This window comes from Streptomyces sp. DSM 42067 (assembly GCF_055792885.1).
Map to the genome: position 1 here is coordinate 2,498,037 of NZ_CM147706.1, position 112,625 is coordinate 2,610,661.

The 112,625-nt window shown below is 70.1% G+C and carries 108 protein-coding genes and 1 pseudogene (2 of these 109 cut by a window edge); 41 read left to right on the top strand and 68 right to left on the bottom strand.

The annotated features are described in order from the left end of the window. Positions 1 to 58: the end of a 4-hydroxy-tetrahydrodipicolinate synthase gene (gene dapA, locus ACSMXV_RS11725; RefSeq protein ID WP_473177585.1), read on the top strand. It extends 848 nt beyond the left edge of the window; 58 of the gene's 906 nt are visible here — the last part of the coding sequence; its start codon lies off the left edge, out of view; the stop codon is at positions 56 to 58. 36 nt (positions 59 to 94) lie between these two features. On the opposite strand, the gene ACSMXV_RS11730 is transcribed toward dapA, so the two are convergent. From ACSMXV_RS11730 to ACSMXV_RS11745, 4 genes are all read right to left on the bottom strand, one after another. Next, entirely contained in the window at positions 95 to 1,315 is a 1,221-nt protein-coding gene (locus ACSMXV_RS11730; RefSeq protein ID WP_473177586.1) for a WD40 repeat domain-containing protein, read from the bottom strand. Further along, positions 1,312 to 1,863: a SigE family RNA polymerase sigma factor gene (locus tag ACSMXV_RS11735; protein ID WP_473177587.1), complete on the bottom strand. Its 552-nt coding sequence runs from the start codon at positions 1,861 to 1,863 to the stop codon at positions 1,312 to 1,314. The genes ACSMXV_RS11730 and ACSMXV_RS11735 overlap by 4 nt, the downstream gene beginning before the upstream one ends. Before the next feature lie 220 nt (positions 1,864 to 2,083). Continuing rightward, entirely contained in the window at positions 2,084 to 3,079 is a 996-nt protein-coding gene (gene dapD / locus ACSMXV_RS11740; protein ID WP_181659286.1) for a 2,3,4,5-tetrahydropyridine-2,6-dicarboxylate N-succinyltransferase, read from the bottom strand. Positions 3,080 to 3,168: 89 nt separating this feature from the next. Continuing rightward, complete coding sequence (locus ACSMXV_RS11745; protein WP_473177588.1) at positions 3,169 to 4,455, bottom strand: MFS transporter; 1,287 nt, start codon at positions 4,453 to 4,455, stop codon at positions 3,169 to 3,171. A 166-nt stretch (positions 4,456 to 4,621) separates the two neighbouring features. On the opposite strand from ACSMXV_RS11745, the gene ACSMXV_RS11750 reads away from it, so the two are divergent. Then, positions 4,622 to 5,491, top strand: a complete 870-nt coding sequence (locus ACSMXV_RS11750; protein WP_473177589.1) for a winged helix-turn-helix transcriptional regulator — start codon at positions 4,622 to 4,624, stop codon at positions 5,489 to 5,491. Here the strand turns inward: ACSMXV_RS11750 and ACSMXV_RS11755 are convergent. Both ACSMXV_RS11755 and ACSMXV_RS11760 read right to left on the bottom strand, forming a co-directional pair. Further along, on the bottom strand, positions 5,481 to 6,020 hold the full coding sequence (locus ACSMXV_RS11755; RefSeq protein ID WP_473177590.1) for a TetR/AcrR family transcriptional regulator: 540 nt from the start codon (positions 6,018 to 6,020) through the stop codon (positions 5,481 to 5,483). The genes ACSMXV_RS11750 and ACSMXV_RS11755 overlap by 11 nt on opposite strands. Then, a complete protein-coding gene (locus ACSMXV_RS11760; RefSeq protein WP_473177591.1) occupies positions 6,020 to 6,340 on the bottom strand; it encodes a DMT family transporter in 321 nt (106 codons plus the stop codon). The genes ACSMXV_RS11755 and ACSMXV_RS11760 overlap by 1 nt, the downstream gene beginning before the upstream one ends. 119 nt (positions 6,341 to 6,459) lie before the next feature. Between ACSMXV_RS11760 and ACSMXV_RS11765 the strand changes: the two genes are divergently transcribed. After that, complete coding sequence (locus ACSMXV_RS11765; protein ID WP_473177592.1) at positions 6,460 to 7,656, top strand: DUF7847 domain-containing protein; 1,197 nt, start codon at positions 6,460 to 6,462, stop codon at positions 7,654 to 7,656. Positions 7,657 to 7,666: 10 nt separating this feature from the next. Here the strand turns inward: ACSMXV_RS11765 and ACSMXV_RS11770 are convergent, their stop codons facing one another. From ACSMXV_RS11770 to ACSMXV_RS11810, 9 genes are all read right to left on the bottom strand, one after another. Next, the gene (locus ACSMXV_RS11770; RefSeq protein WP_181659281.1) at positions 7,667 to 8,032 is read right to left on the bottom strand and encodes a VOC family protein; all 366 of its coding nucleotides are present in this window, start codon (positions 8,030 to 8,032) and stop codon (positions 7,667 to 7,669) included. Between the two features lie 138 nt (positions 8,033 to 8,170). Beyond that, complete coding sequence (locus tag ACSMXV_RS11775) at positions 8,171 to 8,503, bottom strand: metal-sulfur cluster assembly factor (RefSeq protein ID WP_030403776.1); 333 nt, start codon at positions 8,501 to 8,503, stop codon at positions 8,171 to 8,173. Continuing rightward, on the bottom strand, positions 8,500 to 8,958 hold the full coding sequence (gene sufU, locus ACSMXV_RS11780; RefSeq protein ID WP_067271556.1) for a Fe-S cluster assembly sulfur transfer protein SufU: 459 nt from the start codon (positions 8,956 to 8,958) through the stop codon (positions 8,500 to 8,502). Before sufU ends, ACSMXV_RS11775 begins: the two co-directional genes overlap by 4 nt. Positions 8,959 to 8,971: 13 nt before the next feature. Continuing rightward, positions 8,972 to 10,228, bottom strand: coding sequence for a cysteine desulfurase (locus tag ACSMXV_RS11785; protein ID WP_473177593.1), 1,257 nt, complete (start codon positions 10,226 to 10,228; stop codon positions 8,972 to 8,974). Further along, positions 10,225 to 11,016 (bottom strand): Fe-S cluster assembly ATPase SufC, encoded by a 792-nt coding sequence (gene sufC / locus ACSMXV_RS11790; RefSeq protein WP_473177594.1) that lies wholly within the window; start codon positions 11,014 to 11,016, stop codon positions 10,225 to 10,227. Before sufC ends, ACSMXV_RS11785 begins: the two co-directional genes overlap by 4 nt. A 7-nt stretch (positions 11,017 to 11,023) precedes the next feature. Continuing rightward, on the bottom strand, positions 11,024 to 11,353 hold the full coding sequence (locus ACSMXV_RS11795; protein ID WP_473177595.1) for a non-heme iron oxygenase ferredoxin subunit: 330 nt from the start codon (positions 11,351 to 11,353) through the stop codon (positions 11,024 to 11,026). Further along, positions 11,350 to 12,534 carry a Fe-S cluster assembly protein SufD gene (sufD, locus tag ACSMXV_RS11800; RefSeq protein ID WP_473177596.1) on the bottom strand — a complete coding sequence of 395 codons (1,185 nt, stop codon included), beginning with the start codon at positions 12,532 to 12,534 and terminating at the stop codon, positions 11,350 to 11,352. Before sufD ends, ACSMXV_RS11795 begins: the two co-directional genes overlap by 4 nt. Before the next feature lie 70 nt (positions 12,535 to 12,604). After that, positions 12,605 to 14,026, bottom strand: coding sequence for a Fe-S cluster assembly protein SufB (gene sufB / locus ACSMXV_RS11805; RefSeq protein ID WP_443306871.1), 1,422 nt, complete (start codon positions 14,024 to 14,026; stop codon positions 12,605 to 12,607). Next, positions 14,023 to 14,802 (bottom strand): helix-turn-helix transcriptional regulator, encoded by a 780-nt coding sequence (locus ACSMXV_RS11810; RefSeq protein ID WP_473177597.1) that lies wholly within the window; start codon positions 14,800 to 14,802, stop codon positions 14,023 to 14,025. The genes sufB and ACSMXV_RS11810 overlap by 4 nt, the downstream gene beginning before the upstream one ends. A 329-nt stretch (positions 14,803 to 15,131) precedes the next feature. Between ACSMXV_RS11810 and ACSMXV_RS11815 the strand changes: the two genes are divergently transcribed. Further along, a complete protein-coding gene (locus ACSMXV_RS11815) occupies positions 15,132 to 16,055 on the top strand; it encodes an ABC transporter ATP-binding protein (RefSeq protein ID WP_473177598.1) in 924 nt (307 codons plus the stop codon). Positions 16,056 to 16,259: 204 nt separating this feature from the next. Continuing rightward, positions 16,260 to 17,054, top strand: a complete 795-nt coding sequence (locus ACSMXV_RS11820; protein WP_473177599.1) for an ABC transporter permease — start codon at positions 16,260 to 16,262, stop codon at positions 17,052 to 17,054. Positions 17,055 to 17,187: 133 nt separating this feature from the next. Here the strand turns inward: ACSMXV_RS11820 and ACSMXV_RS11825 are convergent, their stop codons facing one another. Then, a complete protein-coding gene (locus ACSMXV_RS11825) occupies positions 17,188 to 18,516 on the bottom strand; it encodes an MFS transporter (RefSeq protein ID WP_473177600.1) in 1,329 nt (442 codons plus the stop codon). Between the two features lie 199 nt (positions 18,517 to 18,715). Next, the gene (locus ACSMXV_RS11830; protein ID WP_473177601.1) at positions 18,716 to 19,567 is read right to left on the bottom strand and encodes an IclR family transcriptional regulator; all 852 of its coding nucleotides are present in this window, start codon (positions 19,565 to 19,567) and stop codon (positions 18,716 to 18,718) included. Between the two features lie 117 nt (positions 19,568 to 19,684). Between ACSMXV_RS11830 and ACSMXV_RS11835 the strand changes: the two genes are divergently transcribed. The 6 genes from ACSMXV_RS11835 (at position 19,685) to ACSMXV_RS11860 (ending at position 25,395) form a co-directional block, all read left to right on the top strand. Next, positions 19,685 to 20,785, top strand: coding sequence for a cupin domain-containing protein (locus ACSMXV_RS11835; RefSeq protein ID WP_473177602.1), 1,101 nt, complete (start codon positions 19,685 to 19,687; stop codon positions 20,783 to 20,785). Continuing rightward, complete coding sequence (locus ACSMXV_RS11840; RefSeq protein WP_181659270.1) at positions 20,785 to 21,621, top strand: fumarylacetoacetate hydrolase family protein; 837 nt, start codon at positions 20,785 to 20,787, stop codon at positions 21,619 to 21,621. The genes ACSMXV_RS11835 and ACSMXV_RS11840 overlap by 1 nt, the downstream gene beginning before the upstream one ends. Further along, positions 21,614 to 22,339, top strand: a complete 726-nt coding sequence (locus tag ACSMXV_RS11845; protein ID WP_473177603.1) for a maleylpyruvate isomerase family mycothiol-dependent enzyme — start codon at positions 21,614 to 21,616, stop codon at positions 22,337 to 22,339. Before ACSMXV_RS11840 ends, ACSMXV_RS11845 begins: the two co-directional genes overlap by 8 nt. Further along, positions 22,255 to 23,646 (top strand): FAD-dependent oxidoreductase, encoded by a 1,392-nt coding sequence (locus ACSMXV_RS11850; protein ID WP_473177604.1) that lies wholly within the window; start codon positions 22,255 to 22,257, stop codon positions 23,644 to 23,646. Before ACSMXV_RS11845 ends, ACSMXV_RS11850 begins: the two co-directional genes overlap by 85 nt. Positions 23,647 to 23,767: 121 nt before the next feature. Continuing rightward, the gene (locus ACSMXV_RS11855) at positions 23,768 to 24,772 is read left to right on the top strand and encodes a COX15/CtaA family protein (protein ID WP_473177605.1); all 1,005 of its coding nucleotides are present in this window, start codon (positions 23,768 to 23,770) and stop codon (positions 24,770 to 24,772) included. A 152-nt stretch (positions 24,773 to 24,924) separates the two neighbouring features. Further along, on the top strand, positions 24,925 to 25,395 hold the full coding sequence (locus ACSMXV_RS11860; protein ID WP_473177606.1) for a hypothetical protein: 471 nt from the start codon (positions 24,925 to 24,927) through the stop codon (positions 25,393 to 25,395). 31 nt (positions 25,396 to 25,426) lie between these two features. Here the strand turns inward: ACSMXV_RS11860 and ACSMXV_RS11865 are convergent, their stop codons facing one another. The 3 genes from ACSMXV_RS11865 to ACSMXV_RS11875 all read right to left on the bottom strand — a co-directional run bounded on the left by ACSMXV_RS11865 (position 25,427) and on the right by ACSMXV_RS11875 (position 28,115). After that, positions 25,427 to 26,533 (bottom strand): amidohydrolase family protein, encoded by a 1,107-nt coding sequence (locus ACSMXV_RS11865; protein ID WP_473177607.1) that lies wholly within the window; start codon positions 26,531 to 26,533, stop codon positions 25,427 to 25,429. Between the two features lie 154 nt (positions 26,534 to 26,687). Further along, on the bottom strand, positions 26,688 to 27,068 hold the full coding sequence (locus tag ACSMXV_RS11870; protein WP_473177608.1) for a hypothetical protein: 381 nt from the start codon (positions 27,066 to 27,068) through the stop codon (positions 26,688 to 26,690). 105 nt (positions 27,069 to 27,173) lie between these two features. Beyond that, positions 27,174 to 28,115 (bottom strand): heme o synthase, encoded by a 942-nt coding sequence (locus tag ACSMXV_RS11875; RefSeq protein WP_473177609.1) that lies wholly within the window; start codon positions 28,113 to 28,115, stop codon positions 27,174 to 27,176. A 357-nt stretch (positions 28,116 to 28,472) separates the two neighbouring features. Here ACSMXV_RS11875 and tkt point away from each other — a divergent pair, with 357 nt between their 5' ends. From tkt to pgl, 5 genes are read left to right on the top strand one after another with little or no spacing between them, the layout of a single operon-like run. After that, entirely contained in the window at positions 28,473 to 30,560 is a 2,088-nt protein-coding gene (tkt, locus tag ACSMXV_RS11880; protein ID WP_473177610.1) for a transketolase, read from the top strand. A 35-nt stretch (positions 30,561 to 30,595) separates the two neighbouring features. After that, positions 30,596 to 31,714, top strand: coding sequence for a transaldolase (gene tal, locus ACSMXV_RS11885; protein WP_473177611.1), 1,119 nt, complete (start codon positions 30,596 to 30,598; stop codon positions 31,712 to 31,714). 4 nt (positions 31,715 to 31,718) lie between these two features. Beyond that, a complete protein-coding gene (zwf, locus tag ACSMXV_RS11890) occupies positions 31,719 to 33,251 on the top strand; it encodes a glucose-6-phosphate dehydrogenase (protein ID WP_473177612.1) in 1,533 nt (510 codons plus the stop codon). Continuing rightward, complete coding sequence (gene opcA / locus ACSMXV_RS11895; protein ID WP_473177613.1) at positions 33,248 to 34,327, top strand: glucose-6-phosphate dehydrogenase assembly protein OpcA; 1,080 nt, start codon at positions 33,248 to 33,250, stop codon at positions 34,325 to 34,327. Before zwf ends, opcA begins: the two co-directional genes overlap by 4 nt. Next, positions 34,324 to 35,109, top strand: a complete 786-nt coding sequence (gene pgl, locus ACSMXV_RS11900; RefSeq protein ID WP_181659258.1) for a 6-phosphogluconolactonase — start codon at positions 34,324 to 34,326, stop codon at positions 35,107 to 35,109. The genes opcA and pgl overlap by 4 nt, the downstream gene beginning before the upstream one ends. Positions 35,110 to 35,174: 65 nt before the next feature. Here pgl and ACSMXV_RS11905 read toward each other — a convergent pair whose 3' ends face one another. From ACSMXV_RS11905 to ACSMXV_RS11925, 5 genes are all read right to left on the bottom strand, one after another. Beyond that, a complete protein-coding gene (locus tag ACSMXV_RS11905) occupies positions 35,175 to 36,101 on the bottom strand; it encodes a carbohydrate ABC transporter permease (protein ID WP_473177614.1) in 927 nt (308 codons plus the stop codon). After that, the gene (locus tag ACSMXV_RS11910) at positions 36,098 to 37,468 is read right to left on the bottom strand and encodes an ABC transporter permease subunit (RefSeq protein ID WP_473177615.1); all 1,371 of its coding nucleotides are present in this window, start codon (positions 37,466 to 37,468) and stop codon (positions 36,098 to 36,100) included. Before ACSMXV_RS11910 ends, ACSMXV_RS11905 begins: the two co-directional genes overlap by 4 nt. 5 nt (positions 37,469 to 37,473) lie before the next feature. Next, the gene (locus ACSMXV_RS11915; protein ID WP_473177616.1) at positions 37,474 to 38,805 is read right to left on the bottom strand and encodes an ABC transporter substrate-binding protein; all 1,332 of its coding nucleotides are present in this window, start codon (positions 38,803 to 38,805) and stop codon (positions 37,474 to 37,476) included. 60 nt (positions 38,806 to 38,865) lie between these two features. Then, positions 38,866 to 40,533 carry a glycoside hydrolase family 13 protein gene (locus tag ACSMXV_RS11920; protein WP_473177617.1) on the bottom strand — a complete coding sequence of 556 codons (1,668 nt, stop codon included), beginning with the start codon at positions 40,531 to 40,533 and terminating at the stop codon, positions 38,866 to 38,868. A gap of 278 nt (positions 40,534 to 40,811) precedes the next feature. Then, positions 40,812 to 42,083, bottom strand: coding sequence for an ABC transporter substrate-binding protein (locus ACSMXV_RS11925; RefSeq protein WP_473177618.1), 1,272 nt, complete (start codon positions 42,081 to 42,083; stop codon positions 40,812 to 40,814). Positions 42,084 to 42,210: 127 nt separating this feature from the next. Here ACSMXV_RS11925 and ACSMXV_RS11930 point away from each other — a divergent pair, with 127 nt between their 5' ends. The 3 genes and pseudogenes from ACSMXV_RS11930 (at position 42,211) to ACSMXV_RS11940 (ending at position 45,797) form a co-directional block, all read left to right on the top strand. Beyond that, complete coding sequence (locus ACSMXV_RS11930) at positions 42,211 to 42,729, top strand: PadR family transcriptional regulator (RefSeq protein ID WP_473177619.1); 519 nt, start codon at positions 42,211 to 42,213, stop codon at positions 42,727 to 42,729. 107 nt (positions 42,730 to 42,836) lie between these two features. Continuing rightward, positions 42,837 to 43,490: pseudogene (locus ACSMXV_RS11935) on the top strand (ABC transporter ATP-binding protein); the annotation flags it as partial. 6 nt (positions 43,491 to 43,496) lie between these two features. Further along, positions 43,497 to 45,797: an ABC transporter permease gene (locus ACSMXV_RS11940; RefSeq protein ID WP_473177620.1), complete on the top strand. Its 2,301-nt coding sequence runs from the start codon at positions 43,497 to 43,499 to the stop codon at positions 45,795 to 45,797. A gap of 165 nt (positions 45,798 to 45,962) precedes the next feature. Here the strand turns inward: ACSMXV_RS11940 and ACSMXV_RS11945 are convergent, their stop codons facing one another. The 12 genes from ACSMXV_RS11945 to uvrC all read right to left on the bottom strand — a co-directional run bounded on the left by ACSMXV_RS11945 (position 45,963) and on the right by uvrC (position 59,371). Next, the gene (locus tag ACSMXV_RS11945; RefSeq protein ID WP_473178900.1) at positions 45,963 to 46,208 is read right to left on the bottom strand and encodes a DUF2087 domain-containing protein; all 246 of its coding nucleotides are present in this window, start codon (positions 46,206 to 46,208) and stop codon (positions 45,963 to 45,965) included. Between the two features lie 301 nt (positions 46,209 to 46,509). Next, positions 46,510 to 48,162, bottom strand: a complete 1,653-nt coding sequence (gene pgi, locus ACSMXV_RS11950) for a glucose-6-phosphate isomerase (RefSeq protein WP_473177621.1) — start codon at positions 48,160 to 48,162, stop codon at positions 46,510 to 46,512. Between the two features lie 75 nt (positions 48,163 to 48,237). Continuing rightward, entirely contained in the window at positions 48,238 to 49,485 is a 1,248-nt protein-coding gene (locus ACSMXV_RS11955) for an MFS transporter (protein WP_473177622.1), read from the bottom strand. A gap of 192 nt (positions 49,486 to 49,677) precedes the next feature. Then, positions 49,678 to 50,013: an RNA polymerase-binding protein RbpA gene (locus tag ACSMXV_RS11960; protein ID WP_119105043.1), complete on the bottom strand. Its 336-nt coding sequence runs from the start codon at positions 50,011 to 50,013 to the stop codon at positions 49,678 to 49,680. Between the two features lie 226 nt (positions 50,014 to 50,239). Further along, on the bottom strand, positions 50,240 to 50,470 hold the full coding sequence (gene secG / locus ACSMXV_RS11965) for a preprotein translocase subunit SecG (protein ID WP_181659247.1): 231 nt from the start codon (positions 50,468 to 50,470) through the stop codon (positions 50,240 to 50,242). A gap of 110 nt (positions 50,471 to 50,580) precedes the next feature. After that, a complete protein-coding gene (tpiA, locus tag ACSMXV_RS11970; RefSeq protein WP_473177623.1) occupies positions 50,581 to 51,357 on the bottom strand; it encodes a triose-phosphate isomerase in 777 nt (258 codons plus the stop codon). A 6-nt stretch (positions 51,358 to 51,363) separates the two neighbouring features. After that, positions 51,364 to 52,575 (bottom strand): phosphoglycerate kinase, encoded by a 1,212-nt coding sequence (locus ACSMXV_RS11975; protein ID WP_473177624.1) that lies wholly within the window; start codon positions 52,573 to 52,575, stop codon positions 51,364 to 51,366. Between the two features lie 114 nt (positions 52,576 to 52,689). After that, positions 52,690 to 53,694 (bottom strand): type I glyceraldehyde-3-phosphate dehydrogenase, encoded by a 1,005-nt coding sequence (gap, locus tag ACSMXV_RS11980; protein ID WP_473177625.1) that lies wholly within the window; start codon positions 53,692 to 53,694, stop codon positions 52,690 to 52,692. A 388-nt stretch (positions 53,695 to 54,082) separates the two neighbouring features. Further along, a complete protein-coding gene (gene whiA, locus ACSMXV_RS11985; RefSeq protein ID WP_067271475.1) occupies positions 54,083 to 55,072 on the bottom strand; it encodes a DNA-binding protein WhiA in 990 nt (329 codons plus the stop codon). Continuing rightward, the gene (locus ACSMXV_RS11990) at positions 55,063 to 56,100 is read right to left on the bottom strand and encodes a gluconeogenesis factor YvcK family protein (RefSeq protein ID WP_473177626.1); all 1,038 of its coding nucleotides are present in this window, start codon (positions 56,098 to 56,100) and stop codon (positions 55,063 to 55,065) included. The genes whiA and ACSMXV_RS11990 overlap by 10 nt, the downstream gene beginning before the upstream one ends. Beyond that, entirely contained in the window at positions 56,097 to 57,182 is a 1,086-nt protein-coding gene (rapZ, locus tag ACSMXV_RS11995; protein WP_473177627.1) for an RNase adapter RapZ, read from the bottom strand. The genes ACSMXV_RS11990 and rapZ overlap by 4 nt, the downstream gene beginning before the upstream one ends. Then, positions 57,179 to 59,371, bottom strand: a complete 2,193-nt coding sequence (uvrC, locus tag ACSMXV_RS12000) for an excinuclease ABC subunit UvrC (protein WP_473177628.1) — start codon at positions 59,369 to 59,371, stop codon at positions 57,179 to 57,181. The genes rapZ and uvrC overlap by 4 nt, the downstream gene beginning before the upstream one ends. Before the next feature lie 356 nt (positions 59,372 to 59,727). Here uvrC and ACSMXV_RS12005 point away from each other — a divergent pair, with 356 nt between their 5' ends. Beyond that, positions 59,728 to 60,675, top strand: a complete 948-nt coding sequence (locus tag ACSMXV_RS12005) for a carbohydrate kinase family protein (RefSeq protein WP_473177629.1) — start codon at positions 59,728 to 59,730, stop codon at positions 60,673 to 60,675. 47 nt (positions 60,676 to 60,722) lie between these two features. Here ACSMXV_RS12005 and ACSMXV_RS12010 read toward each other — a convergent pair whose 3' ends face one another. Next, entirely contained in the window at positions 60,723 to 61,577 is an 855-nt protein-coding gene (locus ACSMXV_RS12010; RefSeq protein WP_473177630.1) for a helix-turn-helix domain-containing protein, read from the bottom strand. A gap of 101 nt (positions 61,578 to 61,678) precedes the next feature. Here ACSMXV_RS12010 and ACSMXV_RS12015 point away from each other — a divergent pair, with 101 nt between their 5' ends. Beyond that, a complete protein-coding gene (locus ACSMXV_RS12015; protein ID WP_473177631.1) occupies positions 61,679 to 62,245 on the top strand; it encodes a YceI family protein in 567 nt (188 codons plus the stop codon). 132 nt (positions 62,246 to 62,377) lie between these two features. On the opposite strand, the gene uvrA is transcribed toward ACSMXV_RS12015, so the two are convergent. Then, entirely contained in the window at positions 62,378 to 65,380 is a 3,003-nt protein-coding gene (gene uvrA / locus ACSMXV_RS12020; protein ID WP_473177632.1) for an excinuclease ABC subunit UvrA, read from the bottom strand. A gap of 222 nt (positions 65,381 to 65,602) precedes the next feature. Between uvrA and ACSMXV_RS12025 the strand changes: the two genes are divergently transcribed. After that, a complete protein-coding gene (locus ACSMXV_RS12025) occupies positions 65,603 to 66,328 on the top strand; it encodes a maleylpyruvate isomerase family mycothiol-dependent enzyme (protein WP_473177633.1) in 726 nt (241 codons plus the stop codon). 10 nt (positions 66,329 to 66,338) lie between these two features. Further along, entirely contained in the window at positions 66,339 to 66,995 is a 657-nt protein-coding gene (locus ACSMXV_RS12030) for an MBL fold metallo-hydrolase (protein ID WP_473177634.1), read from the top strand. A 104-nt stretch (positions 66,996 to 67,099) separates the two neighbouring features. On the opposite strand, the gene ACSMXV_RS12035 is transcribed toward ACSMXV_RS12030, so the two are convergent. The 8 genes from ACSMXV_RS12035 to ACSMXV_RS12070 all read right to left on the bottom strand — a co-directional run bounded on the left by ACSMXV_RS12035 (position 67,100) and on the right by ACSMXV_RS12070 (position 77,946). Beyond that, positions 67,100 to 68,086, bottom strand: coding sequence for an aldo/keto reductase (locus tag ACSMXV_RS12035; RefSeq protein WP_473177635.1), 987 nt, complete (start codon positions 68,084 to 68,086; stop codon positions 67,100 to 67,102). A 448-nt stretch (positions 68,087 to 68,534) separates the two neighbouring features. Next, a complete protein-coding gene (gene aroQ / locus ACSMXV_RS12040; protein WP_473177636.1) occupies positions 68,535 to 69,002 on the bottom strand; it encodes a type II 3-dehydroquinate dehydratase in 468 nt (155 codons plus the stop codon). Positions 69,003 to 69,157: 155 nt separating this feature from the next. After that, a complete protein-coding gene (locus tag ACSMXV_RS12045; RefSeq protein ID WP_473177637.1) occupies positions 69,158 to 70,258 on the bottom strand; it encodes a calcium:cation antiporter in 1,101 nt (366 codons plus the stop codon). A 257-nt stretch (positions 70,259 to 70,515) separates the two neighbouring features. Continuing rightward, positions 70,516 to 71,532, bottom strand: a complete 1,017-nt coding sequence (locus ACSMXV_RS12050; protein ID WP_473177638.1) for a TerC/Alx family metal homeostasis membrane protein — start codon at positions 71,530 to 71,532, stop codon at positions 70,516 to 70,518. A gap of 351 nt (positions 71,533 to 71,883) precedes the next feature. Beyond that, the gene (locus tag ACSMXV_RS12055) at positions 71,884 to 73,908 is read right to left on the bottom strand and encodes a TerD family protein (RefSeq protein WP_473177639.1); all 2,025 of its coding nucleotides are present in this window, start codon (positions 73,906 to 73,908) and stop codon (positions 71,884 to 71,886) included. 232 nt (positions 73,909 to 74,140) lie between these two features. Beyond that, positions 74,141 to 74,719, bottom strand: coding sequence for a TerD family protein (locus tag ACSMXV_RS12060; protein ID WP_181862174.1), 579 nt, complete (start codon positions 74,717 to 74,719; stop codon positions 74,141 to 74,143). A 161-nt stretch (positions 74,720 to 74,880) separates the two neighbouring features. Next, complete coding sequence (gene uvrB, locus ACSMXV_RS12065) at positions 74,881 to 77,037, bottom strand: excinuclease ABC subunit UvrB (RefSeq protein WP_473177640.1); 2,157 nt, start codon at positions 77,035 to 77,037, stop codon at positions 74,881 to 74,883. A 69-nt stretch (positions 77,038 to 77,106) separates the two neighbouring features. Then, positions 77,107 to 77,946, bottom strand: coding sequence for an MHYT domain-containing protein (locus ACSMXV_RS12070; protein ID WP_473177641.1), 840 nt, complete (start codon positions 77,944 to 77,946; stop codon positions 77,107 to 77,109). A 285-nt stretch (positions 77,947 to 78,231) separates the two neighbouring features. Here ACSMXV_RS12070 and ACSMXV_RS12075 point away from each other — a divergent pair, with 285 nt between their 5' ends. The 5 genes from ACSMXV_RS12075 to ACSMXV_RS12095 all read left to right on the top strand — a co-directional run bounded on the left by ACSMXV_RS12075 (position 78,232) and on the right by ACSMXV_RS12095 (position 81,930). Next, the gene (locus tag ACSMXV_RS12075) at positions 78,232 to 79,104 is read left to right on the top strand and encodes a glycerophosphodiester phosphodiesterase (RefSeq protein WP_473177642.1); all 873 of its coding nucleotides are present in this window, start codon (positions 78,232 to 78,234) and stop codon (positions 79,102 to 79,104) included. 149 nt (positions 79,105 to 79,253) lie between these two features. Beyond that, positions 79,254 to 79,829 (top strand): methylated-DNA--[protein]-cysteine S-methyltransferase, encoded by a 576-nt coding sequence (locus ACSMXV_RS12080; protein ID WP_473177643.1) that lies wholly within the window; start codon positions 79,254 to 79,256, stop codon positions 79,827 to 79,829. A gap of 165 nt (positions 79,830 to 79,994) precedes the next feature. Then, positions 79,995 to 80,135 carry a hypothetical protein gene (locus tag ACSMXV_RS12085; RefSeq protein WP_473177644.1) on the top strand — a complete coding sequence of 47 codons (141 nt, stop codon included), beginning with the start codon at positions 79,995 to 79,997 and terminating at the stop codon, positions 80,133 to 80,135. Beyond that, on the top strand, positions 80,132 to 81,394 hold the full coding sequence (locus tag ACSMXV_RS12090) for an MFS transporter (protein ID WP_473177645.1): 1,263 nt from the start codon (positions 80,132 to 80,134) through the stop codon (positions 81,392 to 81,394). Before ACSMXV_RS12085 ends, ACSMXV_RS12090 begins: the two co-directional genes overlap by 4 nt. 272 nt (positions 81,395 to 81,666) lie before the next feature. Beyond that, positions 81,667 to 81,930, top strand: coding sequence for a GlsB/YeaQ/YmgE family stress response membrane protein (locus tag ACSMXV_RS12095; protein ID WP_181862180.1), 264 nt, complete (start codon positions 81,667 to 81,669; stop codon positions 81,928 to 81,930). A gap of 81 nt (positions 81,931 to 82,011) precedes the next feature. Here ACSMXV_RS12095 and ACSMXV_RS12100 read toward each other — a convergent pair whose 3' ends face one another. Next, complete coding sequence (locus ACSMXV_RS12100; RefSeq protein ID WP_473177646.1) at positions 82,012 to 82,443, bottom strand: VOC family protein; 432 nt, start codon at positions 82,441 to 82,443, stop codon at positions 82,012 to 82,014. Between the two features lie 99 nt (positions 82,444 to 82,542). On the opposite strand from ACSMXV_RS12100, the gene ACSMXV_RS12105 reads away from it, so the two are divergent. Continuing rightward, a complete protein-coding gene (locus ACSMXV_RS12105) occupies positions 82,543 to 83,448 on the top strand; it encodes a pseudouridine-5'-phosphate glycosidase (protein WP_473177647.1) in 906 nt (301 codons plus the stop codon). Between the two features lie 122 nt (positions 83,449 to 83,570). Next, entirely contained in the window at positions 83,571 to 84,647 is a 1,077-nt protein-coding gene (locus ACSMXV_RS12110; protein WP_473178901.1) for a carbohydrate kinase family protein, read from the top strand. Positions 84,648 to 84,671: 24 nt separating this feature from the next. Here the strand turns inward: ACSMXV_RS12110 and ACSMXV_RS12115 are convergent, their stop codons facing one another. After that, entirely contained in the window at positions 84,672 to 85,535 is an 864-nt protein-coding gene (locus ACSMXV_RS12115; RefSeq protein WP_473177648.1) for a methyltransferase domain-containing protein, read from the bottom strand. A 153-nt stretch (positions 85,536 to 85,688) separates the two neighbouring features. On the opposite strand from ACSMXV_RS12115, the gene ACSMXV_RS12120 reads away from it, so the two are divergent. Further along, on the top strand, positions 85,689 to 86,816 hold the full coding sequence (locus ACSMXV_RS12120) for a magnesium and cobalt transport protein CorA (RefSeq protein ID WP_473177649.1): 1,128 nt from the start codon (positions 85,689 to 85,691) through the stop codon (positions 86,814 to 86,816). 62 nt (positions 86,817 to 86,878) lie between these two features. Here the strand turns inward: ACSMXV_RS12120 and ACSMXV_RS12125 are convergent, their stop codons facing one another. Next, positions 86,879 to 87,520, bottom strand: coding sequence for a nucleoside/nucleotide kinase family protein (locus tag ACSMXV_RS12125; protein ID WP_473178902.1), 642 nt, complete (start codon positions 87,518 to 87,520; stop codon positions 86,879 to 86,881). A gap of 105 nt (positions 87,521 to 87,625) precedes the next feature. Here ACSMXV_RS12125 and ACSMXV_RS12130 point away from each other — a divergent pair, with 105 nt between their 5' ends. The 3 genes from ACSMXV_RS12130 (at position 87,626) to ACSMXV_RS12140 (ending at position 90,795) form a co-directional block, all read left to right on the top strand. Further along, on the top strand, positions 87,626 to 88,420 hold the full coding sequence (locus tag ACSMXV_RS12130) for a DUF2293 domain-containing protein (protein WP_473177650.1): 795 nt from the start codon (positions 87,626 to 87,628) through the stop codon (positions 88,418 to 88,420). A 249-nt stretch (positions 88,421 to 88,669) separates the two neighbouring features. Continuing rightward, on the top strand, positions 88,670 to 89,152 hold the full coding sequence (locus ACSMXV_RS12135; protein WP_473177651.1) for an anthrone oxygenase family protein: 483 nt from the start codon (positions 88,670 to 88,672) through the stop codon (positions 89,150 to 89,152). A 158-nt stretch (positions 89,153 to 89,310) separates the two neighbouring features. After that, positions 89,311 to 90,795 (top strand): glutamate synthase subunit beta, encoded by a 1,485-nt coding sequence (locus ACSMXV_RS12140; RefSeq protein WP_473177652.1) that lies wholly within the window; start codon positions 89,311 to 89,313, stop codon positions 90,793 to 90,795. A gap of 346 nt (positions 90,796 to 91,141) precedes the next feature. On the opposite strand, the gene ACSMXV_RS12145 is transcribed toward ACSMXV_RS12140, so the two are convergent. The 3 genes from ACSMXV_RS12145 to ACSMXV_RS12155 all read right to left on the bottom strand — a co-directional run bounded on the left by ACSMXV_RS12145 (position 91,142) and on the right by ACSMXV_RS12155 (position 93,221). Beyond that, positions 91,142 to 91,999, bottom strand: a complete 858-nt coding sequence (locus ACSMXV_RS12145) for an SAM-dependent methyltransferase (protein ID WP_473177653.1) — start codon at positions 91,997 to 91,999, stop codon at positions 91,142 to 91,144. A gap of 70 nt (positions 92,000 to 92,069) precedes the next feature. Next, the gene (locus tag ACSMXV_RS12150; RefSeq protein WP_473177654.1) at positions 92,070 to 92,360 is read right to left on the bottom strand and encodes a DUF397 domain-containing protein; all 291 of its coding nucleotides are present in this window, start codon (positions 92,358 to 92,360) and stop codon (positions 92,070 to 92,072) included. Beyond that, positions 92,361 to 93,221, bottom strand: coding sequence for a helix-turn-helix domain-containing protein (locus ACSMXV_RS12155; RefSeq protein ID WP_473177655.1), 861 nt, complete (start codon positions 93,219 to 93,221; stop codon positions 92,361 to 92,363). Between the two features lie 300 nt (positions 93,222 to 93,521). Between ACSMXV_RS12155 and ACSMXV_RS12160 the strand changes: the two genes are divergently transcribed. Beyond that, positions 93,522 to 93,980, top strand: a complete 459-nt coding sequence (locus tag ACSMXV_RS12160; RefSeq protein ID WP_473177656.1) for an ATP-binding protein — start codon at positions 93,522 to 93,524, stop codon at positions 93,978 to 93,980. Further along, positions 93,971 to 94,411, top strand: a complete 441-nt coding sequence (locus ACSMXV_RS12165) for a hypothetical protein (protein WP_473177657.1) — start codon at positions 93,971 to 93,973, stop codon at positions 94,409 to 94,411. Before ACSMXV_RS12160 ends, ACSMXV_RS12165 begins: the two co-directional genes overlap by 10 nt. A gap of 40 nt (positions 94,412 to 94,451) precedes the next feature. On the opposite strand, the gene ACSMXV_RS12170 is transcribed toward ACSMXV_RS12165, so the two are convergent. From ACSMXV_RS12170 to ACSMXV_RS12185, 4 genes are all read right to left on the bottom strand, one after another. Then, complete coding sequence (locus ACSMXV_RS12170; protein WP_181659213.1) at positions 94,452 to 94,625, bottom strand: hypothetical protein; 174 nt, start codon at positions 94,623 to 94,625, stop codon at positions 94,452 to 94,454. A gap of 311 nt (positions 94,626 to 94,936) precedes the next feature. Then, positions 94,937 to 96,805, bottom strand: a complete 1,869-nt coding sequence (locus ACSMXV_RS12175) for an FUSC family protein (protein WP_473177658.1) — start codon at positions 96,803 to 96,805, stop codon at positions 94,937 to 94,939. Between the two features lie 402 nt (positions 96,806 to 97,207). Then, positions 97,208 to 97,651: a hypothetical protein gene (locus ACSMXV_RS12180; protein ID WP_473177659.1), complete on the bottom strand. Its 444-nt coding sequence runs from the start codon at positions 97,649 to 97,651 to the stop codon at positions 97,208 to 97,210. A gap of 294 nt (positions 97,652 to 97,945) precedes the next feature. Beyond that, complete coding sequence (locus tag ACSMXV_RS12185; protein ID WP_473177660.1) at positions 97,946 to 98,629, bottom strand: helix-turn-helix domain-containing protein; 684 nt, start codon at positions 98,627 to 98,629, stop codon at positions 97,946 to 97,948. Between the two features lie 206 nt (positions 98,630 to 98,835). Between ACSMXV_RS12185 and ACSMXV_RS12190 the strand changes: the two genes are divergently transcribed. From ACSMXV_RS12190 to ACSMXV_RS12200, 3 genes are read left to right on the top strand one after another with little or no spacing between them, the layout of a single operon-like run. After that, complete coding sequence (locus ACSMXV_RS12190) at positions 98,836 to 99,456, top strand: cytosine permease (RefSeq protein WP_473177661.1); 621 nt, start codon at positions 98,836 to 98,838, stop codon at positions 99,454 to 99,456. After that, on the top strand, positions 99,399 to 100,388 hold the full coding sequence (locus tag ACSMXV_RS12195) for a cytosine permease (protein WP_473177662.1): 990 nt from the start codon (positions 99,399 to 99,401) through the stop codon (positions 100,386 to 100,388). Before ACSMXV_RS12190 ends, ACSMXV_RS12195 begins: the two co-directional genes overlap by 58 nt. Then, positions 100,385 to 101,149, top strand: a complete 765-nt coding sequence (locus ACSMXV_RS12200; RefSeq protein WP_473177663.1) for an aspartate/glutamate racemase family protein — start codon at positions 100,385 to 100,387, stop codon at positions 101,147 to 101,149. Before ACSMXV_RS12195 ends, ACSMXV_RS12200 begins: the two co-directional genes overlap by 4 nt. A gap of 87 nt (positions 101,150 to 101,236) precedes the next feature. Here ACSMXV_RS12200 and pip read toward each other — a convergent pair whose 3' ends face one another. From pip to ACSMXV_RS12215, 3 genes are all read right to left on the bottom strand, one after another. After that, positions 101,237 to 102,217 carry a prolyl aminopeptidase gene (pip, locus tag ACSMXV_RS12205; protein ID WP_473177664.1) on the bottom strand — a complete coding sequence of 327 codons (981 nt, stop codon included), beginning with the start codon at positions 102,215 to 102,217 and terminating at the stop codon, positions 101,237 to 101,239. Positions 102,218 to 102,236: 19 nt separating this feature from the next. Continuing rightward, complete coding sequence (locus ACSMXV_RS12210) at positions 102,237 to 103,379, bottom strand: MFS transporter (RefSeq protein ID WP_473178903.1); 1,143 nt, start codon at positions 103,377 to 103,379, stop codon at positions 102,237 to 102,239. A 128-nt stretch (positions 103,380 to 103,507) separates the two neighbouring features. Continuing rightward, on the bottom strand, positions 103,508 to 104,284 hold the full coding sequence (locus tag ACSMXV_RS12215) for a uracil-DNA glycosylase (RefSeq protein WP_473177665.1): 777 nt from the start codon (positions 104,282 to 104,284) through the stop codon (positions 103,508 to 103,510). A 120-nt stretch (positions 104,285 to 104,404) separates the two neighbouring features. Between ACSMXV_RS12215 and ACSMXV_RS12220 the strand changes: the two genes are divergently transcribed. Next, complete coding sequence (locus tag ACSMXV_RS12220; protein WP_181862195.1) at positions 104,405 to 104,872, top strand: RNA-binding S4 domain-containing protein; 468 nt, start codon at positions 104,405 to 104,407, stop codon at positions 104,870 to 104,872. Between the two features lie 6 nt (positions 104,873 to 104,878). Here ACSMXV_RS12220 and ACSMXV_RS12225 read toward each other — a convergent pair whose 3' ends face one another. From ACSMXV_RS12225 to ACSMXV_RS12235, 3 genes are all read right to left on the bottom strand, one after another. Continuing rightward, complete coding sequence (locus tag ACSMXV_RS12225; RefSeq protein ID WP_473177666.1) at positions 104,879 to 105,376, bottom strand: DoxX family protein; 498 nt, start codon at positions 105,374 to 105,376, stop codon at positions 104,879 to 104,881. 123 nt (positions 105,377 to 105,499) lie between these two features. After that, complete coding sequence (locus ACSMXV_RS12230) at positions 105,500 to 106,180, bottom strand: class I SAM-dependent methyltransferase (protein WP_473178904.1); 681 nt, start codon at positions 106,178 to 106,180, stop codon at positions 105,500 to 105,502. A 97-nt stretch (positions 106,181 to 106,277) separates the two neighbouring features. Continuing rightward, the gene (locus ACSMXV_RS12235) at positions 106,278 to 106,595 is read right to left on the bottom strand and encodes an acyltransferase domain-containing protein (protein WP_473177667.1); all 318 of its coding nucleotides are present in this window, start codon (positions 106,593 to 106,595) and stop codon (positions 106,278 to 106,280) included. Positions 106,596 to 106,763: 168 nt separating this feature from the next. Between ACSMXV_RS12235 and ACSMXV_RS12240 the strand changes: the two genes are divergently transcribed. Further along, positions 106,764 to 107,027 (top strand): DUF6343 family protein, encoded by a 264-nt coding sequence (locus ACSMXV_RS12240; protein ID WP_473178905.1) that lies wholly within the window; start codon positions 106,764 to 106,766, stop codon positions 107,025 to 107,027. A 36-nt stretch (positions 107,028 to 107,063) separates the two neighbouring features. Here ACSMXV_RS12240 and ACSMXV_RS12245 read toward each other — a convergent pair whose 3' ends face one another. The 5 genes from ACSMXV_RS12245 to rpsA all read right to left on the bottom strand — a co-directional run. After that, complete coding sequence (locus ACSMXV_RS12245) at positions 107,064 to 107,435, bottom strand: tetratricopeptide repeat protein (protein ID WP_473177668.1); 372 nt, start codon at positions 107,433 to 107,435, stop codon at positions 107,064 to 107,066. Between the two features lie 96 nt (positions 107,436 to 107,531). After that, positions 107,532 to 108,143, bottom strand: coding sequence for a dephospho-CoA kinase (gene coaE, locus ACSMXV_RS12250; RefSeq protein WP_473177669.1), 612 nt, complete (start codon positions 108,141 to 108,143; stop codon positions 107,532 to 107,534). Positions 108,144 to 108,265: 122 nt separating this feature from the next. Then, positions 108,266 to 109,204: a PAC2 family protein gene (locus ACSMXV_RS12255; protein WP_473177670.1), complete on the bottom strand. Its 939-nt coding sequence runs from the start codon at positions 109,202 to 109,204 to the stop codon at positions 108,266 to 108,268. A 208-nt stretch (positions 109,205 to 109,412) separates the two neighbouring features. Then, a complete protein-coding gene (locus ACSMXV_RS12260; RefSeq protein ID WP_473178906.1) occupies positions 109,413 to 110,939 on the bottom strand; it encodes a flavin monoamine oxidase family protein in 1,527 nt (508 codons plus the stop codon). Between the two features lie 264 nt (positions 110,940 to 111,203). Further along, positions 111,204 to 112,625, bottom strand: the 3' portion of a protein-coding gene (gene rpsA / locus ACSMXV_RS12265; RefSeq protein ID WP_473177671.1) for a 30S ribosomal protein S1. 75 nt of this gene lie beyond the right edge of the window; the window shows 1,422 of its 1,497 coding nt (coding positions 76-1,497); its start codon lies beyond the right edge, outside the window; it ends in the stop codon at positions 111,204 to 111,206.

Here is a 112,625-nt window from a genome sequence, read left to right on the forward strand (position 1 = left end):
CGAGGCGACCGACGGGCTGGTGGCTGCGTACGAGCGTCTTGGGAAGGCGGGGACCTGATCAGCGCGTCAGCGGATCGATCAGTTGGTCGGCGTTTCAGCGCTCGGCGAAGAGCGGCACCCAGCGCCCCGGATAATCGGCGCTCGCCTTGCGGAAGCCGCTCAGGGGCACCACCTTCTCGCTGCCGATGGTGAGCAACAGCAGCTGGTTGCGGAACTCCCCCGTGCCGCTGCACTTCTTCGGATCGCAGCCCCAGGCGATCAGCCGCTTGTTGTCGACCCAGGCGAGGAGTTGCTGTCCGGGCACAGTGGTGATGCGCTTGCCGGTCAAGGGATCGATGATCTCGGAGGAGATCTCGTCGCCGTCACCCGCGAACTGCCCGGCCGCGAGCTTGCCATCGGGGGAGAGGCCCGCCTCGACATAGGAGAGGTGCTGCTCGTTCGCCGGCCTGTCGGCTTTCTGCCCGTCCAGGTCGTAGTACTCCCGGTAGGGCTCCATGGGGGTGTCCGCGTAGACGAGCTTGCCGTCGTGGCTCCATTCGAAGTCCTGGCGCGAGTTGCCCATCCAGCCGAACTCATCCTGCACGAGCGGCACGCTGTGCCACTCGGAGCTGCCCGACTCCAGGTCCACGATGGCGAAGCCGTTCCGGCTCGGCACCGGTCCCGGCTGCTCCTTGCCGTTGACATTCTGCGGATGATCAGCGAAGGAGCGGTCGGGGTTCTTGGCGTATGTCGTCGCGACGAGCTTCGTGCCGTCGGGCGAGAACGCGACTCCGCCGACACCGTGATCGACCGGAATCCAGCGATCGACCTTGCCGGTGATCAGGTTCAGCAGACCGATGCGCTTGGCGGGCAGCTCGCTCTCCAGGACGGCTGCGGTCCGCATCCCCGGCGCGACGTCCAGGAACGCCCACCTGGTCGTCTTCCTGTACTTGCCGGTCTTCTGGTCGAGGAGCCCGTAGACACGGGTGGAGATCACGTCGCCGTTCGGCTGCTTGACGTTGTCTCGGACGAAGAACGCGGCAAGTGCCGTGTCTCCCGCGGCGATCAGGCCCCTGGGCGGCGACTGGTCGGGGTGGGCGATGATGTCGCTGTGGTTCATTTCGCTGGCGGTGCGCACTTGGTCGTCGCCGTCCAGCAGGGGCACGCCCACCGCAACGGCGACCACCGCGGCCGTGGCGGCCGCGGCGCACGCGAGGGTACGGGTCCTGCGGCGCCGTCGGGCCGCCAGCACCCGGTCGGCGAATTCCGGCCTCAACGGGAGCTGTTCCTTGGCCTGTTCCCGCAGCGAGTCGCGCACCAGCTCGTCGACGTTCACGGACGCACCTCCACGGGCGAGAAGTCACGGGACGGCTGCTGCTCGGCGGGTCCGAGCGCGGCCAGTTCAGGGGCGAGGCCCCGCAGCCGGGCAAGAGAGCGGTGTGTGGTGGAGCGCACCGTGCCCACCGAGCAGCCGAGGAGACGGGCCACGTCGGCCTCGGGCAGGTCCTCGAAGTAGCGCAGGACGAGGACGGTGCGCTGGCGGGCGGTGAGGCGGGCCAGTGCGGCGCGCATCACGAGGCGCAGTTCGGCGGCGGACGAGGCGTCCGTGCCCGATCCGGTCTCCGGCAGCTCGGGCACGCTCAGTTCGCGCCGCGGCCACTTCAGCCGCCAGCGGCTCACCTGCTGCCGGTACAGGATCTGCCGGACGTACGCCTCGGGCTCGTCGATGCGGTGCCAGCGTCCCGCGGCCTTGATCAGCGCGTTCTGCAGCAGGTCCTCGGCCGCGTGCCGGTCACCGCCGCTGAGCAGGACAGCGGTCTTCAGCAGCGCGGACGACCTGTTCGCCACGAACTCGCGGAAGTCTTCCTGGCCCTCGGCATCCATCGTCACCTTCTCTGGCTCGCTCTTCTTCGAACTTCTTGTTCGGACTTCTTGGATCTTCAGAGATCTTCAGAGATCTTCTTACGGACCTTGCTGTCCTTGGTGACGTGTGCGGCGGTCCCCCGCTATGCCTGTGCGCACGCAAAAAACAAACGGGCGGCCCGCACCGGAATTCGGTGCGGGCCGCCCGCCGGGGACGTGGGAACGTCCGGGCCCCGGAGGCTCAGTTGTGGCTGTGGAGCACCTCGTTGAGGCCGCCCCACACCGCATTGTTCGGGCGGGCCTCGACGGCGCCGGTCACCGAGTTGCGGCGGAAGAGGATGTGGGAGGCGCCGGACAGCTCGCGGGCCTTGACGATCTGGCCGTCGGGCATCGTCACGCGCGTACCGGCCGTGACGTACAGACCGGCCTCGACCACGCACTCGTCGCCGAGCGCGATGCCGACGCCCGCCTCGGCGCCGATGAGGCAGCGCTCGCCGATCGAGATGATCACGTTGCCGCCGCCGGACAGGGTGCCCATGGTGGAGGCGCCGCCGCCGATGTCGGAGCCGTCGCCGACGACGACGCCGGCCGAGATGCGGCCCTCGACCATCGACGTGCCGAGCGTGCCCGCGTTGAAGTTCACGAAGCCCTCGTGCATCACGGTGGTGCCCTCGGCGAGGTGCGCGCCGAGCCGCACACGGTCGGCGTCGGCGATACGGACGCCCTTGGGCGCGACGTAGTCCGTCATGCGCGGGAACTTGTCGATGCTGGTCACCTGGAGGTGCAGGCCCTCGGCGCGGGCGTTCAGCCGGACCTTCTCGAGGTCGTCGACGGCGACCGGGCCGAGCGAGGTCCAGGCGACGTTGGCGAGGAAGCCGAACATGCCGTCCAGGCTCTGGCCGTGCGGCTTCACCAGGCGGTGCGAGAGCAGGTGCAGACGCAGGTACACGTCATGGGCGTCCAGCGGCTTGTCGTCGAGGGACGCGATGACCGTACGGACCGCGACGACCTCGACACCGCGGCGGGCGTCGGGGCCGATGGCCTTGGCGGCGCCCTCGCCGAGCAGCTCCACGGCGCGCTCGGCGCTCAGCCGCTCGGTGCCGGCCGGGCCGGGCTCGTCGGACAGCTCGGGCGCGGGGAACCAGGTGTCGAGAACGGTGCCGTCGGCGGTGACGGTGGCGAGGCCGGCGGCGACGGCGCCGGTGGTGCGAGGTGCAGTAGCAGTCGTGTCGGTCATGCCAGAAACCTAACCGGCGGGGGGCCGGGGAGGCGAACCGGTGGACCCGGCGTCTCAGGTGCCGGGCGGGACGGACGCGTGCGCCATGATCACCTGGTCGGCCGTGCATCGGCCGCAGCGCCATTCGGTACGTCATGCGGTACGTCATTCGGCACGTCGTCCGGTATGTCGTTCCGTACGTTCCCGGGCGCCCCCAGCTCGCCACCCCGCTTCAGCCCCGCCCCCAGGACCGCCACTCCCGCGAGCGCGCCTAGCACCGTGCAGACGGGCCACAGCGCGCCGGGCGCCGCCTGGTAGAGCGCGCCGCCGAGGGGCGCCGCGAGGACCATGCCGCTGATCGACGCGCCCGCGTACAGCGACTGGAAGCGGCCCTGGACGTGTGCGGGGGCCTGGTCGGCGACGTATGCCGTGGCGGTCGACTTGTACAGGACCTCGCCCAGCGTGAGCAGCGCCATCATCGCGATGGCCGTGCCCAGGCCGGCGCCGAGCAGGAGCGCGGCATAGCCGGCGGCGACGAGGAGCAGCCCGGTGCCGACGATGCCCAGTGGCGACCGGCGGCGCAGCGCGAGGGCGGCGGGCAGTTCCAGGCAGAGGATGACGCCTCCGTTGACGGCCAGCAGGGCGCCGTAGACGCGGGCGTCCATGCCGTGGTCGGCGAGGAAGAGGGGGAAGGTCGAGTACTGCTGCCGGTAGACCAGGTCGATGACGAGGATCGAGGCGAGCAGCACCAGCACGGCGGGGCGTGCCCGTAGCTCCGGCCAGAGCTCTCCGGCGCCTGCCCCGTTCGCCCGTGTGGCACCGCGTGCGGGGACGACGCGGGCCGTCCAGCACGCGAAGAAGAGGGTGCCGAGACCGTCGGCGACGAAGAGCCAGTCGTACGAGATCTGGGTGGCGACGAGCGCGCCCAGCGGCGGCCCGATGGTGAAGCCGCCGTTGCCCGCGGCACGGATCACGGCGAACGCCTGGCGGCGGGCGCCTTCGGGGACGATGACCGCGACGAGCGCGGAGTTGGCGGCGCGCACGACTCCGGTGGCGTACTCGGACAGCGGCAGCGTGACGTACAGGGCGGCCGTCGGCAGCACGGGCAGCGCCGCGAGCAGCACGCCTGCCAGGGTGGCGGCGACGACCAGTACGCGCCGGTGACCGAAGCGGTCGCCGAACCAGCCGCCGGTGAAGTTGCCGAGGACGACGCCGACTCCGCCGATGCCGCTGATGACGCCGGCCTCGCCGATTCCCAGGCCGCGCGGACCGGTCAGATACAGGAAGAGGTAGACGAAGGTGACGCTGACGAGGGAGTTGAAGAACACGCCGCCGGCCAGCAGCCATACGGTGCGTGGTACGTCCTTGAACGCCTGCACGGCGACTGCCTCCAGCACGGTGTCAGCGGAACCAGCGAGATCGGCGGGATCGGCAAGACCAGCTACTTCGTCGGCCCGGATCCCCTGTACGCTCCAGTGAGTTCCTTTTGGGAACTGACTATGGCAGCGTGGCAGTCTCGGGTCAATCGGGTCAACACCCCCACCGGCGAAGGGATTCAGGACCATGCCCCGTCGGACCACTCTCGGCGACGCGGACTGCGCCATCGCACAGGCCCTGGACGTCGTCGGCGACTGGTGGACCCTGCTGATCGTGCGCGACACGGCCCGCGGGGTGCACCGCTTCGACGATCTGCAGCGCGAACTGGGCCTGTCCCGGAAGGTGCTGACGGAACGGCTCAATCTGCTGGTGGATGCGGAAGTCCTCGCGCGCATGCCGTACCAGGAACGACCCGTACGCCACGAGTACCGCCTCACGCCACGCGGCCGCGCCCTGCTGCCCGTCCTGATCGCCCTGCAGGACTGGGGAGACACCTGGCTTCTGGGCGAGGGGGAGACGACCGCGACGGCGGCGGAGGCATCCAGGGAGGCCAAGCGGATCCACGGCCTGCGCGGCACGCGCCTGCCGGAACTCCAACTCACCGATCAGCACGGCGCGTTGCGCGACCCGGTGGCGGACACTTCGTACACCGTCCTGTACTTCTTCCCCGGCGCCTACGCCCGCAGCGACGCCTATCCGCCCGGCTGGTCCGAGATCCCCGGCGCGCCCGGCTGCACCCTGGAGTCCTGCACCTACCGGGACCGGCTCGCCGAGTTCACCGCGGCGGGCGCGACCGTGCACGGCGTCTCCACCCAACGCCCGGACGAGCAGCGTGGGTTCGCCGACGCCGAGCGGCTGCGCTTCCCACTGCTCTCCGACGCGGATCTGACGCTGACAGCTGCTCTGCGCCTGCCGACGTTCCGCGCGGCAGGCGTGAGCCGGCTGAAGCGCCTCACCCTGATCGTCGACCGGGACCGGACCGTCCGGGAGGTCTTCTATCCGGTCACGGACATCACCGCGAGCGTCGCCGCGGCCCTCGCCGCCGTCAGGGAATGAGCCGCGCCAGCATCTCCCGCGCATACGCCTCGTCGTACTCCGCGCCCGTCAGCAGCACCTGCAGACAGATGCCGTCCATCAGCGCGACAAGCGCCCGCGCCGTGACCGGATCCGTACGGTCGGCGATCAGTTCGGCGAGGTCCTGGCACCACTCGGCGGCGACGGGCCGCAGCGCCGGGCGGCGGAGCGCGGCGAGATACAGCTCGTACTCGAGCTCGACGCCCGTGCGCTCGCCCGCGAGCCACTCCCCCATCAGCCCGGCGAGTTCACCGGCGAGGTCGACTCGCCGGTCCTCGAGCGCGCCCCGGCTGCGGACCACCTTGGCGAAGCCCTCGTTGGCCTGGCGCAGGGCGGCGACCATGAGCTCGTCCAGGGTCCTGAAGTGGTACGTGGTGGAGCCGAGCGGCACATCGGCCTCGGCTGCGACGGACCGGTGACTGAGCCCTGCGATGCCCTTCTCGCCGACCACTCTGATCGCGGCGTCGATGATGCGCTGCCGCCGCTCGGGGTCGTAGCGCCGCGCCGCCATCAGTGGGCCCCGCCGAGATTGAGCAGCACGACTCCGGCGATGACCAGCACGATGCCCGCCACCTTGGCCGCGGTCATGGTCTCGCCCAGGAACACCATGCCGATCGCGGCGATCACAGCGGTTCCGACGCCGGCCCAGATGGCATACGCCGTGCCGACCTCGAGCGTCTTGAGCGTCTGCGCCAGCAGGGCGAAGGCGACGAGGTATCCGGCCACGGTGGCGAGCGACGGCCACAGCCTGCTGAACCCCTCGCTGTACTTCATCGCCGTGGTGCCGGCCACCTCGGCCGCGATGGCCGCGGCCAGCAGTCCATATCCCATGTGGACAAGCGTACACAACGATGTGTACGGCCGTACACAGCAGGCTCGTGTTCTTGGCATGTCCTGGCCCGCTACCGTGTTCCGGTCAGATGGGGCGGGAACAGACTCAGGGGCGGGGCATGTCGGACAACATGGGAGCGGGCCCGTACGGCGGACCGCACGCGGGAGGTCCGTACGGCGGCGGTCCGTACGGCAGCGGTCCATACGGCGGCAGTCCGTACGGCGGCGCGCCGGGGGCTCCCGGAACGCCGGGCTGGGGCGGCTGGGCGCCGCCACCGCCGAATCCAGGCGTGATCCCGCTGCGACCGCTCACCGTCGGCGACATCCTCAGCGGGGCTTTCGCCACCATGGGGCGGTACAAGAAGCCGGTCATCGGCCTGCCGGCGGCGGTGTTCGGGGCGTGCAGCGTACTCGTCGTCTGCGCCGCGGTCATCGCCTACTTCGCCGTCAACGACGCGGTCTACGAGCTGGTCGACCTGCCGGCCGGCCAGGATCCGGAATGGGACCAGATCCAACCGCTCGTGGTCGCCCTCGTGTGCGTCGGCCTGGTCGCCCTGGTGGGGTACGTCCTCGCCGCGGCGCTGGTGCAGGGCGGCATGTTCACCGTACTCAAGAACGCGGTCGTGGGCGGCCCCGCCGGCTTCGGCTCCGTGTGGCGGCAGGCCCTGCCCCGGGTGCCCGCGCTGATCGGCACCGCGCTGCTCACAGGGCTGATCGTCGCGGTGCCGGCCGTCCTGCTGATGATCGCCTTCGCGAGCGCCCTGATCGGCGTGTCGCTGCTCGGCTCCGGCGAGGGCGGAGGCGGAGGCGCGCTCGTGGCGATCGGCCTGCTCGGCGCCCTGGTGACAGCCGTGCCGGCAGTGTGGCTCTGGGTGAAGTTCAGCCTGGCTCCCGCGGCCGTCGTGCTGGAGAAGCAGGGGCCCGTCCGGGCGCTGCGCCGCTCCTCGGAGCTGGTGCGCGGCCGGTGGTGGCCCGTCTTCGGCATCTCGCTGCTGGCTTACGTGCTGGCCGCGCTCATCGCCGGGGTGATCCAGCAGGGGCTCAGTTTCGTCGGCATGTTCCCCGCCATGGCGGGTGCGGCGAGCCTCGGTCCCGAGCCGGAGCCGTCGGAGGTGCTGTCGGTCTTCTCCGTCTACATCGTGATCGCCCTCGTGGCCCAGCTGATCGGGTACATCATCCAGACCACCTTCCCGCCCCTCGTCACCGGCCTGCTCTACGTCGACCAGCGCATCCGCAAGGAGGGCCTGGCTCCCACACTGGCCGAAGCGGCAGCCACAGCCGCAGCCACGGCGACAGCCGCACCCCCGTCGTCGTAACCTCGCGCACTCAGTCGATCAGCGACTTCTTGGGCCGCAGGACGCAGAATTCGTTGCCCTCGGGATCGGCGAGGACCACCCAGGTGGCGTCCTCGCCCTGGCCGACGTCCACTCGGCGCGCCCCGAGCGCGATGATGCGTTCGACCTCGGCGGCCTGGTCGTCGGGGGTCAGGTCGATGTGCAGCCGGTTCTTGACGGTCTTCTTTTCGGGGACCGGTAGGAAGCACATCCCGGGCATCGCGTGCTCGTCCGCCCCGATGACGATCTCGTCCTTGTCCTCGAAGAGCACGCGCCAGTCCAGAACCTGGCACCAGAAGCGGGCCAGCGCCGGCAGATCGTGTGTGTCGACCACCAGGTGGTACAGAGAAACAGCCATGTCCGGCAGTCTCCCCGATCTGCTCTCCCGCCACCATCGCCGGGACCCGTACACCCGAACGGCCCCTGTGCGGTGTGCACAGGGGCCGTTCGACAAGCATGACCGGGCGCGGTCCTCGGTCCTCAGACGTTCAGGCGCTCAGACGTTGAACCCCAGCGCCCGAAGCTGCTCCCGCCCGTCGTCCGTGATCTTGTCCGGGCCCCACGGCGGCATCCAGACCCAGTTGATACGGAGCTCGCTGACGAGGCCGTCCGTCGCCGACTTCGCCTGGTCCTCGATGACGTCGGTCAGCGGGCAGGCCGCGGACGTCAGCGTCATGTCGACGGTGGCGATGTTCGCGTCGTCGACATGGATGCCGTAGATCAGGCCGAGGTTGACGACGTCGATGCCCAACTCGGGGTCGACGACGTCCATCAGGGCCTCACGGAGCTCTTCCTCCGAGGCCGGCTTCATCTCAACGGTCTCGCTCATGCGGTCTTCGCCTCCTCCGCGAAGGCCTGGGCCGTCGCGTCCTTCCACGCCATCCAGCTGAGCAGCGCGCACTTCACTCGGGCGGGGTACTTCGAGACCCCGGCGAACGCGACCGCGTCCTCCAGGATCTCCTCCATCGCGTCGTCCGGCTCGATGCGGCCCTTGGACTGCATCAGCTCCAGGAAGACGCCCTGGATCTTCTGCGCCTCGGCAAGCTCCTTGCCGACGAGCAGATCGTTCAGCACGGAGGCCGACGCCTGGCTGATCGAGCAGCCCTGACCCTCGTAACTGATGTCCTCGATCCGCTCCCCGTCGTACTTGACGCGCAGCGTGATCTCGTCGCCGCAGGTCGGGTTGACGTGGTGCACCTCGGCATCGCCATCCCGCAAGCCCCGCCCGTGCGGGTGCTTGTAGTGGTCCAGGATGACGTCCTGGTACATCGAATCAAGCTTCACTGGCAGCAGCCCCTCAGCCGAAGAAGTTCCGTACGTGCTCCAGGCCGTCGACCAGAGCGTCGATCTCGGCCGGCGTGGAGTACAGATAGAACGACGCTCGCGTGGTCGCAGGAATTCCGTACCGCAGGCACACCGGGCGGGCGCAGTGATGACCCACGCGTACCGCGATGCCCTGCTCGTCGAGGACCTGGCCCACGTCGTGGGGGTGTATGTCGCCGAGCGTGAAGGAGATCGCGGCGCCCCGGTCCTCAGCCGTGGTCGGGCCGATGATCCTGAGGTCGGGGACCTCGCGCAGGCGCTGCACCGCGTACTCCGTGAGCGCGTGCTCGTGGGCTGCGATGTTCTCCATGCCGATGGAGGTCAGGTAGTCGATGGCCGCGCCCAGACCGACCGCCTGCGCGATCGGCGGGGTGCCCGCCTCGAACTTGTGCGGCGCCGGGGCGTACGTCGACGAGTGCATCGAGACGGTCTCGATCATCTCGCCGCCGCCGAGGAACGGAGGCAGGTCCTCGAGGAGCTCCTGCCGTCCCCACAGGACGCCGATGCCCGTCGGACCGCACATCTTGTGGCCGGTGAAGGCCACGAAGTCGGCCTGGAGGGCCTGGACGTCGAGGGGCATGTGGGGCGCCGCCTGCGAGGCGTCGATCAGCACCAGCGCACCGACCTCCTGGGCGCGGCGCACGATGGCCTCGACCGGGTTGACCGTGCCCAGGATGTTGGAGACCAGCACGAACGAGACGATCTTCGTCTTCTCCGTGATGATCTCTTCGATGTTGGAGAGGTCGAGACGGCCGTCGTCCGTGAGGCCGAACCACTTCAGCTTCGCGCCGGTGCGCTGCGACAGCAGCTGCCACGGAACGATGTTGGAGTGGTGCTCCATCTCGGTGATGACGATCTCGGTCTCGCGGTCGACCCTGTAGGGCTCGTCGGCCCAGCCCAGCATGTTGGCCACGAGGTTGAGCGACTCGGAGGCGTTCTTGGTGAAGATCACCTCGTCGCGGCTCGGCGCGTTGATGAACGCGGCGACCTTGTCGCGCGCGCCCTCGTACTCCGCCGTGGCCTCCTCCGCGAGAACGTGCACGCCGCGGTGGACGTTGGCGTTGTACCGCTCGTAGTAGGCGTTGAGCACGTCGAGCACCTGGCGCGGCTTCTGCGAAGTCGCCGCGTTGTCCAGGTACACGAGCTTCTTACCGTCGTGGACCAGGCGGTCCAGGATCGGGAAGTCCTTGCGGATCGCCTCGGTGTCGAGGAGGCCCGGCAGCTGTGTCACGCGACTTCCTCCTTTGAGTTCCCTCCGGTCACGGGGCCACCCTTCGTGTATGCCTCGTAGCCCTCGTTCTCCAGCTTGTCGGCGAGCTCGGCGCCGCCGGACTCGACGATGCGGCCGGCCGAGAAGACGTGGACGTAGTCGGGCTTGATGTAGCGGAGGATCCGCGTGTAGTGCGTGATCAGCAGGGTGCCGACCTCACCGGTCTCGCGGACGCGGTTGACGCCCTCGGACACGACGCGCAGGGCGTCGACGTCGAGGCCGGAGTCGGTCTCGTCGAGGATGGCGACCTTCGGCTTGAGCAGCTCCAGCTGAAGGATCTCGTGGCGCTTCTTCTCACCGCCGGAGAAGCCCTCGTTGACGTTGCGCTCGGCGAAGGAGGGGTCGATCGAGAGGCGCTCCATGGCCTCCTTGACCTCCTTCACCCAGGTGCGCAGCTTGGGGGCCTCGCCGCGGATGGCGGTGGCGGAGGTGCGCAGGAAGTTGGAGACCGAGACGCCGGGGACCTCGACCGGGTACTGCATGGCGAGGAACAGGCCGGCGCGGGCGCGCTCGTCGACGGACATCTCGAGGACGTCCTCGCCGTCGAGGGTGACGGTGCCGCTGGTGATCGTGTACTTCGGGTGACCGGCGAGCGAGTAGGCGAGGGTCGACTTGCCCGAGCCGTTGGGGCCCATGATGGCGTGCGTCTCGCCCTGCTTCACGGTCAGGTCGACGCCCTTGAGGATCTCCTTGGTGGAGTTGTCGGCCTCGACGGTGACGTGCAGGTCTCGGATTTCAAGCGTTGCCATGGGTGCCTCAGGACTCCTGGGTGAGGGAGACGAGAACATCGTCCCCTTCGATCTTTACGGGGTATACGGGGACAGGGCGCGTCGCGGGCAGTCCGGACGGCTTGCCGGTACGGAGGTCGAAGCTGGAGCCGTGCAGCCAGCACTCGATCTGGCAGTCCTCCACCTCGCCCTCGGAGAGGGAGACGTTCGCGTGCGAGCAGATGTCGTAGATCGCGAACACCTCGCCCTCTGTACGGACGACCGAGACCGGCGTGCCGTCGATGTCCACCCGCTTCGGGGTGTCATGCTCCAGCTCGCTCAGGCCGCAGACGCGTACGAACTTCGACGGGTCAGTCATCCGACCGCCGCCTCCAGCTCTTCCTCGATCTTCGCGATGAGGCGCTCCTCGATGTCGGCGACACCGATCTGCTGGACCAGCTCGGCGAAGAAGCCGCGGACGACGAGGCGGCGGGCGTCCTGCTCCGGGATGCCGCGGGCCATCAGGTAGAAGAGCTGCTCGTCGTCGAAGCGGCCGGTGGCGCTCGCGTGGCCGGCGCCGACGATCTCGCCGGTCTCGATCTCCAGGTTCGGGACGGAGTCGACGCGGGCGCCGTCGGTCAGAACCAGGTTGCGGTTCATCTCGTACGTGTCCGTGCCCTCGGCCTTGGCCTCGATGAGGACGTCGCCGATCCACACCGCGTGCGCGTCGTCGCCCTGGAGCGCGCCCTTGTAGGCGACGTTGGACTTGCAGTGCGGCGTGTTGTGGTCGACCAGGAGGCGGTGCTCCTGGTGCTGGCCCTTGTCGGTGAAGTACAGGCCGAACAGCTCGGCCTCGCCACCGGTGCCCGCGTACTGCACGCGCGGGTGGAGACGGACGAGGTCGCCGCCGAAGGTGACGACCACGGACTTGAAGGTCGCGTCCCGGCCGACCAGCGTGTTGTGCTGGGCGACGTGCACGGCCTTCTCGTCCCAGTCCTGGATGGAGACGACGGTGAGCTTGGCGCCGTCACCCAGGATGTAGTCGACGTTGGCGGCGAGCACGGCGTCACCGGTGTGGTCGATGACGACGACGGCCTCGGCGAAGTTGCCCAGCTCGATCACCTGGTGGCCGAAGGCGACCCCGCCCTCGCCGTGCACGGCGATACGGATCGGGGTCTCGAGGACCTTCTCCTTGGGGACGGTCACGACCGAGGCCTTCTCGAAGGACGAGTATGCCTGGGCGGCGATGCGGTCCACCGGGGTGCCCGCCTTGCCGAGCCGGGCGTCGTCGCGCCCGACGGTCTCGACGGTGACGCCCTCGGGGGCCTCGACCTCGACCTTCACACCGGTTCCGTTGGCGACCGCGGTGCCGTCGTGCAGCCCGCGCAGCCGCTCCAGCGGCGTGAAGCGCCACTCCTCCTCGCGGCCGTGCGGCACGGGGAAGTCCGCCACGTCGAAGGACGGGGGCGCGCTCATGCGCGTGGCGACGGTCGACTCGGCGGCCACCGCGATGGACCCGGCGGTGGTGGACCCCACCGGAATGTTCTGAGCCTCAGCCATGGCTGTCGTTGTGCTCTCTTCCTACGTCAATAAGTCTTCAGGCTGCTGTGCGGGGAGCGGGGCCGGCGAGTCAGCCGACCGCGCCCTCCATCTGCAGCTCGATCAGCCGGTTGAGCTCCAGCGCGTACTCCATGGGCAGCTCCTTGGCGATCGGCTCGACGAAGCCGCGCACGATCATCGCCATCGCCTCGAACTCGGAGAGACCGCGGCTCATCAGGTAGAAGAGCTGGTCCTCGGAGACCTTGGAGACGGTGGCCTCGTGGCCCATGGACACGTCGTCCTCGCGGACGTCGACGTACGGGTAGGTGTCGGAGCGCGAGATGGTGTCGACCAGCAGCGCGTCACAGAGCACGTTGGACTTCGAGCCCGCGGCGCCCTCGCCGATCTCGACCAGGCCGCGGTAGGAGGTACGGCCGCCGCCGCGCGCCACCGACTTGGAGACGATGTTGGACGAGGTGTTCGGCGCCATGTGGACCATCTTGGAGCCGGCGTCCTGGTGCTGGCCCTCGCCCGCGAAGGCGATGGACAGGGTCTCGCCCTTGGCGTGCTCGCCCATCAGGTACACGGCCGGGTACTTCATCGTGACCTTGGAGCCGATGTTGCCGTCGATCCACTCCATGGTCGCGCCCTCGTACGCCACGGCGCGCTTGGTGACCAGGTTGTAGACGTTGTTCGACCAGTTCTGGATGGTCGTGTAACGGCAGCGGGCGTTCTTCTTGACGATGATCTCGACGACTGCGGAGTGCAGCGAGTCCGACTTGTAGATCGGGGCCGTACAACCCTCGACGTAGTGCACGTAGGCACCCTCGTCGACGATGATCAGGGTCCGCTCGAACTGGCCCATGTTCTCCGTGTTGATGCGGAAGTAGGCCTGGAGCGGGATCTCCACGTGCACGCCCTTCGGCACGTAGATGAAGGAGCCGCCGGACCACACGGCCGAGTTCAGCGAGGCGAACTTGTTGTCGCCGACCGGGATGACGGTGCCGAAGTACTCCTTGAAGAGCTCCGGGTGCTCCTTCAGCGCCGTGTCGGTGTCGAGGAAGATGACGCCCTGCTCCTCCAGGTCCTCGCGGATCTGGTGGTAGACGACCTCGGACTCGTACTGGGCCGCGACACCGGCGACGAGGCGCTGCTTCTCCGCCTCGGGGATGCCGAGCTTGTCGTACGTGTTCTTGATGTCCTCGGGCAGGTCCTCCCAGGACTCCGCCTGCTTCTCCGTGGAGCGCACGAAGTACTTGATGTTGTCGAAGTCGATGCCCGACAGGTCCGAGCCCCAGGTCGGCATGGGCTTCTTCTCGAAGAGCCGCAGGCCCTTGAGGCGGAGCTTGGTCATCCACTCCGGCTCGGACTTCTTCGCGGAGATGTCCCGGACGACGTCCTCGTTCAGGCCGCGCTTGGCAGAGGCACCGGCCTCGTCGGAGTCGGCCCAGCCGAATTCGTAGTTGCCCAGGCCCTCGAGCTCAGGGTGAGCAGTCTCCGTGGGGAGAGTCATGCGGGGTTCCTCCCGGCCGTGCTTGCAGATGGGTTGTTCGTGGTCTGTGGGGTGTGCGGGCTCTGTCCCTCGGTGTGCCCTGCTGGGTCGCTCCGCGGGATGAACGTCGTGCAGACGCCGTCACCGTGGGCGATGGTGGCCAGCCGCTGGACGTGCGTCCCGAGCAGCTGGGAGAAGACCTCGGTCTCCGCCTCGCACAGCTGCGGGTACTGCTCCGCGACGTGGGCCACCGGGCAGTGGTGCTGGCACAGCTGCTCGCCGTTGGCCCGACCGGGTGCGCTCCGCGCCGTAGCAGCGTACCCGTCGACGCTCAAGGCCTTGGCCAGAGCCTCGGTGCGCTCCTCCGGGGCCGCCGCGTCGACGGCCTTGCGGTAGGCCTCGGCCTGCGCCGCGAGCCTGGCCCGGGCGAAGGCCACGACTGCCGCCTGGCCTCCCGCGTTCCGCTCGATCCAGCGCAGCGCCTCCACCGCGAGCTTGTCGTACGACTGGTCGAAGGCGTCCCGGCCGCAGTCCGTCAGCGCGAACACCTTGGCCGGCCGCCCGCGCGTACGCGCGCCGTAGACCCGCTGCTCACGCGCCTCGACGACGTCGTCGGCGACGAGTGCGTCGAGGTGGCGGCGCACCGCCGCCTGCGTGAGGCCGAGTCGCCCGGCGAGGTCGGCCACGGTCGAGGGCCCGTGATCCAGGATGGAGCGCGCGACCCGGTTGCGGGTGGACCGCTCCCCGGTTGCGAGTTCCTCCTGCGGAGGCTCAGTCGATCGCGTGCCGTTTTTCACAACGCCATTGTTGCGTAATTCCCGAGAGCCTGACAAGCGGCATCCGGATCACCCACGGTGCGGTGCGTCACTTAGGTCTACCTAAGCTGACCTGCGGAAATGATCACCGATCGATCAAACCGAGGCGTCCACCGGCCCCGTCGCGCACACTCGCGAAACGTGACAAAACCGCCTCCGACCAGCGCAGTAGGCGCGTGGCACGGCCTCTCTCCCCGGTGGATCCCGGGCGTCGAGGCAGGCCTCCGTGAGCCGGAACGAGACCGGCCCGGGACGGGCGGACCCGACCCCGCCCACCGAGCACCCGCGCGTCACTCCCTAGACTTCCCGCCATGCGAGTAGAGCCCGTCGTCCAGGTCCACGGCCTGGTGAAGCGCTACGGTGCGAAGACCGCGGTCGACGGACTCGACCTCACGGCTGCGCCCGGCATCACCGCGGTTCTCGGCCCGAACGGCGCCGGCAAGACCAGCACCGTCGAGACCTGCGAGGGCTATCGCAGGCCGGACGCCGGAACGGTCCGCGTCCTCGGCCTCGACCCCGTGCGGCAGGCCGCCGAGCTGCGGCCTCGGATAGGTGTGATGCTCCAGTCCGGCGGGGTGTACTCGGGCGCTCGTGCCGACGAGATGCTGCGCCATGTCGCGAAGCTGCACGCGCAGCCGCTGGACGTGGACGCGCTCATCGAGCGGCTCGGGCTCGGCAGCTGCGGCCGTACGACGTACCGGAGGCTGTCCGGCGGGCAGCAGCAGCGGCTCGCGCTCGCCATGGCCGTCGTCGGCCGCCCCGAACTGGTCTTCCTCGACGAGCCGACCGCCGGCCTCGACCCGCAGGCTCGCCGCGCCACCTGGGACCTCGTACGCGATCTGCGTGCCGACGGCGTCTCGGTCATCCTGACCACCCACTACATGGACGAGGCCGAGCAGCTGGCCGACGACGTCGCGATCATCGACGCCGGGAAGGTCATCGCGCAGGGCTCCCCCGAGGAGCTCTGCCGCGGAGGGGCCGAGAACACCCTGCGGTTCACCGGGCGCCCGGGCCTCGACATCGCTTCGCTGCTCAAGGCTCTCCCGTCGGACTGCGCCGCGGCCGAGCTGACCCCGGGTGCGTACCGCGTGTCCGGCAAGGTCGACCCGCAGCTGCTGGCCACCGTCACGTCCTGGTGCGCCCAGCACGGCGTGATGCCGGAGAAGATCTCGGTGGAGCGGCACACCCTCGAAGACGTTTTTCTGGAGCTGACCGGTAAGGAGCTGCGCTCATGACGCGGAGCCACGACCCTCTCGGCCGGGGGTCCGGGGGTTGCCCCCCGGGGAGACACAGCCTGGAGCTGACCGGTAAGGAGCTGCGCTCATGACGCGGAGCCACGACCCTCTCGGCCGGGGGTCCGGCCCGCGGCACAGCCGCAATGGGGCACAGCGCCCCCCGGGAAAGCACAGCCTCGAGCTGACAGGCAAGGAGCTGCGCGGATGAGCGCCGGAACCGAAGCGCGGGCGACGAGCGCCGGTACGTACGCCCCGAGGCCCGGAGCGGCTTCGCTGCCGCGGATGATCGCGGCCCAGGCTGCGCTCGAGACGAAGATGCTGCTGCGCAACGGTGAGCAGCTGCTGCTCACCGTCGTCATTCCGACGCTGCTCCTCGTCCTCTTCAGCACGGTCGACATCGTCGACACTGGCGACGGCAAGGCCGTGGACTTCCTGGCACCCGGTGTCCTCGCGCTCGCGGTGATGTCGACGGCGTTCACCGGGCAGGCGATCGCGACCGGATTCGAGCGGCGGTACGGCGTCCTGAAGCGGCTCGGTACGTCGCCGTTGCCGCGTTGGGGACTGATGGCCGCGAAGACCTTGTCCGTGCTGGTCACCGAGGTGTTGCAGGTGGTCCTGCTGACGGTGATCGCCGTCTCGCTGGGCTGGTCGCCGCAGGGCAACCCCCTCGCCGTACTGCTCCTGCTGATCCTGGGCACGGCGGCCTTCTCCGGCCTCGGCCTGCTGATGGCGGGCACGCTGAAGGCGGAGGCGACCCTGGCCGCCGCCAACCTGGTCTTCCTGCTGCTGCTGGTCGGCGGCGGCGTGATCGTCCCGCTCGACAAGTTCCCGGACGCCATGCAGTCGGTGCTCGGCCTGCTGCCGATCTCGGCTCTGTCGGACGGGCTGCGGGATGTGCTTCAGCACGGGGCCGGGATGCCGTGGGGCGACCTTGGGATCCTGGCGGTGTGGGCGGTCGTCGGGCTGGGGGCGGCGGGGAAGTTCTTCCGCTGGGAGTGACCCTTTCTGCCCGTCCGGTGAGTGACTCTTTCAGCCCGTCCGGCGTTTGAGGACGAGCCCGAAGGGCGATCCCGGGGGTCCAGGGGGCGGAGCCCCCTGGTTACGGGAAGGGGCGGGACTGGGGGAAAGAGCATCAGCGTCGACGGGCGGCCGGGATCGCCAGCAGAGCGACGGCGCAGACAAGCGCGGCTGCAGCGAACACGTAGAACACCGTGGCCGGCCCCAATGCGGCGTCCAGAATCCACCCACCCAGCAGCGGTGCCACGATCGCGCCGCCACGCCCGAAGCCGGAGACGCAGCCCAGCGCGGTGGCGCGGGCCGACGCCGGATAGCTGGATGCGACCCAGTCGTTGAGCATCGTCAGCGCCGACTGCGCGCCGACGCCGGCGAGCGCGGTGACGCCGAGGATCACGCCCGTGCTGCCGCCCTGCGACAGGGCAAGGACGGCGACCGCGGCGAGCACGGCGCTGCCGGCGGTGACCAGTCGCGGTCCGATCCGGTCGGCGAGGACGGCGAGCGCGAACGAGCCGACGACGGCACCGAGGTTGAGGACCAGCGTGAAGCGCAGGGCAGAGCCGAGCGGGTAGTCCATCTCGCGCATCAGCTGGGTGAGCCAGGTGTTGAGGCCGTACCAGGCCAGCAGAACCGCGAAGTTGGCGACGGTGAACAGGATGGTGTGCCGGGCGTATGCGCTGGAGAGCACGGTCCGGACACCGGCCGCCTCGCCGTCGCGGGCGGCCTCGCGCGCAGCCTCGTCGGCGGATTCGCGTGCGCCCTCGCGGACGGCCTCGTCGGCGGCTTCGCGCGCGGGCTCGTGCATGACCGCGGCGGCGGGCCGGGCCCCAGGCCGGGAATCCGGCAGCAGGTAGTACGCGACGGCGAACACGATCACCGACAGGGCACCGCCGACGCCGAACAGACCACGCCAGCCCAGGCCTTCACCCCAGACAGTCGCGGTCAGCGCGGCCAGGACCCCGCCGACGGGGATCCCGGCGAGCACCACGGTCGCCACCAGCGCGGAACGGCCGCGCGGCGCATACTCCTTGCTCAGCGCCACACACGACGGCATCACACCGCCCATGCCGATGCCCGCGAGCAGCCGGAACAGGCCGAACTGCCAGGGCTGCGCGGCGAGCGCGCAGGCCACCGTGAACACGGTGAAGACGGTGCCCGAGGCCAGCAGGAGACGGCGCCTGCCGAGCCTGTCGGCGAGCGGCCCGCAGATCAGGGCGCCGATGAGCATGCCCGCATACGCGAGGCTGCCGAGGGTGCCGGCGAGGGATTTGTCGAGCCCCAGTGAGCCGTCACCGAGCATCGCGGGCAGCGCCACGCCGTAGACGATGAGGTCGAAGCCCTCCACGGTGATCGCCGCCGTGCACAGGGCGACGACCGCCCACGTCAGTGCGCGTGAGCGCGGCGGGGCGGAGGGGCTGGTGGCGGGAACCTGAGCGTCGATGGTCATGCGGCCACGTCCTGTTGCGAGGAAGCAGGGAAACGGCAGGCCGCGGTTCACGGTCTGCCGGTGTCCCTCCGGCGGCACGCGGACGGCCTGTCGGTGACCGGGATGGAATCAGCGTGGTTACGCAGAGAGCAACATGTAACGGGCATACGTTCCGCAGGGCGGAATCATGGCCACTACCGCTTGCGCGGGGGCAGGGACGTCAGAACGCCGCCTCCATCCGCCGTACCGCCTCCAGCAGCACTCCCGCCGCCTCATTCAGATGCGCACGGGTGAAGCGCAGCGAGGGCGCCGACACGGTGAGCGCGGCGACGGCACGCCCGCCGGGCTCGCGGACGGCGGCGCCCACCGCGGAGAGTCCCCGCTCGGTGTCGCCGATGTTGATCGCATAGCCCCGACGGCGTACCGCCGCGAGCCGCCGGTGCAGCGTCTCGGGGTCCGTCTCCTCGCCCTGGTCGCCCTTACCCCCGTAGATATCGGCGAGTTCGGCGACGCTCAGCTCGGCGAGCAGCGCCTTGCCGGCCGAGGCGAGATGCGCGGGCAGGACGGCGCCCGCACGGCTGCCGACGCGCAGCGCGTGGGTGCCTTCGATGCTGTGCAGGAAGCGCGCCTCGGCCCCGGAGCGCACCACGAGGTGCACGGTTTCACCGAGCTTGCCGTTGAGCCACAGCATGTGCGGCCGCGCGGTCTCGACGAGTTCGTAGTCGGAGCGCTGCGACATGCCGAGGCGGTAGAGGGCGGGGCCGGGCCGGTACGCCTTGTCGGCGCCCTGCACCGCGAAGCCGCGGCCGCGCAGGGTCGCGAGCAGCCGGTGTGCGGTGGAGCGGGCCACGCCGAGGTGGTCGGCGGCGTCACTGAGCCGGAGACGGCCGTTCTTGCGGAGCAGGAGCAGCAGCGTCAGAGCGTTGTCGACGGATTCCAGGCCGGGGGCATGGTGCGCGTCGGAAGCGTTCGCGGCGTCGGCGGCCGCGTCGGTCGATGCCCCTGGGGCCGTTCCGGTTCTTGTACCGGTCGATGCGTCGGCGGGTGTCCGAGAGTTCCTGGAGTTCCTCACAGCGGAATTCTAGACCGCTACGTGTTCCGCAGAAGAAAACTCCCCCTATGGTCATCGCCATGCGAGACAGCGCCGTCCGCAACCGGCGGCGCCCGTAGGAGAAAGGGACGTGTCCTCATGTCCGGACAGGAAGCGGCCGCCGAGCCGCAGGACCCCAGGCTCACCGAGCTCTACAAGGAGTTCGACGCGCTCGGGCTGATCCCGCTGTGGACCGAGCGCGAGGATCTGATGCCGCTGCACCCCAAGCCGGCCGCGATCCCGCACCGCTGGCGCTGGGCCGAGCTGTACGCCACCGCCGTCAAGGCGGGCGAGCTGGTGCCGGTCGGCCGGGGCGGCGAGCGCCGTGCGATCTCCCTCTCGAACCCGGGGCTGCACGGCCTGCCGCACGCCACCCCGACGCTGTGGGCGGCGATCCAGTACCTCGGCCCGAACGAGGTCGCGCCGGTCCACCGCCACGCCCAGAACGCGTTCCGCTTCGTCCTGGAGGGCGAGGGCGTGTGGACGATCGTCGACGGCGACCCGGTCGCGATGCGCCGTGGCGACCTGCTGCTGACGCCGGGCTGGGCCTGGCACGGCCACCACAACACCACCGACCAGCCGATGGCATGGCTCGACGGCCTGGACATCCCGCTGTCCTCCGCGCTGAACACGGAGTTCTTCGAGTTCGGCCCGAACACGCTGGACGACCGCTCGACGCCCGAGCTCTCCAAGGCGGAGCGGATCTGGGGCCACCCGGGTCTGCGCCCGCTGTCCGGCCTCGCCGACACCCCCAAGTCGCCGCTCGCCGCCTACCGCTGGGAGCACACCGACGCCGCCCTCGCCGGCCAGTTGGAGCTGGAGGCCGAGGGCCACGAGGGCGTCACCGCCCACCCGGGCCACGCGGCGATCCGCTTCTCCAACCCGACCACCGGCGCCGACGCGCTGCCCACCATCCGTACGGAGATGCACCGGCTGCGCGCCGGGGCTGCTGTCCCCGCGTCCCGCGAGGTCGCCTCCTCCGTGTGGCAGGTCTTCGAGGGCGAGGGCGCGTTCGTCGTGAACGGCGAGCGCATCGACGTCACCCACGGCGACCTGGTCACCGTCCCGTCCTGGGCCGAGGTGTCCATCGAGGCCGGTACGGGCGAGCTCGACCTGTTCCGCTTCAGCGACGCCCCCGTCATCGAAAAGCTCCACTTCCACACCCTGCCCGCCTCGGTCGCCGAAAGGACCACCCACTGATGAAGCTCGCCACCATCCGCACCGCCGGAACCACCGCCGCCGTACGCATCGACGGCGACACCGCGGTCGAGACGGGCCACGCCGACCTGGGCGCCCTGCTCGCCGACCCGAACTGGAAGGAGACCGCAGCCGCGGCCTCCGGCGCCACGCACGCCGTCGACTCCCTCGACTACGCGCCGGTCGTCCCCAACCCGGGCAAGATCATCTGCGTCGGCCTCAACTACCGGAACCACATCCTCGAGATGGGCCGCGAGCTGCCGCAGTACCCCACGCTGTTCGCCAAGTACCCGGAGGCGCTCGTCGGCCCGTACGACGAGGTCGTGCTGCCCGCCGCGTCCGACGCGATCGACTGGGAGGCCGAGCTCGCCGTCGTCATCGGCGCCCCGGTCCGCCACGCCGACAAGGAGACCGCGGCCGCCGCGATCGCGGGCTACTCGGTCCTCAACGACGTGACCGCCCGCGACTGGCAGTACCGCTCCCCGATGTGGCTGCAGGGCAAGACCTTCGAGGCCACCACGCCCTTCGGCCCGGTCCTGGTCACGCCGGACGAGGCCGAGCCCGCGTCGGGTCTCACCCTCACCGGCGCCGTCGACGGCGAGACCGTGCAACAGGCCGACACCTCGGACCTGGTCTTCGACGCGGCGACCCTGGTGTCGTACATCTCGACGATCCTCACCCTCAAGCCGGGCGACGTGATCGCCACCGGCACCCCGGGCGGCGTGGGCCACGCCCGCAAGCCGCAGCGGTACCTGGCCGACGGCCAGACGCTGACCACCTCGGTGTCCGGGATCGGCGAGCTGCGCAACGTGTGCCGCGCGGAGAAGACCGATGGCTGAGCGAGGCTTCGCGCGCACGCTCGGCTGGGTGCACGAGGGCTCGGCGCTCTTCCACAAGCGCCTGGACGAGCTGGGCGAGGCGGCGGCCGAAGGGCCGTCGCTGCTGCCCGGCTGGTCCCGGGCCCACGTCCTGACGCATCTCGCGCGGAACGCGGACGCCCTGGTCAACCTGCTGACCTGGGCCCGCACCGGGGTCGAGACGCCGATGTACCCCAACCCCGAGTCGCGCCTCGACGACATCGAGCAGGGCGCCCGCCGCCCGGCCTCCGTGGTCCTCATGGACTTCCGGGACGCCGACGCCCGGCTGCTCGCCGCCATCGACGCGCTGCCCTCCGGCGCCTGGGAGTCCATCGTCCGCAGCGCGCTGGGCCGCACCATCCCCGCGAGCGAGGTGCCGTGGATGCGCACGCGCGAGATCTGGGTGCACCTGGTGGACCTCGGCGCGGGCGACGACACCGGCGCGTTCCCGGCCGACCTGGTCGACGCGCTGCTCGCCGAGGTGTCCGCGACGGTCGGCGCCAAGGACGACTGCCCCGCGGTGCTGCTGCGGCCCACCGACCGGGACGGTGCCGAGTACCGCCTTGGCCCGGACGGCGCGGAGCCGGAGGTCGTGGCCGCACCGGCCGCCGGGCTGTGCGCCTGGCTGCTGGGCCGCGACACGGCGGGCGCCCGCACGGCCCGGGGCTCCGCTCAGGCGGTACTGCCCCGCTGGCTCTGAACGAGCGCGCGAACGAGCCGAACAGCGAGGGCTCGTACACCCCCACAAGAGCCGGCGAGCGTCAAGCTCGCGGACGAGCCCTCGCACGATCTTGCAAAGGAGCAAGCAAGCTAATGAGCAGCCTGAGCAGCCCCGACAGGCTCATCGTCATCGGCGGCGGCATCGGCGGCGTGGCGACGGCCCTCGCGGCGCGTCGCGCGGGCCGCGAGGTGACGGTGCTGGAGCAGGCGCCCGCCTTCACGGAGGTCGGCGCCGGCCTGCAGATGGCACCCAACGCCACCCGCGTACTGCGGGACCTCGGCGTCCTCGACCAGGTCGTCGAGGCGGGTGTGCTCCCCGAGCACCTCGTCTTCCACAACGCGGTCGACGGCAAGGAGCTGACGCGGGTCCGCCTGGACGCCGCGTACGAGGAGCACTTCGGCGGCCCGTACGTCGTCGTCCACCGCAGCGACCTGCTGGACATCCTGGTCCGGGCCGCCCACGAGGCGGGCGTGGAGCTGCTGACCGGACAGCGCGTCGAGGACATCGAGCAGCACCCCGGATCGGTCACGGTCCGCACGGCCGACGGCACCGAGCACACGGGCGCCGCGGCCGTCGCCGCCGACGGTCTGCACTCGCGTACGCGCACCCTGTTCGCCGACGACGAGCCCATCCAGTCCGGCTACGTCGCCTACCGCGGCACCATCCCGATCGAGGACGTGCAGGGCGGCGAGAACCTGCGCGACGTCCTCGTCTGGATGGGCCCGAAGCTGCACCTCGTGCAGTACCCGCTGCGCTCCGGCGCCCTCTACAACCAGGTCGCCGTCTTCCGCAGCCCCGGCTTCGACCGCGGCGAGGAGAAGTGGGGCGGACCGGAGGAGATGGAGCAGGTCTTCACGGCCGCCTGCGAGCCGGTGCGCCGGGCACTGCCGGGACTGGGACGGCAGCGGTGGTGGCCGATGGCCGACCGTGAGCCGATCTCCTGCTGGACGAAGGACCGGATCGCCCTGCTCGGCGACTCCGCCCACCCGATGCTCCAGTATCTGGCGCAGGGCGCCTGCCAGGCATTGGAGGACGCGGCCACGCTGGCCTCCGCGGCCACCCGGCACACGGCCGCCGACGGTACGGTCGCCTGGCCGTCGGCCCTGGAGGAGTACGCCGCGGAGCGGGCGCCTCGCACCGCGCGCGTGCAGTCCACCGCCCGTATCTGGGGTGAGATGTGGCACGTCGAGGGCGTCGCCGCGCTGCTGCGCGACGAGGTGTTCCGGGGGCGCGCCGCCGACGATCTCAGCGCCGCCGAGTGGCTGTGGGGCCGCCGAGCAGCGTGAATTCGGCCTGGAGCGGGGTCCGGTGTGTGCCGGGCCCCGCTCTTCGCTGCCCGCAGATGGTCTGTCCCGACATTGCCCACCCGCGTGAATTCATGCACAAGCTCGGCCCTAGCATGGGCGCGTGCCAAAAGTGACCCGAGCCGATGCCGTTCAAGCCCTGCGCAACCCGCTGGCCTACATCGCCGACCGCTGGACCCCGGAGCCCCGGACCGTTCAGCGCGCGGCCCTGTCCGCCGTCATCATGATGGTGGTCATCGTGGTCACCGGCGGCGCGGTACGGCTGACCGGCTCGGGCCTCGGCTGCCCGACCTGGCCCAAGTGCACCGACGACTCGCTCACCGCGACCAGCGAGATGGGCATGCACGGCGCCATCGAGTTCGGCAACCGCATGCTCACCTACGTGCTGTGCGCCGCGGTCGGCTGGGCGATCATCGCCGCGCGCTCGCAGAAGCCGTGGCGGCGGAGCCTCACACAGCTCGGCTGGGCGCAGTTCTGGCTGGTCATGGGCAATGCGATCCTCGGCGGCATCGTCGTCCTCGTGGGCCTCAACCCGTACACGGTCGCCGCGCACTTCCTGCTCTCCTCCGCGCTGATCGCGGTCGCCACGGTGATGTGGCAGCGCACCCGCGAGGGCGACGCCGCTCCCCGCCCCCTTGTCGGCAAGCCTGTCCGGCAGATGGTGTGGGTCCTGGTCGCCGTCTCCGTACTGCTGATCATGGTCGGCACGGCAGTCACCGGCGCGGGCCCGCACGCGGGCGACTCGAGCGACGTGCCGCGCATGCCGCTCGACTGGGAGGCCGTCACCAAGTTCCACGCCGTCCTGGCCTGGATCGTCGTGACCCTCACCTTCGCCCTGTGGTTCGTCCTCAAGGCGGTCGACGCCCCCCGGGGCCCTCTGGCGCGGACCCGGGACCTGTTCCTGATCCTGCTCGCCCAGGGCCTGATCGGCTACGTCCAGTACTTCACGGACCTCCCCGAGGCCCTGGTGGCCATGCACATGCTGGGCTCGGCCGTCATGTGGATCGCGGTGCTGCGTGTCCTGCTGTCACTGCGCGAGCGGCCCGTCGAGGAGCCGGCGGCCGAGGCCCCGGCCGCACGGCACGCGGTCGCATCGCCCGCCTCCTGAACGGAACGGCCCCCCGGCCTGCGCACGTCCGGCCTGCGCAGGCCTGATCCGGATCCGGCCATTCTTGCCGGGCGTTCTGCCGAATACGCGCGTCCGCTCCCACCATGAGATCGCGTCGAGATCGCATCGGACTACAGGGGGGCGGACGGGACATGGGTGCATGCTCCGGCGAGAACCTAGCCGCGTGCTTTCACATCAAGGGCAAGGCCCTGGCCGAGGCCGGTTATGAGATGCCGCTGAGGCGCAACCAGCTGGCGACAACGGGATACGCGGCTGCGGTACTGATCGCGGCAGTCGCTCTGATCCCCTTGTTCAGTGACTTCAGTTGGGGACGGCTCGGAATGGCGGTCCTGCTTCTCCCTACCGCCCTGGTCGTTGCCGCCGTGGCGCAACGGAATCGAGACCAGGCGGCTCGGTTCGATGAGCGGGTGCGCGGCACCGGCTCCAGCGAGGGCCCGGACATACGTCACTGCGGGGGTTGTAGCCACGTCCTCGAACGCGGGAGCGACGGCAGCATCACTGGGGCAACGCACCGCGACGGTTACAAGAAATGGGCGGAGAAGACAATGCACGCCCGTTTCGCTCCGCCCAAGGCCTCGGACAGCAAGGAGGACTCAGGCTGAGCCGCGGATGGGAGGGGCGTGGGAGGGGCGCTCACCCCAACCCGTACACCCGCCGCGCATTCCCCGCCGCGATCAGCCCCGCCACCCGCTGCGCATCCGTCAGCGACCACGCCCCCTCGGCGACCCACCCGCCGAGCACCCTGCTCAGCGCCTCCCGGAAAAGGCGTGCCGCCACCACATGGAGTTCGGGCAGGGCATGTGCGCCGCTGGAGAACAGGAGCTTGCCGAAGGGGGCGAGCTCCAGGATCTCCGCGAGGACGGTGGCGGCCCGTGCTCCGGTGCGGACGAGGGCAGCGCCCAGGTCGGCGTAGACGTGCGGGAAGACCGCAGCCAGGTGGGCCGTGTGCCGGTGGTACGGATAGCCGTGCAGCAGCACCAGATCGGTGCCGAGTCCGGCCGTGGCCCGTACGAAGTCTGTCAGCAGGGCCGGGTCGGTGCGGTCGACGCGCATGCCCGGCTCTGCGAGACCGGCGTGCAGCTGCAGCGGGCGGCCCGAGGCGACGGCCATCCACAGCAGATGCCGCAGCAGTACCTGGTCGGTGAGGGTGCCGCCCACCCGGCGGCCGGCGAGCCAGCGGCCGGCGGCGCCGCGCACCTCTCCGGGGCCGGGCGGTTCGGGGGCGAGCGCCAGACCGTTGCGTACGCCCGCGACCGAGGTGAAGGCGACGGAGTGCGCGGCGGCCGCGTGCACCGACTCGGCGAGATTGGCCAGGAACGACGCCACGCTGCCGGAGGTGTCCGCGACCTGCTCGGCGAGCAGCTCGAGGCGGATGATCTCGTGCGCCTCGGCGTTTCCGGCGGCGGCCATCTCTCGGGGGCCGCTCAGATCCCCCGGCAGCCCGGTGTCCACGAGATACGTCGTGATGCCGCTGCCTCGCAGCAGCCTGCGCCCCGCCTCGAGCACGCCGATCTCGCGCCGCCGCGCGAGATAGCGGGCCGGTTCACAGTGCGGTTCGAGGTCGAGCAGCGGCGGGCACCAGCGGCGTACGGCGAACCCGGTCTGGGTGTCGAAGAACGTGGTGCCGGGGGCGGGTAAGCCCTCGCCCCGGCCGAGCCGGGCCTCGAAGGTGCCGAGCCCCAGTTCCGTACGCAGCACGCCATGGCAGTACTGGTCCACCAGCGACGGCGTTTCGATCATCCGGATCCCCCGAGAAGTAGACCGCGCCTACACGGTCCTAACGGGTGAACCGGCCTCCAGGTGTTGCCCTGACCATGATCAGTTGGGCCCCCGAGGCTCTTCGGCCGCGGCGGGGCCACCGCCGCGGCCGGGACTTCAGACAGGCCCGGCCGGTTCAGCCGTTGCTGGGCCCGCCGAGCTGGATCCCCGCCATGCGCGTCCACTCGTACGGCCCGGTCTTCACCTTCGCCGCGAACTCACCGTCGAAGGCCTCGTGGCGGGTGATTCCGGACTTCTCGACGGCTCGCTCCGCGATCTCGTACGTGGGGGCCACCAGGTCGCCCCAGCCGCCGTCCTCACCGACGAGGACGATGCGGGCGCCCTTCTGCCCGATGTAGGCGACCTGTCCCTCGGCGCCGCCGTGCGCCTTGGCGAAGGCGCCGATCTCCTTGGCGAGCTTGGCCGTCTTGCGCTCGGCCCTGGCGGCCTGGCTGCGGTCGCCGGTCGCGCCGCCGGGCTTCTCGCTGCTCTCGTCAACCTGCTGGGTCTCTGCCATGGCCCGATGCTACCTACCGGTAGATCAACTGACGACGGGCGGGCCGCGTGGCCTTGACCACGCACCCGCCCGCCGGACGGTCAGCTATGTGAGAAGCGGCAGCGGCTACCGCAGGAACGGGTCCACCGCGACCGCCACGAACAGCAGCGACACATAGGTGATGGACCAGTGGAACAGGCGCATCTCCTTGAGCTTGCCGCCCGTGACCTCGGCGTGGGCGCGCGCCTGCAGCGCGTGGGCCTCCCACAGCCACCAGCCGCCCGTCACCAGGGCCACCACCGTGTAGAACCAGCCGGTGTAGCCGAGCGGCTGCAGCAGCAAGGATGCGGCGACCATCACCCAGCTGTAGACGACGATCTGCCGGGCGACCACCTTGTTCGAGGCGATGACCGGAAGCATCGGCACGCCCACGCGCGCGTAGTCCTCCTTCACCTTCATCGACAGCGGCCAGTAGTGCGGCGGCGTCCAGAAGAAGATGACGAGGAAGAGGATGACGGCGGCGTACGACAGGGAGTTCGTGACCGACGACCAGCCGATGAGGACGGGCATGCAGCCGGCGATGCCGCCCCACACGATGTTCTGCGCGGTACGCCGCTTCAGGATCATCGTGTAGACGACGACGTAGAACAGCAGGGCGCCCAGCGAAAGCCACGCGGACAGCCAGTTGACGAGCAGTCCGAACCAGAGTGTGGAGACGACGGCGAGCGTGATGCCGAAGACGAGGCCCTCGCGCGGGGAGACCATGCCGGTGACCAGCGGACGCTGCGAGGTGCGGTCCATGAGCGCGTCGATGTCGCGGTCGATGTACATGTTGAGCGCGTTGGCGCCGCCCGCGGACAGATAGCCGCCGAGGCAGGTCGCGAGCACCAGCCAGAGGTCCGGCACGCCCTGCTCGGCGAGGAACATCACCGGGACCGTGGTGATGAGCAGAAGCTCGATGATCCGTGGCTTGGTCAGCGCCACGAACGCCTTGACACGGGCCCCGAACGGCCGGTGGCTCGGGCTCGTCCCGGTTACTCCCGCAGGACGGGATTCAACGGCCGTCACGCACACCCCTGACAGAGACATCCCAGCGAGCCTCGGCATGAAGGCCGGGTAAAGGCTCGCGCGTACCACGCCACTTTAGACGTTGCCCGTCCTCGCCTTCCGCGGGGGGTCGACCGTGTTGGGTAGGGGCGCTGCAACGTGCACGGATGTTCTCGAATGAGCATTCAAATGAGCGGCTCCGTATTCACCTGCTGAATACGGAATACGGCCTCGGCGATGCGGATACCCGCGGGGCCCGGCAGTCTGGAATGGCCCGACAAAAAGCGCCTACTCACAGCGGTAGTCTCGACACCGGCCGGCGAGTCCCGAGAGCGCCGGCATTCGACATGTACGTGTGGAGAGGAGCCCTGACCCAGGGTGAGTACCGAGCCGACCACGACAGACCTCGAGTGGACCGAGTTGGATCAGCGGGCCGTCGACACCGCCCGCATCCTGGCCGCCGACGCCGTACAGAAGGTCGGCAACGGCCATCCCGGTACGGCGATGAGCCTGGCCCCCGCCGCGTACACCCTCTTCCAGAAGGTGATGCGGCACGACCCGGCGGACACCGACTGGACGGGCCGTGACCGGTTCGTCCTGTCCGCGGGTCACTCGTCCCTGACCCTCTACACCCAGCTGTACCTCGGCGGCTTCGGCCTGGAGCTGGACGACCTGAAGGCGTTCCGCACCTGGGGCTCGAAGACCCCCGGCCACCCCGAGTACGGCCACACCAAGGGCGTGGAGACCACCACGGGCCCCCTCGGCCAGGGCGTCGCCAACGCGGTGGGCATGGCGATGGCCGCCCGCTACGAGCGCGGCCTGTTCGACCCCGAGGCGGCCCCCGGCACCTCGCCGTTCGACCACTTCGTCTACTGCATCGCCGGTGACGGCTGCCTCCAGGAGGGCATCTCCGCCGAGGCGTCCTCGCTGGCCGGGCACCAGAAGCTCGGCAATCTGATCCTGCTGTGGGACGACAACCACATCTCGATCGAGGGCGACACCGAGACCGCGGTCTCCGAGGACACCGTCAAGCGGTACGAGGCGTACGGCTGGCACGTGCAGCGGATCGCCCCGAAGCCGGACGGCGACCTCGACCCGCACGCGATCTACAACGCGATCGAGGCCGCGAAGAAGGTGACGGACAGGCCGTCGTTCATCGCGATGCGCTCGATCATCGCCTGGCCCGCCCCGCACGCGCAGAACACCGAGGCCGCGCACGGCTCGGCGCTGGGCGACGAGGAGGTCGCCGCCACCAAGCGTGTCCTGGGCTTCGACCCGGAGAAGTCCTTCGAGGTCACCGACGAGGTCCTGGCCCACACCCGCCAGGCGCTTGACCGCGGCCGCGAGGCCAAGGCGAAGTGGGAGAAGTCGTTCCAGGAGTGGCGCAGCGCCAACCCGGAGCGCGCCGCGGAGTTCGACCGCATCGCCGCGGGCGAGCTGCCCGCGGGCTGGGAGGAGAAGCTCCCGGTCTTCGAGGAGGGCAAGGCCGTGGCCACCCGTGCCGCGTCCGGCAAGGTGCTGCAGGCCCTGGGTGCGGTGATCCCGGAGCTGTGGGGCGGCTCGGCCGACCTGGCCGGCTCCAACAACACCACGATCGACAAGAACTCCTCGTTCCTGCCCGCGGACAACCCGCTGCCGGAGGCCGATCCGTACGGCCGCACCATCCACTTCGGCATCCGCGAGCACTCCATGGCCGCGGAGATGAACGGCATCGCGCTGCACGGCAACACGCGTATCTACGGCGGCACCTTCCTGGTGTTCTCCGACTACATGCGCAACGCCGTCCGCCTGTCCGCGCTGATGCACGTGCCGGTGACGTACGTGTGGACGCACGACTCCATCGGTCTCGGTGAGGACGGCCCCACGCACCAGCCGGTCGAGCACCTCGCCTCGCTGCGCGCCATCCCGGGCCTGAACATCGTCCGTCCCGCCGACGCCAACGAGACCGCGATCGCCTGGCGGGAGATCCTCAAGCGCTGGACGAAGGAGTTCGGCAAGGGCGCCCCGCACGGCCTGGCGCTGACCCGCCAGGGTGTGCCGGTCTACGAGCCCAACGAGGATGCGGCGCGCGGCGGTTACGTCCTGTTCGACGCCGAGGGCGGCGACGCTCAGGTGGTCCTGATCGCGACCGGCTCCGAGGTGCACGTAGCCGTCGAGGCCCGTGAGCAGCTGCAGGCCGCCGGCGTCCCCACCCGCGTGGTGTCGATGCCGTGCGTGGAGTGGTTCGAGCAGCAGGACCAGGGGTACCGGGACAGCGTCCTGCCGCCTTCGCTGAAGGCCCGCGTCGCCGTCGAGGCCGGCATCGGTCTGACCTGGCACCGGTACGTCGGTGACGCCGGCCGCATCGTTTCGCTGGAGCACTTCGGCGCGTCGGCCGACGGCAAGGTTCTCTTCCGCGAGTTCGGCTTCACTCCCGAGAACGTGGCCGCCGCCGCGCGGGAATCCATCGACGCCGCCCAGCGCTGACGCTTATATACGACCAAGTAGGAGATGCATTTTCCATGACAGACGCACTCAAGCGCCTCTCCGATGAAGGCGTCGCGATCTGGCTGGACGACCTGTCCCGCAAGCGGATCACGTCCGGAAACCTCGCGGAACTGATCGACCAGCAGCACGTCGTGGGCGTGACGACCAACCCGTCGATCTTCCAGAAGGCGATCTCGTCGGGTGACGGCTACGAGCAGCAGCTCGCGGACCTCGCCGCCCGCAAGGTCACCGTCGAGGAAGCCATCCGCATGATCACCACCGCGGATGTGCGGGACGCCGCCGACATTCTGCGGCCGGTCTTCGACGAGACCGGCGGTCAGGACGGCCGGGTCTCGATCGAGGTGGACCCGCGCCTGGCCCACAACACCGCGGCGACGATCGCCGAGGCCAAGCAGCTCGCCTGGCTGGTGGACCGACCCAACACGCTGATCAAGATCCCGGCCACCAGGGCGGGTCTCCCGGCCATCACCGAGGTGATCGGCCTGGGCATCAGCGTCAACGTCACGCTGATCTTCTCGCTGGAGCGCTACCGCGAGGTCATGGACGCCTACCTGGCGGGCCTGGAGAAGGCCAAGGCCGCGGGCCTCGACCTCTCCAAGATCCGCTCGGTCGCGTCGTTCTTCGTGTCCCGCGTGGATACCGAGATCGACAAGCGGCTTGACGCGCTGGGCACCCCGGAGGCCAAGGAGGCCCGCGGCAAGGCGGCGCTCGCCAACGCCCGCCTGGCCTTCCAGGCGTACGAGGAGGTCTTCTCCTCGGACCGCTGGGCGGCGCTCGACAAGGCCGGCGCCAACCGGCAGCGTCCGCTGTGGGCCTCCACCGGTGTGAAGGACCCGGCGTACAAGGACACCCTGTACGTCGACGACCTGGTCGCCCCGGGCACGGTCAACACCATGCCGGAGGCCACGCTCGAGGCGGTCGCCGACCACGGACAGATCACCGGCAACACCATCGCCGGCACCTACGAGCAGGCCCGCGCCGACCTCGACGCCCTCGAGCGGCTCGGCATCTCGTACGACGACGTGGTGCAGGTCCTCGAGGACGAGGGCGTCGAGAAGTTCGAGTCGTCCTGGAACGACCTGCTCAAGTCGACCGAGGCGGAGCTTCAGCGCCTCGCCCCCTCGGAGGGCTGACGCCTTGACCGCAGTACACGGAGCGAATCCGCTCCGTGACCCCGCAGACCGACGGCTCCCGCGTATCGCGGGGCCGTCGGGCCTGGTCATTTTCGGTGTCACGGGCGATTTGTCACGCAAAAAGTTGATGCCTGCCGTCTACGATCTCGCGAACCGCGGACTGCTTCCCCCGGGGTTCTCGCTCGTCGGCTTCGCCCGCCGCGAGTGGCAGGACGAGGACTTCGCGCAGGTCGTCCACGACGCCGTCAAGCAGCACTCGCGCACCCCCTTCCGCGAGGAGGTGTGGCAGCAGCTCATACAGGGGATGCGGTTCGTCCAGGGCGACTTCGACGACGACACCGCCTTCGAGCAGCTGCGCGCCACGATCCAGGAGCTGGACAAGGCGCAGGGCACCGGCGGGAACTTCGCCTTCTACCTCTCCGTACCCCCCAGGTTCTTCCCGCAGGTCGTCCAGCAGCTGAAGAAGCACGGACTGGCCGACCAGCAGAACGGCTCCTGGCGCCGCGCGGTCATCGAGAAGCCCTTCGGGCACGATCTGGCCTCCGCCAAGGAACTCAACTCGATCGTCCACGAGGTCTTCGCCCCGGAGCAGGTCTTCCGGATCGACCACTACCTGGGCAAGGAGACCGTCCAGAACATTCTGGCGCTCCGTTTCGCCAACACCCTCTTCGAGCCGATCTGGAACCGGTCGTACGTCGACCATGTGCAGATCACGATGGCCGAGGACATCGGCATCGGCGGCCGCGCCGGCTACTACGACGGCATCGGCGCCGCCCGTGACGTCATCCAGAACCACCTGCTCCAGCTCCTCGCCCTGACGGCGATGGAGGAGCCCTCGTCCTTCGACGCGGACGCGCTGGCGGCCGAGAAGACCAAGGTGCTGGGCGCCGTGCGGCTGCCCAAGGACCTCGGCAAGGACACCGTGCGCGCCCAGTACAAGGCCGGCTGGCAGGGTGGCGCGAAGGTCATCGGCTATCTGCAGGAAGACGGCATCGACCAGCAGTCGAAGACCGACACCTACGCGGCGATCAAGCTCGGGGTCGACAACCGCCGCTGGGCGGGCGTCCCCTTCTATCTCCGTACGGGCAAGCGCCTGGGCCGCCGGGTCACCGAGATCGCGGTCGTCTTCCAGCGCGCGCCGCACTCCCCCTTCGACCACACGGCGACGGAGGAGCTCGGGCAGAACGCCCTGGTCATCCGCGTCCAGCCGGACGAGGGCGTGACGGTGCGGTTCGGCTCCAAGGTGCCGGGCACCTCGATGGAGGTCCGGGACGTGTCGATGGACTTCGCGTACGGCGAGTCCTTCACGGAGTCCAGCCCCGAGGCGTACGAGCGGCTGATCCTCGACGTCCTGCTCGGCGACGCCAACCTCTTCCCGCGCACCGAGGAGGTCGAGCTGTCCTGGAAGATCCTCGACCCGATCGAGGAGTACTGGGACGACAACGGCAAGCCCGCGCAGTACCCCGCGGGCACGTGGGGCCCCGTCGAGGCGGACGAAATGCTCGAACGAGACGGACGGAGCTGGCGTCGGCCATGAACATCGACCTCACGAACACCACCGCCAGCAAGATCAACAAGGCGCTCATCGAGGGCCGCCGCGCGATCGGCACCCCGGCCGTCGGCATGGTCCTCACGCTCGTCATCGTCACCGACGAGGAGAACGCCTACGACGCCCTGAAGGCGGCCAGCGAGGCCTCCCGCGAGCACCCCTCGCGCACCCTGGTCGTGATCAAGCGCGTCTCGCGCTCGCCCCGCGACCGTACGAGCTCGCGGCTGGACGCCGAGGTGCGGGTCGGCGCGGACGCGGGCACCGGCGAGACGGTCGTGCTGCGGCTGTACGGCGAGGTCGTGAACCACGCCCAGTCGGTGGTGCTGCCGCTGCTTCTGCCGGACGCCCCGGTCGTCGTCTGGTGGCCGGTCAACCCGCCGCTCGACCCGGCGAACGACCCGCTCGGCGCCCTCGCCCAGCGCCGGGTCACCGACACCTACGCCGCCGAGCAGCCCGTGAAGGAGCTGAGCGCCCGGGCCGAGGCGTACACGCCGGGCGACACGGATCTGTCGTGGACCCGCATCACCCCCTGGCGGTCGATGCTGGCCGCCGCCCTGGACCAGGTGACCTGCGAGGTCACGTCGGTCGAGGTCGAGGGCGAGGAGTTCAACCCGAGCTGCGAGCTGCTCGCCATGTGGCTCGCGGACCGGCTGGACGTCCCGGTCCGGCGGTCGGCGTCGTCCGGCCCGGGCCTGACGGCCGTGCGGATGGGCACGAGCTGCGGCTCGATCGTGCTGGACCGCGCGGACGGTTCGCTCGCGACCCTGTCCATCGAGGGCCAGCCCGACCGTGCGGTGGCGCTCCAGCGGCGCGACACGGCCGAGCTGATCGCGGAGGAGCTGCGCCGGCTCGACCCGGACGACACGTATGCGTCGGCACTCAAGTACGGGGTGGAGCGGCTGGCCGGTCCGTCGTCGGAGTCGGCGGAGGCCGAGGATGTGCCGTCCACGGCCGCCGAGCCCACCGTGACGGCGGAGGCACCCGCCAAGCCCGAGGCGCCCGCCAAGGGCCCGGCCAAGAAGACGACGAGCAAGGCCCCGGCGAAGAAGGCGGCCGCGAAGTGACCATCGCACCGCAGCTCGTCGTGCATCGCGACAAGGAGCTGATGGCACAGGCCGCGGCGGCCCGGCTGATCACGAAGATCGTGGACGCCCAGGCCGCCCGCGGCTTCGCCTCGGTGGTCCTCACCGGCGGGCGCAACGGCAACGGCCTGCTGGCCGCGCTGGCCGCCGCACCCGCCCGGGACGCCGTCGACTGGGGCCGCCTCGACCTGTGGTGGGGCGACGAGCGGTTCCTGCCCGAGGGCGACCCCGACCGCAATGTCACGCAGGCCCGCGAGGCCCTCCTCGACGCTGTCCCGCTGGACCCCAAGCGTGTCCACGCCATGCCGGCTTCCGACGGGCCGTACGGCAACGACGCGGATGCGGCAGCGGCGGCCTACGCGGCCGAACTCGCCGCCGCGGCAGGCCCGGAGGACCACGGTCCGGTCCCGTCCTTCGACGTCCTGATGCTCGGCGTCGGCCCGGACACACACGTCGCGTCGCTCTTCCCCGAGCTTCCGGCGGTCCGCGAGACGGAACGCACGGTCGTCGGCGTACACGGCGCCCCGAAGCCCCCGCCGACGCGAATCACCCTCACCCTGCCCGCAATCCGGGCGGCGCGTGAGGTGTGGCTCCTGGCGGCGGGCGAGGACAAGGCGCAGGCCGCGGCCATCGCCCTGTCCGGGGCGGGCGAGATCCAGGCGCCCGCGGCCGGAGCGTACGGGCGCGCCCGCACGCTGTGGCTGCTGGACGCGGCGGCGGCTTCGCGGCTGCCGCGGGATCTCTATCCGCCGGCTTCGCCCTGAGCGGACCTGAGCGACAGCGCCCCGTCACCAGTACGACCTGGTGACGGGGCGCGCGCCGTGCAGGGTCACTTCACCGACCCCGCCATCACCCCCTGTACGAAGTGCCTCTGGAAGGCGAAGAAGACCACCACCGGCACGATCAGCGAGAGAAACGCCCCGGGCGCCAGCACGTCGATGTTGCTGCCGAACTGGCGGATCTGGGACTGAAGTTCCACGGTGAGCGGCTGCGACGAGCTGTCCGCGAACAGCAGGGCCACCAGCATGTCGTTCCACACCCACAGGAACTGGAAGATCGCCAGGCTGGCGATGGCCGGGCGGCCCACCGGGAGGACGAGCCGGATGAAGATCCGCCACTCGGTGCCGCCGTCCATGCGTGCCGCCTCCAGCATTTCGCGCGGCATCTCGGCGAAGTAGTTGCGCAGGAGGAAGATCGCGAACGGCAGCCCGTACGCGACGTGGAAGAGCACGACGCCCGGGACCGTGCCGAACAGCCCCAGCTGGCCGAAGAGTTTGGCCACCGGCAGCAGCCCGATCTGCACGGGCACGACCAGCAGCGCCACCACGAGCAGGAACAGCGGTTCGCGGCCGGGGAAGTCCAGCCAGGCGAAGGCGTATCCGGCGAGCGCCGCGATCACGACGACCAGCGCGGTGGTCGGCACGGAGATCAGCACGGTGTTCCAGAACGCCTGGGTCATGCCCGCGTTTCCGAGCAGCGCCGTGTAGTTGTCGAAGGACAGCTGCGACGGGCTGGTCAGGGCGGTCCACCAGCCGCCGCTCGCGTTCTCCTGCGCGGAACGGAGCGAGGAGAGGAACAGCCCGGCGAGCGGCGTGAGCCAGATCAGGCCGACGACCACGAGGAACGCCTGGACCAGGCTGCTGCCGAGCCAGCGCCCGAGCCGGCCCCCGGACCGTCGGGAGGTGGACCTCCCAGGTGCGGGGACGGCCGCCGGCCCCTTCGCCAAGGTCCGCTCGTCGGGAGTGGTGACGGTCATGACTGACTCCTGCGGAAACGGCGGACGTTGAAGACCATGGCGGGGATCACAAGGAGCAGGAGCAGCACCCCGAGTGCGCTGCCCAGGCCCTGGTTGTTGCCGCCGCCGAAGGACACCAGCCACATCTGCGTGGCCAGCACGGTGGCGTCCTCCTGCACCGGTCCCGGCGCGATGATGTAGACGAGGTCGAAGACCTTCATCACGTTGATCACCAGCGTCACGAAGACCACGGTCAGCACGGGTGCGAGCAGCGGCACGGTAATCCGGCGGAACACCTGCCACTCGTTCGCGCCGTCCATCCGGGCCGCCTCGAGCGTGTCGCGCGGCAGCGCGGCGAGCCCGGCCCCGATGAGGACCATGGCGAAGCCGGTCCAGATCCACAGGTAGGCGCCGATGATGGCGGGGGTGACCAGCGCAGGACCGAGCCACGACACGCCCTCGTACGGCGGGGCGAAGTTCGCCGCGGGCAGCCGCAGGGTGTACGAACCGGCGTCCAGGCCCTGGAGGTGGAACGACCCGTCGGCCGCCGTCGTGGTGCTCGCCACGGTCTTCCCGTCGCGCACCGCCTCGACCCGCATCTTCGGCAGCCCGCTCTCGGCCTTGTCGACCTTGCCCTGCTCCCCTCCCCCACCGGGCGTGAAGTCCAGGTAGACGACGCCGCGCAGCTCGTCCCCGCCCGCCTTCCGCCCTGCCGCCTCGTACGCCTGTTCAGCCCCCGCGGGCAGTTCCTTGGGCGGTACGCCGACCAGTCCGAGGGCGACCGTGTCGCCGGGTGAGGCCGCGGCGGACGTGCGGTACGAGCCGTCCGTACTCTTCGTCAGACCCTGGCCGTCCCGGGCGCGCGCGGTCGGGTACGAGGAGGTTCCCTCGAAGGCGTCGTGCACGCCCACCACGGCCGCGTTCAGTACGCCCTTGTCGGGGTCCTCGTCGTACGCGAGGCGGAAGATGATGCCCGCCGCCAGGAACGAGACCGCCATGGGCATGAAGAGCAGCAGCTTGAACGCGGTGGCCCAGCGGACCTTCTCGACCAGGACGGCGAGGATCAGGCCGAGCCCGGTGAGCAGCACCGGGGCGACGACGACCCAGATCGCCGTGTTGCGTACGGCCTTGAGGGTGGCCGGGTCGCTGAACATCTCGGCGTAGTTCTCGACCCCGACGAACCGGGTGCCCGAGGCGTCGAAGAAGCTCCGGCCGACCGAGAACAGCACGGGGTGGACGACGAGCGCGCCGAGCAGGATCAGCGCGGGCAGGACGAACGCGACGGCGATGATCCGGGCCCGCCGCCGGGCGCGGCGCCGCGGGTCGGCGGCGCCGGGCGGGCGGGTACTCGGCGCCTTGCCTGGCGCGGTGGTGAGGGCGGTGGTCATGGCCGTCAGTCCTGGTACGCCTTGGCGGCAGCGTCCTCGAGCTCGGCCGCCGTCGCCTTCGGGTCGGACGGGTCGCGCAGGAAGTCCTGAAGGAGCTTCCACTCGCCCGTGCCCTTGGTGCCTCCGAAGGCCGCGGGGGCCTGGTCGGACATGTCGAAGCGGACCGAATCCCCGGCGCCGACAAGGGACTTGGCGGTCTCGCGGGTCACGTCGTCGCCGTACGAGGCGAGGTCGAGCTTCTTGTTCGGGGACAGGAAGCCGCCCGCCTCGGCCCAGACGGCGGCGGCCTCCGGGCTCGCCAGATACTCCAGGAACGCCATCGCGGCCTTCTGGTTCTTGCCGTCCTTCAGGGCGACGGCTGCGTCACCGCCGCTGACCACGGGCGCCTCACCGCCGTCGACCGCCGGGAAGGGGAAGAAGTTCGCGTCCTCGCCGATCTTCTTGCCGAACTGGTCCTTGGCGACACCGGCGACGAAGTCGCCCTCGTAGACCATGCCGGCCTCCGGCTCGGGGCCGAAGACCTTCTCGACCGAGCCCGGGAAGTCGGTGTTCAGCGCCTCCTTCTGGCCGCCCGCGATCAGCTCCTTGTCCTTGAAGAGCTCGCCGAGGGTGGTGAGCGCCTTCACCACGGTCGGATCGGTCCACTTGATCTTGTGGGCGGCGAGCTGGTCGTACTTCTCCGGTCCGGCCTGGGAGAGGTAGATGTTCTCGAACCAGTCGGTGAGGGTCCAGCCGTCCTGGCCTGCGACGGAGAAGGCGGCCAGGCCCGAGTCGGAGACGGTGTGCCCGGCTTCCAGCATCTCGTCGTACGTCTTCGGCGGCTTGACGCCGGCCTGGTCGAGGGCGTCGGGGCTGTACCAGACGGTCGACTTGTGCGCGGCCTTGAAGTACAGGCCGTAGAGGGTGCCGTCCACGCTGCCGTAGTCCTTCCATACGCTCGCGTAGTTGGCGTCCACGGCCTGCTGGGTCGTCTTGGAGAGCGGCTTGAGCCAGCCCTGCTCGGCGAACTGCTGGAGCACGCCCACCTGCGGGACCATCACCACGTCGAACGCGTTGCCGCCCTCGATCTTGCTGCCGACGACGGTGGAGACGTTGTCACCGGTGGAGACGAACTGGGTCTTGGCGCCGGTCTTCTCGGTGAAGGCGTCCAGGACCTTCTGGAAGTTCTTCTGCTCGGTGCCGGACCAGACACCGGCCACGGTGACCGTCTGACCGCTCAGCGGCTTGTCGCCGTCGCCCGCAGCGGTGACGGGGCCGCCGCCGCAGGCGGTCGTGCCGAGCGCAAGGGCCACGACCAGGGCCGTGCAGCTCGCGAGTGTCGTACGTCGTCGCATCATCGTTGATGTCCCTTCGAGCGGTGATCTGGATTGACGGTCGATCAGGGTTGTGAGGACGGCTCAGGGGTTGGTGCAGTCGCTGATCCACCAGGCCGCCGTGGAGCCGGGGAGCACCCCGGCCGGGCAGGGTCCGCTCGACAGCAGGGGCGTACCGGCGACCGGCGCGGGAACCGGTGCGGTGCCGAAGTTGACGGCGCAGACGAGTCCGTCGCCGCGGACGAAGGCGAGCACGTCGGGTGGGGTCTCGAGCCAGCGCAGGGTGCCCTCACCGAGCTGCGGCAGACCGGCGCGCAAGTGCAGGCCGTCGCGGTACAGGTGCCAGAACGACCGGGTGTCGGCCAGCGCCCGCTCGGTGGCGTGCTCGGCGAACCAGTCGGGCTGCGGCAGCCACGGCTTGGCGCCCTCGGCACCGGAGGTGAAACCGAACGGCGAGGCGTGGCCGGACCACGGGAGCGGCACCCGGCAGCCGTCGCGTATCCGCGCCCGGCTTCCGGTGCGGCGGAAGATCGGGTCGGTCAGCACCTCGTCGGGCAGGTCGACGACCTCGGGCAGGCCGAGCTCCTCGCCCTGGTAGATGTACGCGGCGCCGGGCAGCGCCAGCATCAGGAGCGCGGCGGCCCGGGCGCGGGCGGTGCCGAGGCCGCTGCCCTCGGTGCCGGACTCGCCGTAGCGGGTGACCGTACGCACCTGGTCGTGGTTGTTGAGGACCCAGGTGATGGTGGAGCCGGTGCCGGCGATGTCCTGCATGGCCTCTGAGATGACCTTGCGGAACGCGTCGGCGTCCCAGGGCGCGGAGAGCAGGTCGAAGAAGAAGGCCTGGTGGAGCTCGTCGGGCCGTACGTACCGGGCGTGTTCGCGTGCGGTCGGCACGGAGACCTCGCCGACCAGCAGCCGTTCGCGGCCGTCGCGCGCGGCGTACTCCTCGCATACCGAACGCCAGTGCCGCCACACGTCGTGCACCTCGGGCTGGTTCCAGGCCAGCGGGTTGACGGAGTCGCGGGTACGCGCGTCGGCCTCGGGGTCCGGCGAGTCGGGCAGGTCAGGGTGCTTGAAGAGCCCGGCGGCGACGTCGATGCGGAAGCCGTCGACGCCGCGGTCCAGCCAGAACCGCAGCACCCGGTCGAAGTACGCGCCGACCTGGGGGTTGCGCCAGTTCAGGTCGGGCTGCTCGGGCGTGAACATGTGCAGGTACCACTGGCCGGGCGTGCCGTCCGGCTCGGTGACCCGTGACCACGCGGGGCCGCCGAACATCGCGTGCCAGTTGTTGGGCGGCTCGTCGCCGCCCGGGCCGCGTCCGTCGGCGAAGTGGAAACGGGCGCGCGACTCGCTGCCGGGTGCCGCGGCCAGCGCCTCACGGAACCAGGGGTGCTCGCTGGAGCAGTGGTTGGGGACGATGTCGAGCAGCACCCTGATGCCGAGCCGCCGGGCGTCCGTCATCAGCAGGTCGAACTCGGCGAGGTCCCCGAAGAGCGGGTCCACGTCGCAGTAGTCGGCGACGTCGTAGCCGTGGTCGTGCTGCGGCGACGGGTAGAAGGGGCTCAGCCAGATGCCGTCCACGCCCAGCTTCTTCAGGTACGGCAGTCCCGCCCGGACCCCGGCGAGATCGCCGATGCCGTCCCCGGTGCTGTCCAGAAAGCTGCGGACGTACACCTGGTAGATCACTGCGTCGCGCCACCAGTGGTGCGTGTGAGGGCGCGCGAGGCCGTCGCCGGCCGGGGCTTTGAGCATCACCCGTTGACCTGTCTCTGAAATGTCATGCCTGGAGGGGTGGTCGCGGCCGAGAGGCCCTGTGCGGGCGGCCGCCGTTATGCATGCATGTTAGGTAGACATGACGAGGAGATGTCAACGAGTAGGCAGGAAGCAGTGGGTAATTGGGGAAGTAATGCCCCGATATTTCCGGTCTCGATGGGCATCTTGAGTCCACGCGGATACCTAACACGTAACTAGTGAATCGCCGACTGGAGACACCGGGCGGGAAGAGCAAGCGGCAAGCGGTGCGGAAGGACTCAGCCGCGCCGTGCGATGGCCGCCAACTCCCGCGCGAGCCGCCGCACCGCCGCCTCCGGCGTCTGCTGCTGGGTCATCGCGTCGTGCACGACGGCCTGCACGGCCAGACTCACCTGGTCGTAACGCGGGCTCTTGGGCCGGGGCGCCGCCGCGAGCACGCCGGCCCGCAGCGTGGGCAGATACGGGAACTCCCGGATGAGCTCCGGGTCCTGGTACAGATCGGCCCGCACCGGCGGCAGCGCACCCTCGGTGAGGACCTGCCGCTGCACCCGCTCACTCGTCAGATACGCGATGAGGGCGGCCGCCGAATCCGGATGGCGCGCATGCGTGCTGACCGCGAGATTGGAGCCGCCGAGCACGCTCGCGCCAGGACCGTCGGGCCCCGGCAGCGGGACGGCGCCGACCTTCCCGGCGACCTCGGACTCCTTGCCGGACGCGCTCACGTACGCATAGGGCCAGTTGCGCAGAAAGAGCAGACGTCCGTCCTGGAAGGCCTCCCGGGACTCCTCCTCCTTGAACGTCAGTGCCTTCTGCGGTATCCACCCGTCGCGCACTCCGCGGGCGAGGAAACCGATGCCCTCCCGCGCGGCGGCCGAGTTCACGGTGACGCGCTCGCCCTCGTCGCCGAGGATCGTGCCGCCCGCCGAGTAGACCGCTTCGGCGGCGTTGACGGTCAGGCCCTCGTACGGCAGGAACTGGCCCGCGTAGCCGTCGAGTCCGTGCTTCGGGGCGATGGTCCTGGCCTGGCGCTCCAGCTCGGCCCAGGTGCGCGGCGGTTCGACGCCCTCCTTGTCCAGCACGTCCTTGCGATAGAGCAGCATCCCGGCATTGGTGACATACGGGACGGCGTACAGCCTTCCCTCGTACGTCGCCGTGTCCACCACCGGCGGCAGGAAGCTCTTCAGCGGGAAGCGGTCCCGCTGCAGAGGGGAGATCCAGCCGGCCGCCGCGAACTCCGAGGTCCAGGCGACATCGATGTTGAGCACGTCGAAGCGGCCGGCGCCGGAGCGCAGATCGGTGGTCATCTGGGCATGGGTCTCGTCGGCGGAGTCGGGGAGCTCGACGAGCGTGACCCGCTCGTCGGGATGTGCCCGGTTCCAGCCGTCGAGCAGCGGAGCGAGATAGCCGGTGAGGTCGCCGGCGGTCGCCAGCGTGAGGGGCCCGCGCCCGCTGCCGCGCGCACCGTCAGCCTGGGTGCCGGACGTGACGTATCCGGACAGGACCACCGCGGCGACCAGGAGACCCCTACCGGCGGCACGTATCCACCGCATAGGTTCCTCCCTGTACAACGGCACCGGGCATCGTCGTCCGGCGGACAGCCGACATGTATACCTGTTAGGCATCGGCGATACTAGGGCCTGCGGCACATCACGAGGACGGGGAGGAGGAGAGCACGAAGTGCGCCTGCCCCTTCTGGCTCTCCTGGCGCGCGGCCCGGCCCACGGTTACGAGCTCAAGCAGGACCTTGAGCAACTGCTGGGTGCCGCGTACCCTCAGCCGAACGTCGGCCAGATCTATGTGACGCTCGGCCGGCTGGAGAAGTCGGGGCTGATCGAGGGCGAGGAAGTCGAGCAGTCGAGCCGGCCCAACAAGAAGATCTACCACCTCACCGACGCCGGGCGGGAAGCGCTGCACGCCTGGTACGAGGAGACGGCGGACGAGCCGCGGGTCCGGGACGAGTTCTTCATGAAGCTCGCCCTCGCCCCGCAGACCGGCATCGCCGACCGGATCAGCCTGATCAACAAGCAGCGGCGCCAGTACCTGAACACCATGCGCAGTCTGTCGAAGCTCGCTGCGGCCGAGAACCGGGACAACCGCATCGCCCAGCTGCTGATCGAGGGCGCCATGCTGCATCTGCAGGCCGACCTGGACTGGCTGGAGCGCTGCCAGGAGGAGCTGGAGGAGGAGCCGGAATGAGCACCCCCGTCGACCCTTCTGCGCCCGCTCCCCTGCTGCGGGCCGAGGGCCTGGTCAAGACGCACCACGGCGAAGGCGCCCCGGCCCACGCCGTACGAGGTGTGGATCTCGCCGTGCGGCCGGGCGAGTTCGTGGCCGTCACCGGCCCGTCGGGCGCGGGGAAGTCGACGCTGTTGCATCTGCTCGGCGGACTCCAGCGGCCGGACAGCGGCAGCGTGTGGCTGGACGGGGAGCGCACGGACTCCTGGAGCGAGGCGCGCTGGGCGGTCGAGCGCAGGCGGCGCATCGGCATCGTCTTCCAGTTCTTCAACCTGGTCTCCAATCTGTCGGTCGCCGACAACGTCGAGCTGCCCGCCCTGCTCGCCGGGGTGTCGCCGAAGCAGGCGCGCGCCGAACGCGAGGGGCTGCTGGCCGAGCTGAGCCTGGACGGCAAGGCGCGCAGCATGCCGGGCGAGCTGTCCGGCGGAGAGCAGCAGCGCGTGGCCCTGGCCCGGGCGCTGGTCAACCACCCCGGACTGCTCCTCGCCGACGAGCCCGCGGGCAGCCTGGACAGCAAGGGCACGCGCGAGGTGATGCGGCTGCTATCCCGCTTCCACCAGCGCGGCCAGACGATTCTGCTGGTCACCCATGACGCACGCCTCGCGAGCGCCGCGGACCGTGTGATCAGCTTCTTCGACGGGCGGATAGCCGACGACGCCGAGCTGGACGGCGCGCCGACGCCCCGCGCGGGCACGTCCGGTGTGCTCGAGCTGAAGGGCTGAGGCGACGTGCGGGCCACCCTGCGCTGGGCAGGCGCCGATCTGCGGGCGCACCGTGGTGAGGCGCTGTTCATCGTCCTCGCCACCGCCGGGATCGTCGCGTCGCTGCTGCTGGCCACGGCACTCTTCGGATACGCCACCAACCCCTGGCAGCGCGTCTTCACACAGTCCAGGGGCGCCCATGTGTGGATCCACACCGCCCCGTCCGTCGATGTCGGCCGTCTCGCGTCGATGGACGGCGTCACGTCCGTGTCAGGCCCGTACCGCACCGCCACCACCACCGTCGAGTCGCACGGCACCAGGGCCTCAGTCGAACTCCGCGGAGCCGACGGCGATCAGCCGACGACCGCGCGCCCGCTCCTCACCTCCGGCCGGTGGCTGGATGCCCGTACGCCCGACGGCGTCGTCCTGGAGGGCAGCCTCGCCCGGGCGCTGTGGGCGGAACCCGGCGACACCCTGACCCTGCCCGGCAGCTCCCGGACGGTGACCGTACTGGGAGTCGCCGACAGCGCCGAGCCCCGCTACCGCCCGGGTGAGCGGCCCGGAGTCGTCTGGGCGCTGCCTGCCGCCGTGCCCCGCGCGGACACCGCCCGCACGGGGCAGGTCATCGGGCTGCGCCTCGCCGACCCCGACGACACGGACTACGCGGTCCAGCGCGCCGTCACCACACTGGGGGCGGGCGCGGTCACCCAGGTCTCCCACTGGCAGCAGGCACGCGCCGAGGCACAGGGCGACAACCGGCTGCTCGGCCAGGTGCTCGGCCTCTTCGGGCTCGGCGCCCTGCTCGCCGCGGCACTCGCCGTGTACGGCGCGATCGGCACCCGGATCCGCGGCCATCTGCGGAACATCTCCGTCCTGAAGGCCATCGGCTTCACGCCCGGTCAGGTGGTGCGCATCTTCCTGCTCCAGCACGTGGGCTTCGCGTTCATCGGCGCCGTGGCGGCCGCGGGGCTGATTCAGGCGACCGGGAGCCACCTGCTGCCCGGGCGTCTGGGTGACGCGGTCGGCGTATGGCAGGGACTGCCCGGGCACACGACCCCCCTGTTCTCCGTGCCCGTGGCGGCGGTGCTGTTCATCGGCGCCGCCACGTGTCTCGCGGCGTGGCGGGCCGGGCGGGTGCCGCCCGTGCCGGTACTGCGGGCCGCGGCGCCCCTGGGCGGACCGCTGTCGGGCGTGGCCCGCGCGGCGCTCGGGCGGCGGCTGCCACCCGCGCTGGTGCTGGGCTGGCACAAGGCGTTCTCGTGGCGGCCACGCTCGCTGGCCACCACCGCCCGGCTCGCTCTGCCGCTGCTGCTCATCGTCGTCGCGCTGAGCGCCTGGACCACGATCGACCGCTTTCACAGCAGGCCTGAGCAGGTCGGTCTCGCGGCGGCGCTCACTGCACGCGCCGACGAGGGCTTCGGCGATCAGCGGGCGCGGGCCCTGCTGGCGGACGACCCGCGGATCGCCGCCGTCCATCCGGGCGTCGAGGTGGCGGCGCTGGTGCCGGGCCAGACCGGCACGATCGCGCTGCGCGGGATCGGCACCCGGGAGGATCCGTATCCCTTCTCGCTGGCGGAGGGGCGCCCGGCGCGCGGGGCCGACGAGGCGGTGGCCGGACAGGGGCTGCTGGATCTGCTGAACGTACGCGTCGGCGACTGGGTGCGGATGACGGTGGGCGGCCGGCCGCAGATCCTGCACATCGTCGGACGCAGCATCGAACCCGAGAACGGCGGCCGGGTCATCTCCACCTTGCTGGACACGCTCCGCGAGAACGACCCCGAGCTGCAACCGACGCTCTACCAGCTCCGGTTGCGGCCCGGTGCGGACGCCGAGCAGGTCGGTGCCGAGCTGACGGCCGCCTCGCAGGGGCGGCTGGACGTCCATGCGGTGACGAACCCGGCCGACGGGCTCTCACCCCTGCGCGGGGTGGTGGCAGGGCTGATCGCCGTGCTGGCCCTGATCGGGCTCATCGAACTGCTGACCGCGATCGGCGGAACCGTCCGCGAGAGCGAGCGGGACCTGCTGGCGCTCAAGGCGATCGGGCTGTCACCGCGCCAGATCGCCCTCGTCTCCGTGACGGCCACCGGCTGCACCGCCCTGGCCGCCGTGTTCGCCGGTACGGCGCTCGGAGTGCCCCTCGCGCAGTGGCTGATCGACGCCCAGGGCAGCTCCAGCGGGATCGGCGCCGGAATCGCCCGGGCGCCGTCCCCGCTTGTGCTGCTGCTGTTCGGCTTGGGCGCTGTGGTAGGTGCCGCCGCGCTCGCGGCACTGCCGGCGGCACGCGCGGCCCGGCGTAGGCTGGCGGACACGCTGAGCGCGGTGGCTTGAACCGGGGCGGCCTGCACCGGACCAGGCCTGCACCTCCTCGTCAGAACGGCGCCCGCCGTCGTGGCCGTGCCCACCCTCCCCCATTGCCTTAAGGGCATGGGAGGTATCCCCATCGCCTGGGGCACCCCCAGCGGTAGCTGGGGGAGGAACGCCTGCCCACAGCGGTTACGCCGCCACCCGGCGGTACCTGCTGCCGTCACGTTCCCTGACAAGGAGCCCGTTCTCCACGCAATAGCGCCGCAGCGCCGACGTGTCGTCGTGCACAGTGCGGAACGCCTCGTTGACCTCGGGCTCGCTGTAGCTGCGCTCGCTCTCGAACAGTGTCCCGGTCAGATGGGCGAGCAGTTCACGCCGTACGGCGGGACGCACCGGAATCGTTGTCAGCCGCCCGCCGGCGAAGAACCCCGCCAGGCGGCGCGGGACACCGGACTGCGGCTCCTGGGGCCGCGTACGCCGGAACACCGCGGGATCGGCCCGCAGCGAGCCGTCCGGCAGCCGCTCGACGAGCCCCGTAGCGAGCAGCCGCCCGAGGTGCTTGCGCGCGGCGTCGGAGTCCTCGCCGCGCGGAGGCAGGTCGTCGAGGACGATCCGGGCGTACAGCTTCAGTCGTTCCGGATCGGCGAGTGCGGCAAGCAACTGGTCCATGGAGGTCCTCCCGGCAGGTGACAGAGCCGGAGCAGTGTCACCCGCCGGACGGCACTCCCGCATCCGATTAACGGCCGCGGACCTCGCGGTACTTCGCGACCAGCGCCTTGGTCGACTCGTCGAGCCCCGGCACGTCGGCCCCCTCGGTGAGGGCCGGCTCCACGCGCTTGGCGAGAACCTTGCCGAGCTCGACACCCCACTGGTCGAACGAGTCGATGTTCCACACGGCGCCCTGCACGAACACCTTGTGCTCGTAGAGTGCGACGAGCTGTCCGAGCACGGAGGGCGTGAGCTCGCGCGCAAGGATCGTGGTCGTCGGGTGGTTGCCCTTGAACGTCTTGTGCGGCACGAGCTCCTCCGGCACGCCCTCGGCCCGCACCTCCTCCGGCGTCTTGCCGAAGGCCAATGCCTGGGTCTGCGCGAAGAAGTTGGCCATCAGCAGGTCGTGCTGGGCGACCAGTCCCGGCTGCAGGTCGGCGACGGGGTTGGCGAAGCCGATGAAGTCGGCCGGGATCAGCTTCGTGCCCTGGTGGATCAACTGGAAGTACGCGTGCTGCCCGTTGGTGCCCGGCGTACCCCAGACGACCGGCCCGGTCTCCCACTCCACCGGCGTACCGTCGCGCGTCACCGACTTGCCGTTGGACTCCATGTCCAGCTGCTGCAGATACGCGGTGAACTTGGACAGGTAGTGCGAGTAGGGCAGCACCGCATGCGACTGCGCGCCGTGGAAGTTGCCGTACCAGATGCCCAGCAGACCCAGCAGCAGCGGCACGTTGGACTCGGCCGGTGCCGTGCGGAAGTGCTCGTCGACCAGGTGGAAGCCGTCGAGCATCTCCCGGAAGCGGTCCGGGCCGATGGCGATCATCAGCGACAGGCCGATCGCCGAGTCGTACGAGTAGCGGCCGCCGACCCAGTCCCAGAACTCGAACATGTTGGCCGTGTCGATGCCGAAGTCGGCCACCTTCTCGGCGTTCGTGGACAGTGCCACGAAGTGCTTGGCGACGGCCTCCTGACCGGCCCCCAGCTCGTTCAGCAGCCAGGTGCGCGCCGAGGTCGCGTTGGTGATGGTCTCGATGGTGGTGAAGGTCTTCGAGGCGATGATGAACAGTGTCTCGGCGGCGTCCAGGTCCTGCACGGCCTCGTGCAGGTCGGCGCCGTCGACGTTCGAGACGAAGCGCACGGTCAGATCGCGGTCGGTGAAGGCCCGCAGCGCCTCGTACGCCATGGCCGGTCCGAGGTCGGAGCCGCCGATGCCGACGTTGACGACGTTCCTGATGCGCTTGCCGGTGTGGCCGGTCCACTCGCCCGAGCGGACCCGCTCGGCGAAGGCGCTCATCTTGTCGAGGACGGCGTGGACAGCGGGCACGACGTTCTTCCCGTCGACCTCGATGACCGTGTCGCGCGGGGCGCGCAGCGCGGTGTGCAGCACCGCGCGGTCCTCGGTGGTGTTGATCTTCTCGCCCCGGAACATGGCGTCCCGCAGCTCGAACACGCCGGTCGCGGCGGCCAGGTCGCGCAGCAGGGCCAGGGTCTCGTCGGTGACCAGGTGCTTGGAGTAGTCGACGTAGAGATCGCCGACCTGCAGCGTGTAGCCCGCGCCGCGCCCCGGCTCCGCGGCGAACAGCTCGCGCAGCTGCACCTCCCCCGACTGCTCCCGGTGCTTGGCCAGAGCGGTCCACTCGGGCATCTGGTTGAGCCTGGTACGGCGTTCTGCGTTCATCTGGGACTTCAGCCTTCTCTTGTACCTGCGTACGTCCTGCGTACCTTGCCCCGCTGCACTTCCCAACCTAATTGATCAGGTATCGCCATGAGCGGTCTGTCCGCCGTTGGCGGGTTGAAGGGCAGGCAACAGGGCGGTGACGGACAGGACGAACAGCGCTGCCGCAAGCAGCGCGGGCGTGTTCAGTCCCCAGGCCGTGGCCACGGCACCGCCCAGCAGGGCACCCAGCGGCGCCCCTGCGACCGCCAGGGTGCGGAAGGCCGAACTGATGCGTCCCAGCATCTCCGCGGGCGCCCGCTGTTGCATCAGCGTCGTCGTGTTCACGTTCCAGACCATGCCCATGAGACCGAAGACCGCCAGACTCACGACCACCGCGGCAAGGCTGCGCACCGTGCCCATCACCACCAGGGCGCTGATCTGCGCCGAGCCGGCGATGACCACACTGCGTATTCGGCCTACCCGAGCGACGAGCCTCCGCTGCACCCATCCCCCGGCCAGGCTGCCGACCGCGTACGCCGTCATAGCAGCTGCGTATCCGCCGTTGCCCGCGTCGAGCCAGCCCATCACGAGGAGCACCATCGTGGCGATCAGGGCACCCATCCCGATGTTGCAGAGTGCTGTCGCGAGGCACAGTCCTCGCAGAGGACGGTCACGCCACAGCGCCCGGAGCCCGGCGGTGATGTCCCCGCGCAGGGTGCTGCCCGCGGGTCTGGGGTCACGCTGAGGCACGGAGGTCCGCAGCGAGGCCACGAGTGCCGCCGCCACCAGGTAGGTCACGGCGTCCGCCGCGAACGGGACGGCCATCCCTCCGACGATCAACAGGGGCACAGCGGGTGACGCCAGCAGACCGCCCGCGATCTGCTGGCCGGTGAGCAGACGCGCGTTCGCGCTGCCCAGTGCCTTCTCGTCCACCAGGTTGGGCAGCAGGGCCGTGGCGGCGTTGTCGAAGAGTGTCTGGAGGGTGGTGAGCGCGAAGGCGAGCGCGATGAGCAGGCCTATGGTCGCCTGCCCCAGCGCCACGGCCGCCGCGAAGGCCGCCACCAGCAGGCCACGCACCACGTCCACGCTCCACATGGCGCGCCGCTGGTCGACCCGGTCTGCCAGGGCCCCGCCGAGCAGCCCGAAGATGATCCACGGCAGATAGCCGCAGGCCGTCACGGAGGCGATCAGCATCGGCTCGTCCGTCAGCGAGGCGGCGAGCAGCGGTAAGGCCGCCGTCCGCAGCGCGTCGCCGAATCTCGACAGCACGGCAGCCGTCCACAGGCGCCCGAATCCCCCGCGCCACGTCGGCGCAGACGCACCCACGGCTTCGGTCGTCGTCACAACGTCCCCTCCCGGTCCTCCCCCAGAGCCTCAAGGGCCTGGGGGTACCCCCAGATTCAGAACCGTAGAGGCCGCCACTGACAATCGGCCGCGAGCGCGGGCTTGAACGCATCCGAAGCACGGCCCGGATCCGAAGGCGGAAGACGACTCCGGCCGGACACCGCACATGGGTGCCCGGCCGGACGACAACTCCTAGATCTCACCCCGCAGTTTGGCGAGCGCCTCGGCGAGGATCGCCTCGCCGTCCGCGTCGCTGCGCCGCTCCCGTACATACGCGAGATGCGTCTTGTACGGCTCGGTGCGCGGCGGGTCCGGCGGGTTGTCCCGGTCCTGTCCTGCCGGGAAGCCACAGCGGGGACAGTCCCATGTCTCGGGAACCTGCGCGTCGCTTGCGAAGCTCGGCTGCGTCTCGTGCCCGTTCGAGCACCAGAAGGAGACGCGCAGCCGCGGCGCGGACTCGCCGCGCTCGGCCTCGCCCATCGGCCCCGCCCCGACCCGGCTTCCTCGGATCGCGTTGCCACTTGCCACGGTCGTAACTCCCTGCGTGATGGTGCCGCGAAGCACATGGCCTGTCGCTTCGCTGCGGGCGCCTCAGTCTACGTAAGGCCCAACGCGCGTCCAGTGACTGGAGTTACACCCCCACCCCAAGACGCAAGCCCCATGATAAGCCGCGCCTAAAGAACGCGTACCAAGCATGGGGCTTTAACGTCGCTATGTGTAGTTGTTGACGTGCCGTCGTACCGTCCTGGCGTCGTCAGCTGCTGACCTTCATCAGCAGGCCGAGTACGACAATGCACGCGAACCACAGCAGACCGACCACCACGGTGATGCGGTCGAGGTTGCGCTCGGCGACCGAGGAGCCGCCGACGGACGACTGCATGCCGCCACCGAACATGTCGGAGAGGCCGCCGCCCTTCCCCTTGTGCATCAGCACCAGCAGCATCAGCAACAGGCTGAAGACGATCAGGGCGATCGAGAACCCCATAACCACGGCTGGACCAACTTCCTCGGACTCTGATGGACGACGGGGGCCGAAGCTCACTTCCAGAGCCTCCGGCCCCCGCAAGGGTACGACGGATCGCCGCTACCGCATACTCACTGGTCGCGGAAGCGGACGATCTTGACGAACTCGTCCGCGTCCAGCGCGGCGCCGCCCACCAGGGCGCCGTCGACATCGGGCTGCGCCATGATCGCCGCGACGTTCCCGGCCTTCACGGAGCCGCCGTACTGGATGCGGACCTTGTCGGCCAGCTCCTGCGAGTACAGCTCGGCGAGCCGGCCGCGGATCGCCCCGCAGACCTCCTGGGCGTCCTCGGGCGTGGCGACCTCGCCGGTGCCGATCGCCCAGACCGGCTCGTACGCGATCACGATGGACTCGGCCTGCTCGGCCGGGACGTCCTTGAGGGCGCCGTCGACCTGCGCGAGCGTGTAGGAGACCTGGTCGCCCGCCTTGCGGATCTCCAGGCCCTCGCCGACGCAGAGGATCGGGGTGAGGCCGTGCTTGTAGGCGGCCTTGACCTTGGCGTTGACAAGTTCGTCGCTCTCGGCGTGGTACTGCCGGCGCTCGGAGTGGCCGATCGCCACGTACGTGCACTTCAGCTTGGCCAGCATCGAGCCGGAGATCTCGCCGGTGTAGGCGCCGGCGTCGTGCGCCGAGACGTCCTGGGCGCCGTACTTGATCTTCAGCTTGTCGCCGTCGACCAGGGTCTGCACGGAGCGCAGGTCGGTGAAGGGCGGCAGGACGGCGACCTCGCAGGCCTCATAGTCCTTGTCGGCCAGGGCGAAGGCGAGCTTCTGGACGTGCGCGATGGCCTCGAGGTGGTTGAGGTTCATCTTCCAGTTGCCCGCCATCAGCGGGGTGCGGGAGCTCACGGGTGTTCAGTCCTCCAGTGCGGCGAGACCGGGGAGCGTCGTGCCCTCGAGGTATTCGAGGGAGGCGCCGCCGCCGGTCGAGATGTGGCCGAATGCGTTCTCGTCGAATCCCAGGATGCGGACGGCCGCGGCGGAGTCTCCGCCGCCGACGACCGTGAAGGCCTTGGAGTCGAGGAGGGCCTGGGCGACCGCCTTGGTGCCCTCGGCGTAGTCGGGGTGCTCGAAGACGCCCATCGGGCCGTTCCAGAAGACGGTGGCGGCGTCGGCGAGCTTCGAGGCGTAGAGGTTGCAGGTCTCCGGGCCGATGTCGAGGCCCATCCCGTCGGCGGGGATGGCGTCGGCTGCGACCGCGGTGGGGTTGGCCGGGGCCTTGGTCTTCAGGTCCGGGAACTCGGGCGCGACCAGGGCGTCGACGGGCAGGACCAGCTCGACGCCGGTCTTCTCCGCGCGCTCGATGTACTCGGCGACGGCCGGGAGCTGGTCCTCCTGGACGAGAGACTTGCCGATCTCGTAGCCCTTGGCCTTGAGGAACGTGAACACCATGCCGCCGCCGATCAGCAGACGGTCGGCCTTGCCGAGCAGCTGGTCGATGACGGCGAGCTTGTCGGAGACCTTGGCGCCGCCGAGCACGACGACGTACGGGCGCTGGACGTCCTCGGTGAGCTTCTTCAGGACGCCGACCTCGGTGGCGATGAGGTAGCCCGCGTAGTGCGGCAGGCGCGCCGGCAGGTCGTAGACCGAGGCGTGCTTGCGGTGCACGGCGCCGAAGCCGTCGCCCACGTACACATCGGCCAGGGCGGCGAGCCGGTCGGCGAATTCGCCGCGCTCGGCGTCGTCCTTACTGGTCTCGCCGACGTTGAAGCGCAGGTTCTCGATGACCGCGACCTGGCCGGGCTCGAGGCCGTTCACCGCGTCGTGCGCGGCGGGGCCGACGGTGTCCTCGGCGAAGGCGACAGGCTTGCCCAGCAGTTCACCGAGCCGCTCGGCGGCGGGCAGCAGTGAGAACGCCGGGTCAGGGGCGCCCTTGGGGCGGCCCAGGTGCGAGGCGACGACGACCTTGGCGCCCGCGTCGGCGAGCGCCTTCACGGTCGGCAGGACGGCGCGGATACGGCCGTCGTCGGTGATCCGGCCGTCGGCCAGCGGGACGTTGAGGTCGGCGCGGACGAAGACCCGCTTGCCGTCGACGCCTTCGGCGAGAAGTTCGTCGATCGTCTTCATGGAGTGACTCCTAAGGGAAAGCTCTGGACTCGTACAACAGGGCCCGGGTAGCGCGGCATTGCGCTGCCCGAGCCCTGCTGCTCACATCGGAGTGCCTGCCGTATCAGATACGGATCAGAGCTGGCCGCCGACGAAGACCGTGAGGTCGACGAGGCGGTTGGAGTAGCCCCACTCGTTGTCGTACCAGCCGACGATCTTGACCGACTTGCCCTGGACCATCGTCAGGGAGGAGTCGAAGGTGCAGGAGGCCGGCCAGTTGACGATGTCCGAGGAGACGATCTGGTCCTCGGTGTACTCGAGGATGCCCTTGAGCTGGCCCTCGGCGGCCTTCTGGAAGGCGGTGTTGATCTCGTCCTTGGTGACCTCGCGGTCGAGCTCGATGACGAGGTCGGTGACCGAGCCGGTCGGGACCGGGACGCGCATCGCGATGCCGTCCAGCTTGCCCTTGAGCTGCGGGAGGACCAGCGCGGTGGCCTTCGCGGCACCGGTGGTGGTCGGGATGATGTTCTCGGCGGCGGCACGGGCGCGGCGCAGGTCCTTGTGCGGGAAGTCCAGGATGCGCTGGTCGTTCGTGTACGCGTGCACCGTCGTCATCAGGCCCTTGACGATGCCGAAGTTCTCGTCGAGGACCTTGGCCATCGGCGCCACGCAGTTGGTGGTGCAGGACGCGTTGGAGATGACGTGGTGGTTCGCCGGGTCGTACTTGTCCTGGTTGACGCCCATCACGATGGTGATGTCCTCGTTCTTGGCCGGGGCCGAGATGAGGACCTTCTTGGCGCCGCCGGCGAGGTGCTTGGCGGCGTCGTCGCGGCTGGTGAAGATGCCGGTCGACTCGATGACGATGTCGACGCCCAGCTCGCCCCACGGGATGTCGGCGGGGTTGCGCTCGGACAGCACCTTGATGGTGTGGCCGTCGACCGTGATGGTGTCCTCGGTGTGCGACACGTCGGCCTTGAGGCGGCCGAGGATGGTGTCGTACTTCAGCAGGTGAGCGGTGGTCGCGGTGTCACCCAGGTCGTTGACAGCCACGATCTCGATGTCTGCACCCTGCTCCAGCAGCGCGCGGAAGTAGTTACGACCGATGCGGCCAAAGCCGTTGATGCCTACGCGGATCGTCACGAACCGATCTCCTCGTTAGGTACGCCGGTTTCGACGCCGGCGAGTTTTATAGGGATGTCCCCGACCGCCTACGACCCTACCTCTCCAAAGCCCCCGAAGTGACATCGAGAGGGCCCCGACGCGACACGTGCGATGCGTACCAGCCAGTAGGGCTATGAGCCGCTGCTACAAGGGCTGACGGCCGAGAGTCAGCCCGCTCCGATGAGCGGAATCTGCCCCTCGGCGACCGCGCCTCGGAGCACCTTGACGACACCCGCCGCCGGGGTCCGATGTGCACCCGCGGCCACCGACACAGCGCGTCAACGGCGCCCACGATGACGGACGAAGAAGGATGCCCGCGCCCCAAGTGGGCGCGGGCACCGGTGCATTGGAGGTGCGAAGCCGACGGTCAGCCCGCGAGGTTGTCCGCCATCTCCTCCGAGAGGTTGGACTCCGTCCCCGGGATGCCCAGGTCCTGCGCCCGCTTGTCGGCCATGGCCAGCAGGCGGCGGATACGGCCCGCGACGGCGTCCTTGGTGAGCGGCGGGTCGGCGAGCGCGCCCAGCTCCTCCAGGGAAGCCTGCTTGTGCTCCATGCGCAGCCGGCCGGCGGCCGCGAGGTGCTCGGGCACCTCCTCGCCGAGGATCTCCAGGGCGCGCTGGACGCGGGCCCCGGCGGCCACGGCGGCGCGGGCCGAGCGGCGCAGGTTGGCGTCGTCGAAGTTGGCGAGGCGGTTGGCGGTGGCGCGGACCTCGCGGCGCATCCGCCGCTCCTCCCAGGCCAGCACCGATTCATGGGCGCCGAGCCGGGTGAGCAGCGCGCCGATCGCGTCGCCGTCGCGGACGACGACCCGGTCCACGCCCCGTACCTCGCGGGCCTTGGCGGCGATCGACAGCCGGCGGGCCGCGCCGACCAGCGCGAGCGCCGCCTCGGGGCCCGGGCAGGTCACCTCGAGGGAGGAGGAACGACCGGGCTCGGTGAGCGATCCATGGGCGAGGAACGCCCCGCGCCAGGCGGCCTCCGCATCACAGGTGGCCCCCGAGACCACCTGCGGGGGCAGTCCGCGGATGGGGCGGCCGCGGCCGTCCACAAGACCCGTCTGGCGGGCCAGCTGGTCGCCGCCCGCGACCACGCGTACGACATAGCGGGAGCCGCGCCGCAGCCCACCGGGAGCCATCACGATCAGTTCGGAACTGTGTCCGAAGATCTCCAGGATGTCCCGCTTCAGCCGGCGCGCCGCCATCGCCGTGTCCAGCTCCGCCTCGATCACGATGCGGCCGCTCACCAGGTGCAGCCCGCCCGCGAACCGCAGGATCGCCGAGACCTCTGCCTTCCTGCAGCAGGTCCGGGTGACGGGTAGCCGGGAGATCTCGTCCTTCACCGCTGCCGTCATCGCCATGGGCCGATCCTTCCATGCATCCGAAAAATACGGTCGTACGCGGCAGCCAGGAGCTCCGGGTCGTGCCGAGGGCTGCCGTCGGTCCGGGCGACCGGCGCCAGCTCGACCGCGGCGCCGAACCTTTGGGCGGCCTCGGTCAGCGACTCGCAGTCGGGCACGGCGGCCTCGTCGGCCAACACCACGTCCAGGGCGAGTTTAGGGGCGTGTCGCCCCAAAACCTCCAAATGACGCTGCGGGGAGAAGCCGGAGGTTTCGCCGGGCTGCGGAGCCAGATTGAGCGAGAGGACCCGGCGGGCCTTGGTCCGCATGAGGGCGTCCAGCAGGTCGGGCACGAGCAGATGCGGGATCACGGAGGAGAACCAGGAACCAGGGCCGAGCACCACCCAGTCCGCGTCGAGGACCGCCTCAACGGCCTCGGGGACGGCCGGCGGATCGTTCGGGACGAGGTGCACGGACTGCACCTCACCTGGGGTGAGCGCGACGGTGGCCTGACCGCGAACCGTGTCGACCTCGTCGGGCTGCTCCGGATCATGGCCTCGTACGAGCGCCTGGAGCTCCAGTGGCACCGCGGACATCGGCAGGACGCGGCCGTGCGCGCCCAGCAGCTTGCCGACCAGGTCGAGGGCCTGGACATGGTCGCCGAGCTGCTCCCACAGGGCCACGATCAGCAGATTGCCGACCGCGTGTTCGTGCAGGTCCCCCTTGGACTGGAAGCGGTGCTGGATGACACGGGCCCAGGTCTGGCCCCACTCGTCGTCGCCGCACAGCGCCGCGAGAGCCTTGCGCAGATCGCCGGGCGGGAGCACGCCGAGCTCGTGGCGCAGCCGTCCGCTGGAACCGCCGTCGTCGGCGACCGTGACGACGGCGGTGAGGTCGCCGGTGATACGGCGCAGCGCGGCGAGCGAGGCGGAAAGGCCCATGCCGCCGCCGAGCGCGACGACCTTGGGCTGGGCACCCCGGCGGCGTACCTTCCCGCCGGCACCTGTGATCCGGCGCAGCCTGCGGAGCCGGAGATTGGGTTCGCTCATTCGCGGCCCATGTCCCGGTGGACGACGACGGTCTCCACTCCCTCGGATGCGAGTCGCTTGGCGAGCTTCTCCGACATGGCGACGGAGCGGTGCTTACCGCCGGTACAGCCGACCGCGATGGTCACATAGCGCTTGCCCTCGCGGCGGTAGCCGGCGGCGATGAGCTGGAGCAGTTCGGTGTACTGGTTGAGGAACTCCTTGGCACCGGGCTGGTTGAAGACGTAGCCGGAGACCTCCTCGTTGAGGCCGGTGTACGGGCGCAGCTCCGGGATCCAGTGCGGGTTCGGCAGGAAGCGGCAGTCGACGACGAGGTCGGCGTCGACCGGCAGGCCGTACTTGTAGCCGAAGGACATCACCGTGGCCCGCAGCTCCGGCTCCTCGTCGCCGGCGAACTGGGCGTCCATCTTGGCGCGCAGTTCGTGGACGTTGAGGCTGGAGGTGTCGATCACCAGGTCGGCGTCGCCGCGCAGCTCGCGCAGCAGATCGCGCTCGGCTGCGATGCCGTCGACGATCCGGCCGTCGCCCTGCAGCGGATGGGGCCGGCGTACGGACTCGAAGCGGCGGACCAGGGCATCGTCGGACGACTCCAGAAAAACGATCCGTCGGGTAACGTTCCTGGCCTCCAGGTCGGCGAGCGACTCACGGAGGTTGTCGAAGAAGCGCCGGCCCCGGACGTCGACGACGACCGCGATCCGGGCCACATTGCCCTGGGAGCGAGCGCCGAGCTCCACCATGGTGGGGATCAGCGCGGGCGGCAGGTTGTCGACGACGAACCAGCCGAGGTCCTCGAGGCACTTGGCCGCCGTGGACCGGCCTGCCCCGGACATTCCCGAGATGATCACCAACTCGGGGATCGCGGAGTCGGGAACCCCGTTCGCGTCGATGGTCGTGCCCGTACTCACCTGTGCTCCATGTTCGGCTTGTGCGTCCTGTGCTTCCTGTGCGTCCTGTGCTTCCTGTGCTTCCTGTGGGCTGGACGCGCTGGGTGTGCTCGGTGCGCTCGGTGCGCGCTGTTCGCTCTGCGCACGCTGATCGCTCTCTTGGCCGTGTGCGCCCTGTTCGTGTGCGCCGTGCTCGCTCATGTCTCCTGCCCCCGTCTTTCGTCCGAGGCCCCCGCGGCCTCGGCTTCTTGCCCGGAACCCGCGGGTGCGGGCTCCTCGTCCTCAATGATCTCTCCTGTGGCCGTGTTCACGGCGGGTGCCGCAGGCGCCGTACGGGCCAAGGCCCCGAGGATCGTCTCGGCCGTCTTGCGGCCCACGCCCGGGACCTCGCAAATCTGCTCGACGGTCGCAGCACGCAGCTTCTTCACCGAACCGAAATGCCTGATCAGGGCCTGTTTCCGGGCGTCGCCCAGGCCCGGCACCTCGTCCAGGGGGCCTGCCTTGAAGCGCTTGGCCCGCTTGGTGCGCTGATACGTGATCGCAAAACGGTGCGCCTCGTCGCGTACGCGCTGCAGAAGGTACAGGCCCTCACTGGTGCGCGGCAGGACCAGCGGGTCGCTCTCGTCGGGCACCCACACCTCTTCGAGGCGCTTGGCCAGGCCGCACACCGCGATGTCGTCGATGCCGAGCTCGTCGAGGGCCTTCTTGGCCGCGGCGACCTGCGGCTGGCCGCCGTCGACGACGACGAGCTGCGGAGGGTAGGCGAAGCGCTTGGGGCGGCCGGTGTCGTCGACCAGGCGTGCCCGGGCACCGTCGGCCTCGGGTGCGGCGCCGTCGACCGCTCCGGGGGACGCCTCGACCGGTCCCTGCCCCAGTCCCTCGCCCGGTCCCTCGACAGATCCTTCGTAGGCATCTGCGAACAGTTCCGCGGAGGAGCCGTCCCCGGCCCACTCCCCCGTCTTCTCCTGCTCGGCCAGGTACCGCTTGAAGCGACGCATGATCACCTCGTGCATGGACCTGACGTCGTCCTGGCCGGCGCCGTGCCAGATTTGCGTGTCTCCGACACGACCCTTGATCTGGAACCGCCTGTACTCGCTCTTCCGCGCCAGGCCGTCCTCGAAGACGACCATGGACGCGACGACGTCGTCGCCCTGCAGGTGCGAGATGTCGTAGCACTCGATCCGCAGCGGGGCGCTGTCCAGGTCGAGCGCCTCTGCGATCTCCTCCAGGGCGCGCGAGCGCGTGGTGAGGTCGGAGGCGCGCTTGGTCTTGTGCAGGGCGAGAGCCTGTAGTGCGTTGCGCTGCACGGTCTCCATGAGGGCCTTCTTGTCGCCGCGCTGCGGGATGCGCAGCGAGACGTTCGACCCGCGGCGGCCGGTCAGCCACTCCTGCACCGGTTCGGCGGGGTCGGGCAGCGCCGGGACCAGCACCTCCTTGGGTACGGAGTCGCCGGTCTCCTCGCCGTACAGCTGCTGGAGCGCGTGCTCCACGAGATCACCGGTGGTGACGGCCTCCACCTTGTCGGTGACCCAGCCGCGCTGGCCGCGCACCCGGCCACCGCGGACGTGGAAGATCTGGACGGCGGCCTCGAGCTCGTCCTCGGCGACCGCCATGAGGTCGGCGTCGGTCGCGTCGGCCAGCACGACCGCGTTCTTCTCCATCGCCTTCTTCAGGGCGCCTATGTCATCGCGCAGGCGGGCCGCCTTCTCGTACTCCATCTCCTCGGCGGCGTCCATCATCTGCTTCTCCAGACGACGGATGTACGTGCCCGTGCGCCCGGCCATGAAGTCGCAGAACTCCTCGGCGAGTTCGCGGTGTTCCTCGGCGGAGACGCGGCCGACGCAGGGGGCCGAGCACTTGTCGATGTACCCGAGGAGGCACGGGCGGCCGGTCCTGGCCGCGTTCTTGAAGACGCCGGCGGAGCATGTGCGCACCGGGAAGACGCGCAGCAGGAGGTCCACGGTGTCGCGGATCGCCCATGCGTGCGCGTACGGCCCGAAGTAGCGGACGCCCTTCTTCTTGTGGCCGCGCATGACCTGGACCCGCGGGAACTCCTCGTTCATGGTCACCGCGAGATACGGATAGCTCTTGTCGTCCCGGTACTTGACGTTGAACCGGGGGTCGAACTCCTTGATCCAGGAGTACTCCAGCTGCAGCGCCTCGACCTCGGTCGACACCACCGTCCACTCCACGGACGCGGCCGTGGTGACCATGGTGCGGGTGCGCGGGTGCAGGCCCGCGAGGTCCTGGAAGTAGTTCGCCAGGCGCTGGCGCAGGCTTTTCGCCTTGCCGACGTAGATCACGCGACGGTGCTCGTCGCGGAACCTGTAGACCCCCGGCGAGTCGGGGATCTGTCCCGGCTTGGGGCGGTAACTGGAGGGGTCTGCCATGCCTCACACCCTACTGGCGGGGACCGACAACAGGGCCGCCCGAGGACCTCTCGCCAGCCCCGGAAAAGGTGCCGCGCGCGGGACCACGCCATTCTGGCATCGTCCCTCGTCAGGGGCATGAAACCCGTATATAAGAGACAAATCATCGTATACCGGGTTCACGCGGGCGTTTACGCTCGGGCGCAGATGAGATACGTTCCCGCGGGCACCGCGACCGGGACGGTGAGATACGTTCCCGCGGGCACCGCAACCGGGGCGGGCGTGCCCGGCGAGGACCGGCCGAGCCCGCACCCACCACCGACCTGAGCACCTGATCACTGCGCCTCATGAGGGTGCGCCCAGAAAGGAACCGTCTCGTGATCGTCGTCGCCGGTGAGGCCCTCATCGACCTCGTCCCGCAACCGGGACGGTACGGGAGCCCCTCTCGCGTATCGCCGAATGCCGACGGCGGGCTGCCGGACCTCGCCCCGCGCCTGGGCGGCGGGCCCTACAACACCGCCGTGGCGCTGGGCCGGCTCGGCTCGCCCACGGCCTTCTGCTCCCGGGTGTCGGCCGACGCCTTCGGCGAGGCGCTGCTGGGCGGGCTGCGCGCGGCGGGGGTGGACGTGTCGTACGTGCAGCGCGGCACGGAGCCGACGACGCTGGCCGTCGCCTCGATCGGCGCGGACGGTTCGGCTGGGTACTCCTTCTACGTCGAGGGAACGGCGGACCGGCTTTTCGCCGTGCCGGACCAACTGCCGCCCGGTACGCGCGCGGTGTCGTTCGGAACGTGTTCGCTGGTCCTGGAGCCGGGCGCGACCGCGTACGAGGAGCTGATGCGGACCGCTGCCGGGCAGGGCGTGTTCACGGCACTGGACCCGAACATCCGGCCGGTGCTGATACCGGACGCGGACGCCTATCGCGCGCGGTTCCGCTCCTGGCTGCCGCACACGGGGCTGGTGAAGCTGTCGGAGGAGGACGCCGCGTGGCTCGGCGGGGCACCGAAGGAGTGGCTGGCCGCCGGCCCCGCCGCGGTCGTGCTGACCCATGGCGGCGACGGCCTCACGGTGCTGACCCGGGAGGGCGGGGAGTACGCGGTGCCGGGCGTCCCGGTCGACGTCGTCGACACGATCGGTGCGGGTGACACGGTCAACGCCGCGCTGCTGCACCGGCTCGCCGCGCACGACGCGCTGTCCGTGGAGGCCATGGCGGCGCTCGGCGAGGACGACTGGCACGACATCCTCGGCTTCGCGGCCCGGGCCGCGGCGATCACCTGCTCCCGTCCGGGAGCGCAGCCGCCGTACGCCGCCGAACTCGGCCTGTAAGTCCGGAAATGGGGATGTACGTCAGCCGTTGACGGCGCCCCTGTGGCTCAGCCGTTGACGGCGCGCAGCGCGCCGGGCCGGCGTCCGTCGAGGCGGTCGAGGGCCGCGGCCGTCGCCTCGTCGGCGGGCAGATGGACGACCATCCGCTGGCCGTCGTCGGGGAGCGCGAGCGTTTCGTACACCAGGCGCAGGGCGCCTGCTCCGGGGTGTTCGACGGTCTGTACTCCCGCGCGCCGGGGCATGACGGGCACGGCGGCGAGCCGGTCGGCGAAAGCGGCGCCTGCCGTGACCGTCAACTCGTCGGCCAGCGAGGCGACATGGGGGTCCTGCAGCGGAGCCTCGTGCCGGAGAACGGCGACCTGCTCGTCGGCCACGCGGTCCCAGTCGGGGTGTGCGGCGCGGGCGCGGGTGTCGGTGAACACGTACCGGAGCATGTTGGGGTGCTCCTCGTCGAGTACGCCGAGAGGGGCGGCGAGCCGCTGGTAGCCGGCGGTGTACGCGAGGATGTCGCCGATCCAGTTCAGCAGGACGGCGGGGGTGGGCTCCAGCCGGTCCAGCATGGCCTGCACGGTGGGCCGTACCGTGCGGGTCGGCGCCACGGCCGCCGAACAGAGCAAGGCGTCACCGCCGTTCTCCTTCGCCAGGCGCCGCAGCAGGAGCCGTTCGCTCACGGTGAGGCGCAGGGCGTCGCCAAGGGCGCCCAGGACCTGCGGGGACGGATTGCGGTCGCGGCCCTGTTCGAGCCGGGTGAGGTACTCGACGCTGATGCCGGCGAGCGTGGCCAGCTCCGAGCGCCGGAGGCCGGGCGTGCGGCGGCGGGGGCCGGTGGGCAGCCCAACCTCGGCCGGTGTGACCGCCTCACGACGGGATCGCAGGAAGGTGCCCATCTCGTTGTCGCCCACCCCGAGAACGTACCAATGCGCCGGGGGTCTGATCGTGGCCCTGTCACTACCAGTCTCAGCCCGGTCTCCCTCGGTGGTGGCGGCCCCGGCAGGTTGGAGACATGACGAATGACAACGCCACAGCCGTGAACGCCGCTCCTGCCCTGCCGCTCCCGTCCGGGAACTGGGAGCTCGATCCCCTCCACTCCGCCGTCAACTTCACCATCCGCCATCTCGGGATCTCGAAGGTACGGGGCCGCTTCGGCACCGTGGAGGCCGAGCTGTACGTCGGCGGGACGGTCGACGGGATCAAGGTCGGCGCGACCATCGATCTCGCCTCCATCGACACCGGCAACACCGACCGTGACGCACACGTCCGCTCCCCCGAACTCCTCGACGTCGAGAGCCGGCCGACGATGACGTACCGCTCGACACGGGTGTCCGGCAAGGGCGAGGAGTGGTCGATGGAGGGCGAGCTGACCATCGGCGACGTGACGCGTCCGGTGATGCTGAACGTCGAGTTCGGCGGGCTCGTGGACTCCGTCGTGGACGGGCGCAGGCACGCCGGGTTCGAGGCCACGGGCGAGATCCGGCGCAGCGACTTCGGGCTGGACTTCGGGACCGGGCTGCTCGGCGACGTGGTGAAGATCCAGCTGGACATGCAGTTCGTCGAGCCGCGGAGCGCCTGACCCCACCTGTCCGACCTGACCTGGTCGTGCGTCCGCCGCATCTCCCTGGCGCGCGCCCTCCGTATACACGCCGCGCCCCACGGGAAGTTCCTCCCGTGGGGCGCGGTCGCGCGTTGCCTGGGGTGACGCAGGTCAGGCCGTGCGGGCCTGGCTCGCCTTCTTGGCGCCGGTCTTCTTGGTCGCCTTGGTGACCGTCGCCTTCGCCGTGGCCGTGGAGTTGGCCACCACCGTCTTCCTGGCCGCCGTCTTGCGCGGTGCCTTTGTCGTCTCGGTCGACGACGCGTCGCTGATGCGGTCGGCGCCCAGGATCTCGCGCAGGAACTTGCCCGTGTGGCTCGCCGGGACCGCCGCCACCTGCTCCGGCGTGCCCTCCGCGACGACGAGACCGCCGCCGTTGCCGCCCTCCGGGCCCATGTCGACGACCCAGTCGGCCGTCTTGATCACGTCGAGGTTGTGCTCGATGACGATGACCGTGTTGCCCTTGTCGACCAGGTCGGACAGCACCGAGATCAGCTTGCTGATGTCCTCGAAGTGCAGACCGGTGGTCGGCTCGTCCAGGACGTAGACCGTGCGTCCCGTGGACCGCTTCTGCAGCTCGCTCGCGAGCTTCACGCGCTGGGCCTCACCGCCGGAGAGCGTGGGCGCGGGCTGGCCGAGACGGACGTATCCGAGGCCGACGTCGTTGAGCGTCCTGAGGTGGCGGGCGATCGCGGGCACGGCCTCGAAGAAGCCGAGGGCCTCCTCGATCGGCATGTCCAGCACCTCGGCGATGGACTTGCCCTTGTAGTGGACCTCCAGGGTCTCCCGGTTGTAGCGCGCGCCGTGGCAGACCTCGCACGGCACGTACACATCCGGCAGGAAGTTCATCTCGATCTTGATGGTGCCGTCGCCGGAGCAGTTCTCGCAGCGGCCGCCCTTGACGTTGAAGGAGAAGCGGCCCGGCAGATAGCCGCGCACCTTCGCCTCCATCGTCTCCGCGAACAGCTTGCGGACGTGGTCGAAGACGCCCGTGTACGTCGCCGGGTTCGACCGCGGCGTACGGCCGATGGGCGACTGGTCGACGTGCACCACCTTGTCGACGAGGTCGTCGCCGTCCACGCGCGTGTGCCGCCCCGGAACGCTCCGGGCGCCGTTCAGCTCACGCGCGAGATGCGTGTAGAGGATGTCGTTGACCAGCGTGGACTTGCCGGATCCTGACACGCCTGTGACGGCCGTGAGGACACTGAGCGGGAACGATACGTCGATGTCCTGCAGGTTGTTCTCGCGGGCGCCGTGCACCGTGAGCTGCCGGGTCGGGTCGACGGGCCGGCGGATGTCGGGCAGCACGATGGACTTCTTGCCGGACAGGTACTTGCCGGTCATCGACTCGTTGTTGGTCAGCAGCTCCGCGAGCGGGCCGCTGTGCACGACCTTGCCGCCGTGCTCACCGGCGCCCGGCCCGATGTCGACGACCCAGTCGGCGACCTTGATCGTGTCCTCGTCATGCTCGACGACGATGAGCGTGTTGCCCATGTCGCGCAGCCTGACCAGGGTCTCGATGAGGCGGTGGTTGTCGCGCTGGTGCAGGCCGATCGACGGCTCGTCGAGTACGTACAGCACGCCGACGAGTCCGGAGCCGATCTGGGTGGCCAGGCGGATGCGCTGGGCCTCGCCGCCGGACAGCGTCCCTGCCGCGCGGTTCAGCGACAGATAGTCGAGGCCCACGTCGACCAGGAAGCGCAGCCGCTCGTTGACCTCCTTCAGGACCCGCTCGGCGATCTTCTTGTCACGGGCGCTGAGCTTCAGCTCGCCCAGGAAGTCCGCGCAGTCGCTGATCGACATGGCCGAGACCTCGGCGATCGACTTCTCCATGATCGTGACGGCGAGCACGATCGGCTTGAGGCGCGTGCCCTCGCACGTGGGACAGGGCACCTCGCGCATATAGCCCTCGAAGCGCTCGCGGCTGGCGTCGCTCTCGGCCTCGCTGTGCCGCCGCTTCACGAAGGGGACGGCGCCCTCGAACGGGGTCGTGTACCTCCGCTCGCGCCCGTACCGGTTGCGGTACCGCACTTCGATCTGCGTCTTGTGCCCGTAGAGCACGGCCTTCTTGGCGCGCTGCGGCAGCCCCGCGAACGGGATGTCGGTACGGAATCCGAGGGCGTCGGCGAGCGCGCCGACGAGCCGCCCGAAGTAGTCCTTGGTGTGGCCGTGCGACCAGGGGTGGATGGCCCCCTCGTCGAGGGACTTGTCCTCGTCGGGGACGATCAGCTCGGGGTCGACCTCCATGCGCGTACCGATGCCGGTGCAGTCCGGGCAGGCGCCGAAGGGCGAGTTGAAGGAGAAGGAGCGGGGCTCCAGCTCTTCGAAGGACAGGTCGTCGTACGGGCAGTAGAGGTGCTCCGAGTACATGCGCTCGCGCTCGGGGTCGTCCTCGGGGAGGTCGACGAAGTCGAGCACGACCATGCCGCCGGAGAGGCCGAGGGCCGTCTCGACGGAGTCGGTCAGTCGGCGCTTGGCACCGTCCTTCACCGTGAGGCGGTCGACGACCACCTCGATGGTGTGCTTCTCCTGCTTCTTCAGCGTCGGCGGGTCGCTGAGGTGAATCGTCTCGCCATCGACGCGGGCACGGCTGTAGCCCTTCGTCTGCAGATCGCTGAAGAGGTCGACGAACTCGCCCTTGCGCTCGCGCACGAGCGGCGAGAGGACCTGGAAGCGGCTGCCCTCGGGCAGCTCGAGAACCTTGTCGACAATCGCTTGCGGCGACTGCCGCGAGATGGGGCGGCTGCACTCGGGGCAGTGCGGCTTGCCGATACGCGCGAACAGCAGGCGCAGGTAGTCGTAGACCTCGGTGATGGTGCCGACCGTCGAGCGCGGGTTGCGCGAGGTCGACTTCTGGTCGATGGAGACCGCCGGCGACAGGCCCTCGATGAAGTCGACGTCCGGCTTGTCCATCTGGCCGAGGAACTGGCGGGCGTACGAGGAGAGCGACTCGACGTACCGTCGCTGGCCCTCGGCGAAGATCGTGTCGAAGGCGAGCGACGACTTGCCCGACCCGGACAGACCCGTGAAGACGATGAGGGAGTCGCGTGGGAGGTCGAGCGAGACGTTCTTCAGGTTGTGCTCGCGCGCTCCACGGACGATGAGACGGTCGGCCACGCCGGTCCGCACCTTTCTTGAGAGAAGCGACAGGGGCGGGCCCCCGTCTCTCACAGACTAGGGGGAGCCACCGACAGCGCCGGATGGGTTTCGCTGGTTGGTAACAATCCCGGACCTTCCAGCATGCCCGACGCCGCGCTCGAGCCTATAGCACGTGCATTCGATTTTGGTCGGCGCTCTGCCACCTTCACCCGAACGTGTGGCGGGGCTATCGTCGGCCCCATGAACGATCATGTGCGCGACCTGGCGTCTGTACGTGACGCGACCGACCGGCTGCTGACCGCAGCCGCCGAACTGGACAACGCGTCCGCCGCCGAGCCGTCACGGCTTCCCGGCTGGACCCGCGGCCACGTCCTCGCCCACCTCGCCCGCAACGCGGACGCGCTCGTGAACGTCCTCGCCGGACGCCCCATGTACGCGACCGCCGAGCAGCGGGAAGCCGACATCGAGCGGGACGCCCCGCGCGGGCTGGACGAACAGCTCGCGGACGTACGCGAGAGCGCCGCCCGCTTCCAGGAGGCGTGCGCGGCGCCCGCGGACTGGTCGCGCATGGTGGAACTGCGCAATGGCGTGACGGATTTCGCCTCGCAGGTGCCGTTCCGGCGGTGGATCGAGGTCGAGCTCCACCACGTGGATCTGGGCATCGGGTACGAGCTGGAGGACCTGTCGCCGGAGTTCACCCAGCGGGAGATCGACTTCCTCGCCCAGCGGTTCCGTCACCACCCCGGGGTGCCCGCACTGCTGATCAGGCAGGACGATGGCCGCGGACTGGCCACCGGAGCCGTCGAGAGCCTCACCCTGGAGGAGATCAAGAGCGGCCGCGAGCCCCGGTTCGAGCTCACGGTCAGCGGCCGCCAGGCTGATCTCCTCGGCTGGCTCTGCGGCCGCCGCGATGGTTCGGCCCTGCACGTCGACGGCGGCCTGCTCCCCGCGCTCCCCCCGCTATAGGCTGAGCGACATGACGTACAGCGGAGCGGTGAAGGTCGGCGGACCTGCGGATGTGCACGAGTTGCAGGACCTGATGATCTCCAAGGTCGCGGTCGGCCCGATGGACAACAACGCCTATCTGCTGCGCTGCCGCGCCACGGACGAGCAGCTGCTGATCGACGCGGCCGCCGAGCCGGAGACGTTGCTGACGCTGATCGGTGACGACGGCATCGCGTCCGTCGTCACCACCCACCGCCACGGCGACCACTGGCAGGCACTGGCGCAGGTGGTGGAGGCCACGGGCGCACGCACCTACGCGGGGCGGTACGACGCGGAGGGCATCCCCGTCCCGACCGACGTGCTGGTCGAGGACGGCGACACGATCCGCGTCGGCCGCGTCGAGCTCACCGCCCGCCATCTGGTGGGCCACACCCCCGGCTCGATCGCCCTCGTCTACGACGACCCGCACGGGCACCCGCATGTGTTCACGGGCGACTGCCTGTTCCCGGGCGGCGTGGGCAACACCCGCAAGGACCCGAAGGCCTTCGCCAGCCTCCTGCACGACGTGGAGACGAAGATCTTCGAACCTCTGCCGGACGAGACGTGGGTGTACCCGGGGCACGGCAACGACACGACGCTGGGCGCGGAGCGGCCGCATCTTGGGGAGTGGCGCGCGCGAGGCTGGTGATCGCGGGCCACGTGCCCGACGCGCGTCCCGGCGCGGTCCGCACCCGTGCCCGGGGGCTCCTTCGGAGGACTGCGCACCGCCAGTGCCGGCTTTGTCGGTGAGCGCTAGTGCGCCGCGTCCAACCGGGCCCGCTGATCTTCCGTCAACTCCAGGTCCACCGCGGCCAGGTTCTCGTCCAGCTGGGCCACCGACGACGCCCCGGCCAGCGGGATCACCGGCAGTCGGCCGCCTGTCTGCCAGGCCAGCACGACCTGGTTGACCGTCGCCCCGGTCTCCTTCGCGACCTCGCGCAGTACCGCGAGCCGAGCCGGGGTCCCCGGGTGGTCGAAGTCCGGCGGCAGCGGCTTGTCCTGCCTGACGTAGGCGCCGGTGAGCAGCGGCGAGTAGGCGACCAGCGTCAGGCCGGGCTCGGCCTTCAGGTAGCTCAGCAGCTCGGCACCGGCATTGCCGAGGTTGCCCTCCGGGAAGAGCGGCTGCAGCACGTCTGTACGTGGCCGGAGGTGGCTGTGCTGATATTGCAGGACCTCGTAGCCGGGCAGCCCGGCCGCCGCCGCTAGGGCGCGCGCCCGCTCGACGCGCCAGATCGCGTGGTTGCTCACCCCCAGCAGCCCGACCGTCCCCTCGGCCACCAGCTCGGCGAAGCCCTCGACGGTGTCGCGCAGCGGAACGGTCCGGTCCTCGATGTGCGCGTAGAGCAGGTCGATCTTCTCCACCCCGAGCCGGTCCCGGCTGCGCTCGGCGGACTCACGGATCACCTTCGGGGACAGCCCCTCGGGGTTGTCTATGTAGCCGGTACCGGGCGCGAGCGGACGCGCCCCCAGCTTGGTGGCGATGATCATCTCGTCGCCGATGCCGCGGCTGCGCCGCCAGCGTCCGAGCAGCTCCTCGCTCTGCCCGCCCTGACTGTCGTCGATCCAGAAGGCGTAGTTGTCGGAGGTGTCGATGAACGTCCCGCCGGCCTCGACATAGCGGTCCAGGATGGCGAAGGACGTCTTCTCGTCGGTAACGGAACCGAAGAGCATCGCGCCGAGTGCGAGCACGCTCACCTCGCGGCGGGTCTTCGGATCGGTTCCTATGGTGCGGTATTTCACGGCGTCCCCTCCCGTTCGGGCCCGTCGTACCGGGCTATGAACGGGAGTCTGCGACTTGGAGCGCACGCGAAGGCAAGGCCTTTCGGGCTCACGGACGGAAACGGACGGATTCTGCTGGCGGCTCGGCAGGTAGGGGGACAGTCAAGGGAGAGCAGGTGGGCTGGCTCAGGGGCCGCAACAGACCCGTCGACACAGCGCGTTCACACGGCCGCAACGCCCGTTCCAGCGGATCAGGTCTGCTGTCTGGACGCCGAGGGCTTCTTGAGCGCAGCACGGCCGACGAGGTCTGCGGCGACCCGCAGCAGGAGCGCAGAGACGGTTCCTGCGGCGGATCGTCGGGGCGGGCCGGCTGTGACGCCACGCGGGCGGGTGCGACGCCTCGCGGGCGGGTGCGACGCAGACACCGCTGCGGTCGTGTCCGAACCGCGGTGCCGTGCACCCGCCGCCGCTACGCCTCGCGCTGAGCTACCAGCGCGGCCACCCGCTCGACAGCGAAGGCGTACCCCTGGACGCCGCATCCCGCGATGACGCCGTCCGCGCGCAGCGAGACGTACGAGTGGTGCCGGAACTCCTCGCGCTGGTGGATGTTGGAGATGTGGACCTCCAACACCGGCATACCGTCACAGGTGTTGAGGGCATCCAGGATCGCCACGGAGGTGTGGGAGTAGGCTGCCGGGTTGATCACGATGCCGACGTGGTTCTGGCGGGCCTCGTGGATCCAGTCGACCAACTCGCCCTCGTGGTTCGACTGACGGAAGTCGACGGTGCCGCCGTGCGCGGCCGCCGCCTTGGCGCAGAGTGCCTCGACGTCCGTGAGGGTGTCCGAACCGTAGATCTCCGGCTGCCGCTGGCCGAGGAGGTTCAGGTTGGGCCCGTTGAGGATCATGACGGGGGCGCTGGCGAGGGTGCGGGGCACGGGTCCTCCTGTGTCCGATGGGCGGCCGCGTTCGGCCTGGGCCTGCGGCTGCGTCCTGCGGCTGCGTTCGGTGCTGTCGAGACCGGTCTATCACGGTGCTCACGGGCCGCCACGCGCGGATGGAGCGCCGCCTGCCCCATGGCTGATCGCAAGCCCTAAGGCGTGATCGCCAGCTCCAAGTACGCCGCGAACAGCACCAAGTGGACACCGCCCTGCAGCGGGGTCGCGCGGCCCGGCACAACGGTGAGGATGCTGACCCCGATCGTGAGGGCGAGCAGCACCAGGTGGACGGAGCCGAGACCCAGGACGAGCGGCCCCGACAGCCACAAGGAGGCGAGCGCCACGGCGGGAATGGTCAGCCCGATGCTGGCCATGGCCGATCCCAGGGCCAGGTTCAGACTGGTCTGCACCCGGTTGCGGCGGGCGGCACGCAATGCGGCGATGGTCTCGGGCAGCAGCACGAGCAGCGCGATGATGACGCCGACCACGGCGTGCGGCATTCCGGCTGCCTCCACGCCGGACTCGATCGTCGGTGACACGCCCTTCGCGAGGCCGACGACGCCGACCAGTGCACAGGCCAGGAGAAGAAGGCTGATGACGGCGATCCGCGCGGACGGGGCTTCCGCGTGCTGGTCCGCGTCGATCACCTCGCCCTTCCTGGTCAAGGGAAGGAAGTAGTCGCGGTGCCGGATCGTCTGCGTGGCCACGAACAGCCCGTAGAGCACCACCGAGGCGACCGCTGCGAAGACGAGTTGGGCCGTGGAGAACTCAGGACCCGGCTTGCTCGTCGTGAAGGTGGGCAGCGCCAGGCTGAGGGTGGCCAGCGTGGCCACGGTCGCGAGGGCGGCACCCGTTCCCTCCGGGTTGAACACCGCCACGCGATGGCGCAGCGCACCCACCAGCAGGGTCAGGCCGACGATGCCGTTGCAGGTGATCATCACGGCGGCGAAGACGGTGTCCCGGGCGAGCGTGGCGCTCTTGGCGCCGCCGTCCGCCATGAGCGCGACGATCAGCGCGACCTCGATGACCGTCACCGCAACGGCGAGTACCAGTGAGCCGAAGGGTTCGCCGACGCGGTGTGCGACGACCTCGGCGTGGTGCACCGCGGCGAGCACCGCGGCGGCGAGCACCAGCGTCATGAGTACGACGACGGCTCCGGGAACGGAGCGTCCCCAGGTGGCGACCAGCAGCAGCAGTGCGAACAAAGGCATGACGGTCGTCCAGTGCGCCGTCAGTTCCCGGAGCCGTACGATCATGATCTCGATGCTTTCAGACGAGTACAGATGGTGCATTACAGGCGTGAGCGGCGAGCTGCGGGCGCTTTGCTGCCGAACGCCCGCCGCCGAGTGCCTTCCTGCCTGCTGGGGGCTTTCCGCCGCCGGCTGACAGCGCGATGGCCGTTGGGCGCGGTCACGCACGCCGCCGCGGCCGGTGACACCGTCGGCGGCTGATTCCTCAGCCGCCGACGATCTCGGGCGTAATCGCCCGCACCCGCTGTCTTCCGCAGCTGCCGTCAGCTGCCGACGCTGTTCTTCGACGTCTCCCCCGCTGCTTCGGCGACCTCCGCCGCCTCCGCGGACTCGGCCGCGGCCTGCTTCCTGGTCGCCATCAGGCTGGTGATGGTCGTGACGATCAGGACGGTGCAGATGACACCGAGCGAGACCGGTATGGAGATCTCCGGGACGTGCAGGCCCGACTCGTGCAGGGCGTGCAGCACCAGCTTGACGCCGATGAAGCCGAGGATGACCGACAGTCCGTAGCTGAGGTGGACCAGCTTCTTGAGCAACCCGCCGATCAGGAAGTACAGCTGCCGCAGACCCATCAGCGCGAAGGCGTTGGCGGTGAAGACGATGTACGGGTCCTCGGTCAGACCGAAGATCGCGGGGATCGAGTCCAGCGCGAAGAGCACATCCGTGGTGCCGATCGCCAGCATCACGACGAGCATCGGCGTCATGACGCGCTTGCCGTTCTGCTCGATCCACAGCTTGGTGCCGTGGTAGCGGTCGGCCACGCCGAAGCGCTTCTCGGCGGCCTTGAGCAGCCGGTTCTCCTCGTACTCCTCGTCCTCCTCGTCGGCCCTGGCCTCCTGGATCAGCTTCCAGGCGGTGTAGATCAGGAACGCGCCGAATATGTAGAAGACCCACGAGAAGCTCGCGATGATCGCGGCACCTGCTGCGATGAAGATTGCGCGCAGCACCAGGGCGATCAGCACACCGACGAGCAGCACGCGCTGCTGGTACTGCGACGGCACCGCGAACTTCGCCATGATCAGGACGAAGACGAAGAGGTTGTCGACACTCAGCGACTTCTCGGTGATGAAGCCCGCGAAGAACTCTCCGGCGGGCTGACCGCCCCCGAAGACCAGCAGGCCGAGCCCGAACAGGGCCGCCAGGGCGATCCAGACGACGGTCCAGATCCCGGCTTCCTTGATCGATACGTCATGGGGCTTGCGGCCGATGAAGAAGTCGACCGCGATCAGGGCACTCAGGCCCAGGATCGTGAGGACCCATAGGGTCAGGGAAACATCCACTGCGCCTCCGGCAGTACGTAACGTCATTTCTCAGCGCGTCGCTGCCGGAGGTCTCTTCCACCCAGGAGGCATGTGGTCGCGCATGATGCGCGTGCGCCTCGGGCCGGCGCCCCGGGACCTGGCCTGGTCCGTATTGACGGGTACGCCGCAGTAGGAGTACTCCCCTCCGCGAGAGCTAACAGTACTTGATTTACCAAGAAAAGGTAAAGGGTGAGGTAAAGCACACACCAAATCTGCAGGTCAGAGGCGTGCTTACCGCACTTGGGATACCAGGCCTGCGCAGGCAGGGACGACCGCCGGTGCGGCACGTCGGTCCTCAGCGGGTTCTCAGAAGTGGGCCCTCAGGACCCCTCAGCGGTTCCACGGCCGACGGGCGGCAGCGACCTGGTTCAGCACGTGGTGCAGTACCTGACTGCCGGGCGGGACGAGCGGCGGTTCGTACGTCCATGCGTGACCGACCCACGGGTCGGCCAGGTGATCGTCGGGCACCGGCGTCAGGCGCAGCAGCGACCGCCACAGAGGGTCGAGCAACGGACCGTACGCCGCGGCGTCCTCGCGGTCGGCCACCAGCATCAGATGGACACCGACGTCCGGGCCCTCGTCCGCGAGGTAGCGCAGCTGGGTCACGGCGCGGTCGTCGAAGGCGCCCGGGAAGTCGTTGACGATCAGCAGCTGCTGCGCGGTGTCCAGGTCCGGCGGCAGTGCGTCCGTGGCGCCGCTGCGGATCGCCATCTGCACGAGGTCCACGCGCTGGGTGAGCTTGGCGAACACACCGGAGACGCCCGCCGCACCAACGGCCGGCGGTCCATCGAGGACACCGGCCGCCACGAGAGGGGCGAGCGGACCGGCACCGGAGCCGGCGGCGTCGATGACGTGCACGGTGAACTCGCCCGCCGGATACGCGGCGATCAGGCGTGCGGCGTGGGCGACGGCCGCGTCCATGGCGAGACGGCGCAGCTGCCCGGAGTCGGCGAACGAGGTGGTGGCCGAAGAGGACCGGCCGCTGTCGATCCACAGGCCGCGCTCCAGCGGCAGCCGGACGAGCATCGGGATCCGAAGATCGGTGCGCTCGGGCAGATGGAGGTCGCCCAGGCGCAGGGCCATAGGTATCTCCGTCGGCGCGCGGTAGGCATGCCAGACCGGGTTGTCCCAGCGGGCGTAGGCGGGGGGCAGGGCCGGCTCGACGACGTCGGCCTCGGCCCGGAGCTGGGCGATGTCCCGGTCGAGTACTTCCCGTGCCTGGTCCACAAGTTGGGCGTGCTTGGCCCGGGCGGCCTCCCGCGCCGCGTCACCGGCGCCGCCGATGCGGCTGCGCGGATCGGAGAGGACCTTGTCGAGCTCCTGCTCCATGCGGGAGTCGGCGAAGTCGACGGCGCTGCGGTAGGCGGCAGCCGTGCGGGCGAGGTCCTCGAACATGCCCCACACCTGGTTGTAGAGCCGCTCCTCCATGGACCAGCCTGTGGCGTCGCCCGCGACCGGCTGGGCGGACTGCCCGGGTCCGGCCGGAGTCGCGGTGGGCGGTGGCGGCGGAGGCGCGGTGGTCTGGCGGCGCGGATGCGTGTAGTTGACGGGCCCGCCGGAAGAGGGTGCACCGCCGCCACCCGGTGCGGGCTGGGCGCCGGAGGCTGCGGATTCCGGATCCATGGGGCTCGCCGACCCGGCGGACAGTGCCGCACCGGGAGAGCCAGCGGAAGGCTCAGCCATGCCGGGTCCCCCCTGCCCACCCGATCCTCCTGCTCCAGTCGCCCCTGCGCCAGGCGATGCCGTACGCACCCGGGTCTCGTCCGACGGGCGCGGCGGCGGCGCCGCGACCGAGCGGGCGAGGCCCTGCGTCACCGCATCGTTGATCGCTTGCGCGAGCTGCCCAGCCGCTCCCGTGAGGCCCTGATCGGACAGCAGCTCGGCGAGGCCGCCCGCGTACCCCTGGCCGATGGCGCGTACCTTCCAGGCGCCGTGCCGACGGTAGAGCTCCAGGGCGACCACGGCGGACTCGGCGTCCAGTCCCGTGATGGTGTAGCTGGCGACCTCGCTGCCGTCGAGTCCGGTGACCGCGACGAAGGGAGCGGCGACGGCGCCGAAGCAGACCGGTCCTCCGACACCCACGGGCAGCGCGAGCAGCACACTGACCCGGTGCACTGACTCGGGCAGCACGCCCAGGTCCACCGCGAGACGATGGTCGGCCGCGGCCTGCTTGGAGACCTCGAGCCCGGGCAGAGTCGGTGATCCGGGATGGACCACCCATTCCGCGCCCTGCACCCTGCCCTGCTCGTCGCTGAGCGTGGCACCCGCCACGACCGGCTTGCCGGCCGATACCCGGATTTCCAGACGGGTCTGGGTGAGGGGGTGGTTCTGCCCCCGGACCAGCTCGGCCGTCATCGCCTTCGTCCCCCTCTTCGAGCAGCCAGGGCTGCTCAAGGCTGCGTACTGTCCGTACTGGTGGGCTGGTGGTGTTGGCGCCGCGAGGCCGTCGCGCGCCAGTGCACGGCCGTGCGAACGCGGATGCTCCAGCTCGTGGTGTGCGAGCTGGAGATCCCGCGCCGGTGGGTGCTCACCTGGTGGTGCGCGTGTGCGTGCCGCCGGTGCTCGTGCGGGTGGTGCCCGCCGTGGACTACAGGTGCGGCAGGATCGACGGCATCAGGTCCTGGAAGGTACGGCCGTTGGCCGCCGTGCCCAGGGCGGTCATCTGCCATCCCGAGCCGGCGCGGTGCACCTTCGCCATGATCTGTGCCGTGTACGCGCCGCCGCCGTCGAGCGTGTAGCGAGCGAGCTCCTGGCCGTTGGTCTCGTCGACCAGGCGACAGAACGCGTTCTGCACCTCCTGGAACGTCTGACCCGTGAACGAGTTCACGGTGAAGACGATCTGGTCGATGTGGACCGGAAGGCGCTGCAGGTCGACGAGGATCGCCTCGTCGTCCCCGCCCTGACCCACACCGCCGACGAGGTTGTCACCGGTGTGTCGCACGGAGCCGTCGTCGCTGACGAGGTGGCGGAAGAACACGACGTCCACCGGCTGCTTGTCCGCGAACAGCACGGCCGAGGCGTCAAGGTCGATCTCCCGGGTGCGCGTACCGAACAGTCCGCGCCTCGGGGCCGCCTGCCAGCCGAGACCCATACGTACCGCGGTCAGGGTGCCCCCGTCGTTCTTCTGCAGACTGATGGCCTGACCCTTGGTCATGTTGACCGTCACGTGCTGTTCCCCTCTCGAACTCTCCCCTGAACCGCTCTCAGTGCGGTTGCCGAGCACCCTATGCAGGGCCACTGACAGTGCCGCACACGGGGCAGCACTTTGTGTCGGTCTTGCAACACTCCCGGTGGTCACAGCGGGACCCGCAGGATCGGCACGTCAGGTCAGGCCAGGCCCGCCTCCTTCATCTGCCGCAGCTCCTTCTTCATCTCCGACACCTCGTCACGCAGCCTCGCCGCAATCTCGAACTGCAGATCGGCGGCAGCGGCACGCATCCGCTCGGTCAACTCCTCGATCTGGCCGGAGAGTTCGGCCGCCGGGCGGTCGGTGGGCACGGTCTCCTTCGCCTTGCCCTTGGCGGACTTGGCCGGCTTGGCGCCCTTGCCGGCCTCGGCCGCCGCACCGCCGCGCGAGGGCACCGGCACCTTGCCGCCCTTGCCGTCCTTCGCCTGGCGGTACCCCGTGCCCAGCAGCTGCTCGGTGTCGACCTCCTCCCGCGCGATGGTCGCGACGATGTCGTTGATCTTCTTGCGGAGCGGCTGCGGGTCGATGCCCTTCTCCTTGTTGTACGCGATCTGCTTCTCCCGGCGGCGGTTGGTCTCCTCGATGGCCTTCTCCATCGCCGGGGTGATCTTGTCGGCGTACATATGGACCTGGCCGGAGACGTTGCGCGCCGCGCGGCCGATGGTCTGGATCAGCGAGGTCCCCGAGCGCAGGAAGCCCTCCTTGTCGGCGTCGAGGATCGACACCAGGGACACCTCGGGGAGGTCGAGGCCCTCACGCAGCAGGTTGATGCCGACCAGCACGTCGAACTCGCCGGACCGCAGTTCGCGAAGGAGTTCGACGCGGCGCAGGGTGTCGACGTCGCTGTGCAGATAGCGGACCTGGATGCCCAGTTCCAGGAAGTAGTCCGTGAGGTCCTCGGCCATCTTCTTGGTGAGCGTGGTGACCAGCACGCGCTCGTCCTTCTCGGTGCGCTTCCGGATCTCGTGCACCAGGTCGTCGATCTGTCCCTGGGTGGGCTTGACCACGACCTGAGGGTCGACCAGGCCCGTGGGCCGGATGATCTGCTCGACGTGGCCGTCCCCGCGCGAGAGTTCGTACTGACCAGGGGTCGCCGAGAGATAGACGGTCTGCCCGATGCGTTCCTGGAACTCCTCCCACTTCAGCGGGCGGTTGTCCAGGGCGGACGGCAGCCGGAATCCGTGCTCGACGAGGGTGCGCTTGCGGGAGGCGTCGCCCTCGTACATGGCGCCGATCTGCGGGACCGTGACGTGCGACTCGTCGATGACGAGCAGGAAGTCGTCCGGGAAGTAGTCGAGGAGGGTGTTGGGCGGGGAGCCGGGCTCGCGGTCGTCGAAGTGCATCGAGTAGTTCTCGACGCCGGAGCAGGAACCGATCTGGCGGAGCATCTCCAGGTCGTAGGTGGTGCGCATGCGCAGCCGCTGGGCCTCCAGGAGCTTGCCCTGCTTCTCCAGCTCGGCGAGGCGTTCCTCGAGTTCCTTCTCGATGCCGTTGACGGCCTTTTCCATGCGCTCCGGGCCCGCCACATAGTGGGAGGCCGGGAAGACGTAGAGCTGCTCGTCGTCGCTGATGACCTCGCCGGTCAGCGGATGCAGGGTGGAGAGCGCCTCGATCTCGTCGCCGAACATCTCGATACGGACGGCCAGTTCCTCGTAGACCGGGAAGATCTCGATGGTGTCGCCGCGGACTCGGAAGGTGCCCCGGGCGAACGCCACATCGTTGCGCGTGTACTGGATGTCGACGAAGCGGCGCAGCAGCTCGTCCCGGTCGATCTCGTCGCCGACCTTGAGCGGCACCATCCGGTCCACGTACTCCTGGGGAGTACCGAGGCCGTAGATGCAGGAAACCGAGGCGACCACGATGACGTCGCGGCGCGTCAGCAGCGAGTTCGTCGCGGAGTGGCGCAGGCGCTCGACCTCCTCGTTGATCGAGGAGTCCTTCTCGATGTAGGTGTCCGACTGCGGGACGTACGCCTCGGGCTGGTAGTAGTCGTAGTACGAGACGAAGTACTCGACGGCGTTGTTGGGCAGCAGCTCGCGGAACTCGTTCGCCAGCTGGGCGGCCAGCGTCTTGTTCGGCGCCATCACGAGTGTGGGGCGCTGGAGCTTCTCGATCATCCACGCGGTGGTCGCGGACTTGCCGGTGCCGGTCGCACCAAGCAGGACGACGTCCTTCTCACCTGCGCTGATGCGCCGCTCCAGCTCGGCGATGGCCGTCGGCTGGTCGCCGCTGGGCTGGTAGGGGCTGACGACCTCGAAGGGCGCCACCGTGCGTTCGATCTTGGATACGGGCCGCATGGAATCCACCGTACGACCCCCCACTGACAACGGGGGAGAGTCAGCAGATTTGTGCAGGTCAGGGACTGGTCACCAGCTCTGCGGGGTGCGGGGGCGGCCGGGGCGCGGCGGACGGTGGCCGGCGCCCGCAGCCGTGCGGGGTGCGGAGACCGGCGCACCGGTGGCGCCCTGCCAGGCGGGCCTGCCCATCACCAGCAGCGGGTCGAGCATCACGACCGCGCCGGCCACGACGAGGATGACCAGCGGGCCGATCATCATGGGCGCAAGCAGCTCGGCGGGCGAGTGGTCGACCGGAGATCCGGTCGACCCGTGCACCTGGACACGGAGGGCCGCCATACCGGTGTAGTGCATGCCGCTGACGGCGAGGCCCATGACGAGGCTCGCGCCCAGGCTCCACCGGAATCCCCTGACCTGGCCGGCGGCCCACAGGGACGCGGTGGCGGCCGCCATGGCGATCACCACGGAGACGGCGACCATGACGGTGTTGTACTCCAGCTCTCCGGGCAGACGCATTCCGGCCATTCCCAGGTAGTGCATCGACGCGACGCCCAGCCCTGTGATGGTGCCCCCGGTGAAGAGGGCCGCGCCCTTCGCGCCCCGGTAGCCGACGATGAAGATCCCGATGCCGACCATGACGACAGCGATGCCCAGGCTCGCGAAGGTCGTGAGCGTGTCGTAGTGGATCGGGATCCCTCTGACGGTGAAGCCCATCATCGCGACGAAGTGCATGGTCCAGATTCCGGCCCCGATCGCCGCCGAGCCGAGGGCGAGCCAGCCGGGCCGCCAGGACCGCGTGCGGAGCGCCCTGGTCGTACACCGCAGACCAAGCGCGCCACCAAGACAGGCCATCAGATAGGCCACCACCGGGGTGACGAGTCCATAGCTGAATCCGTCGACCGTGCCCTGCATGCGCAACCCTTCCACCCTTTATGCCCTGCGATCTCTGTGCGGCCCCTGCCCCATGGTCGCCTGAGCGGGCGTACTTGAGGCAGAGAGTATGGCCCGCCCGGAATGGGCGAGCGATTTTCCTGCAAAGAATTGGTAGCCATCGCGCGCGTGCGGGGCGCACAACCGGCGTCGGGCGCCTTTGTTCAACGCCTGGCCATCCTGCACCTGTCTTCCGTTGCTCCTCTGCTGTCACGCTCGAGCAGTCCGTGATCTCAGTCCGTGAACTGACGAATGCGAGGAGTACACGTGTACGCACGCCCTGCCGCAGCAACCGCCGCCGCGCTCCTGGGAGTCAGCGCACTCATCCTCCCCACAGCCTCCGCTCACGCCGCCGAGCACGATGAACCGCTGGTCATAGCCCACCGCGGCGCCTCCGCCTACGCCCCCGAGAACACTCTCGCAGCCGTCGACCGTGCGGCCGACATGGGGTTCCGCTGGGTCGAGAACGACGTTCAGCGCACTAGGGACGGCGAGCTCGTGGTGATCCACGACGACAACCTGAAGCGGACGACGAACGTCGAGGAGGTCTTCCCCGACCGTGCCCCGTGGAAGGTCGCGGACTTCACCGCGGCCGAGATCGCCCGGCTCGACGCCGGCAGCTGGTTCGGCCCCGAGTACGCCGGCGCGCGCGTGCCGACGCTCAAGCAGTACATGAACCGGGTCTCGCATCACCACCAGAAGCTCGTTCTGGAGATCAAGAAGCCGGAGCTGTACGCGGGCATCGAGCAGCAGACCCTGCGTGTGCTGGACAACGAGGGCTGGCTCGACCGTACCCACGTCGGCAGCAAGCTCGTCATCCAGAGCTTCAGCGCGCAGAGCGTCCAGACGGTGCACGCACTGCGGCCCGACATCAAGACGGGCTTCCTCGGCACGCCGGCGGCCGCGGACCTGCCGAAGTACGCCGAGTTCGCCGACCAGATCAACTCCACGCACACCTCGATATCCGCCGACTACGTGTCCGCGATCCACGCCCTCGAGGGACCGCACGGCAAGCCGCTGGAGATCTTCACCTGGACCGTCGACAGCGCGGCGAACGCACGGCGAGCCGCGGGCTTCGGTGTGGACGGCATCATCACGAACGCCCCTGACGTCGTCCGCAGGGCCGTGGCCGAGGGCTGAGTCCGGCCCCTGCCGACTGCCATCAGGCCGGTCCCGGGGACGGCGGTGCGCGGGGTGCGGGCGGTGCAATGCCCGTCCGCACCTGTCCGCAGCCCTGGGCCACGATCCGTGCCGGGCCGTTGTCAGTGCCGGGTCGTACGGTGGTCCGCATGAACAGCGATGGGCAGTGCGAGCAGCAAGAGGGGCAGTCCGGGCAGCAGGTCGTATGGACCGTCGTCGGCACCGACATCGGGCCGCTGCTGCTGGCCGCGACCGAGGACGGCCTGGTCAACGTCGTCTTCCACGCCTCGGACGCGGTGCGGGACAAAGCGGTCGAGCGGCTCGCCGCGCGTCTCGGCACCGAGCCGGCCGAGGCTCCCGACTCGCCGCTGCTGGCCGAGCCCATACGTCAGCTCGCCGCGTACTTCGCCGGTGCACGGCACGATTTCGACCTTCCGCTGGACTGGACCCTGGCCTCCGGCTTCAACCGCCAGGTCCTGCGAGAACTGGCGGCAGCCGTGCCGTACGGCGCGGTCGTGGGCTATGGCGACCTGGCCGCCCGGGTGGGCCAGCCTGGCGCGGCACAGGCGGTCGGGATGGCCATGGGTGCCAATCCGCTGCCCGTCGTCGTGCCGTGCCACCGGGTGGTGGAGAGCGACGGCGGCATCGGCGGGTTCGGCGGCGGCCTGGAGACCAAGCGGCAGCTCCTCGCCCTGGAGGGCGTGCTGCCCCAGCCGCTGTTCTGAGCCGGATGCGATGCTCCGATCACCTTCCGACCGCTACGGGGGGGCGCCGCCGCCCTGCCGTGGACGCCTCAGCCCTGCCGCCCCGCTCCTGGGGTGGAGTGAGCCCTGAGCGATATGCGCGACATCCGGGGTCCGGATGTCAGTGCGGGCTGACACACTGCGCCGGTGACCTCTTCCTCATCCACCGTGCTCGAGCCGGGTGCCTACGCCCGGCGGCTGCCGATCCGGATGCGGCTGCCGCTGCCCGCCGGACCTGTCTCCGCAGCCGCGCTCGGCTCGACGGCCGACCGGGGGTACGTGCGATGAGCGCCACAGAGCGGCGGGACGCCGCCGCGTCCATCGCACCGGACGCGATGGCCGCCCTGCGGCGCCGAATATCCGTGGTACTGATCGCCAGTCAGATACTCGGCGGGCTGGGCGTTGCCACCGGCATCGCCCTGGCCGCCGTACTGGCCCAGCAGGTCAGCGGCACCGAGGCGCTGGCCGGGCTCGCGCCCACGGCCACCGTCGCGGGCACGGCGCTGCTGTCGGTGCCGCTGGCCGCGCTGATGACCGCCCGCGGCCGCCGGCCCGGTCTGGTACTGGCTTATGTGATCGGGGCGCTGGGCGCGGGAATCGTCGTCGTGGCTGCGGTCGTGGGGAGCTTTCCGCTCCTCCTGGTGGGCATGGCGGGGTTCGGTGCCGCCTCGTCCGCGAATCTGCAGGCGCGGTTCGCGGCCGCGGATCTGGCGGAGCCCCAGCGGCGGGCCCGGGCCATCGCGAATGTCGTGTGGGCGACGACGATCGGGGCAGTCCTCGGCCCGAACATCGCGGCGCCCGCGGGGGCCAGCGCCTCCGGACTCGGCATACCCCCGGCAGCGGGCCCCTTCCTCTGGGCTGCCGGCGTCTTCCTGGTCGCGGCGGTGCTGGTGCTGGTCCTGCTGCGCCCCGACCCGCTGCTGACCGCCCGCGCCCTCTCCCCCGCCGATGAGCAGTCCCCCGAAGGCCGCTCCATCCGGGCGGGAATCGCCGCGGTCGCCGCCTCGCCACGCGCCCGGCTGGCACTGGCGACGGTCGCCGTCTCCCACACCGCCATGGTCGCGATCATGTCGATGACCCCGGTGGACCTGGGCCATCACGGCGCGAGCATCGACCTCATCGGTCTGGTCATCAGTGTCCACATCGCGGGCATGTACGCGTTCTCGCCGGTGATGGGGCGGCTCTCGGACCGGTTCGGCCGGCTCTCCGTGATCGGGCTGTCCGTCGGGCTTCTGGCCTGCGCGGCGCTGGTCGCGGGCACCGCGGGAGGCAGCCATGCGCAGAGCACCGCGGGCCTGTTTCTGCTGGGGCTCGGCTGGTCGGCAGGCCTGGTCTCCGGTTCCGCGCTGCTCACCGACTCCGTCCCGGGGCCGGCGCGGGCCGCTGCGCAGGGCGTTTCGGACCTGACGATGAACACGGCGGCGGGCCTCGGGGGCGCGGCAGCCGGTCTCGTGGTCGCGCAGGCAAGCTACGGCTGGCTCAACCTGATCGCCGCTGGCCTCCTGCTGCCGCTCGCCGCGCTCGCCCTGTTCACCCGCGCTCGCTGAGCTGTCCTAGGCGCACAACGCTGAACGATCGAGGAGCGTCATTCACCGCCGAGCCGGGAAGCGCGCCCGCCGCAGTACCGGGAAACGCTGTCGTGCTCCCGCAGTACCGGGAAACGCTGTCGTGCTCCCGCACACTCGGACTGGAACCCGCTCCAGGGGGAAGGCAGTTGGTGAACGCACCGGGCACGGGAAGGCGTGGCGGGAGCAGGACGTGAGCCTGATGCCGCCCGCTCGCCGCAATGCAGCCGGATCGCAGAGGGAGTCGTGGGGACATGGAGATCTCCGGCATCATCAGCGCGATAGTGATCGGCATCGTCATCGGCGCTCTCGGGCGCCTCGTGCTGCCCGGCCGGCAGCGGATCGGCATCCTGTTGACGATCCTGGTGGGCATCGTGGCCGCGCTGCTCGGCTCGGCCATCGCAGCCGGGCTCGGAGTGGCCGACACCGATGGTGTCGACTGGGCCGAGTGGCTGATTCAGATCGGCCTGGCGGCGCTCGGGGTCGCGATGCTCGACCGCGGACGCGTTCGCCGCTGACACCCTGCGGTGGCCCAAGGGGCCGCCGGCCCAACGGCACGGCGGCCTGGCGGCACGATGACCCCGGCCGCGCCCCCTGCGTCATGCCGAGTCGTAGTGCCGGGCCTCGAAGATGTTGCCGTCCGGGTCACGGAAGTAGAAACTGCGCCGGGCGTTTCCACGGGCGCCGAACGCGCCGTGGGAGAACTCCGACACGGGAGTGCCGCGCTCCTCCAGCCGGGCGTGCAGGGCGTCGAAGTCGTCTCCAGACAGGGAGATACAGACGTGGTTCACCGGGTGCCCGGCGCTGTCAGCCGCGCCCGGAACTGCGTTCATCCGCTCGGCAAGGGACAGTGGGGCCAGGTCGAAGATGGTCTCCTCGTTGAGCCTGACGGACGGGAAGGAGACCTTTCCCTCGGCGAATTCCGGAAGTCGCACCGGTGTCAGGCCCACCACCTTCTCGTAGAACTCCGCCGAGGCGAGGGGATCGCTCACCCACAGGACGACATGGTCGAGGCGCGCGGTGTCTGTCATGCCCCCAGGCTGCTGCGGTCTCCTCCGCCGCACAAGGGTTTGACCGGGCGCCGCGGCTGCCAGGGATGAGGGGGAGTCCGACAGGCAGGAGGCAGGCGCGTGCTGGTGGTGTCCGAGGAAGTACGGGAGGCGGTCGCGGCACGGCGGCCGGTCGTGGCGCTGGAGTCCACGATCATCGCGCACGGGCTGCCCCGCCCGCGCAATCTGCAGGTGGCGCTGGAGCTCGAGGCGGTCGTGCGTACGGAGGGCGCTGTTCCCGCGACGATCGCGGTGCTGGACGGGCGGCCCCATGTGGGCCTGGACAAAGAACAGCTGGAGCGGATCGCGAACGAGGGCGGCATCCGCAAACTGGGACACCGGGATCTCGCCCTCGCGGTCGCCGCTGGGGCGAGCGGGGCGACGACCGTGTCGGCGACGGCGCTGCTCGCCGCGCGCGCGGGAGTACGGGTGTTCGCGACGGGCGGGCTCGGCGGGGTGCATCGCCAGTGGACGGTGACCCAGGACGAATCGGCCGACCTGGGGCTGCTGGCGCGTACCCGTATCACGGTGGTGTGCGCGGGCGTGAAGTCGATCCTGGACGTGGCAGCGACGCTCCAGCGCCTCGAGACCCTGGGTGTGGCGGTGGCAGGGTACGGCACGGCGCGCTTCCCCGGCTTCTATCTGTCCGACTCGGGGCATCCGGTCGAGTGGACGCTGAACTCGCCCGCCGAGGTCGCGGACGTGATGCGCGCCCAGGACACGCTCGGCGGCCCCGAGTCGGCCCTGATCGTCGCCAACCCCGTGCCCGAGACCGAACAACTCGATCCCGCACTGCACGCGCGCGTGCTCGCCGAGGCGTTGCGGGCCTGCGACGAGCAGCACGTCACGGGACAGGCGGTCACGCCGTTCCTGCTGGACTATCTGGTGCGGCACACCGACGGTGCCTCCCTGCGCGCCAATCTGTCGGCAGTGCGCGGCAACGTACGGCTGGCGGCACGCATCGCGGCGGCCTGGTCCCCGGCGTGACGGCAACCGATCACAACGCGGCCGGCGTGACGGCCGCAGACACCGGTGCGCCGGGGGTGTCGAGAGCGCCGAGTGCGCTGGAAACGCGGGGCGCGCCGCGGGGATCCGGGACTCCGAGCGCGCTGGGGAAGCAGAGTGCGCCCGGTGCGCCGGGTGCGCTGCTGGTGGTCGGCGACGTCATCACGGACGTCGTGGCCCAGCACCACGCGCCGCTCGCCCCCGGCACGGACACGGCGGCGACGATCCGGACGCTGCCGGGCGGCGCGGGCGCCAATGTCGCCTGCTGGGCGGCCCGCTGGGGCTGCGCGGACGTACGACTGCTGGGACGGGTCGGTGCCGAATCCGCGACGTGGCACGAGCGGGCCCTGACGGCCACGGGGGTGCGCCCCCGCCTCGTCGTGGATCCGGAGGCACCCACGGGAACGGTGATCTGTCTGGTCGACGCGGGCGCATCTGCGGAGCGCACCTTCCTCACGGATAGCGGGGCGTCCCTACGGCTCTCGCCTGCCGACTGGTCACCATCGCTGCTGGACGGCGTCGCGCGGCTGCATCTGTCGGGCTACCTGTGCTTCTCCAGGCCGAGCCGGGCCCTGGTGAAGGCCGCTGTGTCGTCGGCACGCGCGCGTGGGGTGCCGGTGAGCATGGACCCAGCCTCGGCCGGCTTTCTCCGGGAGCTGGGAGTGGACCGGTTTCTGGAACTGGCCCAGGGCATCGACGTACTGCTGCCCAGCGGGGACGAGGCGCGGTGGCTCACCGGCGTGCCGGACGAGGTGGACGCGGCAGCCGCGCTGAGCCGTCATTTCCCTCTGGTCGTGGTCAAGCGGGGCGCCGAGGGCGCAGTGGTGGCGCGCGCGGGAGGGGTACGGGCCCGGATTCCCGCGGTGCCCGCCACCGCACGGGATACGACGGGCGCCGGCGACGCCTTCACCGGTGCGTTCCTCGCCGCCCTGCTCACGGGCGCGGAGGCGGAGACGGCGGCCATCGAGGGATGCCACGCGGGGGCATGGGCAGTGCAGCAGGTGGGCGCCAGGCCGGATGAGTCGGCACTGCCGGGACCCGCGCCGGATGACTCGGCGCCGCAGGGACCGGTTCCGGAGGGTACGGCTCCGGAGCGTCCTGCTCCGGAAGCATCGACTCAGCAGGGATCGGCTCAGGAGGGATCGGTTTGGGGGCAGGGGTTGTCGGCGCACGGGCGGTAGGCGCACCGCCCGGCGCCTGTTTTCTCATGCCTTTCGTGCCTTGCGTCCCCAGGCGGAGATCATCGGCGCGGTGGCGAGGTCCATCTCGCCGGCGGCCACATTCATGAGGTGTCGGTCGATCTCCTCGTCGGTGGCACGTCCGGCGGAGACAAGATGAGCGCGCACTTCCTGGACGGTCGCGGTCTCCAGCTCGGCGCAAGCCGGCGAGGCGAGCGGGAAGTGGACGTCCGCCTCCACCTGGCGCAGCCCGGCCTCGCGCATCAGCCGGGGCAGCCTTCGGCCGTACGAGAGGTCGGCGCCGCGCTCGGCGAGCAGCGCACGGAATGCCTGGCGCAGCCGGTTCGCCAACTCCTGGGCGGGCCCGTGCTCGTCGGGACAGAGAAGAGGTTGCAAGGCCGGGTCGGTGTCCTCGACGAGCAGGTGTCCGCCGGGCCGCAGGGCCTTGACCATGGACTGCAGCGCCCGTGCGTGGTCCGGCACATGAACGAGGACGTGCCGGGCGTGCACGAGGTCGAAGCTCTCGCCGGGCGGCGGCTCCGCGCCCACGTCGTGGCGCCGGACCTCGACAGGTGGGCGGGCCGCCGATGCCACCCGGGAGATGTCGGTGTCGGTCACGAGGACCCTCCCGGTGGGCCCGACCTTCTTGACGAGCCAGGTGACCACGGAGGTGCCGTAGGCCCCGACCTCCCAACAACGCCCGCCCGGGCCGATGCGGAGCTTTTCGATGTGCCGGAACGTCGTGGGGTCGAACAGGGCGGCGAGGGCGTCGAATCGCCGCCCGGCCTCGGTCTTCGTCGGCGTCGGCGCCTGCGTCGGGGGCTGCCTCTGCGTCTGTGTCTCTGTCGGTGTCTGCCTGCCGTCGACGAAATGTCCGTCAGTTTGGGTCATGCGCTGATCATTACAGTCCGCCCGGTTCGCCCCATGCAGTTGACAGTCACGTTCCGAAGCGGATCATTCCGTTCCCACAGCCCAATCACCGAGTGTGGCGCATCCTGGCAGACTGGCTCGTCAAGTCATCGGGTCCAGCGCAAGGAGCTCCGCATGTCGATGGCAGGGAACCTGCGGAAGGTGGGCAGTCTCCGCACAGTGGGCGGCCTCCGGAAGGTGGCGCGCCTGGCGCGGCGACGCCCGCGTGTCGATCTGAGTCACCCCGCCCGCTCCCCCCTGGGCTCCGCGGTGGTGAACTGCGTGACGTACCGGGACGGCACCCGCCAGCCCGGAGGCCGCGACCTGGTCGAAGCGGTCGAGCTCGTCCGCAAGGCCGACGACGGCTTTGTGTGGCTGGGTCTGCACGAGCCGACGGAGCGGGAGTTTGCGGGGATAGCGGAGCTGTTCGACCTGCACCCGCTGGCGGTGGAGGACGCCGTCCACGCCCATCAGCGCCCGAAGGTGGAGCGATACGGCGAAACGCTCTTCGCCGTGTTCAAGACCGTCTGCTACGTCGATCACGCCGAACTGACCGCGACCAGCGAGGTGGTGGACACCGGCGAGATCATGGTCTTCGTCGGCCAGGACTTCGTCATCACGGTCCGTCACGGCAGGCACGGCTCGCTGGGACCGGTGCGCGAGGGCTTGGAGGCGGCACCGGAGCAGCTTGCCAAGGGTCCGGCGGCGGTGCTGCACGCTATCGCCGACCATGTGGTGGACGACTACCTGGCCTGCACGGACGCGGTGCAGGCCGACATCGACCAGGTCGAGACGGATGTGTTCGCCGAGACCGGGGCGCGTGCCGATCCCGGGCGCATCTATCAGCTCAAGCGTGAACTGCTCGAGCTGAAGCGGGCCGTGGTCCCCCTCAGTCGGCCGGTGCAGGTACTCGCCACGGAGCCCATACGGGTGGTGGACCCGGAGATACAGGCTTATTTCCGGGATGTCTCCGACCACCTGCTGCGGGCGGCGGAGCAGATAGCCGCCTTCGATGAACTGCTGAACTCGATCCTTCAGGCTCACCTCGCGCAGGTGACGGTGGCTCAGAACGAGGACATGCGGAAGATCACGGCCTGGGCGGCGATGATCGCGGTGCCGACGATGGTCTGCGGGGTGTACGGCATGAATTTCGACCACATGCCCGAGCTCCACTGGCGGTTCGGTTACCCGCTCGTCGTGACGGTGACCGCCGCGGCCTGTCTCGTCCTGTACCGCGCGTTCCGGCGGAGCGGCTGGCTGTGAAGGCGGAGGGTCGGCCAGGAGCCGGGTGACGCGGACGGTCGGCAGGACCCGACTGAGCTGCTTCAGCCGTTCCAGGCCGGATGCCGTGGGTCGTCCGCTCGTACGAGGACGTCGGCCGCCGCGCCCGGGTCCACCTCGGACTCGTACCGCTCGAAGGCCGGCAGCATCCAGTGCTCGTTCGCGGGCGTGCGCCGCCGGAGCGCGCCCGCCGACAGTCGCAAATGAACGGTCAGATCGAAAGGGAACCAGCGACCCAGGAGGAGGGGGCCGTGCAGCAACAGGATGCCACCTGGCGGAAGTTGCACGTAGGGGCTGCGTGTCGCCCGGTCGGCGGCCGCGTCCCACAGATCGGGCAGCACACGGCCGGTGCCGCCGGGGTCGAGAGGCCCGAAGACCTCCCGCCACAGCGCGCCCGTGTCGAACCAGCCGCCGTAGTAGGCGTCCACGTCCTCGCGCCCGTACTCGAACCGCAGCGACGCGGGCCGCAGAAACCCTTCGGTGCCGACGACGAGCACGGCCCGGCCCCGGGCGCGCAGGACGTCGGCGACCTGCTGGGCAAGGTCGCCGGGGCGGGCGGCCGGGGCTCCGTCGAAGGCGACCCGCGGCCAGGAGCTCCCGTCGTGGGGCTTCAGGTCGAGCAGCCGGTCGGCAAGCGAGTCGCCGAGCCGTTCCCAGGTGATCGCTTCGAGTCGCACATGCTCCATCATGCCGCGCCTCCGTCGGCGGCCCGTCGGGCACTCGGACCTCCGTCGGCCGACCACGGCAGGTCCACGGTAGGCAGTGAGAACCGCGGGGGGAATGAAGCGCGTATGGCGACCTCCCCCACTCTCCAGGGCCCCGGTGGGCCTCTCGTCTTCCAGTCCGTGAAGCGGCGGCGGCACTGTGCGGAGTGCCGTGGCGGACCGCTGTCGCTTCTCGTGCTCGAGGGCGGCGTGCCCCGGTGCCTCGACTGTGCGGACCTCGGCCATCTGGTGTTCCTCGCGCGCGGCGACACCGCGCTGACGCGTCGTGCTCGTGAGGGGAGCACGCTGTACGCGGTCGTCGTCCGCTTCAACCGACGGCAGGGGCGGTACGAGCGGCAGGGCCTCCTGGTCGAGGAGGACGCGCTCGCGCGGGCGGAGGAGCGATGTCTGGCGGATGCGGAGGTCCGGGCGCGGCGTCGGGCGCGTGACGCGAAACGGCGGGAGGCGGAAGACGTGCGCTTCACCGCGGCGTTCGCGGAGGAGATACGCCGGCTCTTCCCCGGTTGCCCGCCCGACCGGGCACGGGCGATCGCCGCTCACGCATCGGTGCGGGGCAGCGGCCGGGTCGGTCGCACTGCGGCGGGCCGAGCACTGTCCGAGACCGCGGTGACGGCGGCGGTAGCGGCAGCGGTACGGCACACGGACACGCCGTACGACGGCCTGCTGATGAGTGGGGTGCCGCGGCAGGAGGCACGTCGCAGGATCGGACCGGCGGTGGAGGCGACGCTTCGGGCGTGGCGTGCGGGTACGGCTACCGACACGGGCACAGGCGTAGACACGGGCATGGGCACGGACATGGGCATGGCTACGGGCACGGCTACCGGCATGGCCGGAGATACGGGGAGCGAAGCCGCCGTGTAAGGCCGTGAAAGGGCGTGAGGCCGTGCAAGGGCGTGAGTCCGTGTAAGGGCGCGCCGATGCGGTTGACCTGCGAGTGCGGCGGTGGACCCGACGGCCGCCCCCCTCTGCCCTGGTCTGTGACGGACCCCGTATGGAATTTCAACTTGTGGCGACGGGGGTCGCGGTACAGGATCTTTCGCGGCTCACCGGCAGTACCCCCGCGCGACGCCGGGATGCACCCCAACAACCCTGAAGGATATGGGAGTCGACATGATCGAGGGACCGTACTTCGTGCTCACTCTGCTGGGGGCGCTCGCCTGCGGACTGGTGGCCGGAGTCTTCGTCGCCTTCTCCACCTTCGTGATGAAGGGGCTCGCCGCGCTCCCTCCCGCTCAGGGCATCGCCGCGATGAAGGCGATCAACGTGACGGCGGTCCGCCCGGCCTTCATGGTGCTGTTCATAGGTGCGGCCGGGCTGTGCGCCGTGCTGGCCGTGGTCACCTTCGTACTGTGGCCGGACGAGGGCACGGTCGAGCTGCTGCTGGGTTGCGCGCTGTATCTCGCCGGTACCTTCGGGGTGACGATCGCGGCAAACGTCCCGCGCAACGATGCGCTCGCCAAGCTCGATCCGGAGGCGGCGGAGAGCGCCGGCTACTGGCGGACGTATGTGGCCGAGTGGACCATGTGGAACCACATACGCAGTGTCGCGTCGCTCGCCGCGAGCGCCTCGTTCATTCTGGCCCTCACCGTCTGACGAGGCTGACGAGCCGCGCCGCACACCGGGCACCACGCCGCGACGCACTCCGGGCACCACCCACGACGCACACCGCAGACGACGCCGCGACGCACGGCGGCCGCGCGACGTATGGTGGCGGGAAGACGCTGTCCCCCCGGTAGGCAAGGGAGACGGCCATGGCCGATCCCAAAGGTTTCCTCACGACCACCCGCCAGGAATGGCCGCGGCGCCCGGTCGAGGAGCGCGTCCGGGACTGGGACGAGGTCTACGTCCCCGGCGCCCTGCTCCCGATCATCAGCCTGCAGGCCAACCGCTGCATGGACTGCGGCATACCGTTCTGCCATGACGCCTGCCCGCTGGGCAATCTGATCCCGGAGTGGAACGACCTGGTCTCGCGCGAGGACTGGCGGGCGGCGAGCGAGCGGCTGCACGCCACGAACAACTTCCCGGAGTTCACCGGGCGGCTCTGCCCCGCCCCCTGCGAGGCGGGTTGTGTACTGGCGATCAACCAGCCTGCGGTCACGATCAAGAACGTCGAGGCGGCCATAGCGGACCGTGCCTGGGAGGACGGGCTCACACCGCCGCGGCCCCCGGACAGGCTGTCGGGCCGGACGGTCGCGGTCGTCGGTTCCGGCCCTGCCGGGCTAGCCGCGGCGCAGCAGCTGACGCGCGTGGGGCACACCGTCGCGGTGTACGAGCGGGACGACCGTATCGGGGGGCTGATGCGGTACGGCATCCCCTCGTTCAAGATGGAGAAGCACCACCTGGAGCGGCGGCTCGGCCAGATGGAGGCGGAGGGCACCAAGTTCCGGGCGGGCACGGCGGTCGGGCGGGACATCGGAGCGGATGAGCTGCGGGCGCGGTACGACGCGGTGGTGCTTGCCGTCGGTGCCACGGCGTGGCGCGAACTTCCGGTCGCCGGGCGGGAGTTGACCGGCATACACCAGGCCATGGAGTATCTGCCGCTGGCCAACCGGGTGTGCGAGGGCGATCTCGACGTCTCGCCGCTGTCCGCCAGGGGCAAGCACGTGGTGATCGTCGGCGGCGGCGACACCGGGGCGGACTGCCTGGGCACGGCGGTACGCGACGGCGCGGCGTCCGTGACCCAGCTGGACATCTATCCGCAGCCGGCGACCGAGCGGACGGAGACGGAGCCCTGGCCGACGTACCCGAAGATCTATCGGCTGTCTGCCGCGCATGAGGAGGCGAGGGACCTGGCCACCGCGCCGGCGGCGGATGCGGACGCACGGCTCTTCGCGGCGTCCACGCTCCGTTTCACGGGAGACGCGGCCGGGCATGTGCGAGCCCTGCACCTCGTCGAGGTGGACGCGGCGCGCCGCCCCAAGCCCGGCACGGAGCGTACGCTCCCGGCCGACCTGGTCCTTCTCGCGCTCGGCTTCTCGGGGCCCGACCGCGGGGACGGGCTCATCGATCAGCTGGGGCTGGCCCTCGACGAGCGCGGCACGATCACGCGGGACGCGGGCTTCGCGACGAACGTCCCGGGTGTCTTCGCCGCCGGGGACGCGGCCCGCGGCCAGTCACTCATCGTCTGGGCGATCGCCGAGGGCCGCGCGGTGGCGGCGGCTGTGGACCGCCATCTGACGGGCTCGGAACGCCTCCCGTCCCCGATAGGTCCGTACGACCGCCCGCTCACGGCTTGACGCCCGCCCCGTCTCACCGCGCATCCGTGGGGCACGGCGACTCTCTGGGGCGCAGCGACCGGGGCACGGCGGCTGCCTGCGGCACGCACGTTGCCACCGGGCGCGCCGCCCAGACGGACAGCGGCCATGTGCAGCGGGGTACTGCGCGGGCGCTCGCCGTGGAGTCGTACGGAGTCGTACGGAGTCGTACGGCCTGGGCTTCCACCGAGAACTGCTGTCCGCCGCCGACGTGCGGCGAGGGCGCCCGCACGCTCCCTGACACGCAGCACCGCGTACCCACGTCCTTGTCCTCGCCGGCCCCTTACCGCTTGCGCGCCGCCCCCTTACTGCTTGGGCGCCGCCCACCTCACCTCTTCCGCGCCACTCCCGCATACCCCGGAATGGGCCCGTCGTCCTGCCCCGGGATCGGGTCGCCGAGCTCCGGGTGCCAGACGGTCGGGACCACGACGCCGGGCTCCACGAGGTCCAGGCCGTCGAAGAAGCGGGTCACCTCGGCATGGCTGCGCAGCGCCATGGTGAGCGCCCGGGCCTTGTACATGTCGCCGGCCTCTGACGCCGTCTCCGGCGTGAAGTCGGCCGTCGCGTGGGACAGCATCAGATAGCTCCCGGCCGGCAGATCCGCCATGAGCCCGTCCACCATCTCGTACGCCCCGTCCTCATCCGAGATGAAGTGCAGCAGCGCGACGAGCGACAGGGCGACGGGCTGCGTCAGGTCCAGGAGCTTTCCGGCCTGTTCGAGGATCGTGCCCGGCTCGCGCACATCGGCCTGGACGAACTCGGTGGCGCCCTCGGGCGTGCTGCGCAGCAGCGCCTCGGCGTGGGCCAGCACGATGGGGTCGTTGTCGCAGTACACCACGCGCGCGTCGGGGGCGATCCGCTGCGCGATCTGGTGGAGGTTCGGCTCCGTGGGTATGCCAGTGCCGATGTCCAGGAACTGGCGTACTCCCTGCAGGGCGAGCCAGTGCGTGGCGCGCTGCATGAACGACCGGTTGACGCGCGCCATGACCGGCACGCGCGGCTCCAGAGCCACGAGCTGCTCGGCCATCTCCACGTCGACGGGGTAGTTGTCCTTGCCACCCAGGAACCAGTCGTACATGCGCGCCGGATGGGGCTTGCTCGTGTCGATCTGCGGGTCTTTCCGGGGAGCCGCGGCTTCCCCCGCGACAGCAGCGTCTTGCCCGGTCACGGCATCTTGCCCGGTCATGAGTAACTCCATAAGTCGTAAGGACGGTCGGTACGGTTCACGGTGCCGGGAGAATGGACGAACTGGTCGGTCACGACAGCAGGAAGTCCGCTTCTCCGGCCTTGGCGCCCTCGATGAACGCGTTGATCTCGCCGGGTGTGTAGATCAGGGCAGGTCCGTCGGGGTCGGCCGACTGGCGCACCGCGATCCGGCCGTCCGAGAGCTTCATGGCCTCCACGCAGTTGCCGCCGTTGCCGCCGCTCCACGGCTTGTGCCAGCCCTCGGTGCCGAGTTCGCGGGCGGGCATGCCGTTGTAGATCCGCCCACCATCGACACGGCGGATGCCGTCGGTGGCGCGTATCCGGGCCTTGATCCGGTCCATTCAGTGCTCCTTGCGAAAATCCCGGAGGATTTCCTTTGTGCGTCGTGCTGTTGCGGCTCCAGCCGCCATGCGGTCCATGACCTCGAGATGCGTGGCGACCTCGGCACGCGCGTCCAGATAGACCGCACCGGTCAGATACTCGCTGTAGACCATGTCCGGGAGCTCCGGCACGGCGAAGCGGAAGAGTACGAACGGCCCGTACGTGCCCGGGTGCGGTCCGGACGCGAACTCGGCGATCTGCAGCGTCACATGGGGCAGCTGCATGGCCTCGAGCAGCCGGTCGATCTGCGCCCGCATCACCTCGGGGCCGCCGACGGGACGGCGCAGCGCCGTCTCCTCCATCACGACCCACAGCCTCGGGGCGTCCTCGCGGGTGAGCAGTTGCTGACGCTGCATCCGCAGGTCCACGTGGCGGTCGATGTCGTCGGGCCGGGTCTGGCCGATCGCGCCGGACCGCATGACGGCGCGGGTGTAGTCCTCGGTCTGCAACAGCCCGGGGACGAAGTGCGGTTCGTACGAGCGGATGAGGCTCGCGGCCCCCTCCAGGCTGACGTACATACTGAACCAGCCCGGCAGGATGTCGTGGAACCGCTGCCACCAGCCCGGCCTGTTGGCCTCCTCGGCGAGCGTGACGAACGCGTCGGCCTCGCCGTCGGGGACTCCGTAGGACTTCAGCAGCAGTTGCAGATACGGGATCTTGAGCGCGACCTCGGCCGTCTCCATCCGGCGGACGGTGGCCGGGGCCACGCGCAGGATGCGGGCGGCCTCCTCGCGTTTGAGACCGGCCTGTTCCCGCAGGTCCTGGAGGCGTCGGCCGAGGACGACCTGCCCGACCGTCGGGGCGGACCGCGGTTCGCTCACGCTGTACCTCTCTCCGGTCCCAAGTAGCCCGACAACAGTCCCCACAGCCCAACTGGGCCGAAAATCCGCACAGCCGCACTGGGGCAAGCCGCATGAAACCATGCCAAGTGGGCCCGCCCGGCGAGTCGTTGCGAGAAGTGTGCCATGGCCCTCCAGGGGGCACACTGCACTCTGCACTTTCCAGAGTGGCTCTTGCCAAGTGTTCAGGGCGGGGAGATAGTTGCATGCGTGACTATGTCCGCACCGTTAGGAACAGACATCGAAGCGAGCCCCGGGATACCCACCGGGGTGAATGTCGGCGTGCCCTCGGGACGCCGGTTCAGCTTCGAACTGGCAGTGCATCCGCGCTCCGCAGGGCAGGCCCGACGGCTGACGCGCGCCCGGCTGACCGGCTGGTCCGTCGGCGAGGACACCTGCGAGGCGGCCGCGTTGGTCGTCTCCGAGCTGGTGACGAACGCTCTGGTCCACACCGCGTCCCAAGTGATCGTGTGCGAGCTGCACGACGAGGCCGACCGGCTCCGGATATCGGTGCGCGACGAGGGATGCACCCCCGGCGAGCCGCACCCGTCTCCGCAGCGGCCCGAGGAGGAGCACGGGAGGGGATTGCTCCTCGTCGAGGCCGTGAGCAGCGCGTGGGGAGCCCAGGAAGCGGCGCCCGGGCTGCTCGTATGGGCGGAGCTGCCGCGGACGAGCGACGCTGCCCGCGGGACGGAGGCCGAGACGGACGGAGCCCGCGGGACGGGGACCGCATGGCTGTGACGAGGCCTCGGGCACTGTCCCTCGACACGCTGACCGACTTGGCACGTCGGCGGCAGCCCCTCCGCGTGCCGCCGCTGCGGCTGACCGTGCCGTCCGGAATGTCGGCACCTCTGGGCTGCGACGCGGTCGCGGTGCCGGCGGCGTACGGGCAGCAGTTGCTGGCGCGGTTGCCGCGGGCAGGGTGCGTCTACGGCGACGGAGCGCACTGGTGGTGGCTCGTACCGTCCGACTCCGACGTCGCCATGGAGTGGCCCGCGCCCGCGCAGTACGCCACGGGAGCGGTGATGCCGGACACCTGTGTCCAACCAGGGCTGATCCACCGCCCGGACGGCACATCCGTCGTGTACACCCCGCCGATCCCGCTCTATCTCGCCGTGTGCCAGGTCACGGGGGCGATGCCTGCGTGGTCGCGCCGCCCGGTCACCGCTTAAGGACAGGAGCCGCTGTACGCCGCCTGGCGCAGGCCGCGGCTTACTCCGAGGCCTCCCGTGGCCGTACGACCACCAGGAAGGCGTCCGACGCCAGATCCATGACGACCTCCGCGGGCTGCCCCTTCAAGCGGAGTGAGTGCGCGAACTCCTCCGCCGGCCAGGATCCCCTCGGGCCACCGGCCGGAAAGCGCTCCAGTACCAAGCGTCCGTTCACCGCACTCTCCTGTTCTCGTGCCCGGCCCACACCTTCGAGGACCGTTCAGGAACTAGAACGCATCGCGAGCCTGTTCGGTCTGCGACGTGACGGTACTGAAACCTAGTTGAAACGCCAAATGTACTCAGGGTTCACTCTCGTACCGTGAGCATCCCCATACGGTCAGTGTCCGATCAGGGTCGGTCGAGCTCAGGCCGCCGAGTGGGAAGCGACAGGGGCCTCGCCGACGCGCCGAGCCGCCGAGTCGGAAGCGGTGGCCCGCGCCAACCCGTCAGGCGGCGAGTGGGAAGCGGTGGGCCCGCGCCGCCCCATCAGGCCGTCGTGATCCGGGTGCGGGGCTCCGCCAGCTCCTTCTGCCGGGTCAGCTCGGCGAGGTCCGCGCACAGCGCGGTCAGGTGCCGGGCATGCTGCTCCGGCAGGCGGCCGGTGTCGTCGAGGTGCACGGCGCACGCCGTCGCGGTGTCCACGATCAGTTCCAGCATGGCCGCGATCTCCGCCGCGCCCGCCGTGTGCCGGGCCAGCGTGGGCAGCTCGGCGGCGGAGACCTCGCTGGCTGCGCGGGCCTGGGCGAGCGAACGGTAGGCCGCGCGGCGCAGCGCCCAGCGTGCCGCACGGTCCTCGGAGCCGCTCAGCACGTGGCCGAGGTAGGCGTCCGCGGCACGCATGGCGGCGGCCAGGCGGGTCCGCACCGCGCTCCCGCCGTGCCCGGGCAGCGGCAGATGCCCGACGATCAGCACGATCGCGCAGGCCAGCAGCGTCTCGCCGATGCGGCTCCAGGCTGCCTGTGGTTCGCCCCCGACCATCACGAGGCCGAGCACGAGAACGGTCACGACGGCGGTCTGTGCGGCGAAGTGCCGCGTGGCGACCGGGATCAGGGCACCGCAGACGGCCACCAGGCCGACGAGCCCGTAGGGCGAGGGCAGCAGCGCAGCGAGGGCGGCGAAGAGCGCGGCGCCCAGCACGGTGCCGAGGGCCCGGCACAGGACGCGCGACGCAAGCGGTCCGAGGTCGGGCTTGACCAGGAAGACGGCGGTGGCGGGCAACCAGTACCAGTGCACGTGATGCAGGGCCTGCGCCACGGCGGCGCTGGCGCCCAGGCAGAGGGCGACACGCACGCCGTACTCGCGGCCCCCTGGTCCCAGGGCCTTGCGGGCGGCGGTCAGGAGCCCGCTCTTGCGCCGCGGAACGTGCCCTGTGCCGCTGTCGAAGGCTTCGGCCGCGTGCAGCAGGGCGTCGTCGAGGGCGCGCAGCCCGGCGTCGTAGCGGGCGGGCGCGGGGAGCGGACCGCTGGGCTCCCCGCTGCGGACGGCGGCCGCCAGCCTGCGCGGGCCCTCCGCGGCCTGGGCGGAAAGGGTCCGGCCTGCCCAGGCGAGCGCGGTCGCGGCCTCGGCGAGCGGGAGCGCCGCGAGGTACTGCGCATGCAGCCGGCGCTCGCCCGACGAACTGGGCCTGGCCCGCAGACGCGGCCCGGACAGGGCGTCCTGGGCATGGTCGAGGGCGGCGGTGAGCGCGGCCCGGCGGGCGAGGGCGTCGGGCCCTCCGGCCGCCTCGAGCAGATCGGCGATGGCGGCGTAGACGTCGGCGACGGCTGTGCGCTCACCGTCGAAGCGGAAGGACCCGGCGGTTCCGGGGACCCCTGGCGACGGCAGTAGGAGGCGCAGCGCGATCAGCCAGCCGGCGCCCGCGAGGTAGCAGAGGGCGCGCTGCCACCCCGGCTCAGGCAGCTCCATTCCGGCACCGACAGCAGCGGCCACCAGCAGCTGCGTCCCGGCCGCGGAGGCAACGGGCCCCACGGCACTGACGGCACCCGCGACGAGCCCGAGCACGGCGAGCACCACGGTCAGCGCGACGGCGCCAGCCCGTCCGTCGGCGCTCTCCGCATACCCCCCGCCGTACGACCCGATGAGCAGCCCGCACGCCCCGGCGACGGCCGGTACCCCCAGCCGGTGCACGGCTGAACGCCTGCTCCCCCGCCGGTCGTTGATCCCGGCGAGCATGGCCCCGAGCGCGGCGACGACACCGGCCGACGGCCGCCCCCACAGCACCGCTGCCAGCAGGAGGGGCCCGGCCGCCAGCGCGCCACGGACGACGGCGCTCCAGGGCACCGGTCCGCGCTGGGTGCGGAGGGCATGGGCGAGCCAGGGTGGGATCGCGGACGAGAAACGGGCGGGGACGTGCACAGGGCTCCTGTCGGGCGGGGCGGGGTGCGCCTTCGGACGACTTCGGCCTGGGCTGTCGGTCCGACCATAGGGGCTGGTTTTGAAGGGGTCGGGACGTGACGATTTCCGTAATGTGACAGCGCTGCGCGGCTCATGTGTGTTCCCGGGTCCCGGTCTGTCCCGGATCCTGAGAACGGCCGAAATACCGACCGGCCGAACGACCGGGAGTGCGGCGCACTCCGCAGAGCCGCAGCGGATGCCCCTGACCCGCGGTCACCGTCAGCCTTGGTCTCCCTCAGCCTTGGTCTCCGTCAGCCCTCGGTCTCCGTCAGCCCTTCGCCGCCGACTGCACTGGGCGACGGCGCGCACGGTTGGGGAGGGCGGCGAGGTGGTCCGCTACGTGATCGAGAAAGGTTTCGTCATTCATCGTGTGGTGGGCGGCCGGGGTGCGCCGATCGTCAGGTTTCCGACCGATCCGGCCTGGATCGCGGTGCGGTGCTGCGCGCCACCCTTGATCGTATTGTGCACGGCCACTTGCCGCTGCGCGGACGGGACGGGACCCAACTCATCGAGCAGCGCGCGCAGTTGGGCAGCGGCCGCCGGGTCCGAACGCAGAGTGCGCCGCAGCCGGTTGCGCCACTCCGCCTGCACGGCGGCCTCGGCGTCCTGGTCCTCGGCGCCGCGTGCCGCGATAAGTCGGGCACGCGAGGCCTCGAGCTCGCCCTCGACCACTGCCTGGTCGCCGCCGCGACGCCGCGAGAAGAACGCGACGGCCCGGTCGCGTGCCTGCGGCCATCGGTCGGTCACCATCTGCTGCACGAGCGCCGTCGCCCCCGCTGCCGCCAGTGCACTCAACTCCGCGTCCACCGAGCCCCCTTGTCGCTCGTCGCCGCTCCAGCCGACGCCCACGTTATCCCGGTGGCTCGCGCCGAGTATCCGCCCGCCTACGCAGAGCACCCCTCACGACACACGTAACCCGAGGCCACACGCCAACCGAACTCCCAACGCACCTCGGGCGCGTCCCGCTTCCAAGCGCCACCGCCACCTCCACCGCGGCCGAACCTCTACGGCGCCCACAAGAACGACCGGTTCACACCTCGGCGCCGGCGCAGCGGGCGCGCTCGGCGGCGGTGAGAAAAGCGACCGGTATCCGGCCCCCGCTCAGCGGTGGATGATGAGCCACGTGGCGACGGCCGTCGCGGTCTCCGACCTGTTGCTGACGATGTGCGGCCGCTGGCACGGGTAGGTGATCGAGTCACCGGCGCCGAGGGTGACCGTCTCGGACTCGAACTCGATGGTGAGTTCTCCCTGGGTGACGGTCCCCACCTCGTAGCCCTCGTGCTTGAGGAACTGCCGGTGCACGTTCGAGACAGAGCCGGGCGGATACGTCGACTCGAAGAACTCGACGTCGGGCGTGGGCACGGGCGACAGCCGCCGGAAGACGACGCCGCCGTCGAGGAATACGGGGGCCACCTCCCAGGAACGCCGGACGGCGAAGCCTTCCACGGGCGGCTCGGGTACGCCGCCCTCGTCCGTCGCGGTGTACTCGCCGGTCTCCGAGGTGTCGAAGACAGCGGCGAGCGGCACATCGATGGCCGAGACGATGGCGATGAGTCTGCTGACCGAGGGGCGCATCGTGCCCCGCTCGATCTGGGACACGGCGCTGGCCGAGATGCCGAGTTCGCGGGCGAGAGCACGCAACGACTTCCCTGAGCGGAGCCGGAGTTCGCGCAGCCGTTCCCCGAGGCGCTCATTGGTGATCGCCTCGATCTCCGCACGCCCGGCCGCCACCGCCTCGGCGCCGGCGTCGGTGCTGGTGCCGGAATCCGGCATCTTGGCGGTCACGGCTCGTCTCCCCCAAATGCGACCCATTGTTTACATGGCCGAAAAACAGTTCCGGGTGTGAAGGGCTAGCTTAACGAACGCCACAGCTGTTAAGTGTCCACTTAACGATCGTGCCAGAAGTCCCGCCGCCACGCTACTCCAGCCCTCCCCCCTCGAAGGCGGTCGCTCCACCCCAGCCTCCCCGAGTCCGACGCCCTGGAGCTGTCATGACCGACCACATAGAAGCGCCCGTCCGGCAGGCCGAGCCGGCCCCGTCGGGCCACGAGCCGCACTACGACCCCAGCCTGACCAACGAGGACTTGGCGCCCATCAAGCAGCAGACCTGGTCCTCGTACAACATCTTCGCCTTCTGGATGTCCGATGTGCACAGCGTCGGCGGCTATGTCACCGCGGGCAGCCTGTTCGCCCTCGGCCTGGCGAGCTGGCAGGTGCTGTTCGCGCTGCTGGCGGGCATCGTCATCGTCCAGGTGTTCTGCAATCTGGTCGCCAAGCCCAGCCAGGTCACGGGCGTGCCCTACCCGGTGATCAACCGCGCCATCTTCGGTGTGCTCGGCGCCAACATCCCCGCCGTCATCCGCGGCGCCATCGCGATCGCGTGGTACGGCGTGCAGACCTACCTCGCCTCGCAGGCGCTGCTCATCATCTTCATGAAGTTCTGGCCGGGCTGGTCCGCCTCGCTGAACGACACCACGTTCCTCGGCCTCTCCCGCTCGGCTACATCTGCTACGCCATCCTCTGGGTCGCCCAGGCCGCCGTCTTCTGGCGCGGCATGGAGTCGATCCGCCGTTTCATCGACTGGGCGGGCCCCGCCGTCTACGTCGTCATGATCGTCCTCGCCGGATATCTGGTCAGCAAGGCCGGCTGGGAAAACATCAGCCTCAACCTCTCCCAGGGCGAGCACCTCGACTTCGGCGCGTCCATCCCCGTCATGCTGAGCGCGATCGCCCTGGTCGTTTCGTACTTCTCCGGACCCATGCTCAACTTCGGGGACTTCGCGCGGTACGGAAAGTCCTTCGCCGCGGTCAAGAGGGGCAACCTGCTCGGCCTCCCGGTCAACTTCCTCTTCTTCTCCATCCTGACCGTGATCACCGCCTCGGCCACCGTGCCGGTCTTCGGCAAGCTCATCACCGACCCGATCCACACCGTGGAACAGATCGACACCACGTTCGCGATCCTGCTCGGCGGGCTGACCTTCGTCATCGCGACGATCGGCATCAACATCGTCGCCAACTTCATCTCCCCGGCCTTCGACTTCTCCAACGTCAGCCCCCAGAAGATCACTTGGCGCGCCGGAGGCATGATCGCCGCGGTCGGCTCGGTGATCCTCACCCCGTGGAACTGGTACAGCAACCCGGACGCCATCCACTACACCCTCGGCCTGCTCGGCGCCCTCATCGGACCGCTGTTCGGCATCCTGATCGCGGGCTACTACGTGATCAGCCGTCAGCAGGTCCATGTGGACGACCTGTTCACCCGCGACGTGGGCGGGCGCTACTGGTTCAAGGGCGGCTACAACCCCAACGCGGTCTGGGCGACGATCCTCAGTGGCGTGCCGACGATCGCCTCCGTCCTCGTGCCCAAGATGCTGCTCGACCTGAAGCTGACCACGGTCGACCTGACGGAGATCGCCGACTACAGCTGGTTCCTGGGCTGCGCCCTCGGCTTCGTGATGTTCATCGCGCTGGAGCGGCGCTCGCCGCGGATCATCGTGACGCCGCCCGCCGAGGCCGGGGATGAGGCGCAGGTGACCGCTCCGTGACTCGTGTCCGAGTCATCAACCCCAACACCAGCTGGGCCATGACCGAGAGCATCGGCCGCCAGGCTCGGGCTGCGGCGGCGCCGACCACGGTGATCACGGCCGTCAGCCCGAGCATGGGCCCGGAGTCCATCGAAAGCCACTACGACGAGGCTCTGGCCGTGCCCGGAGTCCTCGCCGAGATCGCCGCGGGCGAGTCGGCGGGGGTCGCGTCGGGGGCGGGAGCGGCGGACCGAGCGGACGGCTATGTCATCGCCTGCTTCGGGGATCCCGGTCTCGACGCCGCGAGGGAGCTCGCGGCGGGGCCGGTGGTCGGGATCGCCGAGGCGGCGATGCACACCGCCACCCTCCTCGGACGTGGCTTCAGCGTGGTGACCACCCTGTCCCGAACAGTGGGACACACCTGGGAACTCACGCGGCGCTACGGCTTCGAACGGGCGTGCCGAGGCGTGTATGCCTGCGAGATCCCCGTACTCGATCTCGACGATCCCTCCCCTGAGACGGTCAGGGTTCTGACGGAGGTGTGCCGGGAGGCAGTGGCCAAGGACCGGTGCGACTCCGTCGTCCTCGGCTGCGCAGGGATGGCACCGCTGGGCCCCGCGCTCAGCCAGGAGATCGGAGTACAGGTCATCGACGGTGTGACAGCCGCCGTGAAGCTCGTCGAGTCCCTGGTCGCCCTGGGCCTGCGGACCGGCAAACAGGGGGAATACGCCGCACCGCGTCCCAAGAAGTACTCCGGTCTGCTGAGCGAGTTCACCATCTGAGCCCGGCATCCGCCGTGATGGTGGGCGGTTGGGGCGCGCCGACCCGTTCTCGGGGTCGGCGCAACCTCGGTCGGCCCGCGTGACCGCCTACGTCTCCGTCTCCGAGCCCTTGCCTGCGTACTTGTCCGTGGCCGCCACCAGCGCCTCCGCGACAGTGGGCGCTCCCGCGTTGTGCCCCACGTCGTCCACGACGATCAACTCGCTGTCCGGCCAGGCGTGGTGCAGCCGCCACACGGTGCCCAGCAGGTTGCCGAAGTCGAGGCTGCCCTGGACCAGCGTGCCGGGGATGCCCTTGAGCAGCGGGGCGTCGCGGAGGACGACGCCGTTCTCGTTGCCCTCGCCGAGGAAGTGGTCGCCCGCGAAATAGTGGGCGACGATGCGGGCGAAGGCGGCGCGGAAGACGGGGTCCTCGTAGCGCGGGACCGAGCGCGGCGGTGCGGGCTCCATCGCCGTCTCCCAGTCGGTCCAGGCCCGGGCGGCCCTCGCCCGCACCTCGGCGTCGGGCGACTCCAGCAGCCGGTTGTACGCGGCCGCGAGATCGCCGTCGCGCTCGCCCTCCGGCACGTGGTCGCGGAACCGGGCGAACGCCTCGGGGAAGACCTGCCCGAGGCCGCGCGTCAGCAGCGCCACCTCGGGACTCGAGCCCGTGGCCACACCCGTGAGGACCAGCTCAGACACACTGCCCGGGTGCGTCTGCGCATACCGCAGACCGAGCACCGAGCCCCACGAGACGCCCCACACCAGCCACCGCTCGATGCCGAGATGGCGGCGCAGCAGCTCCAGGTCGGCGATCAGACGATCCGTCGTGTTGACGCTCATGTCGGTGTCGTACGCGCTCGCGTGCGGTGTCGAACGGCCGCAGCCGCGCTGGTCGAGAAGGACGACGCGGTACGCGGCCGGGTCGAAGAGACGGCGGAAGTACGGCGTGCAGCCGGAGCCCGGCCCGCCATGCAGCACCACGGCGGGCTTGCCGCGCGGATTGCCGCAGACCTCCCAGTACACGTGGTTGCCGTCACCGACGTCGAGCATGCCGTGGTCGTACGGTTCGATGTCCGGATAGAGAGGCATCCGGGCACACTAGCCCGCGCTACGGCTGGGTCGCCTGCACATTTCTCATCCGCCCGTACGCGTACACGCAGCCCGCGAGCGCCAGGTCGGACAGCAGCATGAAGCCGATCGAGTACGAGTCCTTGGCGCTGTAGATGGCGCCCATGACAAGGGGCGGAACGAAACCGCCGAGGCCGCCCATCGCGCCGACGATGCCGGTGACGGAGCCGACCTGCGGTTGTGGCGTGACTCTGGAGACGAGCGCGAAGACACTGCCGCTCGTGGTGCCGAGGCCTGCCGCCATCAGCAGGAAGCAGAGCGTGCCGACCGGATAGAGCGCCGGGTCGAAGGACTGGACGATGGCGAACAGCGCGACGACACCGAGCGCGACGCAGGTGACGATCGCGGGGTGGATGTGGTCCGAGAGCCATCCGCCGATCGGCCGGAAGACGACCGTGACGAGGGCGAATCCGGCCGCCTTGGTACCGGCCTCCGTGGCGCTCAGGTCGTACCAGGTCTTGAGATACGTCGGCAGGTACACGCCGAACGCGACGATTCCGCCGAACCCGATCGCGTACAGCGCGGACAACTCCCAGGTCACCCGCAGCCGCCCCGCCTGGCCGAGTCGGGTGCCGAGCGAGGTGGTCGGCACCGGTCGGCCGGGCCGGTCGGTGATGAGGAACGCGCCGAGCACGGCGAACGCGGCGAGCGCGATGGCGACCACGATGAACGGCAGCGTCTCGCCCTGCTTGGCGATACGCGGCGTGAAGTATCCGGACAGCGCCACACCGCCCATGCCCATGCCGAAGACCCCGAGCGCGAAGCCCCGGTGAGCCGGCGGAAACCATGAGTTGACCAGCGGAACGCCGATCGCGAAGGTCGTGCCCCCGAGGCCGAGCAGAAATCCCACGACGAGCATCGCCCCGTAGCTGCCCCGGGCAGGGATGACCAGCAGCACCGGAATGATGGTGAGCGCCGTGACCAGCGGGAACATCAGCTTCGCGCCGTAGCGGTCGGTGAGCGCGCCCGCCGGGATGCGGCCCAGCGAGCCGACGAGCACCGGGATCGCGACCAGGAGCGACTGCTGGAAGGAACTCAGGCCCAGATTCTCCTTGAAGTCCCCGCTGAGCGGCGAGATCAGGTTCCAGGCCCAGAACGTGAGCCCGAACCCGATCGTGGCCATGATCAGGTTCCGGTACGCGGCCGCGGAGGGAGCAGTCGTCGGGCCGCCCTCGGCCACCGAGGGGGCGGTGGTCTTGGTCTCTTTCACGCCCCCACGCTAGAAACAGCCGTCCGGGGCAGCCCGATCTACTACTCCATACGAGGTGACCCCGCCGCTGCGTCGTCCGGGCGCCCCGCCGCTCCCGCACCCGGTGACCCCGCGGGCATCAGGCCTGCCACCTGGGCGGCCGTCCGGAGCACGTCCCGCAGCATGCCGGGGGTGAGCTTCCCCGTGAAGGTGTTGCGCTGACTGACGTGGAAGCAGCCGAAGAGTTCGAGAGGGGGGCCGGCGTCCGCGCCGGGCAGGGTCAGGCGGGCGCCGTGCGCGAAGGCCGGGCGGGGGCGAGGCACGGCCCAGCCGGCCGCGCCGAACGCCGGCAGCGCGGCGTCCCAGCCGAAGGCACCGAGTGCGACGGCCGCGCGCAGATGCGGGCGCAGCAGTTCCAGCTCACGCACCAGCCACGGCCGGCACGTGTCGCGTTCCTCGGGCGTGGGCTTGTTGGCGGGGGGCGCGCAGTGCACGGGTGCGGTGACGCGGACTCCCCGCAAGGTAAGCCCGTCGTCGCGCGAGACGGCGTCGGGGCTGGAGGCGAGGCCGAGGTCGTGCAGCGCCGCGTACAGCACATCGCCCGAACGGTCTCCGGTGAACATCCGGCCGGTACGGTTCCCGCCGTGCGCGGCCGGCGCCAGGCCGATGATCAGCAGCGACGCGGTGGGCGGGCCGAAGCCGGGAACCGGGCGGGCCCAGTACGTCCAGTCCGCGAAGGACGCCCGCCTGGTCTCCGCGATCTGCTCGCGCCACTCCACCAGCCGTGGGCAGGCACGGCAGTCGGAGAGGGCGGCATCGAGCTCGGCGAGGGTGCGCACACCTCCACCGTAAGCGCGCGGAGATGCGCGCAGAGCGCAGAGATACGCGGAGCGAGGAGAGCAGCGATACGCGGAGAAAATGGGTCCGGGCCTGCCGCCACGGGGCACTAAGGTCGACACATGGCTGGTCGAGACATGGCTTCAGGTGCTTCAGGGGCTTCAGGGTCTGCGGACGGCGCGGCGGGCGCTGCCGGTGAGGGATCCGTGCGCGTCGACAGCTGGATCTGGTCCGTACGTCTGGTCAAGACGCGGTCGATGGGGGCCGCCGCATGCCGTGGCGGACATGTGCGGGTCAACGGCGAGCGCGTGAAGCCCGCCCACGGTGTACGCGTCGGCGACGAGGTACGGCTCCGGCACGAGGGGCGGGAGCGGATCGTCGTGGTGAAGCGCGTCATCCGCAAGCGCGTGGGTGCGCCGGTCGCCGTCGAGTGCTATGTCGACAACAGCCCGCCGCCTCCGCCTCGCGAGGCCGTCGCCCCGGCAGGCGTACGCGACCGGGGCACCGGCCGCCCGACGAAGCGCGACCGCCGCGAGATGGAACGACTGCGCGGGCTGGGCGGCCCTGGCGGGCCGCCCACCGGACAGTAGGTCTGCTCACGGCCGCGCGCCTCGCCGGATGAGGCGCAGCAGGTCGGCGTTGTACTGACGGCGCGCCCAGGCGATGAGGGCGAACGGCACGATGAAGATCACCGGTGTAGCCGCGTACTGGCCGTCGAAGGCCACGATCTGCGTGACGAACGCCCCGATCATCAGTCCGACGAAGGCCACGGATGTCACCGAGGACAGCACCGGGATCAGCAAGGCGATGGCTCCGGCTAGTTCGAGGGCGCCGATGGTGTACATGCCGCCCGCGCCCCAGCCGATCTTGTCGAAGGACTCGGCCGCCGACGGATGCGCGATCAGCTTGGGCAGCGCACTCGCGAACGCGAAGAACAGGGCGAGCAGCACCTGAAGGGTGAGCAGCGCGAGGTGGAGACGGCGGCCGCGGGGCCTGGCGGCGTCGTTCCCGGCGGCGGAGGTGGCCCCGGCGGAGGCGGTGGTCTCGGGGGTGGCGGTGGTCTCAGAAGCGGCGGGGGTGGTCGTCTCGGACATCAGGGTCTCCTCGGTACACGGGTGCCGTTCGGGTAGTTCGGCTGTCACCGGGTCAGACGGGCGCCGCCCACCGAACTCATCGGTCGCGGACCGAATTTCCACGCTCGCTCGTGATCGATACACCTAGCGGACCGGCAGCGCCCGCACCCACGTCCCGTCGTCCGTCAGATACCGGTCGACCGTCAGACCGGCTTCCGCAAGTGCCCCCTCGAAGGCCTCCCTTGTGAGCGGTCGGGCCAGGAACGTCTGAGTCCATGCCGCGTCCGGGAAGACATACTCCGCGCGCACCGAGTTCACGCCGTCCCCGACCGGCTCCGCGGACACCATCCGTACGGTGAAACCACTCGGGTCGACCCGCTCCCTCGGCAGATTCGTGTGGTAGTCCTCCCCTTCCCGCTGGATCAACACGCAGCCGTCGTCGGCGACATGACGCCGACAGGTGTTCAGCAGGCCGCGCCGCACCTCCACGTCTCCTGCGTGCACCAGGAAGGAGGCGAGCATCACCACGTCGAACGTCTCGCCGAGGTCCATCCTCTCGATGGGCGTGCATATCGTGCGCGCTCCGCGGACCCGCTCCAGCATCTCGGCCGACTCGTCCACAGCCGTGACCGTGAAGCCGCGCTCCAGCAGCGGATGCGTCACCCGCCCCACACCGCTGCCGAGCTCCAGGATGTGCGCCCCCGCCGGCACCGCCCCGGCGATGATGTCCGGCTCGTCACCCACGGGCAGCCGCGCATACAGCTCGACCGCGCAGCCGTCCGGCGTGATCGCGCCGGGCCCCGTCCCCTCGTATCCCTCGCGCATCTCACCGCTTTCCTTGCGCGTCTCGCCGACTCCCTCGCGCGTCTCGCCGCTCATGGCCTGCCACGCCCCCTCCCCGGCCTGTTCCCTCTGCCCGGCGCTACAGCGGAAACCAGCCGTGCCCTCCGTACCAGTGCCCGCCCGCGCGGAGATGGTCAGCGTCGCGCACGAGACCGCTCACGCACCGCTTCAGGAGCCACCGCACCGCCGGGTCGCCTGCCACCCGCTCCCGCAGCCCGACCAGCTCGTTGATGTCCTCGTGCGGCACGGCGAGGTCCAGGAGGATGTCCGGGAGATCCTCCGCGGACGGAATCACGGCTTCCACCCCGGGCTCGCCCGCGCTCTCCATTTCCTTCAGCCAGTCGGCGGTCCCCTCATCGCCCCTGAGTGCGTCCAGAACATCCGATGTGCCCGGCATGGTGTCGTCCCCCAGTTCCCTCCGCGCTCACTGCCAGGACCAACGTGCACGATCCCCGGCGAGTGCCGCCCGCGACTACCTCATACGGGTGAAACCACGCTCACCCGGAGCCCCGCGTTCGCCCCATCCCTGGAGGGGTACTCCCGCGCGGAGGGAGTAGTGATGGCGATGCGTACAGGTAGTGAACCGGTGACTGCCCGCAGTCCCCTGCGGATGCGCTTCTGGCTCAGCGTCTGGGGCCTGATCATCACGGTCGCGGGCACGGTGGCGTTCGCCCTGGCGGGGCGTCCGGGATGGGCGGCCGCGTGCGCCGCCCTGTGGCTGATCACGGTCATCGACATGGCGCTGATCCTCCGGCACATCCGCGAGGGTCCGCGCTACCAGCCAGGACGCGACGTTCCGCCGTACCCGCCGCCCGACGACCGCTGGTGACGGCGCCGGCTCCTCGTCGGATCGGTGTGTCCTGCGTCAGGACTCGAACCGCGCTGCCTTGACGTACTGCGGTTGCGGGTCGAGCGCTGCGGCGAGCCGGAAATGCCGCAGGGCCTGCTCGGGCTTGCCCGCGCGCTCATAGGTACGGGCGAGCGCGAAGTGGGCGAACGCGTTGTCGGGCTCGCGTTCCAGGACGATCGTGAACTCGAGCTCGGCAGGCCGCAGTTGCGCCGCGGCGAAGAACGCACGCGCGCGCAGCAGCCGTGCAGCGGTGTTCTCCGGGTGCACGGCGATGACCCGGTCCAGCAGCTTCACCGCACCACGCGGATCACGGGCGGCGAGCAGTTGCTCGGCCGCACGGAAGTCGATGACATCGGTTTCCGGCGTACGTTCGACATGTTCGGGCACGGCTGAGTCCTTCCCTGACTGCACGTGTTCAACGCCCGCCGCATGCCTTGCTATTCCACGGAAGGCGGACGACGCAGCGTGCCGGGACCGGCTACTTCAGCGCTGGGCCGCGCCGGACGCCCTCTCCGCCAGGTCCCGCCACACCGTCTGGACTCGTTGCCGCAGCTCAGCGAGGGGCACATCGTTGTCGATCACGATGTCCGCGATCTTCAGCCGCTTCTCTCTGGTCGCCTGCGCTGCCATCCGCGCCCGCGCGTCCTCCTCGGTCATGCCACGCAGGCGCACGAGCCGGTCGAGCTGGGTCGCCGGGCTCGCGTCGACGACGACCACCACGTCGTATAGGGGGGCCAGGGTGTTTTCGGCGAGCAGCGGCACATCGTGGATGACGACGGCGTCGTCCGGGGCGGCGGCCTCCAGTTCCGCGGAGCGATCCCGCACCAGCGGGTGCACGATCGAGTTCAGCACGGCCAGCCGGCCGGCGTCGGCGAAGACGATCGCGCCCAGCTTCGGGCGGTCCAGCGAACCGTCCGCGCGCAGGACCTCCTCGCCGAAGGCCTCAACGATCGCGGCGAGCCCCGGAGTTCCGGGCTCGACCACCTCTCGTGCGATCTTGTCCGAGTCGATCAGAACCGCGCCGCACTCGACGAGCAGCCGCGACACCACGCTCTTGCCGGCACCGATGCCTCCGGTCAGGCCCACTCTCAGCATGTCCGGAAGCTTAGGCCCTCGCCTCGCGCACCGCTCCGCTCGGCCCGGGTACAGCGCCCGGGGACCCGGTCTTCCGCCTCGGTTCCGCGGCCGCGCTGAAAATCCCCCGGTGCCGCATGCCGCTAGGCGTCGCCCTCCCGCTCCGCCAGGAACCGTTCGAACTGCCGGCCGAGCTCGTCGGCGGACGGGATGTCGGCCGGTTCCGCGAGCATGTTGCCGCGGATCTCGGCGCCAGCCGCGGCGTCGTACTGGTGCTCAAGGCCCTGAACCAGCGCGACGAGTTCCTCGTCGCCCTCCCGGATCTGCCGGTCGATCTCGGTCTGCGTACGGTGCGCGTCGGTACGCAGGGAGTGCGCGATGCCCGGAAGTACCAGTCCGGTCGCGGCCGTGATCGCCTCCAGGACGGTCAGTGCAGCGTCGGGATACGGTGAGCGAGCAATGTAGTGCGGAACGTGTGCGGCGACGCCGAGCACGTCGTGTCCGGCCTCGGCGAGTCGGTACTCGAGCAGCGACTCGGCACTTCCTGGCACCTGTGCCTCTTCGAAGGGGCTGCGGTGGCCGGGGACGAGATCGGTGCGGTTGCCGTGCGGGGTGAGCCCGACGGGCCGGGTGTGCGGGACACCCATGGGAATGCCATGGAAGTTCACCGACAGCCGCACGCCGAGCCGCTCGACGACCTGCTGGACGGCGGCCGCGAAACGCTCCCATTCGACATCGGGTTCGGGGCCGGACAGCAGCAGGAAGGGCGCCCCCGTGGCGTCCTGGACGAGCCGCACGTCCAGCGTGGGAACCTCGTAGTCCGTCCAGCTGTCGCGCTTGAACGTCAACAGCGGGCGACGGGCGCGGTAGTCGATAAGGCGGTCGTGGTCGAAGCGCGCCACGACCTGGTTCGGCAATGAGTCGAGGAGACGGTCGACGATCTGGTCGCCGGTGTCGCCCGCGTCGATGTAACCCTCGAAGTGGTAGAGCATCACCAGTCCCGCCGACTCCTGTGCGAGCGCCATGTCGACGGCGGTGAGCCCCTTGGGCTCCCATGCGTACAAACCCTGCGGATCAAGCACTGTGACCGCTCCTCCTCGTGTTCGTACAGCAGAACGCGCAACAGAGCGCGGGCATTCCCGTCCGCGCCCGTGTACACCCGGCTCGTGCCTGTGCGTCTTACGTGCCGTCCCAGTATCCGGGCACCCGGACACGGGGACGGCGGTTACGCGCACACCTCACCAGACCGACACGCGCGCGTGCCTCCTCACACCGACACGCGCGTGTGCTTCACGACGCCAGTACGCGCGCGTGAAGCGCGGTAACAGCGTTGCGCGCCGAGGCGAAAGCACCGTGCTGCCACGCGTCGGTGTAGCTCAGCCAGTCGCCGGCGAAGTAGACGCGCCCAGTGGGCTCGTTCAGCGGCTTGTACCGCGGGTGGTCGGGACCGTCTGGGGTGTCGTGCCAGGCTGCCTCGAGATAGGGGGTCTGCCGCCAGTGATGCGAGAAGGAGGAGGCGAGCTCGGTGCGGTACTTCTCGCCGTAGATCTTCACTCCGGCGGCAACGGCACGCTTCTCGCGCTCCTTCGGAGTGAGCGCGCCGTACGAGTCCGCGTCCTCGTCGTAGTTGTAGTAACCGATCATCAGGCCGCGCTCGCCGTTGTAGCCGTACGAGGGGTGCCAGATGTGGCTGACGTCGAGGTCGGTCTCGGTGATGCCGCCGTAGATCTTGTGATCGAGCTCCCACCAGCGGGACTTGTACTCGAGGCCGATCTTGGCCGCGGACTGCGGCGTGATGGCCTCCAGGGCCTTCTGCACGCCGGATCCGAGGTTGTGCGGGACCTTGGCGAGGACATTGGGCGGCGTCGCCGCGATGCAGAAGTCGGCCTCGACGGTGTGGGTGCGGCCGCCCTGTGTGTAGGTGACGGTCACGCCGTCGCCCCTGTCGGTGATCTTCGTGACGGCGGCGCCTGTACGGACCCGGTGCGCGCCGATCGCCTCGGTCAGCGCCTTGGGTATCTCGTCCATGCCGCCGACCGGCTGGAACATGAGCATCGCCTGGTCGAATTCGAATTCGAAGGAGAAGTAGCGCCCGACGCCGGTCGCGAAGACGTCGGAGGCGGACGGGATGTCGCCGAGGAGCACACCGGGGGTTCCCGCCGCGGCCGGAACGGTGGTGTACCCCCGGCGCGAACCGCCCTCGTAGCCGAGCTTGTCGCCGAGCTCGCCGAAGTCCTTCAGGAACTCGATCAGCCGCTCCTGGTCGGCGGTGGTCAACTGCTGGTCCAGAGCGCCCTTGTCGGTCGCCTTGGCCAGGAACTCGGAGACGTAGCCGTACACATCGGCCTTGGCTGTGCGGTAGCGCATCGGCTTGGTCATGCCGGCGGACTCGTTGAAGATGTAGGCGTCGGCGTTCGTGTTCGTGAACACCTCGACGGGCACGCCGAGTTCACGGCAGTAGTCGAGGGTGACCATCCACTGCGGGAGACGGGCCGGGCCCGCGTTCATGTACTGCCCGTCGCTGAACCGGGCCGTCTGCTTGGTGCCGTTGAGGTCGGTGGTGGAATCGCCACCGCGCACCGTGAGGTTGCGGCCACCGGAACGGTCTCTGGCTTCGAGGACCGTACAGTCATAGCCGGCCTTACCGAGTTCGTACGCGGAGGCGAGCCCGGCGATGCCGCCTCCCACGATGACCACCTTGGCCGCGCCGCGGCCGGTGAGAGTGAAGTCCCCGGACTGCGGGGCACGGAAGGGCTGCTCACGCTGCGCGGCCTGCGCGGTGGGTGCGAGGCCCAGGGCGCCCATGGTGGCGAACATCGCGCCCGCACCACCAGTGAGACCCACATTGCGGAGAAACGCGCGTCGGCTGGCGCCCGAACCGGCCTGAGGCTGTGCCATGTGTCTTCGGCTCCCCTAATCGATCATGATCTGACCAGGGGATCCTGACAAGAACCTGTTACAGGGCAACGGGATTCGTGTATCCACCACATTTCTCGGGTGCCGCCGTGGGAAACGCACTGGGGCCCGCACCCCGAAGGGTGCGGGCCCCAGCGTTACCTGCTAAGCCCTAGCGGCGAGCAGTCAGCTCTGGCCACCCGCGAGCTTCTCGCGAAGCGCAGCCAGCGCCTCGTCCGAGGCAAGCGCCCCGGAGTTGTCCGCGGACTCCGAGGAGTACGAGCCACCGGAAGCGGCCGGAGCCGCACCCGCAGCCTCGCCACCCTCGGCGGCCGCCTGGGCGTCCGCCTCGCGGGACTTGATGACCTGCGCCTGGTGCTGCTCGAAGCGAGCCTGCGCCTCGGCGTACTGGTGCTCCCACGCCTCGCGCTGGGTCTCGTAGCCCTCGAGCCAGTCGTTGGTCTCGGGGTCGAAGCCCTCGGGGTAGATGTAGTTGCCCTGGTCGTCGTACGACGCGGCCATGCCGTACAGCGTCGGGTCGAACTCGACCGAGGCCGGGTCGGCACCGAAGGCCTCGTTGGCCTGCTTCAGCGAGAGGCTGATGCGGCGGCGCTCGAGGTCGATGTCGATGACCTTGACGAAGATCTCGTCGTTGACCTGGACGACCTGCTCCGGGATCTCCACGTGACGCTCGGCCAGCTCGGAGATGTGGACCAGGCCCTCGATGCCCTCGTCGACGCGGACGAACGCACCGAACGGCACGAGCTTCGTGACCTTACCCGGGACGACCTGACCGATCTGGTGGGTCCGGGCGAACTGCTGCCACGGGTCTTCCTGGGTCGCCTTCAGCGACAGGGAGACGCGCTCGCGGTCCATGTCGACGTCGAGAACCTCGACGGTGACTTCCTGGCCGACCTCGACAACCTCGGACGGGTGGTCGATGTGCTTCCAGGACAGCTCGGAGACGTGGACCAGACCGTCGACGCCACCCAGGTCCACGAAGGCACCGAAGTTGACGATCGACGAGACCACACCGGACCGCACCTGACCCTTCTGGAGGGTGGTGAGGAAGGTCTGGCGGACCTCGGACTGGGTCTGCTCCAGCCAGGCACGGCGGGACAGGACCACGTTGTTGCGGTTCTTGTCCAGCTCGATGATCTTCGCCTCGAGCTCCTTGCCGACGTACGGCTGGAGGTCGCGGACGCGGCGCATCTCGACGAGAGAGGCCGGGAGGAAGCCGCGGAGGCCGATGTCGAGGATGAGACCACCCTTGACGACCTCGATGACGGTACCGGTGACGATGCCGTCCTCTTCCTTGATCTTCTCGATGGTGCCCCAGGCACGCTCGTACTGGGCGCGCTTCTTCGAGAGGATCAGGCGGCCTTCCTTGTCCTCCTTCTGGAGGACAAGGGCCTCGATCTCGTCGCCCACGGCGACGACCTCGTTCGGGTCGACATCGTGCTTGATCGAGAGCTCTCGGCTCGGGATGACACCTTCGGTCTTGTAACCGATGTCGAGCAGGACCTCGTCCCGGTCGACCTTCACGATGACGCCGTCGACGATGTCGCCGTCGTTGAAGTACTTGATCGTCTCGTCGATCGCGGCGAG

Bases quoted from the DNA above. Each gene is read 5' to 3' on its own strand.
- ACSMXV_RS12230 (WP_473178904.1), bottom strand. From the start codon at position 106,180: ATGCGCGAGGGATACGAGGGGACGGGGCCCGGCGCGATCACGCCGGAC.
- ACSMXV_RS11760 (WP_473177591.1), bottom strand. From the start codon at position 6,340: ATGGGATATGGACTGCTGGCCGCGGCCATCGCGGCCGAGGTGGCCGGC.
- uvrB (WP_473177640.1), bottom strand. From the start codon at position 77,037: ATGCGGCCCGTATCCAAGATCGAACGCACGGTGGCGCCCTTCGAGGTC.
- secG (WP_181659247.1), bottom strand. From the start codon at position 50,470: ATGGGGTTCTCGATCGCCCTGATCGTCTTCAGCCTGTTGCTGATGCTG.
- sufB (WP_443306871.1), bottom strand. From the start codon at position 14,026: ATGACTCTCCCCACGGAGACTGCTCACCCTGAGCTCGAGGGCCTGGGC.
- tal (WP_473177611.1), top strand. From the start codon at position 30,596: ATGACAGACGCACTCAAGCGCCTCTCCGATGAAGGCGTCGCGATCTGG.
- ACSMXV_RS11910 (WP_473177615.1), bottom strand. From the start codon at position 37,468: ATGACCACCGCCCTCACCACCGCGCCAGGCAAGGCGCCGAGTACCCGC.
- ACSMXV_RS12130 (WP_473177650.1), top strand. From the start codon at position 87,626: ATGGCGACCTCCCCCACTCTCCAGGGCCCCGGTGGGCCTCTCGTCTTC.
- dapD (WP_181659286.1), bottom strand. From the start codon at position 3,079: ATGACCGACACGACTGCTACTGCACCTCGCACCACCGGCGCCGTCGCC.
- sufC (WP_473177594.1), bottom strand. From the start codon at position 11,016: ATGGCAACGCTTGAAATCCGAGACCTGCACGTCACCGTCGAGGCCGAC.
- ACSMXV_RS11765 (WP_473177592.1), top strand. From the start codon at position 6,460: ATGTCGGACAACATGGGAGCGGGCCCGTACGGCGGACCGCACGCGGGA.
- ACSMXV_RS12015 (WP_473177631.1), top strand. From the start codon at position 61,679: ATGACGAATGACAACGCCACAGCCGTGAACGCCGCTCCTGCCCTGCCG.
- opcA (WP_473177613.1), top strand. From the start codon at position 33,248: ATGAACATCGACCTCACGAACACCACCGCCAGCAAGATCAACAAGGCG.
- ACSMXV_RS11775 (WP_030403776.1), bottom strand. From the start codon at position 8,503: ATGAGCGAGACCGTTGAGATGAAGCCGGCCTCGGAGGAAGAGCTCCGT.
- ACSMXV_RS11975 (WP_473177624.1), bottom strand. From the start codon at position 52,575: ATGAAGACGATCGACGAACTTCTCGCCGAAGGCGTCGACGGCAAGCGG.
- ACSMXV_RS11920 (WP_473177617.1), bottom strand. From the start codon at position 40,533: ATGCTCAAAGCCCCGGCCGGCGACGGCCTCGCGCGCCCTCACACGCAC.
- ACSMXV_RS12240 (WP_473178905.1), top strand. From the start codon at position 106,764: ATGCGTACAGGTAGTGAACCGGTGACTGCCCGCAGTCCCCTGCGGATG.
- ACSMXV_RS12120 (WP_473177649.1), top strand. From the start codon at position 85,689: ATGTCGATGGCAGGGAACCTGCGGAAGGTGGGCAGTCTCCGCACAGTG.
- ACSMXV_RS12090 (WP_473177645.1), top strand. From the start codon at position 80,132: ATGAGCGCCACAGAGCGGCGGGACGCCGCCGCGTCCATCGCACCGGAC.
- ACSMXV_RS11750 (WP_473177589.1), top strand. From the start codon at position 4,622: ATGCCCCGTCGGACCACTCTCGGCGACGCGGACTGCGCCATCGCACAG.
- ACSMXV_RS12125 (WP_473178902.1), bottom strand. From the start codon at position 87,520: ATGGAGCATGTGCGACTCGAAGCGATCACCTGGGAACGGCTCGGCGAC.
- ACSMXV_RS11990 (WP_473177626.1), bottom strand. From the start codon at position 56,100: ATGAGCGAACCCAATCTCCGGCTCCGCAGGCTGCGCCGGATCACAGGT.
- ACSMXV_RS12055 (WP_473177639.1), bottom strand. From the start codon at position 73,908: ATGACGGCCGAGCTGGTCCGGGGGCAGAACCACCCCCTCACCCAGACC.
- rapZ (WP_473177627.1), bottom strand. From the start codon at position 57,182: ATGAGCGAGCACGGCGCACACGAACAGGGCGCACACGGCCAAGAGAGC.
- ACSMXV_RS12260 (WP_473178906.1), bottom strand. From the start codon at position 110,939: ATGTTCGCCACCATGGGCGCCCTGGGCCTCGCACCCACCGCGCAGGCC.
- ACSMXV_RS12165 (WP_473177657.1), top strand. From the start codon at position 93,971: ATGGCTGTGACGAGGCCTCGGGCACTGTCCCTCGACACGCTGACCGAC.
- ACSMXV_RS12080 (WP_473177643.1), top strand. From the start codon at position 79,254: ATGAACAGCGATGGGCAGTGCGAGCAGCAAGAGGGGCAGTCCGGGCAG.
- ACSMXV_RS11865 (WP_473177607.1), bottom strand. From the start codon at position 26,533: ATGATCGAAACGCCGTCGCTGGTGGACCAGTACTGCCATGGCGTGCTG.
- ACSMXV_RS11755 (WP_473177590.1), bottom strand. From the start codon at position 6,020: ATGGCGGCGCGGCGCTACGACCCCGAGCGGCGGCAGCGCATCATCGAC.
- ACSMXV_RS12145 (WP_473177653.1), bottom strand. From the start codon at position 91,999: ATGACCGGGCAAGATGCCGTGACCGGGCAAGACGCTGCTGTCGCGGGG.
- ACSMXV_RS11770 (WP_181659281.1), bottom strand. From the start codon at position 8,032: ATGGCTGTTTCTCTGTACCACCTGGTGGTCGACACACACGATCTGCCG.
- ACSMXV_RS12220 (WP_181862195.1), top strand. From the start codon at position 104,405: ATGGCTGGTCGAGACATGGCTTCAGGTGCTTCAGGGGCTTCAGGGTCT.
- uvrC (WP_473177628.1), bottom strand. From the start codon at position 59,371: ATGGCAGACCCCTCCAGTTACCGCCCCAAGCCGGGACAGATCCCCGAC.
- coaE (WP_473177669.1), bottom strand. From the start codon at position 108,143: ATGCTGAGAGTGGGCCTGACCGGAGGCATCGGTGCCGGCAAGAGCGTG.
- whiA (WP_067271475.1), bottom strand. From the start codon at position 55,072: ATGGCGATGACGGCAGCGGTGAAGGACGAGATCTCCCGGCTACCCGTC.
- ACSMXV_RS12210 (WP_473178903.1), bottom strand. From the start codon at position 103,379: ATGGCCACGATCGGGTTCGGGCTCACGTTCTGGGCCTGGAACCTGATC.
- ACSMXV_RS11870 (WP_473177608.1), bottom strand. From the start codon at position 27,068: ATGGCAGAGACCCAGCAGGTTGACGAGAGCAGCGAGAAGCCCGGCGGC.
- ACSMXV_RS12225 (WP_473177666.1), bottom strand. From the start codon at position 105,376: ATGTCCGAGACGACCACCCCCGCCGCTTCTGAGACCACCGCCACCCCC.
- ACSMXV_RS11845 (WP_473177603.1), top strand. From the start codon at position 21,614: ATGGCTGAGCGAGGCTTCGCGCGCACGCTCGGCTGGGTGCACGAGGGC.
- ACSMXV_RS11915 (WP_473177616.1), bottom strand. From the start codon at position 38,805: ATGATGCGACGACGTACGACACTCGCGAGCTGCACGGCCCTGGTCGTG.
- ACSMXV_RS11815 (WP_473177598.1), top strand. From the start codon at position 15,132: ATGCGAGTAGAGCCCGTCGTCCAGGTCCACGGCCTGGTGAAGCGCTAC.
- ACSMXV_RS11840 (WP_181659270.1), top strand. From the start codon at position 20,785: ATGAAGCTCGCCACCATCCGCACCGCCGGAACCACCGCCGCCGTACGC.
- pgi (WP_473177621.1), bottom strand. From the start codon at position 48,162: ATGAACGCAGAACGCCGTACCAGGCTCAACCAGATGCCCGAGTGGACC.
- ACSMXV_RS12190 (WP_473177661.1), top strand. From the start codon at position 98,836: ATGACCGACCACATAGAAGCGCCCGTCCGGCAGGCCGAGCCGGCCCCG.
- ACSMXV_RS12115 (WP_473177648.1), bottom strand. From the start codon at position 85,535: ATGACCCAAACTGACGGACATTTCGTCGACGGCAGGCAGACACCGACA.
- ACSMXV_RS12195 (WP_473177662.1), top strand. From the start codon at position 99,399: ATGGAGTCGATCCGCCGTTTCATCGACTGGGCGGGCCCCGCCGTCTAC.
- ACSMXV_RS11835 (WP_473177602.1), top strand. From the start codon at position 19,685: ATGTCCGGACAGGAAGCGGCCGCCGAGCCGCAGGACCCCAGGCTCACC.
- pip (WP_473177664.1), bottom strand. From the start codon at position 102,217: ATGCCTCTCTATCCGGACATCGAACCGTACGACCACGGCATGCTCGAC.
- ACSMXV_RS11860 (WP_473177606.1), top strand. From the start codon at position 24,925: ATGGGTGCATGCTCCGGCGAGAACCTAGCCGCGTGCTTTCACATCAAG.
- ACSMXV_RS12140 (WP_473177652.1), top strand. From the start codon at position 89,311: ATGGCCGATCCCAAAGGTTTCCTCACGACCACCCGCCAGGAATGGCCG.
- ACSMXV_RS11795 (WP_473177595.1), bottom strand. From the start codon at position 11,353: ATGACTGACCCGTCGAAGTTCGTACGCGTCTGCGGCCTGAGCGAGCTG.
- ACSMXV_RS12045 (WP_473177637.1), bottom strand. From the start codon at position 70,258: ATGATCGTACGGCTCCGGGAACTGACGGCGCACTGGACGACCGTCATG.
- ACSMXV_RS12095 (WP_181862180.1), top strand. From the start codon at position 81,667: ATGGAGATCTCCGGCATCATCAGCGCGATAGTGATCGGCATCGTCATC.
- ACSMXV_RS12235 (WP_473177667.1), bottom strand. From the start codon at position 106,595: ATGCCGGGCACATCGGATGTTCTGGACGCACTCAGGGGCGATGAGGGG.
- ACSMXV_RS12100 (WP_473177646.1), bottom strand. From the start codon at position 82,443: ATGACAGACACCGCGCGCCTCGACCATGTCGTCCTGTGGGTGAGCGAT.
- ACSMXV_RS11735 (WP_473177587.1), bottom strand. From the start codon at position 1,863: ATGGATGCCGAGGGCCAGGAAGACTTCCGCGAGTTCGTGGCGAACAGG.
- ACSMXV_RS11905 (WP_473177614.1), bottom strand. From the start codon at position 36,101: ATGACCGTCACCACTCCCGACGAGCGGACCTTGGCGAAGGGGCCGGCG.
- ACSMXV_RS11825 (WP_473177600.1), bottom strand. From the start codon at position 18,516: ATGACCATCGACGCTCAGGTTCCCGCCACCAGCCCCTCCGCCCCGCCG.
- sufD (WP_473177596.1), bottom strand. From the start codon at position 12,534: ATGGCTGAGGCTCAGAACATTCCGGTGGGGTCCACCACCGCCGGGTCC.
- ACSMXV_RS11820 (WP_473177599.1), top strand. From the start codon at position 16,260: ATGAGCGCCGGAACCGAAGCGCGGGCGACGAGCGCCGGTACGTACGCC.
- ACSMXV_RS12135 (WP_473177651.1), top strand. From the start codon at position 88,670: ATGATCGAGGGACCGTACTTCGTGCTCACTCTGCTGGGGGCGCTCGCC.
- ACSMXV_RS12025 (WP_473177633.1), top strand. From the start codon at position 65,603: ATGAACGATCATGTGCGCGACCTGGCGTCTGTACGTGACGCGACCGAC.
- ACSMXV_RS12070 (WP_473177641.1), bottom strand. From the start codon at position 77,946: ATGCAGGGCACGGTCGACGGATTCAGCTATGGACTCGTCACCCCGGTG.
- ACSMXV_RS12030 (WP_473177634.1), top strand. From the start codon at position 66,339: ATGACGTACAGCGGAGCGGTGAAGGTCGGCGGACCTGCGGATGTGCAC.
- ACSMXV_RS11925 (WP_473177618.1), bottom strand. From the start codon at position 42,083: ATGCGGTGGATACGTGCCGCCGGTAGGGGTCTCCTGGTCGCCGCGGTG.
- ACSMXV_RS12150 (WP_473177654.1), bottom strand. From the start codon at position 92,360: ATGGACCGGATCAAGGCCCGGATACGCGCCACCGACGGCATCCGCCGT.